The sequence below is a fragment of the Cohnella mopanensis genome (assembly GCF_022352055.1).
Taxonomy (GTDB): Bacteria; Bacillota; Bacilli; order Paenibacillales; family Paenibacillaceae; genus Cohnella; species Cohnella mopanensis.
In genome coordinates this window covers 1-113,362 of record NZ_JAKRWM010000017.1, presented here as the reverse complement: position 1 = coordinate 113,362, position 113,362 = coordinate 1, and the positions used below count along the sequence as shown (strand labels likewise).

General features: G+C 50.4%; 122 protein-coding genes and 1 riboswitch (1 of these 123 cut by a window edge). Of the genes, 93 read left to right on the top strand and 29 right to left on the bottom strand.

Annotation, left to right across the window (positions count from 1 at the left end; genetic code table 11):
* From L3D05_RS22100 to L3D05_RS22075, 6 genes are all read left to right on the top strand, one after another.
* Positions 1-336, top strand: partial view of a Gfo/Idh/MocA family protein gene (locus L3D05_RS22100; protein ID WP_239618557.1) — the 3' portion only. Its footprint begins 726 nt before the window's first position; the window shows 336 of its 1,062 coding nt (coding positions 727-1,062); its start codon lies beyond the left edge, outside the window; it ends in the stop codon at positions 334-336.
* Positions 333-1,214 (top strand): sugar phosphate isomerase/epimerase family protein, encoded by an 882-nt coding sequence (locus L3D05_RS22095; protein ID WP_239618556.1) that lies wholly within the window; start codon positions 333-335, stop codon positions 1,212-1,214. The genes L3D05_RS22100 and L3D05_RS22095 overlap by 4 nt, the downstream gene beginning before the upstream one ends.
* Positions 1,215-2,099: a sugar phosphate isomerase/epimerase family protein gene (locus tag L3D05_RS22090; RefSeq protein ID WP_239618555.1), complete on the top strand. Its 885-nt coding sequence runs from the start codon at positions 1,215-1,217 to the stop codon at positions 2,097-2,099.
* 43 nt (positions 2,100-2,142) lie between these two features.
* A complete protein-coding gene (locus tag L3D05_RS22085) occupies positions 2,143-2,370 on the top strand; it encodes a cysteine-rich CWC family protein (protein ID WP_369417999.1) in 228 nt (75 codons plus the stop codon).
* A 60-nt stretch (positions 2,371-2,430) separates the two neighbouring features.
* A complete protein-coding gene (locus tag L3D05_RS22080) occupies positions 2,431-2,715 on the top strand; it encodes a late competence development ComFB family protein (protein WP_239618553.1) in 285 nt (94 codons plus the stop codon).
* A 159-nt stretch (positions 2,716-2,874) separates the two neighbouring features.
* The gene (locus L3D05_RS22075) at positions 2,875-4,272 is read left to right on the top strand and encodes an MDR family MFS transporter (protein ID WP_239618552.1); all 1,398 of its coding nucleotides are present in this window, start codon (positions 2,875-2,877) and stop codon (positions 4,270-4,272) included.
* Between the two features lie 130 nt (positions 4,273-4,402).
* Here the strand turns inward: L3D05_RS22075 and L3D05_RS22070 are convergent, their stop codons facing one another.
* Together L3D05_RS22070 and L3D05_RS22065 are read right to left on the bottom strand one after the other, a co-directional pair.
* The gene (locus L3D05_RS22070) at positions 4,403-5,080 is read right to left on the bottom strand and encodes a hypothetical protein (protein WP_239618551.1); all 678 of its coding nucleotides are present in this window, start codon (positions 5,078-5,080) and stop codon (positions 4,403-4,405) included.
* A 146-nt stretch (positions 5,081-5,226) separates the two neighbouring features.
* Positions 5,227-5,583 carry a hypothetical protein gene (locus L3D05_RS22065; protein WP_239618550.1) on the bottom strand — a complete coding sequence of 119 codons (357 nt, stop codon included), beginning with the start codon at positions 5,581-5,583 and terminating at the stop codon, positions 5,227-5,229.
* Positions 5,584-5,920: 337 nt separating this feature from the next.
* On the opposite strand from L3D05_RS22065, the gene hprK reads away from it, so the two are divergent.
* The 3 genes from hprK (at position 5,921) to L3D05_RS22050 (ending at position 9,307) form a co-directional block, all read left to right on the top strand.
* Entirely contained in the window at positions 5,921-6,835 is a 915-nt protein-coding gene (gene hprK, locus L3D05_RS22060; RefSeq protein WP_239618549.1) for an HPr(Ser) kinase/phosphatase, read from the top strand.
* Positions 6,832-7,860: a TraB/GumN family protein gene (locus L3D05_RS22055; protein ID WP_239618548.1), complete on the top strand. Its 1,029-nt coding sequence runs from the start codon at positions 6,832-6,834 to the stop codon at positions 7,858-7,860. Before hprK ends, L3D05_RS22055 begins: the two co-directional genes overlap by 4 nt.
* A 235-nt stretch (positions 7,861-8,095) precedes the next feature.
* A complete protein-coding gene (locus L3D05_RS22050) occupies positions 8,096-9,307 on the top strand; it encodes an MFS transporter (protein WP_239618547.1) in 1,212 nt (403 codons plus the stop codon).
* A 64-nt stretch (positions 9,308-9,371) separates the two neighbouring features.
* On the opposite strand, the gene L3D05_RS22045 is transcribed toward L3D05_RS22050, so the two are convergent.
* Positions 9,372-10,448: a phosphodiester glycosidase family protein gene (locus L3D05_RS22045; RefSeq protein ID WP_239618546.1), complete on the bottom strand. Its 1,077-nt coding sequence runs from the start codon at positions 10,446-10,448 to the stop codon at positions 9,372-9,374.
* Positions 10,445-10,885 carry a hypothetical protein gene (locus tag L3D05_RS22040; RefSeq protein ID WP_239618545.1) on the bottom strand — a complete coding sequence of 147 codons (441 nt, stop codon included), beginning with the start codon at positions 10,883-10,885 and terminating at the stop codon, positions 10,445-10,447. Before L3D05_RS22040 ends, L3D05_RS22045 begins: the two co-directional genes overlap by 4 nt.
* Positions 10,886-11,278: 393 nt before the next feature.
* On the opposite strand from L3D05_RS22040, the gene L3D05_RS22035 reads away from it, so the two are divergent.
* From L3D05_RS22035 to phnE (L3D05_RS21995), 9 genes are all read left to right on the top strand, one after another.
* Complete coding sequence (locus L3D05_RS22035) at positions 11,279-11,689, top strand: YjdF family protein (RefSeq protein ID WP_239618544.1); 411 nt, start codon at positions 11,279-11,281, stop codon at positions 11,687-11,689.
* A 128-nt stretch (positions 11,690-11,817) separates the two neighbouring features.
* Positions 11,818-12,666: a DUF72 domain-containing protein gene (locus L3D05_RS22030; protein WP_239618543.1), complete on the top strand. Its 849-nt coding sequence runs from the start codon at positions 11,818-11,820 to the stop codon at positions 12,664-12,666.
* Between the two features lie 23 nt (positions 12,667-12,689).
* The gene (locus tag L3D05_RS22025; RefSeq protein WP_239618542.1) at positions 12,690-13,670 is read left to right on the top strand and encodes a Gfo/Idh/MocA family protein; all 981 of its coding nucleotides are present in this window, start codon (positions 12,690-12,692) and stop codon (positions 13,668-13,670) included.
* Positions 13,671-14,218: 548 nt separating this feature from the next.
* A complete protein-coding gene (locus tag L3D05_RS22020; protein ID WP_239618541.1) occupies positions 14,219-15,361 on the top strand; it encodes an MFS transporter in 1,143 nt (380 codons plus the stop codon).
* An 82-nt stretch (positions 15,362-15,443) separates the two neighbouring features.
* Positions 15,444-16,238, top strand: a complete 795-nt coding sequence (locus L3D05_RS22015; protein ID WP_239618540.1) for an ankyrin repeat domain-containing protein — start codon at positions 15,444-15,446, stop codon at positions 16,236-16,238.
* Between the two features lie 13 nt (positions 16,239-16,251).
* Positions 16,252-17,379 (top strand): low temperature requirement protein A, encoded by a 1,128-nt coding sequence (locus L3D05_RS22010; RefSeq protein WP_239618539.1) that lies wholly within the window; start codon positions 16,252-16,254, stop codon positions 17,377-17,379.
* Between the two features lie 385 nt (positions 17,380-17,764).
* On the top strand, positions 17,765-18,547 hold the full coding sequence (gene phnC, locus L3D05_RS22005) for a phosphonate ABC transporter ATP-binding protein (protein ID WP_239618538.1): 783 nt from the start codon (positions 17,765-17,767) through the stop codon (positions 18,545-18,547).
* A 40-nt stretch (positions 18,548-18,587) separates the two neighbouring features.
* A complete protein-coding gene (phnE, locus tag L3D05_RS22000) occupies positions 18,588-19,322 on the top strand; it encodes a phosphonate ABC transporter, permease protein PhnE (protein ID WP_239618596.1) in 735 nt (244 codons plus the stop codon).
* Positions 19,319-20,146 carry a phosphonate ABC transporter, permease protein PhnE gene (gene phnE / locus L3D05_RS21995; protein WP_439647969.1) on the top strand — a complete coding sequence of 276 codons (828 nt, stop codon included), beginning with the start codon at positions 19,319-19,321 and terminating at the stop codon, positions 20,144-20,146. Before phnE (L3D05_RS22000) ends, phnE (L3D05_RS21995) begins: the two co-directional genes overlap by 4 nt.
* A gap of 73 nt (positions 20,147-20,219) precedes the next feature.
* Here phnE (L3D05_RS21995) and L3D05_RS21990 read toward each other — a convergent pair whose 3' ends face one another.
* Complete coding sequence (locus tag L3D05_RS21990; RefSeq protein WP_239618537.1) at positions 20,220-21,218, bottom strand: phosphate/phosphite/phosphonate ABC transporter substrate-binding protein; 999 nt, start codon at positions 21,216-21,218, stop codon at positions 20,220-20,222.
* Between the two features lie 160 nt (positions 21,219-21,378).
* Between L3D05_RS21990 and L3D05_RS21985 the strand changes: the two genes are divergently transcribed.
* The 6 genes from L3D05_RS21985 (at position 21,379) to L3D05_RS21960 (ending at position 27,131) form a co-directional block, all read left to right on the top strand.
* Positions 21,379-22,977 carry a bifunctional metallophosphatase/5'-nucleotidase gene (locus tag L3D05_RS21985; protein WP_239618536.1) on the top strand — a complete coding sequence of 533 codons (1,599 nt, stop codon included), beginning with the start codon at positions 21,379-21,381 and terminating at the stop codon, positions 22,975-22,977.
* A gap of 17 nt (positions 22,978-22,994) precedes the next feature.
* A complete protein-coding gene (gene trhA / locus L3D05_RS21980) occupies positions 22,995-23,633 on the top strand; it encodes a PAQR family membrane homeostasis protein TrhA (RefSeq protein WP_239618535.1) in 639 nt (212 codons plus the stop codon).
* Positions 23,634-23,742: 109 nt separating this feature from the next.
* The gene (locus L3D05_RS21975) at positions 23,743-24,405 is read left to right on the top strand and encodes a pentapeptide repeat-containing protein (protein ID WP_239618534.1); all 663 of its coding nucleotides are present in this window, start codon (positions 23,743-23,745) and stop codon (positions 24,403-24,405) included.
* A 141-nt stretch (positions 24,406-24,546) separates the two neighbouring features.
* On the top strand, positions 24,547-25,563 hold the full coding sequence (locus L3D05_RS21970; protein WP_239618533.1) for an ABC transporter substrate-binding protein: 1,017 nt from the start codon (positions 24,547-24,549) through the stop codon (positions 25,561-25,563).
* 7 nt (positions 25,564-25,570) lie between these two features.
* Positions 25,571-26,350: an ABC transporter ATP-binding protein gene (locus L3D05_RS21965; protein ID WP_239618532.1), complete on the top strand. Its 780-nt coding sequence runs from the start codon at positions 25,571-25,573 to the stop codon at positions 26,348-26,350.
* Positions 26,331-27,131: an ABC transporter permease gene (locus L3D05_RS21960; RefSeq protein WP_239618531.1), complete on the top strand. Its 801-nt coding sequence runs from the start codon at positions 26,331-26,333 to the stop codon at positions 27,129-27,131. Before L3D05_RS21965 ends, L3D05_RS21960 begins: the two co-directional genes overlap by 20 nt.
* Here the strand turns inward: L3D05_RS21960 and brfA are convergent.
* Complete coding sequence (gene brfA / locus L3D05_RS21955; protein WP_239618530.1) at positions 27,119-27,334, bottom strand: ribosome rescue factor BrfA; 216 nt, start codon at positions 27,332-27,334, stop codon at positions 27,119-27,121. The two genes, L3D05_RS21960 and brfA, sit on opposite strands and share 13 nt — an antisense overlap.
* Before the next feature lie 156 nt (positions 27,335-27,490).
* Between brfA and L3D05_RS21950 the strand changes: the two genes are divergently transcribed.
* The 6 genes from L3D05_RS21950 to L3D05_RS21925 all read left to right on the top strand — a co-directional run bounded on the left by L3D05_RS21950 (position 27,491) and on the right by L3D05_RS21925 (position 34,922).
* Positions 27,491-28,894 carry an aldehyde dehydrogenase gene (locus tag L3D05_RS21950; RefSeq protein ID WP_239618529.1) on the top strand — a complete coding sequence of 468 codons (1,404 nt, stop codon included), beginning with the start codon at positions 27,491-27,493 and terminating at the stop codon, positions 28,892-28,894.
* 44 nt (positions 28,895-28,938) lie between these two features.
* On the top strand, positions 28,939-29,412 hold the full coding sequence (locus tag L3D05_RS21945; protein ID WP_239618528.1) for a DUF1904 family protein: 474 nt from the start codon (positions 28,939-28,941) through the stop codon (positions 29,410-29,412).
* A 19-nt stretch (positions 29,413-29,431) separates the two neighbouring features.
* Positions 29,432-30,373: a metallophosphoesterase family protein gene (locus L3D05_RS21940; protein WP_239618527.1), complete on the top strand. Its 942-nt coding sequence runs from the start codon at positions 29,432-29,434 to the stop codon at positions 30,371-30,373.
* A gap of 490 nt (positions 30,374-30,863) precedes the next feature.
* Positions 30,864-32,942, top strand: coding sequence for an Ig-like domain-containing protein (locus tag L3D05_RS21935; RefSeq protein ID WP_239618526.1), 2,079 nt, complete (start codon positions 30,864-30,866; stop codon positions 32,940-32,942).
* A gap of 165 nt (positions 32,943-33,107) precedes the next feature.
* Positions 33,108-34,610, top strand: a complete 1,503-nt coding sequence (locus L3D05_RS21930; protein WP_239618525.1) for a methyl-accepting chemotaxis protein — start codon at positions 33,108-33,110, stop codon at positions 34,608-34,610.
* Between the two features lie 51 nt (positions 34,611-34,661).
* Positions 34,662-34,922 (top strand): DUF1294 domain-containing protein, encoded by a 261-nt coding sequence (locus tag L3D05_RS21925; protein ID WP_239618524.1) that lies wholly within the window; start codon positions 34,662-34,664, stop codon positions 34,920-34,922.
* A 63-nt stretch (positions 34,923-34,985) separates the two neighbouring features.
* Here the strand turns inward: L3D05_RS21925 and L3D05_RS21920 are convergent, their stop codons facing one another.
* The 3 genes from L3D05_RS21920 to L3D05_RS21910 all read right to left on the bottom strand — a co-directional run bounded on the left by L3D05_RS21920 (position 34,986) and on the right by L3D05_RS21910 (position 37,383).
* Complete coding sequence (locus L3D05_RS21920) at positions 34,986-35,834, bottom strand: J domain-containing protein (RefSeq protein WP_239618523.1); 849 nt, start codon at positions 35,832-35,834, stop codon at positions 34,986-34,988.
* Positions 35,835-35,908: 74 nt separating this feature from the next.
* Complete coding sequence (locus tag L3D05_RS21915; RefSeq protein ID WP_239618522.1) at positions 35,909-36,367, bottom strand: bactofilin family protein; 459 nt, start codon at positions 36,365-36,367, stop codon at positions 35,909-35,911.
* Positions 36,368-36,369: 2 nt separating this feature from the next.
* On the bottom strand, positions 36,370-37,383 hold the full coding sequence (locus L3D05_RS21910; protein WP_239618521.1) for a M23 family metallopeptidase: 1,014 nt from the start codon (positions 37,381-37,383) through the stop codon (positions 36,370-36,372).
* Positions 37,384-37,561: 178 nt separating this feature from the next.
* Between L3D05_RS21910 and L3D05_RS21905 the strand changes: the two genes are divergently transcribed.
* Together L3D05_RS21905 and L3D05_RS21900 are read left to right on the top strand one after the other, a co-directional pair.
* Entirely contained in the window at positions 37,562-38,656 is a 1,095-nt protein-coding gene (locus L3D05_RS21905) for a ParM/StbA family protein (RefSeq protein WP_239618520.1), read from the top strand.
* A 124-nt stretch (positions 38,657-38,780) separates the two neighbouring features.
* Positions 38,781-39,047: a hypothetical protein gene (locus L3D05_RS21900; protein ID WP_239618519.1), complete on the top strand. Its 267-nt coding sequence runs from the start codon at positions 38,781-38,783 to the stop codon at positions 39,045-39,047.
* On the opposite strand, the gene nagA is transcribed toward L3D05_RS21900, so the two are convergent.
* Genes nagA through L3D05_RS21885 form a run of 3 tightly spaced genes read right to left on the bottom strand, consistent with a single transcriptional unit; the run spans position 39,006 to position 41,781 of the window.
* Complete coding sequence (gene nagA / locus L3D05_RS21895) at positions 39,006-40,190, bottom strand: N-acetylglucosamine-6-phosphate deacetylase (protein ID WP_239618518.1); 1,185 nt, start codon at positions 40,188-40,190, stop codon at positions 39,006-39,008. The two genes, L3D05_RS21900 and nagA, sit on opposite strands and share 42 nt — an antisense overlap.
* Positions 40,187-40,915 (bottom strand): glucosamine-6-phosphate deaminase, encoded by a 729-nt coding sequence (nagB, locus tag L3D05_RS21890; RefSeq protein ID WP_239618517.1) that lies wholly within the window; start codon positions 40,913-40,915, stop codon positions 40,187-40,189. Before nagB ends, nagA begins: the two co-directional genes overlap by 4 nt.
* Positions 40,912-41,781, bottom strand: coding sequence for a MurR/RpiR family transcriptional regulator (locus L3D05_RS21885; protein WP_239618516.1), 870 nt, complete (start codon positions 41,779-41,781; stop codon positions 40,912-40,914). The genes nagB and L3D05_RS21885 overlap by 4 nt, the downstream gene beginning before the upstream one ends.
* 141 nt (positions 41,782-41,922) lie before the next feature.
* Here L3D05_RS21885 and L3D05_RS21880 point away from each other — a divergent pair, with 141 nt between their 5' ends.
* Positions 41,923-42,141, top strand: a complete 219-nt coding sequence (locus tag L3D05_RS21880) for an XRE family transcriptional regulator (RefSeq protein WP_239618515.1) — start codon at positions 41,923-41,925, stop codon at positions 42,139-42,141.
* A gap of 32 nt (positions 42,142-42,173) precedes the next feature.
* Here L3D05_RS21880 and L3D05_RS21875 read toward each other — a convergent pair whose 3' ends face one another.
* Positions 42,174-43,244: an alpha/beta fold hydrolase gene (locus L3D05_RS21875; RefSeq protein ID WP_239618514.1), complete on the bottom strand. Its 1,071-nt coding sequence runs from the start codon at positions 43,242-43,244 to the stop codon at positions 42,174-42,176.
* Positions 43,245-43,454: 210 nt separating this feature from the next.
* Here L3D05_RS21875 and L3D05_RS21870 point away from each other — a divergent pair, with 210 nt between their 5' ends.
* The 6 genes from L3D05_RS21870 (at position 43,455) to L3D05_RS21845 (ending at position 52,430) form a co-directional block, all read left to right on the top strand.
* Positions 43,455-44,147 (top strand): ABC transporter ATP-binding protein, encoded by a 693-nt coding sequence (locus tag L3D05_RS21870; RefSeq protein WP_239618513.1) that lies wholly within the window; start codon positions 43,455-43,457, stop codon positions 44,145-44,147.
* Complete coding sequence (locus L3D05_RS21865; RefSeq protein ID WP_239618512.1) at positions 44,131-45,153, top strand: efflux RND transporter periplasmic adaptor subunit; 1,023 nt, start codon at positions 44,131-44,133, stop codon at positions 45,151-45,153. Before L3D05_RS21870 ends, L3D05_RS21865 begins: the two co-directional genes overlap by 17 nt.
* A 38-nt stretch (positions 45,154-45,191) precedes the next feature.
* Positions 45,192-48,077: an ABC transporter permease gene (locus L3D05_RS21860; RefSeq protein WP_239618511.1), complete on the top strand. Its 2,886-nt coding sequence runs from the start codon at positions 45,192-45,194 to the stop codon at positions 48,075-48,077.
* Positions 48,078-48,080: 3 nt separating this feature from the next.
* Positions 48,081-48,968 (top strand): ABC transporter ATP-binding protein, encoded by an 888-nt coding sequence (locus tag L3D05_RS21855; protein ID WP_239618510.1) that lies wholly within the window; start codon positions 48,081-48,083, stop codon positions 48,966-48,968.
* Between the two features lie 163 nt (positions 48,969-49,131).
* Positions 49,132-51,627 (top strand): ATP-dependent helicase HrpB, encoded by a 2,496-nt coding sequence (gene hrpB, locus L3D05_RS21850; RefSeq protein WP_239618509.1) that lies wholly within the window; start codon positions 49,132-49,134, stop codon positions 51,625-51,627.
* Positions 51,628-51,758: 131 nt separating this feature from the next.
* Positions 51,759-52,430, top strand: a complete 672-nt coding sequence (locus L3D05_RS21845) for a tetratricopeptide repeat protein (RefSeq protein WP_239618508.1) — start codon at positions 51,759-51,761, stop codon at positions 52,428-52,430.
* Positions 52,431-52,520: 90 nt separating this feature from the next.
* On the opposite strand, the gene L3D05_RS21840 is transcribed toward L3D05_RS21845, so the two are convergent.
* Positions 52,521-52,847: a hypothetical protein gene (locus tag L3D05_RS21840; protein WP_239618507.1), complete on the bottom strand. Its 327-nt coding sequence runs from the start codon at positions 52,845-52,847 to the stop codon at positions 52,521-52,523.
* A gap of 329 nt (positions 52,848-53,176) precedes the next feature.
* On the opposite strand from L3D05_RS21840, the gene L3D05_RS21835 reads away from it, so the two are divergent.
* Positions 53,177-54,433 (top strand): RluA family pseudouridine synthase, encoded by a 1,257-nt coding sequence (locus tag L3D05_RS21835; protein ID WP_239618506.1) that lies wholly within the window; start codon positions 53,177-53,179, stop codon positions 54,431-54,433.
* Between the two features lie 385 nt (positions 54,434-54,818).
* On the opposite strand, the gene L3D05_RS21830 is transcribed toward L3D05_RS21835, so the two are convergent.
* The 4 genes from L3D05_RS21830 to L3D05_RS21815 form a co-directional block, all read right to left on the bottom strand.
* The gene (locus L3D05_RS21830) at positions 54,819-56,057 is read right to left on the bottom strand and encodes a hypothetical protein (RefSeq protein WP_239618505.1); all 1,239 of its coding nucleotides are present in this window, start codon (positions 56,055-56,057) and stop codon (positions 54,819-54,821) included.
* A complete protein-coding gene (locus L3D05_RS21825) occupies positions 56,047-57,228 on the bottom strand; it encodes a glycosyltransferase family 4 protein (RefSeq protein ID WP_239618504.1) in 1,182 nt (393 codons plus the stop codon). Before L3D05_RS21825 ends, L3D05_RS21830 begins: the two co-directional genes overlap by 11 nt.
* Positions 57,225-58,268, bottom strand: a complete 1,044-nt coding sequence (locus L3D05_RS21820; RefSeq protein ID WP_239618503.1) for a nucleotidyltransferase family protein — start codon at positions 58,266-58,268, stop codon at positions 57,225-57,227. Before L3D05_RS21820 ends, L3D05_RS21825 begins: the two co-directional genes overlap by 4 nt.
* Positions 58,269-58,535: 267 nt before the next feature.
* Entirely contained in the window at positions 58,536-58,700 is a 165-nt protein-coding gene (locus tag L3D05_RS21815; protein ID WP_239618502.1) for a DUF1328 domain-containing protein, read from the bottom strand.
* A gap of 175 nt (positions 58,701-58,875) precedes the next feature.
* Between L3D05_RS21815 and L3D05_RS21810 the strand changes: the two genes are divergently transcribed.
* From L3D05_RS21810 to L3D05_RS21780, 7 genes are all read left to right on the top strand, one after another.
* Positions 58,876-59,349 carry a DUF948 domain-containing protein gene (locus L3D05_RS21810; protein WP_239618501.1) on the top strand — a complete coding sequence of 158 codons (474 nt, stop codon included), beginning with the start codon at positions 58,876-58,878 and terminating at the stop codon, positions 59,347-59,349.
* 1 nt (position 59,350) lies between these two features.
* On the top strand, positions 59,351-59,833 hold the full coding sequence (locus tag L3D05_RS21805; RefSeq protein ID WP_239618500.1) for a hypothetical protein: 483 nt from the start codon (positions 59,351-59,353) through the stop codon (positions 59,831-59,833).
* 79 nt (positions 59,834-59,912) lie between these two features.
* The gene (locus L3D05_RS21800) at positions 59,913-60,236 is read left to right on the top strand and encodes a YflT domain-containing protein (protein WP_239618499.1); all 324 of its coding nucleotides are present in this window, start codon (positions 59,913-59,915) and stop codon (positions 60,234-60,236) included.
* A 195-nt stretch (positions 60,237-60,431) separates the two neighbouring features.
* The gene (locus L3D05_RS21795; RefSeq protein ID WP_239618498.1) at positions 60,432-61,592 is read left to right on the top strand and encodes a SpoIIE family protein phosphatase; all 1,161 of its coding nucleotides are present in this window, start codon (positions 60,432-60,434) and stop codon (positions 61,590-61,592) included.
* A complete protein-coding gene (locus L3D05_RS21790; RefSeq protein ID WP_239618497.1) occupies positions 61,589-64,513 on the top strand; it encodes a response regulator in 2,925 nt (974 codons plus the stop codon). Before L3D05_RS21795 ends, L3D05_RS21790 begins: the two co-directional genes overlap by 4 nt.
* Before the next feature lie 14 nt (positions 64,514-64,527).
* Positions 64,528-65,349, top strand: coding sequence for a CheR family methyltransferase (locus L3D05_RS21785; protein WP_239618496.1), 822 nt, complete (start codon positions 64,528-64,530; stop codon positions 65,347-65,349).
* Positions 65,350-65,449: 100 nt separating this feature from the next.
* Positions 65,450-65,932 carry a general stress protein gene (locus L3D05_RS21780; RefSeq protein ID WP_239618495.1) on the top strand — a complete coding sequence of 161 codons (483 nt, stop codon included), beginning with the start codon at positions 65,450-65,452 and terminating at the stop codon, positions 65,930-65,932.
* 63 nt (positions 65,933-65,995) lie between these two features.
* Here L3D05_RS21780 and L3D05_RS21775 read toward each other — a convergent pair whose 3' ends face one another.
* Positions 65,996-67,222 carry an NAD(P)/FAD-dependent oxidoreductase gene (locus L3D05_RS21775; protein WP_239618494.1) on the bottom strand — a complete coding sequence of 409 codons (1,227 nt, stop codon included), beginning with the start codon at positions 67,220-67,222 and terminating at the stop codon, positions 65,996-65,998.
* A 193-nt stretch (positions 67,223-67,415) separates the two neighbouring features.
* Between L3D05_RS21775 and L3D05_RS21770 the strand changes: the two genes are divergently transcribed.
* The 4 genes from L3D05_RS21770 to L3D05_RS21755 all read left to right on the top strand — a co-directional run bounded on the left by L3D05_RS21770 (position 67,416) and on the right by L3D05_RS21755 (position 69,392).
* Positions 67,416-67,736 carry an STAS domain-containing protein gene (locus L3D05_RS21770; RefSeq protein WP_239618493.1) on the top strand — a complete coding sequence of 107 codons (321 nt, stop codon included), beginning with the start codon at positions 67,416-67,418 and terminating at the stop codon, positions 67,734-67,736.
* A gap of 30 nt (positions 67,737-67,766) precedes the next feature.
* Positions 67,767-68,207, top strand: a complete 441-nt coding sequence (gene rsbW / locus L3D05_RS21765) for an anti-sigma B factor RsbW (protein WP_239618492.1) — start codon at positions 67,767-67,769, stop codon at positions 68,205-68,207.
* Positions 68,204-68,971: a sigma-70 family RNA polymerase sigma factor gene (locus tag L3D05_RS21760; protein ID WP_239618491.1), complete on the top strand. Its 768-nt coding sequence runs from the start codon at positions 68,204-68,206 to the stop codon at positions 68,969-68,971. The genes rsbW and L3D05_RS21760 overlap by 4 nt, the downstream gene beginning before the upstream one ends.
* Before the next feature lie 85 nt (positions 68,972-69,056).
* Positions 69,057-69,392 carry a hypothetical protein gene (locus L3D05_RS21755; RefSeq protein WP_239618490.1) on the top strand — a complete coding sequence of 112 codons (336 nt, stop codon included), beginning with the start codon at positions 69,057-69,059 and terminating at the stop codon, positions 69,390-69,392.
* Between the two features lie 306 nt (positions 69,393-69,698).
* Here the strand turns inward: L3D05_RS21755 and L3D05_RS21750 are convergent, their stop codons facing one another.
* Both L3D05_RS21750 and L3D05_RS21745 read right to left on the bottom strand, forming a co-directional pair.
* A complete protein-coding gene (locus L3D05_RS21750) occupies positions 69,699-70,193 on the bottom strand; it encodes a hypothetical protein (RefSeq protein WP_239618489.1) in 495 nt (164 codons plus the stop codon).
* A 91-nt stretch (positions 70,194-70,284) separates the two neighbouring features.
* A complete protein-coding gene (locus L3D05_RS21745; protein WP_239618488.1) occupies positions 70,285-70,614 on the bottom strand; it encodes a YtxH domain-containing protein in 330 nt (109 codons plus the stop codon).
* A 147-nt stretch (positions 70,615-70,761) separates the two neighbouring features.
* On the opposite strand from L3D05_RS21745, the gene L3D05_RS21740 reads away from it, so the two are divergent.
* From L3D05_RS21740 to L3D05_RS21730, 3 genes are all read left to right on the top strand, one after another.
* Positions 70,762-72,555, top strand: a complete 1,794-nt coding sequence (locus tag L3D05_RS21740; protein ID WP_239618487.1) for a glycosyltransferase family 39 protein — start codon at positions 70,762-70,764, stop codon at positions 72,553-72,555.
* A 19-nt stretch (positions 72,556-72,574) separates the two neighbouring features.
* Positions 72,575-73,585, top strand: a complete 1,011-nt coding sequence (locus L3D05_RS21735) for a glycosyltransferase (RefSeq protein ID WP_239618486.1) — start codon at positions 72,575-72,577, stop codon at positions 73,583-73,585.
* Positions 73,586-73,777: 192 nt separating this feature from the next.
* The gene (locus L3D05_RS21730; RefSeq protein ID WP_239618485.1) at positions 73,778-74,791 is read left to right on the top strand and encodes an asparaginase; all 1,014 of its coding nucleotides are present in this window, start codon (positions 73,778-73,780) and stop codon (positions 74,789-74,791) included.
* Here the strand turns inward: L3D05_RS21730 and L3D05_RS21725 are convergent.
* On the bottom strand, positions 74,788-75,666 hold the full coding sequence (locus L3D05_RS21725; RefSeq protein ID WP_239618484.1) for an AraC family transcriptional regulator: 879 nt from the start codon (positions 75,664-75,666) through the stop codon (positions 74,788-74,790). The two genes, L3D05_RS21730 and L3D05_RS21725, sit on opposite strands and share 4 nt — an antisense overlap.
* A gap of 178 nt (positions 75,667-75,844) precedes the next feature.
* Here L3D05_RS21725 and L3D05_RS21720 point away from each other — a divergent pair, with 178 nt between their 5' ends.
* The 3 genes from L3D05_RS21720 to L3D05_RS21710 are packed head-to-tail and all read left to right on the top strand — an operon-like array spanning position 75,845 to position 79,633.
* Positions 75,845-77,026: a galactokinase gene (locus L3D05_RS21720; RefSeq protein ID WP_239618483.1), complete on the top strand. Its 1,182-nt coding sequence runs from the start codon at positions 75,845-75,847 to the stop codon at positions 77,024-77,026.
* Positions 77,027-77,029: 3 nt separating this feature from the next.
* Positions 77,030-78,016: a UDP-glucose 4-epimerase GalE gene (gene galE, locus L3D05_RS21715; protein WP_239618482.1), complete on the top strand. Its 987-nt coding sequence runs from the start codon at positions 77,030-77,032 to the stop codon at positions 78,014-78,016.
* 21 nt (positions 78,017-78,037) lie between these two features.
* Positions 78,038-79,633: a UDP-glucose--hexose-1-phosphate uridylyltransferase gene (locus L3D05_RS21710; protein WP_239618481.1), complete on the top strand. Its 1,596-nt coding sequence runs from the start codon at positions 78,038-78,040 to the stop codon at positions 79,631-79,633.
* Between the two features lie 47 nt (positions 79,634-79,680).
* Here the strand turns inward: L3D05_RS21710 and L3D05_RS21705 are convergent, their stop codons facing one another.
* From L3D05_RS21705 to L3D05_RS21695, 3 genes are all read right to left on the bottom strand, one after another.
* Positions 79,681-80,610: a LysR family transcriptional regulator gene (locus L3D05_RS21705; RefSeq protein WP_239618480.1), complete on the bottom strand. Its 930-nt coding sequence runs from the start codon at positions 80,608-80,610 to the stop codon at positions 79,681-79,683.
* A gap of 44 nt (positions 80,611-80,654) precedes the next feature.
* On the bottom strand, positions 80,655-80,816 hold the full coding sequence (locus L3D05_RS21700; RefSeq protein WP_239618479.1) for a hypothetical protein: 162 nt from the start codon (positions 80,814-80,816) through the stop codon (positions 80,655-80,657).
* Between the two features lie 184 nt (positions 80,817-81,000).
* Positions 81,001-81,222: a DUF1128 domain-containing protein gene (locus L3D05_RS21695; RefSeq protein WP_239618478.1), complete on the bottom strand. Its 222-nt coding sequence runs from the start codon at positions 81,220-81,222 to the stop codon at positions 81,001-81,003.
* 160 nt (positions 81,223-81,382) lie between these two features.
* On the opposite strand from L3D05_RS21695, the gene yyaC reads away from it, so the two are divergent.
* The 7 genes from yyaC (at position 81,383) to L3D05_RS21660 (ending at position 87,875) form a co-directional block, all read left to right on the top strand.
* Positions 81,383-81,901 (top strand): spore protease YyaC, encoded by a 519-nt coding sequence (yyaC, locus tag L3D05_RS21690; protein WP_239618477.1) that lies wholly within the window; start codon positions 81,383-81,385, stop codon positions 81,899-81,901.
* 17 nt (positions 81,902-81,918) lie between these two features.
* Complete coding sequence (locus L3D05_RS21685) at positions 81,919-82,716, top strand: alpha/beta fold hydrolase (RefSeq protein ID WP_239618476.1); 798 nt, start codon at positions 81,919-81,921, stop codon at positions 82,714-82,716.
* A gap of 2 nt (positions 82,717-82,718) precedes the next feature.
* Complete coding sequence (locus tag L3D05_RS21680; protein ID WP_239618475.1) at positions 82,719-83,378, top strand: DUF6483 family protein; 660 nt, start codon at positions 82,719-82,721, stop codon at positions 83,376-83,378.
* A complete protein-coding gene (locus L3D05_RS21675) occupies positions 83,378-84,562 on the top strand; it encodes a class I SAM-dependent methyltransferase (protein ID WP_239618474.1) in 1,185 nt (394 codons plus the stop codon). The genes L3D05_RS21680 and L3D05_RS21675 overlap by 1 nt, the downstream gene beginning before the upstream one ends.
* Before the next feature lie 157 nt (positions 84,563-84,719).
* Positions 84,720-86,375, top strand: a complete 1,656-nt coding sequence (locus L3D05_RS21670; RefSeq protein WP_239618473.1) for a histidine kinase N-terminal 7TM domain-containing diguanylate cyclase — start codon at positions 84,720-84,722, stop codon at positions 86,373-86,375.
* 81 nt (positions 86,376-86,456) lie between these two features.
* A riboswitch (cyclic di-GMP riboswitch) is annotated at positions 86,457-86,544 on the top strand.
* Positions 86,545-86,640: 96 nt separating this feature from the next.
* On the top strand, positions 86,641-87,345 hold the full coding sequence (locus tag L3D05_RS21665; RefSeq protein ID WP_239618472.1) for a PilZ domain-containing protein: 705 nt from the start codon (positions 86,641-86,643) through the stop codon (positions 87,343-87,345).
* A gap of 170 nt (positions 87,346-87,515) precedes the next feature.
* The gene (locus L3D05_RS21660) at positions 87,516-87,875 is read left to right on the top strand and encodes a hypothetical protein (RefSeq protein WP_239618471.1); all 360 of its coding nucleotides are present in this window, start codon (positions 87,516-87,518) and stop codon (positions 87,873-87,875) included.
* Between the two features lie 88 nt (positions 87,876-87,963).
* Here the strand turns inward: L3D05_RS21660 and L3D05_RS21655 are convergent, their stop codons facing one another.
* Both L3D05_RS21655 and L3D05_RS21650 read right to left on the bottom strand, forming a co-directional pair.
* On the bottom strand, positions 87,964-88,275 hold the full coding sequence (locus L3D05_RS21655) for a dehydrogenase (protein WP_239618469.1): 312 nt from the start codon (positions 88,273-88,275) through the stop codon (positions 87,964-87,966).
* A gap of 60 nt (positions 88,276-88,335) precedes the next feature.
* The gene (locus tag L3D05_RS21650; protein ID WP_239618468.1) at positions 88,336-88,788 is read right to left on the bottom strand and encodes a cupredoxin domain-containing protein; all 453 of its coding nucleotides are present in this window, start codon (positions 88,786-88,788) and stop codon (positions 88,336-88,338) included.
* Between the two features lie 171 nt (positions 88,789-88,959).
* On the opposite strand from L3D05_RS21650, the gene uptA reads away from it, so the two are divergent.
* The 20 genes from uptA (at position 88,960) to L3D05_RS21550 (ending at position 102,573) form a co-directional block, all read left to right on the top strand.
* On the top strand, positions 88,960-89,568 hold the full coding sequence (uptA, locus tag L3D05_RS21645; protein ID WP_239618594.1) for an undecaprenyl phosphate transporter UptA: 609 nt from the start codon (positions 88,960-88,962) through the stop codon (positions 89,566-89,568).
* Positions 89,569-89,606: 38 nt separating this feature from the next.
* A complete protein-coding gene (locus tag L3D05_RS21640; protein ID WP_239618466.1) occupies positions 89,607-90,173 on the top strand; it encodes a thioredoxin family protein in 567 nt (188 codons plus the stop codon).
* Between the two features lie 13 nt (positions 90,174-90,186).
* Positions 90,187-90,813: an MBL fold metallo-hydrolase gene (locus L3D05_RS21635; RefSeq protein WP_239618465.1), complete on the top strand. Its 627-nt coding sequence runs from the start codon at positions 90,187-90,189 to the stop codon at positions 90,811-90,813.
* A 174-nt stretch (positions 90,814-90,987) separates the two neighbouring features.
* Positions 90,988-91,695, top strand: coding sequence for a CpaB family protein (locus L3D05_RS21630; RefSeq protein WP_239618463.1), 708 nt, complete (start codon positions 90,988-90,990; stop codon positions 91,693-91,695).
* The gene (locus L3D05_RS21625) at positions 91,695-92,531 is read left to right on the top strand and encodes a CpaE/TadZ family protein (protein WP_239618461.1); all 837 of its coding nucleotides are present in this window, start codon (positions 91,695-91,697) and stop codon (positions 92,529-92,531) included. Before L3D05_RS21630 ends, L3D05_RS21625 begins: the two co-directional genes overlap by 1 nt.
* Positions 92,528-93,937, top strand: a complete 1,410-nt coding sequence (locus L3D05_RS21620) for an ATPase, T2SS/T4P/T4SS family (RefSeq protein ID WP_239618460.1) — start codon at positions 92,528-92,530, stop codon at positions 93,935-93,937. The genes L3D05_RS21625 and L3D05_RS21620 overlap by 4 nt, the downstream gene beginning before the upstream one ends.
* Positions 93,934-94,869, top strand: a complete 936-nt coding sequence (locus L3D05_RS21615; protein ID WP_239618458.1) for a type II secretion system F family protein — start codon at positions 93,934-93,936, stop codon at positions 94,867-94,869. The genes L3D05_RS21620 and L3D05_RS21615 overlap by 4 nt, the downstream gene beginning before the upstream one ends.
* Before the next feature lie 15 nt (positions 94,870-94,884).
* On the top strand, positions 94,885-95,778 hold the full coding sequence (locus L3D05_RS21610; RefSeq protein ID WP_239618456.1) for a hypothetical protein: 894 nt from the start codon (positions 94,885-94,887) through the stop codon (positions 95,776-95,778).
* A 15-nt stretch (positions 95,779-95,793) separates the two neighbouring features.
* The gene (locus L3D05_RS21605; protein WP_239618455.1) at positions 95,794-95,943 is read left to right on the top strand and encodes a hypothetical protein; all 150 of its coding nucleotides are present in this window, start codon (positions 95,794-95,796) and stop codon (positions 95,941-95,943) included.
* Positions 95,944-95,963: 20 nt separating this feature from the next.
* A complete protein-coding gene (locus L3D05_RS21600) occupies positions 95,964-96,110 on the top strand; it encodes a hypothetical protein (protein ID WP_239618454.1) in 147 nt (48 codons plus the stop codon).
* Positions 96,107-96,538 (top strand): hypothetical protein, encoded by a 432-nt coding sequence (locus tag L3D05_RS21595; protein ID WP_239618452.1) that lies wholly within the window; start codon positions 96,107-96,109, stop codon positions 96,536-96,538. Before L3D05_RS21600 ends, L3D05_RS21595 begins: the two co-directional genes overlap by 4 nt.
* 18 nt (positions 96,539-96,556) lie before the next feature.
* Entirely contained in the window at positions 96,557-97,039 is a 483-nt protein-coding gene (locus L3D05_RS21590) for a hypothetical protein (RefSeq protein ID WP_239618450.1), read from the top strand.
* Positions 97,040-97,752: 713 nt separating this feature from the next.
* Entirely contained in the window at positions 97,753-98,961 is a 1,209-nt protein-coding gene (locus L3D05_RS21585) for a M24 family metallopeptidase (RefSeq protein WP_239618449.1), read from the top strand.
* Positions 98,962-99,109: 148 nt separating this feature from the next.
* On the top strand, positions 99,110-99,643 hold the full coding sequence (gene sigY, locus L3D05_RS21580; protein WP_239618447.1) for an RNA polymerase sigma factor SigY: 534 nt from the start codon (positions 99,110-99,112) through the stop codon (positions 99,641-99,643).
* Entirely contained in the window at positions 99,630-99,968 is a 339-nt protein-coding gene (locus L3D05_RS21575) for a DUF5345 family protein (protein WP_239618445.1), read from the top strand. Before sigY ends, L3D05_RS21575 begins: the two co-directional genes overlap by 14 nt.
* Positions 99,961-100,191: a sigmaY antisigma factor component gene (locus L3D05_RS21570; protein ID WP_239618444.1), complete on the top strand. Its 231-nt coding sequence runs from the start codon at positions 99,961-99,963 to the stop codon at positions 100,189-100,191. Before L3D05_RS21575 ends, L3D05_RS21570 begins: the two co-directional genes overlap by 8 nt.
* 18 nt (positions 100,192-100,209) lie before the next feature.
* Positions 100,210-100,404: a PLD nuclease N-terminal domain-containing protein gene (locus L3D05_RS21565; protein ID WP_239618442.1), complete on the top strand. Its 195-nt coding sequence runs from the start codon at positions 100,210-100,212 to the stop codon at positions 100,402-100,404.
* 2 nt (positions 100,405-100,406) lie between these two features.
* Complete coding sequence (locus L3D05_RS21560) at positions 100,407-101,318, top strand: ABC transporter ATP-binding protein (RefSeq protein ID WP_239618441.1); 912 nt, start codon at positions 100,407-100,409, stop codon at positions 101,316-101,318.
* Positions 101,315-102,088: an ABC transporter permease gene (locus L3D05_RS21555; RefSeq protein ID WP_239618440.1), complete on the top strand. Its 774-nt coding sequence runs from the start codon at positions 101,315-101,317 to the stop codon at positions 102,086-102,088. Before L3D05_RS21560 ends, L3D05_RS21555 begins: the two co-directional genes overlap by 4 nt.
* A 101-nt stretch (positions 102,089-102,189) precedes the next feature.
* Positions 102,190-102,573 (top strand): ATPase, encoded by a 384-nt coding sequence (locus L3D05_RS21550; RefSeq protein WP_239618438.1) that lies wholly within the window; start codon positions 102,190-102,192, stop codon positions 102,571-102,573.
* A gap of 92 nt (positions 102,574-102,665) precedes the next feature.
* On the opposite strand, the gene L3D05_RS21545 is transcribed toward L3D05_RS21550, so the two are convergent.
* Positions 102,666-103,766, bottom strand: a complete 1,101-nt coding sequence (locus L3D05_RS21545; protein ID WP_239618437.1) for an EAL domain-containing protein — start codon at positions 103,764-103,766, stop codon at positions 102,666-102,668.
* Positions 103,767-103,891: 125 nt separating this feature from the next.
* Here L3D05_RS21545 and gatC point away from each other — a divergent pair, with 125 nt between their 5' ends.
* The 8 genes from gatC (at position 103,892) to L3D05_RS21505 (ending at position 111,632) form a co-directional block, all read left to right on the top strand.
* Complete coding sequence (gene gatC / locus L3D05_RS21540; RefSeq protein ID WP_239618435.1) at positions 103,892-104,179, top strand: Asp-tRNA(Asn)/Glu-tRNA(Gln) amidotransferase subunit GatC; 288 nt, start codon at positions 103,892-103,894, stop codon at positions 104,177-104,179.
* Between the two features lie 18 nt (positions 104,180-104,197).
* Positions 104,198-105,658 carry an Asp-tRNA(Asn)/Glu-tRNA(Gln) amidotransferase subunit GatA gene (gene gatA, locus L3D05_RS21535; protein ID WP_239618434.1) on the top strand — a complete coding sequence of 487 codons (1,461 nt, stop codon included), beginning with the start codon at positions 104,198-104,200 and terminating at the stop codon, positions 105,656-105,658.
* Positions 105,659-105,670: 12 nt separating this feature from the next.
* On the top strand, positions 105,671-107,104 hold the full coding sequence (gatB, locus tag L3D05_RS21530) for an Asp-tRNA(Asn)/Glu-tRNA(Gln) amidotransferase subunit GatB (protein ID WP_239618432.1): 1,434 nt from the start codon (positions 105,671-105,673) through the stop codon (positions 107,102-107,104).
* Between the two features lie 77 nt (positions 107,105-107,181).
* Positions 107,182-107,652 (top strand): GNAT family N-acetyltransferase, encoded by a 471-nt coding sequence (locus L3D05_RS21525; RefSeq protein WP_239618431.1) that lies wholly within the window; start codon positions 107,182-107,184, stop codon positions 107,650-107,652.
* Between the two features lie 107 nt (positions 107,653-107,759).
* Entirely contained in the window at positions 107,760-108,464 is a 705-nt protein-coding gene (locus L3D05_RS21520) for an MgtC/SapB family protein (protein ID WP_239618429.1), read from the top strand.
* A gap of 19 nt (positions 108,465-108,483) precedes the next feature.
* Complete coding sequence (locus L3D05_RS21515; protein ID WP_239618428.1) at positions 108,484-109,173, top strand: hypothetical protein; 690 nt, start codon at positions 108,484-108,486, stop codon at positions 109,171-109,173.
* A gap of 115 nt (positions 109,174-109,288) precedes the next feature.
* Positions 109,289-109,720, top strand: coding sequence for a Fur family transcriptional regulator (locus L3D05_RS21510; protein WP_239618426.1), 432 nt, complete (start codon positions 109,289-109,291; stop codon positions 109,718-109,720).
* A 163-nt stretch (positions 109,721-109,883) separates the two neighbouring features.
* Positions 109,884-111,632: a glycosyl hydrolase family 18 protein gene (locus tag L3D05_RS21505; RefSeq protein ID WP_239618424.1), complete on the top strand. Its 1,749-nt coding sequence runs from the start codon at positions 109,884-109,886 to the stop codon at positions 111,630-111,632.
* 57 nt (positions 111,633-111,689) lie between these two features.
* Here the strand turns inward: L3D05_RS21505 and L3D05_RS21500 are convergent, their stop codons facing one another.
* Positions 111,690-112,079 carry a DUF2614 family zinc ribbon-containing protein gene (locus L3D05_RS21500; RefSeq protein ID WP_239618422.1) on the bottom strand — a complete coding sequence of 130 codons (390 nt, stop codon included), beginning with the start codon at positions 112,077-112,079 and terminating at the stop codon, positions 111,690-111,692.
* A gap of 200 nt (positions 112,080-112,279) precedes the next feature.
* Between L3D05_RS21500 and L3D05_RS26815 the strand changes: the two genes are divergently transcribed.
* Positions 112,280-113,173 (top strand): nucleotidyltransferase-like protein, encoded by an 894-nt coding sequence (locus L3D05_RS26815; RefSeq protein WP_239618420.1) that lies wholly within the window; start codon positions 112,280-112,282, stop codon positions 113,171-113,173.
* Positions 113,174-113,362: the final 189 nt, after the last annotated feature.

The window sequence follows — 113,362 nt, the reverse complement described above, 5'->3', positions numbered from 1 at the left end:
GGGGCTTCCTTGATGGTAGACGTGAGCTACTCGCTGCATGCCAAACAAGATGAAGGCTATGTGAAGCTCTATGGGGACAAGGGGGGCTTCGAGATCGATCCGGCCATCGCCATCGTCACCGAGAAGCACAATACGATCCTGAATATTCAACCGCAAACGGATAGTCTGGCGGGCTTTCAATTCGAATCCGCTTTCCGGAACGAAATCAATCACTTCGTCGAATGCATCGTGAACGGCGCTACGCCGATCAGCCCCGTAGAAGACGGTGTCGAGATGATGAAGATTTTGTGCGCCGTCTATGAATCCGCGGCTAAGGGCGAGGAGATTCGGTTATGAAAATCGGAGTCAGCAGCTATTGTTTCTGGCAAGAGATGCAAGCGGGCAGGATGGACATCGTTCAGGCGATCGGCGAGATCGCGGAGATGGGCGGAGAGCATGCCGAAATCGTTCCTCTAGGCTTCGATCTGGCCCGCAATCCTGAATTAATTGAAGCCATCCGAACGAAAGCTTCCGAAGTCGGGATCGAGATTTCGAATTACGCGATCGGCGCCAACTTCGCGGGATTGGACGGGCAAGCTTACGAGCAGGAAATCGGACGCGTGAAGCGGGAGGTCGACATTGCCGCCGCTTTGGGCGTCAAGCTAATGCGTCACGACGTGGCAAGTTCGGTTGATCGATCGATTCGGCAATTCGCGAACGATCTTCCCAAGCTTGCCGAAGCTTGTCGGACAATCGCCGACTACGCGGCGCAGTACGGCATCACGACTAGCGTAGAAAATCACGGCTATTATATTCAAGCGAGCGATCGGGTGCAGGCGTTAATCAACGAAGTGGGACGCGATAACTTCCGGACAACGCTCGATATCGGTAACTTCGTATGCGTGGATGAGAATCCCGTCGTAGCCGTTCGCAATAATATTCCTTATGCCTCCATGGTGCATATCAAAGATTTCTATATTAGATCGGAATCATGCGATCCGGGAGAGGGCTGGTTCAAGTCTGCCGGCGGCTCTTACTTGAGAGGGGCGATCGTCGGGCACGGCGACCTCGATATTCGTTCGGCGCTGCGAATCGTGCGCGATTCCGGTTATGACGGTTACCTGTCCATCGAGTTTGAAGGCATGGAGCCTTGCGTGAACGCAACGAAGCTGGCGCTTAATAACGTCCGGCGGTTATGGAAACAATGCGAATCGAATGGAAGGAGCGAGGAATAGATGTCGGGTATCGTTCAGCCTTGGAAAATCGGAGTTATCGTAGACAGCTTCCGCGTAGGCGTGCGGGAAGGGCTCGTGAAAGCCAAAAACGTCGGAGCGGACGGGGTGCAAATCTATGCCGTTAAGGGGGAGATGGATCCCGCCAATCTATCGGCGACCGCGCGGAAACAATGGAGAGAGTACATCGATTCGTTAGGCTTGCAAATTTCGGCGCTTGTTGGAGATCTCGGCGGGCATGGGTTTCAAGACAAGCACGAGAACGCCGCAAAAATAGAAAAGTCGAAACGGATTTTGGATTTGGCGGTGGAATTAGGCACGAACGTCGTGACAACGCACATCGGGATCGTACCGGAAGACAGTGAGGGCGAAGTATATGAGACGATGCATCTCGCTTGCGATGAACTAAGCCGATACGCAACGAGCATGAATGCGTATTTTGCCATTGAGACGGGACCGGAAACTTCCGTTCGGCTAAGAGGTTTTCTCGACGGTCTTAGCTCCAAAGGTGTATCCGTCAATTTCGATCCGGCTAACATGGTTATGGTGACCGGCGACGATCCGGTACAAGGCGTCTATACGCTTAAAGATTATATCGTCCATACTCATGCGAAAGACGGAATTCGCCTTCGCGAGGTGGATCCTCGCCAAATCTACGGCGCGCTCGGCTTCGAACCGCTCGACCACGACAAGCTGGCCGAACAAGCCGAATCCGGCGATGCGTTCAGAGAAGTTCCGCTTGGCGAGGGCAGCGTAGATTGGGATCGTTATTTGAAGGCGCTTAGAGATATCGGATATAATGGGTACTTGACGATTGAACGGGAGGTCGGAACGAATCCCGATACGGATATCGCTACGGCCGTACGTTTCCTTAAAGGAACAATCTAGCAAGAAGCCGTTGAGAGCGCTCAGTTGCGCTCTCTTCGTTGCGATGAAGGGATGTTCGGCAATGTCGCAGTTAAGCAATCAACCAAGTCGGTGTCCTCTATGCGGAGAAGACAATCATTGCGGAAATTTAGCAGGTTTGCCGCATGGCGCATGTTGGTGCAGCCAAATCGAATTTCCCCGCGAAATTCTAAAGCGAATTCCCGACGAGCAAAGGGGCAAAGCATGCGTATGCAGAGCTTGCGTCGAGAAGTTCCTGTCCGATAATCGGTAGTCTATGTGTTATACTGTTATTCAATAGTTGATTCGCTTCTATTAATTGGAGAGTGCTGATATGATTTTTTCTCGTGACTTGTCTATTCTTAATGCTATGGAGCCTATTGTTAGCAATCTATTCGAAGATAATTACGTAAAAACGGGTGCATTAAAATGCGATTGCGAGAAATGCCAGATCGATATCATCTTGCTGACCTTGAATCATGTGGCTCCGCACTATACATCCAGCCAGACCGGAGAAGCATACATTAAGGCCCTCTACCAGGAGCCTCAGCTTCAATCCGATATCCTTAGGGAAATCACGAATGCGGTCAAGGTCATTGCAGAGCGGCCGAACCACTAGATAGCGAAACGATAGGACAACGATAGGACGAAAGTCGTTCACCCATTGCCGATGTGGTGCTTTTTGGCGTTGACAAAGAGATATCCATCCACCTATGATCGTTAGAGTAATTGAAGTTATGGAAACGTAGCGATTCATCACGAGAGAGAAGGAAATATAATGTCGCAGAAAAAGACCAACCGAGCGCTAGTGACGGTTGGACTACTGGCAGCTCTGTTTATCGGAGCGCTGGATTCTACCGTCGTAACGACGGCAACGACCAGCATCGCCAAAGATTTAAACGGATTAAGCTTGCTTAGCTGGATTTTCTCTATCTATACACTCACGACTTGCGTGTCGACTCCGATCTTCGGGAAGCTCGCGGACTTATATGGAAGAAAATCCATTTTTACGATAGGCCTCGTCTTATTCCTGGTAGGCTCCGTGCTGTGCGGAGCGGCGCAATCGATGACCGAGTTGATCTGGTATCGGGCTATTCAAGGGCTGGGAGCGGGAGCGTTAACTCCGGTTACATTTACGATTATCGGAGATATGTATACGGGTGAACAGAGAGGGAAGGTCCAGGGCGTACTTTCCTCGGTATGGTCTATCGCCGGGTTAGTCGGACCCTTCGTGGGCGGTTATTTCGTCGATACGATTTCCTGGCGCTGGATTTTCTACATGAATGTTCCGGTAAGCATCGTATCCTTCATCCTCGTATTCGGATTTTTGCATGAACGTTTCGCGAAAGTGTCGAAAAGCGTGGATTATATCGGAGCGCTTACTTTTACGATCTGCATATCCAGCTTACTGCTCGCTTTGCTGACCGGAGGAGAAACGTATGCTTGGAATTCATCGACTATTCTAGTCCTTTTCGCGGTTGCCGCTCTATTCCTTTTCGTGTTTCTATGGATCGAATCAAGGGCGAAGGAGCCAATGCTACCGTTGCAACTGTTCCGGGAAAGAAGATTGGCTATTCCTTACGTGCTCGGATTTTTCGGTTTCTGCGTCGTTGCCGGCGTAACGATCTATATTCCATTATGGATTCAGAACATTATGGGCTTTAGCGCCACGAAATCCGGATTGATGCTCATGCCGATGTCGGTTACTTGGGCGTTAGCTTCGAGCTTGTCGGGAAGATACATGTTCCGTCTCGGAGCGAAAACATTCATGCTGCTCGGAACGATCTTAGTCGCAAGCGGAGCGCTATGGCTTTACTTCATTGATATGGGCTCATCTTATGTGCAGGTGATCGGGATCGTCGGTCTGGTCGGCTTAGGAATGGGCTGCATCAGTACGCCTGCCATCGTAACGATTCAGAACTCTGCTGCGAGCACGATGCGCGGAGTAGCTACTTCAACGAACTCGCTTATGGGTGCATTAGGTCAGACAGTCGCGGTTGCCGTATTCGGGATGTTGTTCAACAGCGTGGTCACAGGTGAAGCGCCGTCGCAGATGAAGATGGCGGACGGGATGCACTTGATCTTCGTCGCTATCCTAACGGTAGCGATCATCAAATTACTCGTCATCAACTTGCTGCCCTCGGCGCGAAAGTCCCAAGAGAGACAGTCTGTCTGAGTCCGAAGAAGTGTTAAAAAAGCCTTCATCCCTTGCGTGCTTATGGGGATGAAGGCTTTTAGCTTTACTTTTGTCGGAACCTGCGATTTAAAACGGCGTAGCCGCTCTATTTCCTCCCGCAAGCCAACAATTAGTTTGCGTTGTTCTGTGAAGCGGCAGGAGCATCACCTTGTTGTTGGCGTTGTCCCCTTTGTCCGCCACCCATGCCACCGAATCCGCCGCCTTCGCTAATCGTAATCGTGACTGCGTTCTGAGTGTTGTCTTCCAGATCGACGCTAACGATATCGTCCGCTTTAAGATCTGCGGCCGTTAGCGCTGTTTCCGTCCTTTGTTGGTTCTCGAAGGTTACTTTCACGATCTTAGTGGTAGATGTGACTTGAATGTCCACTGTCTCGTCAGTGAACATGTTCTCCATGTTGGGGCGGTTTTGCTCCCCGCCTTGTGCAGGCGGATTGCCGTCGCCGCTCGGTGGTTGCTTATTATCGCCATTCTGGTCGCCTGCCGTCGGTTGGGTATCGTCTCCGGACTGTTGCTGTCCTCGGCCCTGGCCTCGGGCGCCAGGTACGAAGGAGGACTTGTACACCGTGAACGTTTCCCCGTTCACGCTTTTGATTTTTCCCATTAAATCCGCACCCATCATCGGTGAACGTCCTTGACCTTGCCCTTGTTGTTGATCTTGCGGAGTACTTCCCCCGTTGTTCTGCGGGGCGGAACCCCCATCCGCTTGATTCGTCGAATCGTTGCCGCACCCCGTCAATAAGATCATTGCAGCGATCGCGGTAACGAGCATCTTTTTCACGTTTGCCATAACTTAACTCTCTCCTCTTGAATTCATCAGGCGACAGGCCGTATGACCTAACTACGAATCCAAAGGTTCAAAAGTATCGGTAGAGGAGAGAGAATATACGTTACGGAACCGAAGGCGTTACGCTGTAAGGGCGTACCGGTTTATGGCTATATGTCACGGACAACGGGAGCGACGTACAAATAAGGAATTCGCGTGGTCGTGTACGTCCCTTCCAAAGATTTCTCGGCGAGGAGGTTCGCCTTCACGAGGGCAGAGATTTTAGCGGGATCCGCCTTGAACAACACTTTCCACAAATCGGGATCGGGAAGGGCATCGATCAACAATTGATCGTTGTAGTGCTTTCGTTCTTGGTACAGTACCTTAAGCGTGTAGTCGTCTAACCGGAATTCGGAATCCTGAGTACAATGATTCGTGATTTCCCGGCGAAGCTCCTCAAGTTCATCCTCCCATTGTTTAATTTGGGTTTTCAGTTGGCAGAAGCGGACCAGCTTGTCAGCATTCATCCGATAACCTCCCTTTCTAACGTTATGTTGATTTGTATGAAAGGGAGGTTTGTTTTATGAAGGAAGGACTGCGCTTATACGGTAAGTAGAATTGTTCCTTGGTTTTGACGCCGCTCGATTTGGCTGCTTCGGCAAGCGGATTAAACCATAGGATCAGGAGGAGAAGATTTGCTATAATAAAACAAAATCAAAAGACAATAGCCACGTTGATAGATAAGGGAGATAGATAGGGCGGATTCCGAGCGGAAAGAGCTCGTGGTCGGACAACGCCTTCAAGATTCCTTAAATACTTCTAGGCTTTCGGACGAGATATAGAACGACTATAAGGGGGAAGACAATGAAATCCATTACGGTTAAGACCCTGCAGCAAAGATTTAAGCTGGAGGTGCTGGCAGGGGAAGAGCAGATGCACCGCGAGATTACCCGACCTAGAGCGCACCGTCCGGGACTGGAGTTCGTCGGTTATTTCGACTATTTTCCAATGAATCGCGTACAAGTGCTGGGGAGAAAAGAAATTAATTACTTGCATAAACAGACCGAAGAGGAACGTAACTTGCACATCGGCAACGTCGTGAAATACCACCCTCCTTGTTTTATCGTAACGAGTAAGCAAGAGGGACTAAAATATTTGATGATCTATTGCCAGCAAGAAGGGATTCCGTTACTGCGAACGGATGAGACGACGACGGAATTTCTAGGTAAGCTGGATGCATTCCTAGTTCAAGCTTTGGCTCCTGAAATCGCGGTTCATGGCGTATGCGTGAACGTATCGGGCATCGGCATCCTGCTCAGAGGAAAATCGGGCATCGGCAAGAGCGAAACGGCGCATACGCTTATTCGGAGGGGGCATCGCCTCGTCGCCGACGATATCGTCGTACTTAAGAAGCTAAGCTCCCAGACGCTTCTGGGTACTCATAACGAAACGACAAAGGAATTTCTGGCGCTTCGCAGCATCGGCCTTATTAACGTCGTAAGATTATATGGGAGAAAAGCGTTTCAGGACGAGACGAGAATCGTACTCGATATCGAGTTAAGCCCATGGCAGGACCAGGCGCTGAACAACGATCTTGAACTGGAGCCCAAATTCACGGAATATCAAGGCGTCCGCATTCCTCATCTCGAAATTCAATTGCAGCCGGGTAGAGACGTCGCAGGGATGATAGAAGCCGCCGCCAACAGCTGGTATTTAAAACAGCAAGGCTATAGCGCGGCGGAAGAGTTCATGAAACGTATCGAAGGAGAAATGAAATGAGCAGACGTACGATCAAATTCGCGTTAACGTGGTTGCTTATGTTAGTCATGGTGCTATTGGCGGCATGCAGCAGCAACAATGCCGAAACGGCCAAGAGCGTCGAAATCCAACCAACGCCATCATCCTCCCCGTCCGTAACGGAGCAGCCAATCGCCTCCAAGGAGGCTAAGGATCAAGAGAAGGCAGGCTCCAAAGGATTTCTATGGAAAGTGACCGGCGGCCGGAATTCAGCATATTTAGCGGGTACGATTCACATCGCAAGGAAAGAGATGTATCCGCTCGACGAGGATTTGGAGCAGGCGATCGAAGAAGCGAATTATATTGCCCTGGAGCTGGATCTGACGAAGGTAGACCAGGCGAAGATGTTGGAAATGGTTAACGAAAAGGCCTTATTGACCGACGGAACATCGTTGAAGGATCATGTGGCGGAGGAAGATTACGAGAAGTTCGAGAAGATCTTGAAGAAGTCGATTCTCAGTGCGGGAGCGGCGACGTTCGATCAATATGAACCATGGTACGCAGCCATGACCTTGGAGAGCCTTCCCGCTATGAAGTACATGATGACCGACGGAATCGACGTCTATTTAGCCAAGCAAGCCCACAAAGACGGTAAACAAATTATCGAACTCGAAGATGCGGAGTCCCAGCTAGGTATTTTCGACGGCTTCTCGGAAGAGATGCAGCAGCTTTATTTTCATCAGACGGTGGAAAGCGCCGGTCAAGCTTCAATCGGGCTCAAGCAACTGCTTGATATGTGGACGATGGGCAATTTAAAGCTGCTGGAGACGATGCACGACCAGTTCGAGAAAGAAGGCAAGAAGTCGATGGGAGACCTATTCGACGAATACAACGATAGCTTCCTCGTGAAGAGAAACGCGGGGATGGCGGACAAGGTCGATCTGCTGTTGAGCAAAGGAGAAGCCGGCACTTACCTTGTCGCGGTCGGATCCCTGCACATGGTCGGCGAGGAGGGTCTCGTGTCGCTATTGCAGAAAAAGGGATATACGGTGGAATTCATTGAATAGATGCTATAGCCGAACAGGGACAGTGGATAATATCCACCGTCCCTGTTTTGATGAGACTAGCTCGAAGTTACATTTTCCAAAACCTGTAGTATTATCTATTTAATCGATTCATAGGAGGAGTTCGCATATGCAAAGAACATCGGCTGCCTTTCACGTACCTGGACAGGGGGAAATGCAACTTTAGATTTCTTGCCTGTTTGGGATTGCACGCATCCTAAGCAGGGGGTTATTCGAAATGGATTCTGGTTTATCGAAGTTTTATCGGCAGTATGACGAGGCGATTTGGATACGTGTAGTAGGTACCCTATTAACGAAGATAGCCCAGTTTATGATGTATCCTTTCCTAGTTCTCTATTTGACTGAGAAATTCGATTCATCCATTGCGCTAATAATGGCAATTATCGGATTAGAATCGGTTGCGGGCTTTATCATGAATCTCTTATTCGGAGGGTTTTCCGATCGCTTCGGTCGCAAGCCGACGATGATGTTGTCGCTTGCCATTCAGTCCATTTGTTTGGTCGCATTCACTTTCGTAGATTCTTTATGGTTCTTCGCTATTTTTCTTAGTTTGATGGGGGCAGGCAGTTATATGTTCTTCCCGGCTGCGGACGCTCAAATCGCGGATAGCGTTCCGAAGGAGAGAAGGGCTAAAGTATATGCTCTGCTAGGAACGGCGGCGTCGATAGGGGTGGCGGTGGGGCCGATGATCGGCGTGTTCGCTTTTAGGGCAAATCCGGTTTTCGTGTTTTTGTTTTTTGCCTTGGTATCGGCTCTGTACCTGTTTCTGATTTGGTGGAAGGTTCCGGAGACATTGCCTGCAACTAATCACGGCTTGAACAAGAAGCGGAATAGAAGCATCACTAGAATATCCGTGAGCGAGCACAAGACCTTATTTCTATTCACTTTATTTACGATCCCGACTTCGTTGTTCGCGGCGCAGAATTGGTCCACGTTCCCCTTGCACCTTCAAGCAGGCAACCCGGACAATTTCGAGTGGATCTATTCTTCGTTGTTAACGATCGGTTCCATAGCGTCTGCACTGTTGCAAGTATGGATCGCCTCTCTAGTGGAAAATAAAAAAGCACATCGAATCGTGCTTCTAGGCTACTTGATAGCCGTGTTATCGGCGTTAGGCTATGCCTTCTTCATTCACTATGGCGCATTGGTAGCGGCGAGTCTGTTATCCGTCATAGGAAGTATTCTGTACGGAGTCCATTTGGATAAATCCGTTTCCGTCATGGCGCCGGAAGACATGCGAGGCCGATATTTTTCGATCTTTGGACTGCATTGGCGCGTTTCGGAAGCACTGGGTCCTTTTTTAGGAGGACTGCTTCTAACAGCCTATAATGGTAGAGTCATGTTTACCGTATTCGCTGCACTCCTACTAATTGCGGGTTTGCTGCAATCCCGGTTATTATTAAACGTTAGAAGCGTCGTCAATAATTAGGGGAAGAAGAGAGAAAGACTAGAGCCTTTTTTAGGCTCTAGTCTTTCTTTCTGTTGCATAATCGTTATCGGAAAAATAAAAAGTTGGTCGGAAGCTTGCGAAGCTGCCCGTCGGATGGATTGTTAATGACGCGGCCGTTAAATACGAGCGAAGTGGAGCCGCCGCCGTCGAGGTTGTAACCGTCGAGCGCTCCGTATCGCTGCAACAAAATTTGCATCTCGGCCAAGGTTGCGCCGGAGCTGCCCTTCTCGTTATAACCGTCAACGACCAGGAAAAGAATCTGGTCGTCTTTGTAGTTCGCGATGACCGTCCGGGGCGCACGTTTCGGGCTGGACTGCCACTTGGCGGGAATCTCGGTTTTCCTTCCATTCTGAAGGAGCACGGGAACGAAGGAGGCTCCGAATTTGGGTCCAAGAGCATCGAGCTGCGACTTGCTCGAGAATTTTCCTCCGATCAGCTTGTTGTCCTCGTTCAACCCTACGAAAAACAAGTCTTTGATAGAGGCTTGGAATCCTCCGACATATTCCCCGTTGACTACCGTCGTACTCAGCGGGTAGCGTTTGCCTTGACCATCGGCGAAACCGCCGGCGTTAACGCCCACCGCGGCTTTGTACCGATTAACGGCGGCTAACGTCGTTTCCGAACCGCCATGTTCGTCATTGCCGAGGACGAGCTTCATGGCGCCTTCCTTCTTAAGCTTGACCTTAAGCGCATAGGTGCGGAAATTTTGCGTTCCTATGTAAAATAACTGGGCTTGAAGCTTGTCCGACTGGATCGTCGCGGCAGGCTTGCCTAGCTTAGTGGTTATTCGCCGATCGTAAATTTGATAAGGCCGAGCTGCTTGGGTAGAAGCCAGCGAAGCGATTTTGTTCATATCCGCGTTAGTTTGCTTATACAAAGCTAGTTGCTTCTGAATGGACTTTCCGGTCCACTGGGCGATTTCTTTCGCACCGTCCAAATCTTCCAAAACTTTGGCGGTAGCGACACTTGGATCGGAGGCAACCGTTGTATGTTTGGGATAAGAGTTCTCTGACAGCTCGATACGGATATTCGCGACGAACAGCCAGATCAGCATGCCTAGAAACGGCGTGCAAGCGAGCAACAGCGTCCGGTTGATGGATCTAACCGACTGCGTACTCATTTCAACACGTCCATGCTTTTTTTCAACTCGTTCAACTGCTTCTTCACTTCTGCCAACTGCGTATACAGCTTGTTGCTGTTGTCCGTCTTCGTATCGGCATTGTCTTTCGTGAAGGTCAGCAGTTCGTTAAGCGCTTGAATCTTGCCTTCCATCTGCGCGAGTTGTTCCTTATACCCGTCCTCGAGCTTCGTCAATCGGCTATCGTAATCTTGTTGCATCAAGGCGATTTGACTCGCCGTTTGACGTTCCAGATCAGAGGACACCTGCTGCTGGATATGATCGGAATACCATTTAGCCCCGGTAATGCCGCTTGCGATTAAGACAAGCCATAAGATGGCAAAAAAGAAAAAGGCACCCCGGCGCTTCTTCCTCGGCGGCGTCTCTCGGTAAGGTTCGGTTAGTGTGGTTTGCGTTCTCTCTGCTCCTAAATCTCTCATCTCTCTTTTTCTTACACCTCTCTTGTTGTCGTTGCTATAACGAGCTTCAGAATAAACTAGACGTACTATGAACGAAATTCGACGTCAAAAGTTGCACCTGTTATGGGATTGTAACATACTTTCAAGCTGCCGGTTCCCGAATGGCGAAATTTACCATGAGGGATTTGAGCGATTGTGATTATCTAATGATGACTGTTGGCGGAATTAGGCTGATAGAGAATGGGAAGTACAGTTACGTAAAAATGGATTTTATTGTATATTAAAAATGGAATGTAAAAACACAGTCTGGTTGGTAGTCCAGGCGCATGAAGTCTTATTCTCGGGCTTCCATGCCAGTAACCTTCCCCCCCCCTCGGGATGTCCATCATTCCAATGCAATCGGAGGGGGATTTTATGAAATTATCGGTGTATTACGAAGGCCAATTTTGGGTAGGCGTTGTTGAGGAAGAGCACGAAGGAAAATTGAAAGCAGGAAGGTATGTATTCGGCGCTGAGCCTAACGATGCGGAAATTTTGGATTTTATCGAGAAGCGGATTTTAGACCTGACAAGCGGGTTGTCCCAAGAAATCCAAACCAAACATTCCGATGAGCGGAGAGTCAACCCTAAGCGTCTTGCTAGACGAGTAGCGGCCGAAATGAAAAGCAATGGCGTTTCATCTCAAGCTCAAGAGGCGCTTAAGCTGGAATACGACAAACGGAAAAAAGAAAAGAAAACTTTATCTCGTCTGCAGAAGGAAGAGATGAAGGAACGAAAGCGAGAAATCAAAAGTCAACAAGCGAAAGACAAGCATCGCGGAAAGTAATAAGTAGAGTTACCGGTTGAGGCCGCCTTCAATAAGGCGGCTTTTCACTTGATGAATGGATGCTAAAGCTTTAGACTCGGTGTAGGGTTTAAACGAATAGGTATCGTTCAGAAGGAAGGGGGACTGCTGTGATAACCGTAGGATTGGCCGGTTGGGGAGATCATGATTCGTTGTATTTGCCGGGAACTGCCGCGAAGGACAAGCTGAAGGCTTATTCGGAGCATTTCTCCATCGTGGAGATGGACAGCTCCTTCTACGCGGTGCAACCTCCTGAACGAATGGCGCGTTATGCGCAGGATACATCCGAAGGATTCGGCTTTGTCGTGAAGGCTTATCAAGGAATGACGGGCCATCTGCGGGGCAAACCTTATTATGAAAATGACGATGAGATGTACTTAGCGTTTTGCGAAAGCCTCGAACCGGTCATGCAGGCCGGGAAGTTAACGGCGGCATTGTTTCAGTATCCACCGTGGTTCGATTGCACGAAGGATAACGTACGATTGCTCCGGGAAACGAAAAAGCGGATGGAGGGTTTTCCTTGCGCTTTGGAATTTCGCCATCAGAGCTGGTTCGAGCCGGAATTTCGGGAGCGAACGCTCGCGTTTATGAGGGATGAGGGCTGGATTCATAGCGTTTGCGATGAACCTCAGGCGGGAGCCGGCTCGATTCCGATCGTGCTGGAGGCTAGCGGTACGGAGTTTACGTTGATCCGCATGCACGGGCGGAACATAGGCGGCTGGAACCAAAGCGGGGCACCCAATTGGCGCGAGGTACGTTATCTGTATAATTACGACGAACACGAGCTGTCGGAATGGAAACAACGGGTTGATCGGTTAGCGGAGCAGTCCGATCGTATCGGGGTTATTTTCAACAATAACTCCGGGGGACACGCTGCGGGAAATGCAAAACAATTCATGCGAATGCTCGGACTGCACGTAACGGAAAATCCGCAACAATTGGATTTATTCGACCTTTAATAGGATGAGAAGGGATTGTCGATATGATTAGATTCGGAATTATCGGAACGAACTGGATTACGGAGGATTTCATTAATGCGGCTAGACGGATCGGCGATTTCGAGCTTACGGCCGTATATTCCCGAACCGAGGCAACGGGACGACAGTATGCGGACAAGCACGGTATCGCCCACGTATATACGGATTTGGAGCAGTTTGCTTCCAGCTCGGAGTTTGATGCCGTCTACATAGCTAGCCCGAATTCCCTGCATGCCGATCAAGCCGTTGCGTGCATGAACAAAGGGAAACACGTTTTGTGCGAGAAACCTCTTGCCTCTAATGCGCAAGAAGTTCGGCGGATGACAGAAGCGGCGAAGGGCAATGGCGTTCTGTTGATGGAGGCCATGAAATCGACGTTCACGCCCAATTTCCAAGCCATTCGGGATAATCTGCATAAAATCGGCACTGTGCGCCGTTATTTCGGCAGCTATTGCCAATACTCCTCGCGTTATGATCTCTACAAGCGCGGCGAGCTTCCGAACGCATTTAATCCTCAATTCTCAAACGGAGCTTTGATGGACCTCGGGGTTTATTGCATCTATCCGCTTGTCGTCTTGTTCGGCGAGCCGGAGAGCGTTCAGGCCAGCGCGTTCATGCTCGATTCCGGAGTTGACGGAGCGGGAAGTCTGTTGCTTGGTTACAAGGAAATGGATGCGGTCATTCACTATTCCAAAATCGTCGATTCGTACACCAGCGCCGAGATTCAAGGGGAGAACGGCACGATTGTGTTCGACAAAATCAGCCGACCGGACAAGGTGCAAATCCGATACCGCGACGGTTCGGTGGAGGATCTTACGAAGCCGCAGGAAGATAACGCGATTTACTACGAGGCGCTGGAATTCATCGAGCTAGTTAAGAGCGGGAGCAAGGAGTCAGTTGTGAATTCCCATGCGAATTCCATGAAAGTCATCGAAATCATGGACGAAGCCCGTAAGCAAATGGGTATTGTATATCCAGCGGACTAAGACTAACCAAGCCAACTACCCACTCATAGTCGCATAACGCGACTATGACGGGACAAACCAAACCAACTCCGCTCTCATTGTCGCAAAATGCGACTATGGCGAGACGAACCAAACCAACCATCCTCTCATAGTCGCAAAATGCGACTATGGCGAGACGAAACCAACCAACCATCCTCTCATTGTCGCATAATGCGACTATGCCGGTACGAACCAAACCAACTACGCTCTCATAGTCGCATAATGCGACTATGACGAGACAAACCAAACCAACTACGCTCTCATTGTCGCAAAATGCGACTATGTCGAGACGAACCAAACTAACTAGCCTCTCATAGTCGAATAATGCGACTATGTCGAGACGAAACAAACCAACTAGCCTCTCATAGTCGCAAAACGCGACTATGACGGTACGAACCAAACCAACCATCCTCTCATTGTCGCATAACGCGACTATGACGGTACGAACCAAACCAACTCCGCTCTCATAGTCGCAAAATGCGACTATGCAAAGTGTCTACTTTGTACTAAACATCATAAGGAGAATCGCCGTGTCAGTCGTCACTAGGTTAAAGGGCTTCAATTTTTTCTATTTTGCGATGTTCGCGCTGTTCCTCTCATTCTTGCCGATCTATAGCGCTGAAGTCGGAGTGTCAGGAACCCATATCGGATTTATTCTAGGCATGGGCAGCCTGATTAGCATTTTCGCGCAACCGTTGTGGGGGATGGTCAGCGATAAAACGCGGACGATCAAGAAGGTTCTTCTGCTTCTGCTGCTTTCCTCCATTCTCGTAGGAACGTTACTGTTCCAAGCTAACCAGATTTGGAGTTTGATCACTCTGGTGGCGTTGATGAACGTGTTCTTTTTGCCGACGGATCCGCTTGTCGAGAGCTTAAACTTTCAAACCTCGCAACGGGAAAAAGTAAACTACGGCTCCGTTCGGATGTTCGGTGCGTTAGGCTATGCTTGCGTATCTCTAACTGCCGGGTATGCCCTAAAACTATGGGGAATGGACAGTCTGTCATGGATATTCTTCGGCGCCGGATGCTTGGCTCTTTTGCTAGCATTAGGTCTCTCGGATGTACAAGCGTCTGCTTCGAGACCTTCCCTGCATCATTTGAAAGATTTTTTTCGTCAATCGCACACGTGGATATTCTTCCTTATCGTGTTGATCGTTGCTATTCCGCACAAAATGAACGATACGTTCATCGGCCTATATATGGAAGAACTGGGCGGGGACGTGCAATTGACCGGCATGTCTTGGTTCGTTATGACGATTACCGAGACGATTATGTTCGCGTTTGTCTCACGCATAATCAAGCCTGGCAAGGAAGCGGTATGGATGACGGTGGCGGCCGGATTTTATGCGCTTCGCTTTCTATTAAGCTCAATGATCGCTACTCCTTACGGACTTGTTGCTCTGCAGGTATTCCAAGCTTTAACCTTTGTGCTTTTTTATGTGGGCGCTTTGCAATATTTGTATCGGATCGTGCCGGAACAATGGAAGTCGACAGGGCAGACCGTGCTCACGGCAACCTTTTTCGGCGTTTCGGGTATTATCGGTTCGACTGTCGGAGGGTGGTTGATCGATGAATACGGCGGAGCGTTCTTGTACAGAGGAATGGGTTTGTTTGCATTGCTGGGGCTGGCGTTAGGCATTTATTTGGCAAGGAAACCCGCAGCTGGCGTGTAAGATCCCTAGACATCTAGAATTAGAGGAGAAGAAAATGAATAGGCGCAACTCGAACAGCTCGGGGTATTTAGGGTGTTTATTTTTGATAATCATTGTAGTAATTGTCGGAGTTTATCTCTTTAACGGTAATTCCAAATCGCGTTCAAACCCGAATGAAAACATAGAAGTATCCGAAAGTCTCCCTCGGGAATTTACCGCGGTTGAACGAGCAGAAGCAATGGAAGCCGTCGTTAAAGGGGATACAGTAACGCTGAAGAAGTGGTTAGATGAAGGGATGAGTCCTGATTCGTATGCTGATGTACATGACTATAAAATTCCTAGGCCATTTCTTGTTATTGCAATAAAAGAAGCAAAAATTGATATTATCCATATGTTGTTCGAGTATGGAGCTAGCGTAGATGTAGGAGTAGAAATCGACCCGGAAGACCCTAAAGATAACGGAAACTTTCCTGTATTATGGGAAACGATTTATCGAAAGAATGTCGATGTAGCAAAAATAATCTTAGATAAAGTAACTCCCGATACCCAAGCTTATACCGGAATTGATGAATCTCTAACGTGGTCCGTTGCTAAGAACGACAGCTCTGCTCTGGTTAAATTAATAATCGACAAGGGAGCGGACATAGAATATTCTTGGAATGCGAATAGACCTCTAATCCATGCGGTAATGGAAAACAACTTAGACACGGTAAAACTGCTTGTTGAAGCCGGTGCAGACGTAAATGCTCTTGCCCCTTATGGAGAATACTTTATTGGCGAAGATAAACGTTATATCCCGGAACAATTCACGGCGTTGGATTGCGCGATTATGTGGGAACATCCTGAAATTGCCGAATATTTACGTAATGTCGACGGTAAGGAAGTATATCACTTTTAGAAGGAGCTCGATAATGAATCCACACGAATCGGGATTCCAACACCATGCGGCATTTGCGGAGAAGAAAGTGACCTGGCTGGAACTATTTTACGATCTGCTATTTGTAGCAGCTGTTTCCAAAGCGAGCCATGTCTTGCTACATGTCGATCACGGCTTGATTCCAGTCGAGTACTTATCGAAATTCGTGCTCATATTCGTTCCGATCTGGTGGGCTTGGGTAGGGCAATCTCTCTTTGTAAATCGATTTGGACGAGATACCGTATCCCACCGAATATTCCTGATACTACAATTGTTTTTCGTATTAATCATGACTGCAAGCCTATCGGTTAATTTCGATCAACACTATATTCCTTTTTTTGTAGGTTATGTCGGTTTAAGAGCTATGACCGCAATTCAATATCTTTCGGTGAATAAGAAAGAAGATACGAATAGAAAGAACACTGCCCGTTATTTAGGGAGCCGGTTTTGGATTGGTTTGGCGATCTCTTCTTTATCGCTATTTTTTGACTCGTGGATTCGTTACGTCGTTTTGTATGCAGGAATTATTGTCGACATATTACTCCCGATAATCGGGCGGAAATACTTGGTGAAAAGCCCCATTAATACTCACCATTTAATAGAACGCTTCTCTCTGTTCACGCTTATTCTTCTTGGCGAGGCAGTAATTAGCATACTAACGGTATTGCAATCTACCCATTGGACGTGGCAATCTATTGCATTTGCATCGATAACGTTTTTGTTGATTATCGCGATGTGGTGGCAATATTTTGACAACATCGAGAAGAAAGTGAACAAAACGATAGAGACCGCAGGGCAAACAATCATTTATGGTCATTTATTCATTTATTTATCCATGAGCATGATCGCGGCTTCGATTCAGTTGTTATTTTTGGAACAATTAAATTATTCATTTATGCTAAGCTTTATTTTTGGATCCGTGTTGCTTTACTTTTTTTCAACCTCGCTGGTCTTTCATAAATACAGACCTATCCATCTAAGGTTGGGAAGATCTCATTTAGCGTTATTGTTAGGATTGCTTGCCGGTTTTTTCGCAGCGGATTTGTTTATCTTGATGCCAAACTACATCATTATTGGAGAAGTGATGGCGTTCTTTGTTGTATATGCTAAAGTAACGACTTGAATTGAACTAACGGGAACACAATAATTCAATAATACAGCGACAGCCTTCGGCATGATTTTCTCGTCCATGGCTGCCGCTGTTTTGATTTTCGAGGGGTAGTCAAATCTATTTTCCGAGGTGCTACTAACTACACGAATATGCGCGCAAATCCCGATTTTCTGCTCGTTTTCGTCAACTAAATGTAAGCAAAACATCAAAAATGTAAACTATTTGTTAAATTTTAAAACCCCATAGGAATGCCCCGCGAGACGCCGAACTAGTGTAAGAATCATTGAACAAACGTGTTGATTTTCGCACTACTTAAGGCGCGTTCAATCAATGCATTCGAACAATGCGTTCAACAAGTTCAACAGATTCAAACAGCATTCTCAGCGGAGGTTGACAGATGATTGAATTCAAACAGGTAAGCAAAGTGTATCCCGGCGGTACGGTGGGCTTGAACAACATTGATTTGAAAATCGAAGCGGGGGAGTTCGTCGTCATCGTTGGCTTGTCCGGGGCGGGCAAATCGACGTTGTTGCGTTCTATTAACCGATTGCACGAGATAACGTCAGGGGATATTCGAATAGACGGCAAATCGATCACATCCGCCGAAGGACGCCAGCTCAGAGTGATGCGGCGGGGCATCGGAATGATTTTCCAAAGCTTTAATCTTGTGAAACGTTCCTCGGTTGTACGCAACGTGCTGGCCGGAAGAGTCGGTTATCATTCGACGCTGCGGACGATGCTAGGCCTCTTCCCCAAGCAGGACATGGAACTCGCCTTCAGCGCGTTGCAACGCGTCAATATGCTGGAGAAAGCTTACCAACGAGCGGATCAGCTATCGGGAGGCCAGCAGCAACGGGTGTCGATAGCACGCGCGCTCGCCCAGGAAGCCAAGATCATTCTAGCTGACGAACCGGTTGCTTCGCTCGATCCATTAACGACGAGACAGGTGATGGACGACCTGAGAAGAATTAATCGCGAGATGGGCATCACGACGATCGTTAATTTGCATTTCGTCGATCTGGCGAGAGAATATGCGACAAGAATCATCGGCGTACGTGCCGGCGAAATCGTATTCGATGGCCCGGCTACCGAGGCGACGGACGAGGTGTTTTCCGCGATCTATGGCCGTCCGGTGTCCGAAGACGAGCGTTTAGGGGGTAGAAACGTTGAAGCCATCTGAGGGTTACCCCGTTAAACCGTCACCCAGCTTGAAGAAATGGATGACGCTCGCGTTGTTGCTGGCGCTTCTCTGGCTGAGCGTGAGGGAAACCGAGGCATCGTTATCGGAGTTGATCGGCGGAATACCGGAGATGGGGAAGTTTATCGCCAAAATGTTCCCTCCGGACTGGAAGTATTTGAGGGTCGTGCTCAAGCCGATGATCGAGACGATACAGATGGCGATACTCGGGACGACTTTCGGCGCGATCTTCGCCTTGCCGATCTCCTTCCTGGCAGCTAGTAACGTGACTAAAGGTTGGGCGCTTCGTACTCCGGCTAGATTTATCTTGAACTTATCTCGTACGATTCCGGATCTTTTGTTTGCTGCTCTCTTCGCCACCGTGTTCGGATACGGTCCTCTCGCGGGCATGCTTGCCCTTAGTTTCTTTTCCTTCGGTATTCTCTCCAAGTGGGCTTACGAAGCGATCGAGACGATAGACAACGGCCCTATGGAGGCGATGACCGCGGTCGGGGCGAACAAGCTGCAATGGATTTATTTCGGCGTTATCCCGCAGGTGTTGGCGCAGTTTGTCGGTTTTGTCATGTACATGTTCGAAATTAATATTAGAGCGGCGGCCATACTCGGCATCGTCGGGGCAGGCGGTATCGGAATTTACTTGAACCGGACGCTAGGGATGTTCCGCTATGATCAGACGGTCGTCATTATCCTATTCACGCTCGTTATCGTGCTCGCGATCGATGCGGTCAGCTCCAGAATCAGGGGGAAACTCATATGAACAACAAGACGATTCCGCACATGCCGAGTCCTCCTAAACCTTTCTATACCCGCATAAAAACGTGGCTGGTGCTCGCGGTAGTTATAGCGATCTATGCGTGGGCCTTCTCCGGCATTCCTTTTACGGGAATTAAGCAAACCGCTTGGCAGATCACGAAGGCGGTGTTCAACGGCTTATTCCACCCCGACTGGAATTACGTTTACTTGGCGGAAGGCGAAGATTTACTCCGGGGACTAGCCGAGACATTTGCGATAGCTTTATTCGGAACGACGATTTCCGTGTTTCTCACGATCCCGTTCGCGATATGGGCTTCGCGCAACTTAATCCGCACAAGGCTGTTTTCCGGTGCTTCAACGTTCACCCTAAGCCTTATTCGCACTTTTCCAGATATAATCATGGCAATCATTTTCATTAAAGCGGTAGGTCCGGGAGCTTTCGCGGGAGTGCTGACGATCGGTATCAACTCGATCGGGATGCTGGGCAAGCTGAACTCGGAGGCGATCGAAGATTTGGATATGGGGCCTTCCGAGGCGCTGAAGGCTTGCGGGGCGAATCGCTTGCAGACGATCTGGTATGCGATCGTGCCCCAGGCGATTCCTTCCTATCTCTCGTTTGCCTTGTTCCGGCTGGAGATTAATGTTCGATCCGCTGCCATCCTCGGCATGGTCGGGGCCGGGGGAATCGGAACGCCGCTGCTCTTCGCGTTGGAAGGCCGGACATGGAGCCGGGTCGGCGTCATCTTGCTGGGGATAATCGTGCTGGTGACCATTATCGATTGGATATCCGGAAAGCTTAGACGCAGACTAGTGCAAGGGAAAGCTTAACAAGAGAAAACCCGGACGGTCCGAAGCCGATGGAAAGGCTTCAGGTCGTCCGGGTTTATTTTCCCCATAATTACTATTGCAATGCTTTAGCGTATTCGCGAACGGAATCGAAATTGCTGTCCGTGCTCTTCGCGTAGCCTTGGTGCGAGTAGATTTCAAAAATGATTTTGCGGCTTTCTTCGTTCGTGCCCAAGCTGATGAACGCGTCTTGGATTTTCGTAATCCACTCCTTGTTCATATCCGAGCGAACGGAAATCGTATCGTTAGGAATCGGAGTCGTGAAGTGAAGCACTCTCGTTTTCTCGAACACGTCCGGTACGTCTTTCAGAACGATATTGCGAGCATCTTGGAAAATAGCCGCCGCATCCGCATCGCCGTTAAGCACGGCCAATACGCCTTTGTCGTGGCCTTTCAGCTCGATGCCGGTCACGTCCGTATTCGGATCGACGCCTGCTTTTTTCAACTCTACGGCAGGGTATACGAATCCGGCCGAAGAGGTAGCGCTCTGCCAGGCGATTTTCTTGCCTTTGAGATCCGCCAACGTCTTGATGTCGGAATCGGCTCTGACGATAATCATCGATTTGTAGCTATCCGCTAGCTCCGTCGTTGGTTGTCCGTTGTCATCGTTAACGCCGAAACGTTGCGCTTGCAGGATGACTTCAGCCGCGCCCATTTCCTTCGCTTGCACGTAAGTGTTAGGCGGCAAGAATCCAACGTCGACTTTCTTGGACTGCATTGCTTCGATAATCGTATTGTAGTCTGTCGACACGCTGACTTTTACGGGAATGCCAAGCGCATCGCTAAGCAATTTCTCAAGCGGCTTTGCTTTGGCTTCAAGCGTTTCGGCATTCTGGGAAGGAACGAACTGTACGGTTAATTCCTTAGGAATATAACCGGTTTGTTCAGGACTTGGACTAGCCTCAGGACTCGTGCTTGCGGATTCGCTTGCCGTAGACTTTGATGGTTCAGCGTTAGCCCCCGAATTGTTGTTCTTGTTGCCGCACCCGGCAATAATGAGCAGTACGATGGAGATGACGAGCATAAGACGTAATTTCGGCAAACGGTTAAGCATGGTTTCTGTTTCCTCCTCTATCTAATGGCAAGATTGGATGTTACATGCCTTAATCTACCACCGAACTATTTTGTTAAATGAAGTTAAGTATTAAATCTAGCTTTACGATTGTAAAAATTTTTTTACAAATTCATAGGATCATAGAAGGGAAGATCATAATATGGAAAAAAACGGGACTAAAAATCACCAGACGCTTCAACTTACGATTCTCGCGACTAGCGATATTCATGGCCATGTCCTGCCGATTCGTTACGTAGACAATAAGGAAACGGACAACGGGCTTCTAAGATTAGCCACGATCATCGAGCAGGAACGCAAGCAAAAGGATAACGTGCTGGTCATCGATAACGGGGATTTGCTGCAAGGAACGCCTTTTGCCTTCTATCACGCTTGTCTGGATCAATCCGCGCATCCGATCATCGGCCTCATGAATCATTTGCGGCTAGACGCTTTCATTCCGGGAAACCACGAGTTTAATTACGGGCTAAACTTCGTGAACCGGGCAAAGAGCGAATCCGAGTACCCTTGGTTGTCCGCGAACATCGTGAAGGAGGGGACGGATGAACCGTATTTCGGGTGTCCTTACCGGATCTTTCTTATGCCGGGAGGCGTTAGAGTCGGCCTGTTGGGGCTGACGACGCCGTACATTCCGAATTGGGAGCAGCCAAGCCACATTGCGGGATTGTCTTTCGAATCGGCGGTAAGCGCGGCGAAACGGTGGGTTCCCCTCATGAAGGAAAGAGAGGGAGTGGATATTCTTATCGTCTCCTACCATGGCGGATTCGAGCGAGACGTTCAATCGGGTGAAGAAACCGAGGAGCTAACGGGAGAAAACGAAGGCTGGCAGCTGTGCCAGGAAGTCGAAGGAATCGATGTCCTGATTACCGGGCATCAGCACCAGAGAATAGGCGGGGCAAGCATCGGCAACACTCTGGTCGTACAGCCTGGTTATCAAGGGAGCTGCCTTGCGCAGATTGATTTGCTTTTGCAGAAGGGGGACGATGGCGCGTGGGTAGTGAAGGATTGCGACAGCCGGTTAAGAGAAGCAAGCGAAGCGGCTGTTAATCCGGATTTGGCCGAGAGAGTTCGGTCTTGCGAGGATAATACGCAACGGTGGCTAGATCAGCCGTTATGCGAGGTTCGGGGGGAGATGCGGGTCGTGGATCCCATGGCGGCGCGCATGCAAGAGCATCCGTTAATAGAGCTCGTTAACCGGATTCAAATGGAAGCGGCGGGAGTCGATATTTCATGCACATCCTTATTCGACAACCTTGCGCCGGGATTCGGCCCGCACGTGTCGATGAGAGAGGTGACGGCGAATTACCCGTATCCGAATACGCTCAAGGTGCTGCTCCTGAGCGGAAGGGATATCGCAGAAGCGTTGGAATGGACGGCAGCTTATTTCGCCTTAGCGAACGATGGTTCCATCATTGTCGATCCCTCCTACCTCAGTCCGAAACCGCAGCATTTTAACTACGATATGTGGGCTGGAATCGAGTATGCGATCAGCGTGTCCCGTCCGGTAGGCAGTCGAATAGAAGGCTTAAAATATCAAGATAAGCCTCTCGATCCGCTAGGACAGTACGAGGTGGCGATGAACCATTACAGGGCTTCGGGCGGGGGGAATTACCGGATGTTCCGTGGCAAGCCGGTCGTTCGGGAAGTGACGGTTGACATGACGGAGATCATTGCCGAATACTTAACGAAGACGGGTATCGTCCATGCCCGGACGAATGGCAACTGGACAGTTCGCAGCTAAGGAAGGTGATTACTTCGATGGCGGATACTCACGTCTATACGAAGAAGGAAGAAATCGCGAATGCGATCACGCACGGGATCGGGACATTGCTGAGCATTGCGGGGTTGGTGCTTCTGATCGTATTCGCCAGCATAGAGGGAACGGCATGGCACGTCGTAAGCTTCACGATATTCGGCGTTACGATGCTGCTGCTCTATACGGCTTCGACGCTCGTACATTCTTTTCCGGAGGGTAAGGTTAAGGATCTGTTCGAGACGTTCGATCATTCGTGCATTTACTTGTTCATTGCGGGAACCTACACGCCGCTCTTGCTCGTCACTTTGCGAAGTCCGCTCGGGTGGACTTTATTCGGAATCGTGTGGGGGCTGGCGATCGCGGGTGTCGTATTCAAAGCGTTTTTCACGAAAAAATATTTGGTGCTGTCCACTTTATTCTACGTCTTAATGGGATGGCTCATCGTGTTCGCCTGGAAGCCGTTGCACGCGCTGTTAGTGCCGGAAGGGCTACGCCTGCTCATTATCGGCGGGATTCTCTATACGGTAGGCTCCGTTTTCTATGTTTGGCGCGGATTCCCTTACCATCACGCCGTATGGCATTTGTTCGTCGTCGCCGGTTCGGTTATGCACTTTTTCGCGATATTGCTCTACGTGCTCTAGCGTTGCCGCATTGCGGCTTCGATTATCCTCTAGTGGCGCTACCGCTTTCCATATCCGTGCGAAGTGTTCATAATAAATAGAATAAACACGGTATCGGAGGCATTATTCTATGGCTACTAAGAAGAATAAAGATATAACGGCGGAAGCGCCGAGAATTCCCGATCGGCTGGAATCGCTCACTATCGGGGATTATGAAATTCAAGACAAGCAAGCGTTCGAGAACGGCCGATTCACCCAGGAAACGATCGCGAACCAGTCAGCGGACAAAGCTATCTTCGATTGCGTCGTATTCGAAGGGATTTTGTTCGACCGAATCGACTTGGAGAGAGCCGAATTCACGGACGTCGTATTTAACCGTTGCGACCTGTCTAACGTCAATTTCCGGGATTCCATCCTGCACCGCGTGCAGTTCAACCATTGCAAAATGCTTGGATTCGATCTATCGACCTCGACGATGCGCAACGTGAAATTTCAGGAATGCAACGGTCAATATTCCGTCTTCCGGTTCGCGGATATGAAGTATGTCGGCTTCGCGGAAAGCAACTTCGACAAGGCCGATTATTATCAGGCGACGTTGTCCAACATCGAGTTCGCCAAGACGGATCTCGACCAAGCGCAATTCTCGGGAGCGAAGCTGGCGGGGATCGATCTGAGCACCTGCGAGTTTCAAAGCATCGGCGCGACGCTGGAAGGGCTGCAAGGCTGCATCGTAAGACCCGATCAAATTAGGGGCCTAGCTTATTTGTTGGGCGTCACGATCAAAGAGGATTGAGCGATCTCGCGTACGGATGAATAGGCGATGAACACGAACCCATAGCTTTGAATAGGATAATACCTATTCAAAGCTTTTTTCTTATTCCGGTTCGCTCCGAGCCGTTCATATAGACGATGTCAATCCCAGAGGGAGAGAACCATGATGAACAACTGGAGAAAAACAGTTCCGCTGCTCTTGGCTGCTTTGCTTCTCATTGTGCTTGCCGCGTGCGGGAATAAAAGCAAGGACAACGATAAATTAGTTACGGTTAAATTTTCCGAAGTTATCCGGTCGATATTCTACGCTCCGCACTATGTTGCAATGTCGAAAGGCTTCTTCAAGGAACAAGGGCTTAACGTGGATATGAATACATCGCAGGGCTCGGATAAAGGGGCGGCCGCATTGATTGCGGGTACGGCGGATATTTCCTTGGTCGGACCGGAGACGAGTATTTATATTTACAATCAAAAAGGGGATAAAACGCTTAAGGTTTTCCACCAACTTACGTCCAAAGACGGTTCCTTCCTACTGTCCCGGGAGAAAGCCGATAATTTCAAGTGGAGCGATCTGCAAGGGAAAACGGTGATCGGCTGGAGGCCGGGGAGCGCCCCGCAGATGGTGTTGAACTCCACTTTGCTGAAGGAACAAGTCAAGGATGTCAAAGTCGTTACGAACCTCGCGGCTCCGGCTATGGCCGGCGCGTTCACGAGCGGACAGGGCGATTACATCCAATTGTACGAACCGGTAGCTTCTACGCTCGTTAAGGATGGGAAAGCCTATTATGCCGCTTCTTTAGGGGAGGCATTCGGGCCGTTCCCGGAAACGTCTTACGTCGCTACCTCCGACTATATCAAGAAAAATCCGGACATCATCCAGAAGTTTTCCAATGCTGTCGCAGAGGGCGCCAAGTGGCTGAGCACCGCGTCCGATGACGAGATTACGAAGGCCTTAAAACCGTACTTCGAAGGCACGCCAGACGATCTCATCCTGAAATCGGTAGAGAGCTACAAGAAGCAGGATACATGGTCGACGAACCCGGAGCTTACCCAAGCGCAATTCGATACGCTGCAGCAAGTGCTCATCGAGAACGGGGTACTGAAGGCGGATGAGAAAGTGGCGAACATGGGAGACGTCGTGGATATGAGCTTCGTGAAAAATATCGGGAAATCGGACTGATGGCATTATGGCGCAAATCGAGCTGAAGGACGTCGGTCTGAGCTATTTTACGCTAAAGCAAGAGACCGAGGCGTTGCGCGACATCAATCTCTCCATCGGGCAAGGGGAATTCATCAGTATCGTCGGGCCGAGCGGCTGCGGCAAAAGCACGCTGCTCTCCCTGATCTCCGGTATGTTGAAACCGACGCAAGGGAAAATCTTGATCGATGGCCACGAGGTTTCGGGCGTCTCTCCGAAAGTGGGCTACATGCTGCAGCATGACCATCTGTTCGAGTGGCGGGACGTCTTAAGCAATCTGCTGGTCGGAGCGGAAATCCGCAAAATGGATCGGGGCAAGGCGAAGCGAAAGGCGATGGATCTGCTGGAAAGGTACGGTTTGGGGGATTTCGCTTACCATGGTCCTTCCCAACTGTCCGGCGGAATGCGCCAGAGGGTTGCTCTAATCCGCACGCTGGTGGCCGAGCCGGATATTTTGCTGTTGGATGAACCGTTCTCCGCCTTGGATTATCAGACCCGTCTCACGCTATCGGAAGAAGTGTTCCAAATTATGAAAGATCAAGGTAAAACCGCCGTGCTGGTCACCCATGATCTATCCGAGGCGATCAGCATGGCTGATCGGGTCATGGTCATGTCGCAGCGTCCGAGCACGATTTCTTCCGTATACGACATTCGGTTCGACGAGGGGGACGATTTGTCCCCTTGGAAGAAGCGGGAAGCCGGACGCTACAAGATTTACTTCAATGCGATCTGGAAGGAGCTGGAGGAGCATGTCGTCCCCTCTGTATGACAACTATCTAAAAGTCCAGAGGCGCAGGCTTCGCTTGATCGCATTATCCCGAATTTCCTTGTTGGTTTTATTCCTAATGCTCTGGGAGCTAGCCGCCAAATGGAAGTGGATAGACTCGATGCTGACGAGCAAACCGTCGCTGCTGTTGTCCTCTTTCCGCGAGCTGGCTTTCGAAGGGAGTTTGCTTCGGCATACTTGGATATCCGGCTTGGAGACGCTTGTAGGCATCGTCATATCGATGCTGCTGGGAACGGCAATTGCCGTCTTGTTCTGGTGGTCAACGTTCGCGTCTAACGTGCTGGAACCTTATATCGTCGTACTTAACGCGCTTCCGAAGGTCGCATTAGGGCCGATCTTCTATATCTGGTTAGGGGATCGCTATTCCATCTATGGGATGGCGGTCGCCATCTCGATTATCGTAACGATTATTATGGTGGAGAGCGGGTTCAGGGAAATTAGCCGAACGAAGCTCAAGCTCATGGAGTCTTTCGGCGCGACGAGGTTTCAGATGTTGCGAATGGTGCTTTTGCCAGCTAGCGTACCGCATTTCATAGCTACGTTGAAAGTGAATGTCGGATTAACGCTTGTAGGCGTGGTGATGGGGGAATTTCTATCCTCCAAAGCGGGACTCGGTTATTTGATCATCTACGGCGGACAGGTGTTTCAGATGAATCTCGTCATGGTCAGCATCATGATGCTGGCGCTTCTCTCCGTCATTCTGTATGGATTCGTGAATGTATTGGAGCGATTCGCCAGGAAAAAATACAATTACGAGGCGTGAGCGGGCAATATGGCATTCGACATAAAATCAGCGCCGTCGCGGCTGCCATGATGGCGGCATTGCGTTCGGCGCTGCTCTGCTTTCTTATTCCGTACGACTTGCGTTTGCGGTTTCCTCTGCCACTGGCTACGGCTGATTTCCGGGTTAAGATTGCCGGCTCTTTCTGCTTTCCTTCGTTGCTGCTTGGATTTCGATTGTCCCATTTTAACCCACACCTCCATGTTTGATTTGATCATACCTTATGTGAATCTACAACCGCAACGGGGTTATCCTACAAATCTTATTTGCAATAAGGTCTATTTGCTTGGATAATTCAATGTAGAAGCGAATGAAGCGGGATCAACGAAGGAGAATGTCCCTTGACCGATAATTCTTTACAGGCTGCAGATACCGGTTCATTAGAAACTCTGGTCAGCAAACAGCAACAATTTTTCCGGACAGGCGCGACGAGATCTGTCGCTTTCCGCAAGGAACAGCTCTTGAATCTCCGAAACGCGACTCTTCGATTGGAAGCGGATATACTGGCCGCGTTAACGCAGGATCTGAATAAGTCCGAACAAGAGGCGTATGCGACGGAAATCGGAATCGTATTGAGCGAAATTCGGTTGGCGTTGCGCAAGGTTCGGCGGTGGTCCAAGCCTATCAAAGTACGAACGCCGATAACGCACGTTGGATCGAGCAGCCGTATTTTCCCTGAGCCGCTAGGTACGACGCTGATCATGGGACCTTGGAATTATCCCGTTCAATTGTTGCTCGTACCGGTCGTAGCCGCGATTGCCGCGGGCAATACGATGGTGTTGAAGCCTTCGGAGCTGGCACCGGCAACGTCCAGCCTACTGGCGCGGCTGATCCGCGAGACGTTCCCGGAGGAATACGCGGCGGTCGTCGAAGGAGGGCTAGATACGAGCACGGAGCTGCTGAGACAGCCGTTCGACCATATTTTTTTCACGGGTAGTCCTCCGGTTGGCAAAGTCGTCATGGAGGCCGCGGCGAAGAAGCTGATTCCGGTCACGTTGGAGCTAGGCGGGAAAAGTCCGTGTATCGTGCACAAAGATGCGAATATCGAGCTTGCCGCCAGAAGAATCGTTTTCGGTAAGCTTACGAACGCGGGGCAAACGTGCGTAGCCCCGGATTATTTGCTCGTACATAGAGAAGTGAAAGCAAAGCTTCTGAACCAGATGATCAAGGTGATCGAACAATTTTACGGCAATGAGCCGATCCAAGATCCCGATTACGGTAAAATCGTCAACGAACGCCACTTCCGCAGATTGCTCGCCTATCTGGATGATGACGTTCGCATTGCGTACGGAGGACAGGTTGACGAAGCGGGGTGCAAGCTTGCTCCGACTTTGTTAGAAGGAGTTACGCTCGAATCGAAAGTGATGCAGGAGGAGATTTTCGGACCGATATTGCCCGTAATGGAGTATGATCATATAGATGAAGTTCTGGCAACGGTCCGAATTCATTCCAAACCGCTTGCGCTTTACGTATTCTCGGAGAACACCGGGTTTCAGAAGGAAATCGTCGAGAATCTTGCTTTCGGAGGCGGCTGCATTAACGATACGATCATTCATCTCGCTACACCGTATTTGCCTTTCGGCGGCGTTGGAACTAGCGGTATCGGCAGCTATCACGGAGAGTTCGGCTTTAGGGCATTTTCCCATTACAAGGGGATTCTGAAGCAGTCGAGCCGATTCGATATCCCTTTCCGTTATCCTAAGTCCAAGTGGGGATTGCGCATTATTCGCAAGATACTTCGTTAATACCGGTGATACCATCGATTGATAACCAAAGGAGTGCCAACCATATGCCTCATCTGCTTATCCGGGGAGTGACTCCCGAACAAGTGCTTAAGATCAGCCAACCTTTAGTCGCGGAACTGGCCCTATTATGCCAATGTCCTGCGGATCATATTTTGCTTGAGTGCTTGCACACGACGGCTTGTTTCGAAGGGGAGATCGTTCCTTCTTATCCTTTCGTAGAAGTGAATTGGTTCGAACGCGGACAGTCGGTCCGGGATCAAGCCGCCGCTTGCATCGACAAGCATGTTCGGTCGCTCGGCATTGCCGAGGCAGAGGTCGCCTTTAGAACCTATGATGCCGATAGCTATTACGCTAACGGAATCAAGCTTTCTTCTACCGTAACCGATGATGGAGCGTTACAAGCCCTCCAAGCGGAAAATCAACGGCTGAAGGAAGAGCTGAATAAGGCTAGGAAGGCATTGATATCGAATTCGAACTCAACGATGTCCAGCAAGCTCTATGATGCGTTAAGAGAATAGAAGACTGCGAGGTTACGCCATGGACCAGCGCCTGAGTTTTCGTCCGGACGGGACGTTCACGATCGTACAATTCACCGACCTGCATTGGAAGAACGGGGAGCCGGCAGATGTGCGCACCAAAGCTCTTATGGAACGGGTGCTTGCGGAAGAGCGACCGGATCTGATCGTCTTCACGGGAGACGTCATCGAGAGCATGCGGTGCCAAGACCCTATGCAGTCATATCGGGACGCGCTATCCGTTGCGGAGAAGAGCGGAATTCCGTGGGCGGCCGTGTTCGGCAATCACGATTGCGAGATGAACGTAACTAAGGAACAACTGTTAAGCGTTCAGTTAGAGCATTCGGGAACGATTGCCGAGAGGGGCCCCGACGACGTAGACGGAGTAGGCAACTTTGTCGTCCGGGTACTGAATTCGCAAGGCGACACGGCTGCGGCGCTTTATTTTCTCGATAGCGGCGCTTACTCGGAGCAGCCTTCCGTGCCGGGCTACGATTGGATACGGGAGTCCCAGATCGATTGGGTTCAAGCGCAAGCTCGTTCGTTAAGGGAAAACAATGCGGATACGGCGGTTCCATCTCTCATGTTCTTCCATATTCCGTTGCCGGAATATCGCGAGGTTTGGAATAATGGTGTCTGTTACGGACATCGTTACGAGAAGGTGCAATCTCCGAGGTTGAATTCGGGGCTGTTCGCTGCCTTAGTCCAATCGGGCGGCATCATGGGTACGTTCTGCGGTCATGACCATATTAATGATTACGTAGGCGAGAGGCATGGGATAAAGCTATGCTATGGCAGGGCTACAGGCTATAACACATATGGCAGAGTATTTTATCAGAGAGGAGCTCGGGTTATCCGGCTTCGGCAAGCTCGCGAAGGTTTCGAGACTTGGCTGCGCCTCGCGAACGGTAAGAAAGTCGCCCCCCAGCGCAAGCATTCTCCGAATTGGTTTTCCAGAGGATGACGAAATTTCGTTGCCCGCCGATATTCGCTTATCGCTTGGAAGAGTATCTTTAACATAGCGGCACGCCGTGCCGCTATTGGCGAACCAGACGGCAAATTTTCAGCGATAGAGGCACGCTGTGCCGTTATTCGCCTAAAGCGTGGAATAAAAGGCGGATTATCTCCGAATTAGCGGCACGCCGTGCTGCTATTGGCGAACGAAGCAGCATATTTTCAGCGATAGCGGCACACTGTGCCGTTATTCGCAAAAAGAGTGGGAATAGGTACAGCGCTGGAAAATGTATCGGTATATCTGAATTCCATACAACCGTTAGGGAACAAGAATGCTTCCCTGACGGTTTTTTTTGTGGACAAGCATGATACTAAAAGTATCTTTTTATTAAAAAATCTCTCATAATCGAAACAAATCGTATCATTAGTGCGTCAAACAGATGAAACCGCTGCAACTTGAATTAGCTGAGGCAGGGCGGAGGAAATGAGGAGGTTGCGGGATGAGGAAAACCATTGCAGGTATGCTCGTTTGGATATTGATAGTTAGCATGCCGATTACTGTATTCGGAGCATCGAACTTATCGACGGAACAGAAGTACGAAGTGCTTAAGCAGAAAAACATCTTTACCGGTTTCGCGGACGGTAGCTCTCGCTTGTACGATCCGATGTCTCGTGAACAGTTGGCAGCAGTATTGTCTCGTTTGCTCGAGTTACCTTCCCAGAGCTCGACGCCGGGTTATGACGATGTGCTAAGGACCCGCTGGTCCTATCCGGACGTCCAGAAAGTTACGCGTGCAGGCTTAATGAACGGCACGAAAAAAAGAATATTTTCCCCGGGAGATAACGTGACGGTCGAACAGCTGGCGGCGATTTTTACGAGAAGCTACGGAGGGGCGGGCGGCGGGGTGACCCCCGTGACCGGCGAAGTGTCCAAATGGGCAAGAGGGGCCGTCAGCCAAGCATTGGACCGCAAGCTCATTCCTCAACTTAGCGATTATACGGTAGACGCCACGCGAGGGTTGTTGGTCGATGCCGCTTATGCGATCTACGAAGATACGCATGTCGAGCCTCTGCGCATTCGATCCGTAGAGCAAATCTCGAACCAATCCGTCAAAGTAAATTTGCAGCAGTGGATGAATCCTTCCGAAGGCGTTGTCGATAAAAGCAGGTTTATCCTTAGCGATGCCTATGGGAACAACCGAACCGTCTATCAAGCTATTCTGAGCCAAGATGGAATGTCGATCGTATTGTGGACGGATAGGCAAACTGGCGGAACGTTCCATACGCTGTCCGTTGACGGTACCAATTGGAATTATATGTCCGCATCGGACGACACGACGAAACCCCAGGTGATCTCCCAGCCGGTTAAAGTGGCTAATCGGACTTACGAGATTACGTTCTCGGAACAGGTGGAGGCGAATTCCGCGACGAACTCCTCCAACTATCAGTTCAATAACGGTTTGAAAATGACGACCTTGCAGCTATCCTCGGACCAACGCAAAGTCACCTTCACGACGTCCGATCAATCGGACGGCAAGTCGTATCAGCTCACGATTCGTAACGTAAAAGATCTCGCAGGGAACGTAATGGATTCGCGCAACGATCTCTATATTCAAGGGAATAACGATAGTTCCAAGCCTAAGATCACGTCCGTAAACATAAATGCGAATGCTACGCTTACGGTCAAGTTCAACGAAAAGATTAAGCCGGAGTATGCGGTGTTGAATGATCGCTATAGCATCGACAAGGGAGTATACGTTATTCAGGCTTTAATAGACAACGACGGAAAAACCGTGACGTTACGTACTTCCGCTCAACTGGATGCAACGGTGTATCAATTAACGGTTGCCAATATTCCCGATCTGAACGGGAACATCATGGATACGAGCACGGGCTGGATGTTCGGGGGAATTGCCAATCCAGAGAAACCCGTCCAACTTCTGAGCCTTAGAGCCATCGATCAGAATACCGTTGAAGTTGCCTTTAACCGCTCTTTGTCTGGGAATGATCTTAAGAATATTAAGTTAACAATCGTGAAGGATAACGGAAACGACGTCTCCATGAAGGATTGGGTCGCTTTCGTGAAACCGAAATCCGGAACCGACAACACGTATGTTTTCCAATATCGAACGAAAGCTAGCAATCCGGAATTATTCCGCGCAGGTCATGTATATGCCGGTAAGGTTACGGGAGTCGCGGGATTGGTAACGGCCAATGATGCGGATAAGCTACCGTTCGCCGGTACCGACATCGGAAATCCCGTGCCGTTCGTCACTCAGGTAGCCGTGCTAGACCGTTACACGGTTAAAGTGTTATTCAGCGAGCCGGTTACTAATGTGAGTAAATCCGCTTTCTTCATCCGCGAGAAGGACGGAAACGCAATCGAAATTGGAGATGATCAGCTTCACGATACGGGCAAGGTAGTGTATGAAGTCGTGTTAAAGCTTCGCGATGAGCTTCAGGCGAACAAAAATTACGGAATGACCTTTCGGCCGGATACGATCACCGATGAAGCGAAATGGAATGGATTAAAAACGAAGGAAGATGACCAGCCTTTCGTCGTTTACTTCAACACTTAACGGTTCGATGAAGACGTTCGCGGACTATTAAAAAATGCCCTATGTTTCGCTAGTGAAACATAGGGCTAATTGCGCTATATTCAAATGGGAACAGCCATTGTACAATGAAAAGGTTAGCCGTATCGAAATGAGAATTGTCAATATAAACATTCAGGAGAGTTGCTCATGCTGTACGCGTCCAAGAACAAGCTGATGACCCAATTGGCTTTCGCTGTCGTCCTCTTATCCGTCGTAACGTTATTCGTTTATCAGAATCATCAAACCGGTCATCACGGAACCAACATGGAAGACTATCGTTGGCTCACCCGATCGTTATTCGCGGTACCCTTGATATTCATGGCGATTAGCGTGTACTTGTTCATAAGGCGCAAAGCGGAGCTGGTTCCTTTATTCAATACGATAACGTTAACTTTTGCGAGTATCTCAATTATTAGTGGCGCAGAAGGAAGGGTTGAATTTCACTTCTCGATCTTCATGGTACTCGCCATTATCGCTTATTATGAAAGTGTTTCTCTTATTCTGGTTTCGACAGGCATATTCGCCGTGCAGCATTTAGGTGCGGCCGCGTTCTTGCCGGAAGTCGTATTCGGAGATCATGAATATTCCTTCTCGATGGTGCTTGTCCATGCATTGTTTCTTGTTTTCACCTCGGCTTCCACTATCGTTCAAGTCATTTCAAAGAAACGCCATACTGCACTGCTGGAGCAGGAGAAGCAACAGAAAGAGCAAGTGATTAGCCAAACGACGGAACAAGTTCGGGATACTTCGCATCGGCTTGTACAAATCGTAGACACGCTCTCCTATAATTCGGACAAGTCTATGACATCGGTTGGCGAGGTCGCGGCGTCGATTGCGCAAGTCAGCGGCCACGCGGATAACCAGGCGATATCCTCGGTCGAAAGCGCCAGGGCTATGGAAGAAATGGCGATGGGTATTCAGAAAATTGCTGAATCCGCGACCCGAGTAGCCGATGCCTCGGTAGAGATGGTGGCAAGCTCTGACCAAGGAAACGAGTCTATACATAGCGCAATCGCGCAGTTCGACCGAATTAAGGAATCTTCCGGGGCCGCTTCCGAAGCAGCGGCAGATCTCAAAAAGCACACCGAGCAAATAAACGGGATCGTAGAAGTGATAGCCGACATCTCGAAGCAAACGAATATGCTTGCGCTGAACGCGGCGATAGAGGCTTCAAGGGCGGGAGAGTTCGGACGCGGATTCGGGGTCGTCGCGGGGGAGGTTCGCAAACTTGCCGCGCAATCCAATGATTCGGCAAGGCAAATCGCGGACCTGATCGAGCAAGTTCAAATTTCCACGGAGTTGGTTGTTAAGCTAATGTCGGAAGGCATGCAGGAGGTAGAGCGGGGAGGGAACGTCGTGCAACAAGCGGGACAATCCTTCGCGGCCATCTTGGAGCGAGCGCAAGCGATATCCGATCAGATTAGCGATATTTCGTCGGCTTCGGAGCAAATGTCTGCCGGATCGGAGCAGGTAATGGCGTCCATCGAAGAAATTTCCCGTTCGTCAGGCAATGTCGCCTCGCAGGTAAGCACCATCTCATCCTCCTCCAGAGATCAAAGCACTTCCATGGAGGAAATCTCGCAATCGATACGAAATGTAAATCAGCTTGTTCAATCGCTAGATAAGCTCGCCGGCCAGCTTTCCAAGTAGCATTGGAACGACGGCGTGGAATTGAAGCATGGAGTAATGGGGGAAATGGTAATGCTAGTTTTAATCGGTTACTACATCGCCGTGAATGTTTTTACGATGTATTTAATGGCGCATGATAAGTCTCAAGCTAGGAAACACGGACGTAGGGTGCCCGAGAGAACGTTGTTCCTCTGGGCGTTGATCGGAGGAGCCGCCGGCGGCATTGCCGCGATGAGAATTTGGCGGCACAAAACGAAGCATGCCTCATTCGTCATCGGCATGCCGGCGATCTTGATAGCCCAGGCGGTACTCGTATTCTGGTATAACGATTAACAACAAAACGGATGCGCATGGCCTTGTATGGGCCCAACGCATCCGTTTATTTTTATCGTCTGATTATAGCGTTGTCCGAATGAGCTTTTCTAAGAGCAACTTCGTATTGGCCCATTTGGTCTCTTTCGCGCGTACTGCGATGATCTGCCGTTCTCCGCTTACTTCTACGCCTTTGAAGATAGGATTACCCGTGATGTCGATTCCATAGGGCATCTCGGCAGGGTCTTCTTCGGTTTGAGCTTTCCGGATTTTCTCTTGTGGTAAATTCAAGCCCGTCTTCTCAGCGAATTCATCGAGATTGACGAACGCGCCTTGAGCGGCGAGGCTCTTGAAATTTTTCTCATCAAGAATATAGAGCTCGTTGATCTCGGTCGCCAGCAGGAGAACGCTCTTCTGCTGCATCGCCATATCTTGCGGGCTTTTCAGCTCGGGCGGTACGAAAACGACCGTGGTCGCAATCCGCTTCCATTCGGGAATAAGCTTGAGCATGTTCTGCTGCAGCAAGTCCCCGTTAGCGAAGTAGAAGTTACCGAAGACGCTGACGGTTAGGTTGGCCGGAGGCGTGTTGGCTGCTTCTCTTCTTCTATCGATACCGTCTTTAATCATATATCCCGCGACAAGGACGATAATAAGTCCAATAATGACATGGAATTTATAATAGTAAAAGAAATGGGCGGTTTTCGATTGCTTCTCCATCGTGCCGATTTTCTCGGTTTCGATCCCTAGAACGAGATTGTAAGCGCGATTGATTTCAGTCAGGTCCAAAGCTTGGTGATTCTCGTCATCCGTTTCGTTACGCGACTTCTCGGTACGTGCTCTCTTCATCAATATAAAATAGCGGTTTTCCACTTGTTCCCGGGTCGCGTCTTCAGGCAATCCGAGTATTTCGTATGCTTTTTTCAACTCTTCCATGTCGCTCACTCCAGTCAGCCTTCCGTTCTCTCTGTCTTCTTAAGAATACACGATGAACGGAAGGACAAGCAAACTTACCAGGTTTTGAATACGGACGCCGCGTCGCCTTCAGGAGCGGAGGCAGGAATGCTGTTTTCCGGTTCCCGCGCAACGATTTTTTCTTCAGGGATGACGGGAGCATCCTTTGCGTCCATTCTGCTCGTACCTTGGAAAATACCGCCCGACTCGATAGAGAGCTCGAGAGCCGATAAGTTGCCGTGGAGCTGGCCGCTCGCTTTAATCGTTAATTTGCCGGAAGCCGCTACATTCCCGATAACTTGTCCGGCCACGATAACGTTGCGGGCTTTGATGTCCGAGCGGGCAATCCCGTTCTCGCCGATCGTAATGTCGCCTGCGCAATCAATGTCTCCGGTCATGTGCCCTTCCACGCGGATGCCGGCTTCCGATTTGATCTTGCCTTCGAAAGAAGTTCCTTCTCCAATTAACGTGTCTGTCATGTTTGGATCGATTTTACTTTTCTTATTCTTAAACATGGTTATTTGCTCCTTCTTGTTGCTTTGAGATAAGGTTGCGGATCTACATGCTCGCCGTTAATGATAACTTCGTAGTGAAGATGGGGACCTGTGCTGCGTCCCGTCGAGCCGATCTCGCCGATAATATCTCCCTTGCTTACTTTGGTTCCGACAGTCGTCGAAATTTTGCTCATATGGGAATAGTGCGTTTTCAGTCCGTTGCCGTGAGAGATTAGCACATTGTTGCCGTGGGAGGTGCTTCGTCCTGCTTCTATAACGGTACCATCGGCAGCCGCAAAGATCGGATCTCCGGTATCGCCGCCTATATCTAAACCGGCATGATAGGTTGCCCGGCGAGTAAAAGGATCTTTACGCACGCCGAAGGTCGAGGTAACTCTGCGTGAATCCGTAGGCCATATCGTCGGAGTGACAGCAAGAACTTTCTGCTGCTTGGCGACAGCTTCCTTAGTAAGCTCCAGCTCGGGTTTCATTTGTTCAATCAGATCGTCGAGATCAAGGAATTCTTCTCTTGTCTGATTCACGAGAATAGACATTTCCTTGTCCGTGACCGGGATCTCTTCGCCACCCGTTCCACCGTCCATCGCGAATTGCTCGCTATCGTCTGTGTCCCCGGATGTATTATTGCTTGTTTTGTTTTTCGCGGAATCGATCGATTCCAAGCCGACCATCTCTTTTAATTCAGACTCGAGATGTTTAATGTCGTTCATCCTCACGTTGATTTTCTCCGCTTGCTCGGATAGATCCGCAAGATTGGTCTGAAGCTCGTCGATGTGATTGTTCTTGCTTTGGATGATGTCCTCGTAATCCCCGGTTGATTGAGACAATTGCTGCTTGAGCTGAGCGATCTGGCTTGTGTTTCCGCTATACAACAGGATTGACGTAATGCTACATGCTAGTAGCGCAAGCACAATAATCGCGCTGATTACGAGAATGACCGCTGATAGTTGGAAACGCCTTACCGTGCTGTTCGCATCCGGGATCACCATGAAGGTGAACTTCTTATGTCGCCATTTCATGACTTTCCTCCTGCTTTTTCTACATCGTCATCCCAAGTTACTTCGACTTATTCGTCATATAATCCTTTTTTACGGAAAAAAATGAGAAGAATCAATAGTGGAAAAGGAGGAATTTGTCGCTATAAGGCGAATCCAATATAAAAAGAATCGGTTAAGGTTGGAGCCCAGGAGGTTCATGATGATTAAACTTGCAGGAATTGATATTGGTAACGATAGTGTAAAATTGGTCGTAAGCGGTTCGAACGAGCCGGTTATTGTCCCTAATATCGTATCGCTAGGGTATGAGAGACATATCCTTCAAGAAGAAGATTCTCCGTTGAAGGCGCTTGATGTTATGGTTTACAGCCCGAAGCTGAAGAAGAAGAGCCAACGTTATTTCGTTGGACTGCTTGCTTCCGAGGATCAAGATAACGCTGAGCTGGAAGAAACGGATAACAAAGCGACGAGCGATCAATCTTTGATCGTCGCTTTGACGGCGCTTGCTTATGCTAGCATTACGAGCGTGGTCCATTCGCTTCAACCCGGGCAATCGATTGATCAGGTGGAATATGTGATCGGTACAGGTTTGCCGGTACGGACATATGCCCGTTTCCACCAGTCGTTCGAAGAACGGCTTATCGGTGAGCACGAAGTTACTTTCTTATCTACGCCGAAGTTGCGCGGCCGCACGGTTCGCGTCAACATCCGTAGAGCGATCGTGTCGATCGAGGGTGCAGCCGCATTGTTCCACATGGCTACGCACGAGAACTTGCAAGTGAGGGACGAGGAGCTTTATTACGGCTGTATCGGTATTTGCGAGATGGGGGCGCTTACGACGGACTTCCCTGTCGTTAAGCGGATGGCTATCGATAATCAATTCAGCACGGGCGAGCAGCTTGGCTTGGCTTCTTATCTGGACTCGATTATTCGCGAAGTCGAAGATCAGTTCGGTTATCGCTTCCCGAGCCGGACAAAGCTCATCCAGCGCATTCGCAGACATGAATTCATCATTCAGCGAGTGGGTGAAGGCCAGGCGGACATCCGTCCGATCGTAGACAACTATTTCAGCCGCGCCGCGCAGAAGATCGTTGATCTGATCCGCAAGCGTTGGAAGAAATACCCGGACATCCAATGCTTCTATGTGTTAGGGGGCGGGGCAGCCGCTCTTAAGCCGTATATTTTGGATGCTGCAGAGAACATGCGCCTTCGTTTCGTCGAAGATAGCGAGTTGCAGAATGTATACGGTTATCTCAAGCTAGCGAAGAACAAAACTTCCCAATCCGAAGTAGGTTAAACGGGAATAAATAGGTTTGGCCAAGTGGTGAGCAGAAGCGATTAATCTGCTCACCACTTTTTTTTGGTTGCTGATGGGGGAAGGGGAGTGAGGAGTGAGGGAGTGGGAGAGTGGGAGGAATTTAGTGCCGCGAGGCGGCACTAAATCGTCAAGAGAGGCGGATACGAGCTCATTAGTGCCGCGAGACGGCACTAAATCGGCAAGAGAGCCGTATCCGGGCTCATTAGTGCCGCGAGACGGCACTAAATCGGCAAGAGAGCCCGACCCGAGCTCGTCAGCGCCGCGCCTGTTCAAGGAAAATGAGAAGAAGGCTTCCCCATCGTCGGAAAGCCTTCTTCTCGTTTCCTTATTAGTTGTCGAATTTCGTTCCTTTGATCCAAACGGCTTCTAGCTCCAAGGAGTCGCTTAGTTGCAAGAAGTCCGCTGCTTTACCGACTTCGAGCGAACCGGTCGTGGCTTCGATTCCGAGTTGGCGAGCCGGATTGGCGCTAGCCATCCGACTGGCTTCTTCCAGGGTGACTCCAACCTCGCGGACCAAATATTGGACGGCGCTAATCATCGTCAGCGTACTGCCCGCTAAACTATTGGTTTCCTTAAGCCGAGCGACACCGCAGCTCATATGGACGGGCAGCCCTCCAAGCTCGTAATCCCCGTCTGGCATTCCCGCGGCAGCCATCGCGTCGGTGACGAGAATGACGTTGTGGGTGCCTTTGGCGCGAGTAATCAGTTTAATGCCTGCCGGATGCACGTGATGCCCGTCCGCGATGACCTCCGCAGTGATGCGATCATCGGTGAGTACCGCGCCAACCGTTCCCGGTTGACGGTGGTGAAGCGGCGACATTGCGTTGAAGGTATGAACCGCATGCCGCAATCCGTGATCGGCGGCTTCGATAATTTGTTCGTAAGTCGCATCGGTATGGCCGCAGCTGGGCACGATACCGTTATTCGCCAGTTTCTCGATATACGCAAGCGAGCCCTCGGATTCCGGCGCAAGCGTCTGTATCTTAATAACGCCCGGAAAACGGCGAACCCATTCATCCAACCATTCCGGTTGCGGCGGAAGAATATAGGCCGGATTTTGCGCGCCCTTCCATTTGACGTTAACGAAGGGGCCTTCGAGATGAACGCCGATGATTTGCGTGTAGGGCATCGTTGCGGACATGAAACGGCTAACGCGATCGAGAACGGCAGTCAGATCTTCGCGGGATGCGGTTAATGTAGTGGCTAGCAAGCTAGTCGTTCCGTTAGCGGCATGGAACTTCGTAATCGCTCTTATGCCTTCTTCATTCGCATCCATAAAATCGTGACCGGCTCCCCCATGTACGTGCACATCGATAAAGCCGGGAATAATCCAGTTGCCCTTCGCATCGATCACGGGCAATTTCGAGGCCGAAGCGTCTTGTTCCTCGCCGCTTAAGCGTATATCGGCAATGATTCCATCGATCACGGTTAAAGCTCCGTTCTCGATCACGCCCGATGGAGTCACGATTCGCGCATTCACGACTTGAAAAACACGGTTTGCGTTATTGCTCATGCCAATTTACCTGCAGCCGCGGAATCCAGCAATACGATAAGATTCGGGTGCGTTTGAAGGAGCGAGGCGGGAACATCGGTCGTGATAGGCCCTTGAAGCGAGCGTTGGACGATATCCGCTTTGTCCGCTCCCTTGACGACTAGCAAGATCTTCTTCGCTTTTAAGATGGTCCCTACGCCCATCGTTAGGGCTTGCTTAGGCACGTCATCGATCGAATCGAAGAATCGTGCGTTCGCTTCCAACGTCTCCGCCGCCAAATCGACGACATGTGTGCTTTTGATTAACGCATGAGCCGGTTCGTTAAAGCCGATATGACCATTGTGACCGAGTCCCAGCAATTGCAGGTCGATCTGTCCGGCGAGCTCGATCGATTCGTCGTACCTGCGGCACTCTTCCGCGGTGTCGACTGCGTTACCGTCGGGAATGTGGCATTGCGACGCCGGCAAGTCGATATGATCGAAGAGGTGGTTGTTCATGTAAGTATGGTAACTTTCCGGATGGTCGATCGCCAGGTTGACGTATTCATCCAGATTAAAGGTCGTTACATTGCGGAAGCTGAACATGCCCCTCTGGAAATCGCGTACGATTTGTTTATAGATGCCAACGGGCGTTCCGCCGGTTGCCAAGCCGAGTACTGCGCGAGGCGTCGTTTGGATTTGGCCGACGATAATGTTGGCGGCGGCTTCGTTAAGCTTGTCGTCGCTGTCATAAGTTAGAATATTCATTTAGATTTTCTCTCCTCTTTTTCCATCGTATAGAGTTGGACCAATTCGTAAGATCGTTTCAGTCGAGGGACGTAAAATTCGAAATGCTCGCTGACGAGTCCGGTGAACAGAATGTCCACGACATGAAGTTGCGCCATCCGTGAGGCCATGTCCCCGCGGCGCATGCCGACTTCCGCTGAAGAAGTGAACAGACGAATGTTCGCGTGATCCGCGAGCTTGTTCGCTCCGAACCGGGTGATAGACAATGTTGTGGCACCTTGCTCAGCCGCGCTGCGGAGGGCGTGTATCGTTTCCGGCGTTTCTCCCGAGTAGGAAATTCCGACGGCTACGTCCTTCGGAGAGAGCGATGCGGCGGAAGTCAACTGAAGATGGGGATCAGAGAACGTCGCGGCTACTTTCCCGATTTGGATGAGCTTATGAAAGAAATCTTGAGCTACGATACCGGAAGTCGCCGAACCGTACAGATCGATGCGAGTTGCGTTATGCAAGGCGTCGATCGCTAAGCGTAGCTGGTTAAAGTCAAGCACTTGCGTCGTATCGGTAATGGATCTCAAATGGTTAGTCGTAATCGCAGTAACGATGTCTTGCAAGGGATTGCCTGCGACTATGTCCTGATACTGATTAGAAGTGGACGTTTGTTGGACCAGCTCCGTTGCCAACTTTTGCTTAAAGTCGGGAAAACTGTGCGAGTGGAACGTTTTGCAGAAGCGGGAAATTGTCGCCGCGCTGCTGCCCGATTGTGCGGCAAGCTCGGTTATCGTCATGTGAACGGCTTGCTGCGGATGCTTAAGCAAATACTCGGCCAGCGTGCGTTCCTTGAGATGGAGACCGTCCATCTTTTCCTGGATTGCATTCAGAATGCTCATGTCTGCCATCCCTCTTTAGAAAATTAATTTCTTGAAAATTAAACTTTGTAAGAAAACTATTTTCATGAGATGACCTCATTGTACTGCATGAACTTCCAACTTGCAATGAGATTTATAAGCTAAGGAAGGAGAAATGACGGAATGAAGATCATGCTTGGACGATGCCTGCTTCAAGATCGATTGCTCGAATCGCCGATGACCGTGGAATTGCTTGCGAAGGCATTGCAATATAAGCCGGAACGCATTTCCGACTTTATCGCTAACAAAAGAGTGATGCCGTTACAGGTTGCGATTTCCATCGCGAATACCGTCGGCTGTGAAGTGACGGAGCTTTACGAATTATTGGAGGAGAAAAAATGAAACGGTGAGGCAAGATCGGTTAGCGGAATGAATCATAAGTTTTCTTCTTTGATCTTAACCATCCACTCGGAGAATAGATCGGCTTCTTCAAAATGAGGGAAATGCGCGGAGTGTTCGAACCATATGAAGCGTTTGGATGGTGCTTTGAGCTGTTCGTAATAGTCGAAAGCCACTTCCGAAGGGGTCATATAATCATATTTTCCCATGAAGAAATAAACGGGAACCTTCCATTCGGGAGCGGACTCGAATAGATTCGTGTTTTCCGTTTGCGGCATAATCGCGTTAGCGGAGAAGGAATTCCCTACAGCCATTTTGACCCCGTCATACCAAGAGTATTCCGGAGCTAAGAGGACACCCCTGATTAAATCCTTGTACGTATTAATGCTTCTCTCCGAACCGCCGAAGGCGGATACCCATTTTCTCTCTATAGTCGTATCCTTGCGAGGGTTGCGATACGGAGGCGTACCGATGGCCTCGAGCTCCTTGATCGCTTTGGCGTTATTTAATCTTCTGGCTTCCCGAAGAACGAACTCATAAGAACGCAGTTCCCCGAGCGGAGAGCTCGCGACCTGACCGATGCCGATATAAGCGTAATAGCTTTCGGGGTAGCGTTGAACCGTTAACGAACCAAGCGTGCTGCCCCATGAATGCCCGACTATGAAAATTTTCGATTGATGGAATCGTTCGGTTAAATAAACCGTCAGCTCATGCGTATCTTGAACGAGTTTGTCCACCTGCAGATCATCGTCCGTCAGATTCCAATGGTAGGATTTGCCGGAACCTCGTTGGTCCCAATTCACGACGATAAAATCTTTTTCCAACTGCTGCTGATACTTGCGGGCATACGCGATTTGCGGATACCCCGGACCGCCGTGCAGAAAGAGGAGAATCGGATTGTTCCGATCGTTGCCCCGAATCAATAGAGATTGTTGCACGCCCCCGAGCGAGATTTCCTCAAGAGTCGCAATGCTATTGGGGAGCTTATTTCCTTGCGCATCTTTGATCGCTGGGGTCCACGTAGGAAAGAACAGAAAGACGATTAGAAGAAGCAGTAGGAGTAGTGAAATCACATACCGCTTGCGCTTATATATTGGTTTTTTCATCATCATCAACTTCCCCTATTATTGTAAAAACAATTATATCTGATTATTAAAAATAGGCGTATTTTTATTTATTCTATGGCGTATACAATCGACTTAATGTGATGGAATTGACAGCATTTTACTTGGGAGTTTATAGTAAAAAAATAATCATCAAGTAAGCGTTTTCTATACTTGGAAAAGGGTTCGAGTAGAGGGGAGATAGACGGCAGGATGACGGTTGCGACGAAAGAAATTATCCGGGTGGACGGAGTCAAACGCGTGTTCGGAAAAGGCAGCGGAGCCGTGACCGTGCTTAAAGGGGTGGACATTCGTCTTCCTTCGGGTAAATTGGTCGCGTTCAAGGGAAGGTCGGGCTCGGGTAAAACGACGCTTATCAATTTGTTAAGCGCTTTGGATAGCCCGACTGAGGGGACTATTCTATTCGACGGTCGTGATCTTACCTCCATGACCAATAAACAGAGAGATGCGGTTCGGAAAACGGAGATGGGGCTAATCTTTCAATCTTTCGCGCTCATTCCATTGATGTCCGCCTATGAGAACGTTGAATTCGTCCTAAGAATTGCCGGTGTTCCGGCCCATGAACGGAAATCGGCTGCCATACAAGCTTTAGACCATGTCGGGCTGAAGCCCCGCATGCATCATAGACCTTTCGAGATGTCGGGAGGAGAGCAGCAGAGAACGGCCATCGCGCGGGCAATCGCCCACAAACCGAAGCTCATTCTAGCAGACGAACCGACAGCTGAATTGGACAGTCGCACGGGGCTGCATATTATTAAAGTTTTCCGGGATCTAGTAGAGCAGAGCGGAATTACGATCGCTCTTACTACGCATGATCCGGCCATCATGGAAATCGTTGACCACGTTTACGAACTGGAGGATGGGCAAATTGTCTCGCACAATTAAACAAGCTATAGTTCTCGGATTGACTATTGTAATAGGAGTTTCACTGGCGGGTTGCTCGCTGATGCCTAAGGAAGAAGAAGCCTTGAAGCCGCCGCTAGTCAAACCCCCGCAGGAAAACTATTCGACGGTTAACGTGGAAAAAGGGACGATCATGAAAACGATCTCGGGTAGCGGCACCTTCGAATCCGTCTCAACGGATATTTCCCAGTTTACGGGAAAGGGAGGGAGAATCGACAAGATTCTTGTCAGAGCGGGAGACGAAGTCAAGAAGGGCGATGTACTTGTTCAATTGATCCTGGATGGTCTGGACATCGAATTGAAAGAACAACAGCTAGCCTTGGAGAAAGCGAAGTTTGCCTTCAGGCAAGCCATTAACGGCGATGAACAAGTTCTCTCGATCGCTAAGCTCCAGTATGAAGTCGAGCAGCTGAAATACGATCGTTTGTCCAAGCAGTTTAAGAGTAAGCAGCTTGTGGCGGGGATAGACGGTGAAGTGGTATTCACGGAGGCGCTAGATGAAGGAGATATTGTTGAGGCGTATCAGACCTTGGTTGTCGTAGCCGATCCGACTAAGCTTCGGGTGACTCTCCGAGTGGACACTGCAACCGATCTTGGGGAAGTTGAGGTAGGCATGCAAGCTAGTGTTAGATTAAACGGCGAAGAGATGATGGGCAAAGTCGTGCAGACGCCGTCTTCCTCCCCTGAGACATTAAACCAACAATTGGCGGAGAAATATGCGAAGACGCTGTACATCGAGTTGCCCACGTTGCCTAAAGACGCAAAAATCGGCTCCATGCCGAGCGTGAAGATCATTACGCGGCAACGCGACAACGTACTCATCATTCCGCGCAACGGGCTGCGTACCTATTTTGGAAGAAACTTCGTAAGGGTGCTGGATGACGACAAGCGGTTACGTGAGATCGACGTTGAACCGGGACTTACCGGATCAACCGAGGTCGAGATCGTCAAAGGGTTGACGGAAGGCCAATTGGTCGTTCTGCAGTAATCAAAATTCCGCATTCTTTGAGTCAGGGAGGCTTTGTCGTGGCCTTATTCGTCATGATTATCCGTAAAATGGTTCAAAATAAATGGCTCGTCTCCAGCATGTTTTTCGGCATATTGATGACCGTAGCGCTCGTCGGAACGATGCCGATATACTCCGAAGCGATATTGACCCGTATGTTGGTCAAGGATTTGGAGGCGTTTCAGAACGAGAAAGGAGTATATCCGGGATCGTATTGGTCGATGATGGCGTTCTACAAAGAATCCAGCGATAAGCGCGCCAACATCATTGCCGATATGGACCAATTTATGGCCAAAGAAGCCGGGCCGAATTTCGGCATTCCGGTGAAAGAGCTCGTTCATGAGCGCCGGACCCAATCCGTCACGCTTGTTCCTGATGGACAGAAGGTCGATCCTTCGAAGAAGGTTAGCACGACGCTCAGGTCTTATAGCGATCTGGAACAGCATATTAAGCTGGAGGACGGAAGAATGCCGTCTAAGCAGCCAGTCGGCGGTATTTACGAGGTGCTTGTTACGGAGCAAGCACTTAATAAATTCAAAACCGTTCTGGATAATGTGTTTGAATTACAAGACGATAAGATTATGGGTAAGGTCAAAATCAAGCCGGTCGGAATTTTTACCAAGAAGCAGTATGATGACCCATATTTTCGCAGCGCGAGTCTAGCCGATCTAAACTCGGTATTCGTCATCGATGATGATTTGTTTACCCAGGAATTCATTAAAGGAAACAAAGTTCCGGTCGCGGCCAGCGGTTGGTTTTTCATACTGGATTATTCCAAGCTGGAGCCTAGCGGCATTAATGATTTTCTAAGTACGGACAAACAAATCAAAAATAAAGTAAAAAGCAAAATCGTCGCTTTCCAAGCGGAATTTTCGGTGCCCGCGATGGACACGATCAAGGGATATTTCGAACGTTCGAAGCAATTAAGCAAGCTGATGTGGTCCTTAAATGTACCCGTATTGATCATGCTGGGTTTCTATATGTTTATGGTTTCCAATCTGATCATAGACAGGCAGAAGAACGAGATTGCCATCCTTCGGAGCAGAGGAGCCGCGAGGTGGCAGATCGTTTCGTCCTTCGCGGTAGAAGGATTGCTGTTATGCGGCGTGGCCTTCTTAGCAGGTCCTTTTATCGGAATGGGATTAACGAAAATGTTAGGTGCATCTAACGGATTTCTGGAATTCGTTCAGCGCTCCCGCATGACGGTTCATCTTAACGAGCAAGCATTCCTCTACGGAGGAGTCGCCGTGGCGGTCTCCTTCCTCATGATGCTTATTCCGGTCGTGATGGCAACCCGGGTATCTATTGTCGGGCATAAGCAGCAGTTGGCTCGCATGCAGCGGATGCCATTTTGGCATAAAGCTTTCTTGGACGTATTGGCATTGGCGGTATCCATTTACGGCTTGTATACGTTCCGTAACCGGCTGAAGGATATGCAAAAACTAGGTTTGAAAACGGATGATCTAAACCTGGATCCTCTGCAGTTCGTTATGCCGGCATTATTCGTAATCGGAGCGGGATTGCTGCTGTTAAGGTTATATCCTTACGTATTGAAGCTCGTATATTGGATTGGACGTAAATGGTGGCCGCCATCCCTATATGCCACATTAATACAAGTCGGCCGTTCAAACAGCCAATATCAATTTCTCATGGTGTTCCTGATCATGACCATTGCGATCGGGGTGTTCAGCGCAGGCGCTGCCAGAACCCTCAACACGAATACGGCGGACCGTATTCGTTACGGCAACGGCGCGGACTTCATCCTGCAGTCGCAATGGCCGAACGACGCGCCTCCCAAATCGCCTTCCGGAGGTCCGCCGGGTGCAAATTCTGGATCAACGTCGCCAACTCCGAAGCTCATTCAATATTTGGAGCCTTCATTTGAGCCCTATTCGAAGTTATCAGGGGTAGAGCAAGCGACTAAAGTGTTCGTGAAGGACAAAGCGTCCTTCTCGATGGGGGATACGCAAGGCACGGCTACGCTTATAGGAATAGATAGCGATGATTTCGGCAGAGCATCCTGGTTTCCCGATCGGTTGCTGGATTATCCCTTTTACGATTACTTGAATTTAATCGCCGCGGATTCGCGAGCGGTGCTTATCTCCCGAACGTTAGCGGCACAACGCGGGGTCAAAACGGGCGATACGATTAATGTCGGTTGGGAGAACGTGGCGCCGCAGCCTTTTGTCGTATACGGAATTATCGATTATTTTCCGACCTTCAATCCGAATCCGCCAATCGGCTCCGTCGACGTATCGGGTGTCGATACCGCGAATAACGCGCCGATGCTGATCGTCGGGAATTTGAGCCGAATTCAATTTCAGCTGGCCCTCGAGCCTTATCAAGTGTGGTTAAAGATGAAGCCTGGCTACTCGACTAGCGAATTTTACGAGAGCATAGAGCAACTGAAAATATCGCTTATCTATATGAAGAATACGAGGGAGGATCTGACTAAGGCGAAGAACGATCCGTTCCTGTTGGCGCTTAACGGAGTTTTGACGTTGGGTTTCATCATTTCGATTGTGATCAGCTTCGTCGGTTTCTTGCTGTACTGGATACTGTCCCTGAAGGGACGAACGTTGCAGAACGGAATTATGCGGGCTATTGGACTGTCGCTTCGCCAATTGATCGGAATGCTCGCGTTAGAGCAACTGTTAACTTCGGGTGTCGCGATTCTGATCGGCGTTATCGTCGGGAATGTGGCAAGCATGTTGTTCGTTCCGAATTTTCAGATCGCCTTTAATCCGAGCAGCCTCGTGCCTCCGTTTAAGGTCATGTTCGAAGCGATCGATTATATCCGCCTTTATTCGATCGTGTGCGTCATGTTGATTGTCGGGCTTGGCATCCTGTCCTACATGCTCTCCCGTATTCGTGTCCATCAAGCGCTCAAGCTGGGGGAGGATTAATCGATGATCCATTGCGAAGGTTTGGTCAAAATATACAAGGCGGCCGATCTCGAAGTGTTCGCCTTGCAAGGTTTGGATTTGCGAATCGAAGCCGGAGAACTGATGGCGATCATCGGGAACAGCGGAAGCGGCAAGTCCACGTTATTGAATATGTTGGGCGGACTTGATCGTCCATCCGCGGGGGCGCTTGAGATCGACGGCAAGAACATGCTCAAGATGACCGAGCGCGATCTTGTACGGTACAAGAGGGAAAGCGTCGGCTTCGTCTGGCAGAACAACGCGCGGAACTTGATTCCTTATCTGACGGCTCTCGAGAACGTTGAGCTTCCCATCCTGCTCAAGGGCAAGCGCAAACGGCTCCGGGCGTTGGAATTGCTGGAAGCGGTCGGTCTCACGCATCGCAAGAATAATAAGCTGCACCAGCTATCCGGAGGGGAGCAACAGCGCGTTGCGATCGCCATCGCGTTGGCGAATCACCCGAAACTGCTGCTGGCGGATGAGCCTACGGGTTCGGTCGATTCTCGGATGGCGGATCAGATACTGGATTTATTCCGCGAATTAAACCGAACGATCGGGATAACGATCGTTATCGTTACCCATGACCCTCTGCTCGCGAAGAAAGTAGATCGCGTCGTCTCGATCCGCGACGGGAAAATCTCTTCGGAGATGCTGCGACGAAAGTCATATGCCGAGGAGCTTGCGGAGCTGGAGAGGGGCATAGCCCAATCCGAAGAGGACTCCCACGTCGAGTACGCGATTCTCGATAAAGCCGGGCGGCTTCAAGTTCCCGCCGCGTATCTGGAGTCGATAGGCGTGAAGGATACGAATAAGGTGAAGCTTGAGCTGGTAGAAGGCAAGATTATGCTGACTTCTCCGGATGAAGCTTCGTAACGAAGCGATTAGTCGACAAGGAAATTGGCGAAATGAGCGTATAGAATATGGATGGCGGAGCGAGATAACCAAGAGTTTCATAGCGTCATGGAAAATGGTAAGCTTGCAACAAGACGACGATTAAGATTGTCGGTTGTTGGAGCGGAAGGAGTTCCTTGATGATATGGTGGCTTATTTACCTATAGATTCGGCGTTGCCGGAGTTAAAGCTGGCGCTGTCTGCACACCGTAACGCGGTGTTAATCGCGGCACCCGGAGCGGGGAAGACGACTCGCGTGCCGCTTGCTTTGCTGGACGAGGCATGGCTTGCCGGACAAAAAATCATTATGCTGGAGCCGAGAAGGCTTGCCGCGCGGAATTCCGCCAAGCGCATGGCGAATACGCTTGGTGAACAGGTTGGGGAGACAGTCGGCTACCGCGTGAAGATGGATACGAGAATAGGCCCCCGTACCCGGATCGAAGTCGTAACGGAAGGCGTGCTCACCAGAATGTTACAAGCCGATCCTGCGCTAGAGGGGGTCGGCCTTGTTATCTTCGACGAGTATCACGAAAGAAGCTTGCAAGCGGATTTGGGACTCGCGCTCTGCCTTCAGTCGCAAGCGCTGCTGCGCGAGGAACTAAAACTCTTGGTTATGAGCGCTACGCTGGATGCGGAACCGGTAGCGGATTTGCTTAAGGGAGCGCCTATCGTAAGCAGCGAAGGACGAAGTTTCCCTGTGGATACCGTCTATCGTCCGAAGCTTCGCGGCATTCCGCTCGAAGACGCGGTTGCGCAAACCGTATCGGATGCAGTTCGAGCCCACGAAGGAGATGTTCTTGTCTTTCTTCCGGGTGTCGGGGAAATTCGTGCGGTACAATCCAAGCTTAGGACGATGTTGGCTCACGTCGGTAATGGCTGGCGGATTTGTCCCTTGCACGGAAGCTTAAGCGCGGAAGCCCAAGATGAAGCGTTGTCCCCCGCACCGGAGGGACAACGAAAGATCGTGCTGGCAACGTCCGTTGCGGAAACGAGCTTAACGGTGGAAGGAGTCACCGTCGTCATCGATAGCGGATTGATGCGGGTGTCCCGATTCTCGCCGCGAACGGGCATGTCTAGGCTGGATACCGTCCCTGTTTCCATAGCTTCCGCGGATCAACGCCGCGGACGGGCGGGAAGGCTCATGCCCGGAACCTGTTACCGGCTATGGAGCATCGAAGATCAGATGAGCTTATCTCCTCGAAGCATCCCGGAAATTATGGAAGCAGACTTGGCTCCCTTGTTGCTGGAGCTTGCGGTATGGGGCGTGCAGGACGCGGCTGAACTGGACTGGCTTGATGCTCCGCCGGCACCGGCCTTGCAGCAAGCCCGCGAATTGCTAATGCAGCTTGGCGCATTGGAGAAAAACGGAGGTTTCGTAACCGACCACGGGAAGCGGATGGCGGAAGTCGGGAAACATCCCCGATTGGCTCATATGCTGTTGCGTGCCTTGCCGATCGGGCTTGGCGGGTTGGGCTGCGAGCTCGCTGTCGTATTGGGCGAAAGAGACTTCATCCGCTACGATGGGCAAGCTCCGAGCGCGGACATCCGTGCCAGGATCGAGGCGCTTCGTGGAAAAGGCTCGTATTTGGCCGATGAAACGACGCTTAGAAGATTGGGAGAAGAAGTTAAGCGACTGCACAGAGAGCTCGGCCTTCGAACGGATAAGGAAGCGGGCTCCATCGATGCTTGCGGGCCGTTGCTTGCGTTCGCTTATCCGGATCGGATCGGCCGTCAGCGGGACAATGGCAAGTACTTGCTTAGCGGCGGAAGAGGCGCCGAGTTCGCGAGAGGGCAGGCGCTTGCCCATGAGGCGTGGATCGTTGTGGCGGAAGTTGACGATGCGGGTACGGATAGTCGAATCCGCTTGGCCGCTCCGGTGGCTTTCGAGTGGATTCAATCCCACCTGGCAGAAGAGATCAACGAAGAGACGAACATCTATTGGGATTCCGAGTCGAAGTCGGTACGAAGCCGCGTCCGCAAGAAGCTGGGCGCATTGTTATTGGAAGAAACGCCAATGGGACGCCCGCCCGAAGATCGCGTGCTGCAAGCGCTGCTTGAAGGAATTCGAACGGAAGGGCTGCAACTGTTGCCTTGGACGAAAGCGGCTCGCCAATTACAAGAAAGAACGGTATTCGTTCGCCGCCATGATGCTTCATGGCCTGATTTGTCGGACGAGGCGCTTGTCGAATCGCTCGAACAATGGTTGACAGCATATATAGAAGGAATAAGAGGGAAAACCGAACTACAGAGGCTCAATCTCAAAGAAATATTGGAGTCGATCCTCACTTGGGAGCAACGGCGCGAGCTAGACCATGTTGCCCCTACCCATTGGATTGTACCGAGCGGCTCAAGAGTTCCTATCGATTATAGCGATTTAGATGCGCCCTTCGTTGCTGTACGGCTTCAGGAGTTGTTCGGTTTGCCGGAAACTCCGCGAATCGCGGGCGGACGAGTACCGCTTACGTTGCATCTATTATCGCCGGCGCAACGACCGGTACAGGTGACGAAGGATTTGGCCAGCTTCTGGAACAATGCGTATTTCGAGGTGCGTAAAGACTTGAAGGGCCGTTATCCGAAGCATTATTGGCCTGACAATCCTCTCGAAGCGGAGGCGACTAGGAGGGTTAAACCGGTAAAGTAGCAGGCTCATGTCCACTTCCTTTATTTTTCAGCAGTTAATTGCTAATTATGTCATATACAGTCTCATGCAGGAAAATAACGACATTTGGCGAAAAGGAAAAATGAGGATATTGAGGAGAGTAGGGAATTGTCATGAGTAAGATTTTACTATTCGTCGGTTTAACGTGGCTTTTTGGAAATCCGTTCATCGCAATCCTTGTATTGCTTGTTATTTTCTATGTGTTGGAACGGAGATTTATCGGCTTGTCTCCGAGCCTTATCCGCCCGTTCCGAAGAAACAACTCGATCTCCAAATGGAAAAGGCAATTGCAACTAAGCCCCCATGACGTCTCGGCTAAATCCGAGCTCGCGCGATTGCTCATCGAAGGCAAGAGGTATACTCAGGCGCGAGAAATTCTGCTGGGCATCGAGAATCAGATGGAACATTCGGCGGAGTACTGGAGCGATAGGGGAACTTGCAATTTGGCGCTCGGACAGTTGGAAGACGGAGAGCGGGAAATGATTCGGGCATTGTCGATCAGCCGGAAGGTGAAGTACGGGCAACCGTATTTGCGCCTCGCGGAATCGTTCTCGAAATCGGACCCGACTAAAGCGATCGCTTATTTAAGCCAGTTCAAGGAAGTGAATTCTTCTTCTTGCGAGGCTTTCTATCGATTAGGTAACGTGTATGAGAGTTTAGGCAATTCAGAGGAAGCGCGCGCAGCATTCGGTGAAGGCCGGCAATTGTATCGGACATTACCGAAGTATATGAGACGACACGAGCGTAAATGGGCCATTCGTTGCCTCTTAAAAGGTCGATCCTAATCGAATCGTTGGAATACACGCAAGGGGCTCGCCTGCAAGGTCGGGTAAGACCCAACAGGAAAGCCCCTTACATCGTACGAATAAGTTTAATTAGTCAACGACCGACTCCGACTCGTCGTCGGAAGATTCGGATTCATGCGCGGCAACTTCCGCTTCCGCAGGCTCGAACGCTTCGGCTTCAGCCGAAACTTCCGCAACTTCTGCATCGGCAGCTTCTTCCTCAGCTTCAGCGGAAATCTCTTCGGCAGCTTCTTCAGCGGATTCTTCTTCATCCGCGATAGCTTCTACGATTTCAGCTTCCTCTGCGGCTACTTCGACATCATCGGCCGCCGCTTCTACTTCTTCTGCTACGGCTTCAACTTCAACTTCTGCATCCGCTTCCAATCCTTCAATTGCTACTACTTCTTCTGCATCCATCGATAATACCTCCCGGGGTCCATGTTAGGGGGGACAATCCCCTAATATCAACGTTATATCGAAAGTAAAAAAGTGGCAACGGTGTTATTTTGTTGTAAAATGACTGGTTTAATCGAAAGCGGGAGCAGTCGAGTTTATCCGTCTTATAACGTCAGATGTTCTTATAGGATGACATTGCTACAGCAAAACAATAGAAATGACACGGATAGGTTGACTTTGCGCGGGCGTTCCCGTATATTGGTCGGCAAAGCCCTGCATGTTCCTCCTATGTATAACTATCTAGGGAAACAGAGTAGCGGGTTGGGAATGGAATCGGAGGAATTAAGATCATGAGTGGAGCAGGACGGAATCGGCAGCGCGGAGGTCAGAAGCCGACTGGAGGTCAACAGGGTAACGGACGCAGAGAACGTGGGGGCACCGGGTACGAATCCAGATCGGGATCAAGCTCCGGCGATCGATCGCCTAAAAGATATGGGGAGCGTAGCGGGCAAGGCGGGCGGAACGAGCGCACCTCTAGAACGGATATGCCTAATCGAGTCGGATCGCAAGGGGATAGGAAACCGAGCAGGGACCGTGGAGACTCCTTGCGGGTATCGAATGAGCGTAGCTCCGGGCCTAAGAGGAACGGAAGCAACGGTTCGGCCTCATCGGGAAGAGGAGGCGGACGCGGCAGAGAAAGCGGCGGCGGAAGCGGAGGAAACCAATCCGTACTCGGTATGGGCAGGATTAAAGGGGAGTGGATGGATATTCGGCTCCCGGACAATCTTGTCGGCGCGCCGATGTCCATCATTAGCAAGGTTTTACCGTTGCCACCTAAGCTGGTCTCCAAACTACTGCAAACTCGCGGCTGCATTTTGCAAGGACCGAATCTTAGACTGCATTTGTTTCCACGGGAAACTCGGGATTTTCCGTCGGATTGGATGGAACTGAATATCCTATATGAAGACGAGTTTACGCTTATCGTGAACAAGCCGGCCGGGATCGAAGTCCACCCGAGCGAGAAGGGTCAGCGTAAGACTCTAGCGCATGCGGTAGCCGCTTATTATGAGATGTCCGGCCAAGACGTGCGCATCCGTCATGTTCATCGCATTGACAAGGATACGACGGGGCCTGTTTTATATGCGAAGAACGAATTCGCTCATTATCAATACGATAAAGCTATGCGGGAAAAATCGATCGAACGGATTTACCTTGCGCTGGCGGAAGGTTACGTTGAAGGCAATAAGGGCAAGATCGATAAGCCGATCGGCCAGGATCGCCATCATTCAACGCGCCGCCGGGTTAGCGACACGGGAGATCCAGCGGTAACCCATTTCGAAGTGTTGGAACGGTTAGAGGAGCATACTCTTGTTAGGCTACGATTAGAGACGGGACGCACGCATCAAATCCGGGTGCATCTCTCTTCCATTCATCACCCGTTAGCCGGAGACGGGATGTACGGCGGTTCTCGCGGCGTCATGTCTCGCCAAGCCTTGCATGGAGAGCGCTTGATCTGGCATCATCCTTGGACGGGCGAGAAGCAGCAAGTAACCGCTCCGCTGCCGGATGATTTTAACCAGGCGTTGCGCAAGCTGCGGCGGGAGTAGTGAAATCTTCGGCGAATAAGCGCCGGAGCAGGAAATAAGCCTGCCGAGCAGGCTAAAATGCCGGGAGTAAGCGCAGGAGCAGGAAATAAGCTTGCCCAGCAGGCTTAAATGCTGGAGAAAGGCTCCGGATCGGGAAATAAGCCTGCCTAGCAGGCTTAATCGCCGGAAAAAGGCAGTGGAGCAGGAAATAAGCCTGCCTAGCAGGCTTAAATGCTAGTGAAAGGCTCCGGAGCGGGAAATAAGCCTGCCTAGCAGGCTTAAATGCCGGGAGTAAGCGCAGGAGCAGGAAATTAGCCTGCCTAGCAGGCTTAATCGCCGGAGCGGAAAATAAAAACCTTTCATTACATCGCGCAAACAGCGCCATATAATGAAAGGTTTTTTGCGTTTATTTTCTGCGGCACAGTGCTTCCGTCATCAAGTAGGAGATCGTGGCCTCCGCCCCGCAGTTAAGATTGGCGCCATACGGAGTTAACCCGTCGCAGCAACTGCCGTCCGTCGGATCGGCGACCGGCACTCGCAAGTCGTTGTCGCCGTAATACCAATCCCTGCATAGGTCGCGGATGTCACGGTAATGCGTCCGATAATCGGTTTCCATCCCGGCGCGCGGGTTTAAGCCGGGTTGGTCTAGCGCTCCATACGAATGAAGGCGAATTCCCCCTGCGCGGAAGTCTAGCGTAGTCCCATGGCCGAGCGCGCTACCGACTAGGCGTTGGCTCTGTTCCGCAGCCAATGCGGCCTCTTCGAGAGCAAGCGCCAGCTTGAACAGCTCCAACGGCTGCTGATCCCAGCGGCTAACGGTGTCCGATTCGGAGGAGCACCAGTCTTCGTTGCCGATCGGCCTGAGCCAGCCTTCGTCGGTCGTCATAACTTGAAGCAGGAAGGAAAGGCTTTCCATGCCGTTCGTAAACGTTTCTTGCCGCTGCGTATACCGGAACGTTCTCAGCATGGCCCACGGAAGCACTCCGTTGCTGTAAGTCATTGCCGGCTCGAACCATCGCCATTTGTTTTCCGAGAAATCTCGGTAAGCGCGGTTAAGCAGCAGTTCCAACCGTATCATGTGATGCTGCAGATCGCCTTTTATATCCTGCGGGAGCTCGATCATCCCATCGCGCGCGGCCTCTAGCAAGTGGGCGCACGCAGCCATCGCGAAAGCTTGACCCCGAAGCGAATCGATTCTTCCGAGGGTAGGCACCGCTCGTTCGACGATGATTCTCGCGGTTTCCCGGATCGGGTCGCCGAGCCGAATCCACGCGTCCGCGCATGCCCAGATCGAGCGCCCTTGGCAATCATGGGATATGTCCTCCGGTTCTAGCGTTCGATCATAGGCGAAATTGTTGAGCCACCACCCATCATCGTTCTGGGCCCAAAGCAAGAACGCCAAATAGATATCGGCCAATCGTCTAATCTCGGTTCGATCCTCGTTCCTTAGCTCCTTCTCTTCCAAGGAAAGCCACTCCGTAACCGTCCAAAGCGCCCGCGCGTTATCATCGGTCGTATAGCCTTCCCGTCGGCGCGGGATGCGCCCAAGCGCATGCTCCAGCAATCCCGTATCGTCCGTCAAACGGCGCAAATGGGCGAAAGAAGGTTGCGCCGCCCAACGGCTAATCTTGCCATTAGCCGACATCGGCAATTTTGTCTCCCTGCTCGGAACAAACTTTCTGGAATAGCCGCAGATGCTGCGCCCCTACGTGCGGCCAATGCATGTTTCGCCCGATTTCGGAAATGACGCGTTCCCAGTCCGCCAACATACCGGGATAAGTAAACACTTCAATCAGCTTTGAGCTCCATGCCTCTACGTCGCCGAACGGAAGAAGCATTTCTTCGTAACCCTGCATTAAATCTTTGGCGTATACGTATGGAGTGGATAGGATAGGCCGGCCCAAACCGGCGGCATAGGCCAACGTACCGCTCGTAATCTGTGCCATACCCGGGTAAGGGGTTAAATATAAATCGCATGCGGTGATGAGCGATACGAGTTGATCCTCCGGGATATAACGGTTAATCCACTGGACATGATGCTCCAGCCCCAGTTCCTTGATCAACATCGTTATTTCTTCGCGGTAAGCTTCGCCTTCATGCTTCAGCACTTCGGGATGAGTCTGTCCGGCGATCACGTAAAGCAAATCCGGAACGGCCTGAACGGCGGATGCCATCGCACGAAGAATAAGCTCGATGCCTTTGCTTCGTCCGAGTAGGCCGAAGGTGAACAGGACTTTGCGATGCTCCCATCCCGCCTCCCGACGGACATTCGCACGGTCGGAACGGTTCGGTACGGGAGTGCCGTGCGGGACGAACGTGATTTTCTCCAGCGGAATGCCGAAGTTGTCGTGCAAATAATCGATTCCTTTGCGGTTCATGACGAGAATGTGGTCGCTCCAACGCGCGATCTCTTTCTGCACGTCTGAATAAGGCGCAACGGGGTGTTCGAATACCGTATGAAAGGTCGTCACGACCGGTTTTTTCAAGCGTCGCATAAAATCGAGAACGTAAGAGCCGGCTTCGCCACCGAAAATTCCGAATTCATGCTGGAGAGATACGACATCGACCGAACTTTGATTAATCACGTCAGCTGCTTTTCTGTATTCGTCTTGATCTTGCTTGACGAGAGGTAACATCCAAGGCTCTTGATAGTCCGCCCTTTCTTCGGGATTGCATAAAGTAACGACGGGATCGGGTATCCGATTTCCTTTGGCATGAGCGATTGCCTCGCGCAAATGATGCGTGTAGGTGGCAAGTCCGCATTTTTTAGGAACATAAGTACTGGCAAAAGCGATTTGAGGGAGACGGTTGTTCATCGGCGATGCACCTCCAAAATACGATTACATACGGCTTCGTGCAAAATATGAGGACCTACTTGCATGCCGCTTCCGAAAATACATTCGTTAAGCTGGGCTCCGGCACGGACTTTGCAACGATCCCACAGGATAGAGTTGGATAGGCGCACTTGGCTGCCGATTCGGCTGCTTTTTCCAACGACGGCGTATGGACCGATAATCGCCCGATCTCCGATCGTGACATCGTCGCCGATCATGACCGGGGGCACGAACAACACCCCTTGGCCGACCCGGACGTTATCGCCAAGCCAAATGCTTTTGTCTTCCATTACCTTGCCGTCGATACGGACCGGAAAACGCCGGTCGAGCAGGTCCCAATGGAGCTGGCGATAACGCTCCTTAGTGCCCATATCCATCCAATATCCGCCAATGGGATGGCCGTAAATTCCGCTGCCGTTCTCGATCAAGAGCGGGAACGTTTCCTTCTCGATGGACACGGGCCGGCCGGTCGGCACGAAGTCTAGCGCTCTCCGCTCCATAATGTATATGCCGGCGTTGATCCGATTTGACGGTGCATCTTCTTTTTTCGGTTTTTCGATGAATCGATCGATTCGTCCGTTGACGGATTGCTCGACGACGCCGTAGTGGGAAGGGTCATCGACTTCCGTCAGGCAGATCGTAGCGGCACCGCCATGATTTTCGTGAAATCGCAAAGCGGAAGTCAGGTCGACTTGATGGATAATATCGGCGTTAACGACGATGAACCGATCGCTGAGCAGATGCTCGGCATTCTTGATCGCCCCTGCCGTTCCCAGCAGCTCTTTTTCCACCGAATAATCGATTCGGACGCCGTAAGCGGAACCGTCGCCGAGATGGCTCTCTATCAGCTCTCGATAATGGTTCACCGCGATGACGAAATCGTGTATCCCTTGTTCTTTGTAATGCATAAGCAAATGCTCCAGCCATGGGCGATTGCCCACCAGGGCCATCGGTTTCGGAAGATGTTCCGTCAAGGGGCGCAACCTAGTTCCCAGACCGCCGGCGAGAAATAATGCTTTCATGAAAGAACCAACCTCCGTTTAATTGATGTATTCCCCGCAGGGTCAATTGACTATCATTAAACGCAATCATCCTAGCTTCAATCACCACCCCGTAGAAAAAAACGACGCTTCCCAAATCGCAAGAGCGTAGGGAAGCGTCTGTATCGGTTAAAGGTGAGAGGAAGAGGTGACGGAAGGTTACGATATAGCCTACTTTACCTGAAAAAGGAATTATAAGCAACCATTATCCAGTCAGCTTGTCCGCTTGAAACGCTTGCGGCAGTAAGGCTAGACCCGATTTCGCCTTCCCGTGATCAAGGAAACGATAAACAAAATCAAGAAAACGAAAAATAAGATTTTTGCGATGCCAGCAGCCGCGCTGACCAAACCTCCGAATCCGAAGATCGCGGCGACGATCGCCACAACTAGAAAGACAAACGTCCAATATAACATGTGAATTCCCCCTTTTTGATCTGGATCGGCTAGCCACTTACGGCGGCCGAGTCCGGAGATAGTGTTTGGTTACCCTTTATTTTTATAGGTGAATCTTGTCGCCGGAAATGTTTCGAGATCCTATGCGCAGGGGTAACGAAAGGTAGGACGGCATGCAAGAAGTGGAGGGATGTCCATGGAAAATAATGAAATTATAGCTTGGAGCGTTGCATTGGCAGCGATCGCTTTCGTCATCTTGTGCGGTTTTATAATATCTCTACTAAAGACTGCGCAACGGTCTCTCGTAACCGCGCAATCCGCGATGCAGGAAGTGAAGGAAACCGTCGAAGGGCTGCAGGGAGAAGTAAAGAAACTAGCGGAAAGCGTCAACGACACGGCCGAGAACATTAAGAGCAAGCTCCAATCTACCGACCCTTTGTTTCATGCGGTGCAAGACGTAGGTGTGCTGATTAGCGAGGTGACGGGCACGGCCCGCAGAGCAACCGAGAACCTGGCAAATACGCTGCGCGAGCAGACAGCTTCGAAGGATGGCAACAACCCTTCTCCGTCTTGGCTGCAATGGGCGGCCTTAGCTTCGAGATTGATCATGAGCGCACAGAAAGGCTGGAAGCAACAGAAAGATCGATCCTATGCAAAGGAGGAAATCTGAAATGTTGATTTCGTGGCTGATTTTGTTTTCTTCGATCGTGAATGGCGGGGCGGCTCCGGCCGCGGCAGTTCCGGCAACTGCCGTCTATCCGGATCCCGTTCCGAAGCAATGGCAAATCGACGGGATAGAGTTGGGAGACCCGTCAAGCGAAGTTAGAGGAGCGTGGGGGAACCCCGGTAAGATCGAATCCGACGAGTGGCAAAGCGGGTGCGAAGTTTGGAGTTATACCGGCGGGAAAAACGTCGGGATGTGCGAAGGGGAAGTTTCCTTCATTCAAGTAACGGCAAACGCGAAATCCGCCAACCTAAACGGACGAATGGTTAAGATAGCCGACAAAGATCTCCGGCAAGCGCTCGGCAAGCCTGAATTTCAAGCAGATGACGGATGGGGAGTCGTTAACGGTTCGGATTCGCTTAAAGTATTCGTGGATGATAGAGGCAATCCCGTCTCGCTAGATCTATTCGACGGGACTTGCAGCGTCTGAGAGAATTACGAAAGAATTGTTTCAATGAATAATGGATCGTTAAATAGGAAGCATCAAAGATTATAGGAGGAGATTAACCATGAAAGCCTATGCTAAACTAGTAAATAACGGATTGGAAGCCTTCGATGTCGTGAACGATTTGCACCGTCAAGGATATACGGAGAAAGAAATCTATGTGCTCGCTCACGAAAGCGACCGTACGGCCAGGTTAGCCGATGCGGCGGATACGAATAAAGTTGGATTGTCGGAAGAAGGAATGTTCGAAACGATCGCCAATTTATTCCGAACCCGCGGTGACGAACTTCGCAACAAAATCGAATCGATGGGCTTCGATCCCTACGAAGCGAGTATGTACGAGATGGAACTGGACCATGGCAAAGTTCTTGTCATGGCTCGACATTAACGGAGTAAGCCATTTGTTTATAATAAATTAATAATATCCCTGTTTCAAAAGGCGTAAGGAAGGGTTAAAACAAAATAAGAGCTGTTTTTAATAGAGATAGAGGAATGAGGGCGGAACGATCCGCCACTCATTCCTTATTCGCGTTTATTGCTCTGGGCTGTTGTTACGAGAGATAACGAGGAGACAAAGATAAATATGGCCGTATTGATCGTAGATGACAACGCAATGAACGTGATGGTCATTCAGGAAATGCTTAAGCGCGCGGGATACGACGATTTTCTCGTCGCTTACTCGGCGAAGGAAATGTTCGGAACGCTACGGGAGAAGAGCGAAGGACAGCCGATCGGGGCTTCGCGGATCGATTTGATTTTATTGGATCTGATGATGCCCGAAATGGACGGAATCGAGGCTTGCCGAATACTGCAAACGAACGATTGCTACAAAGATATTCCCGTCATTATGGTCACCGCGATCGGCGACTCCAGGAAACTGGCCGAAGCGCTCGATGCGGGAGCGATAGATTTCGTTACGAAGCCGATCAACAAAACGGAGCTGCTGGCGAGAATGCGTTCCGCCCTCAAGTTGAAGGGAGAGCTGGATTGGCATAAGGAAAGGGATTCCCGCATCCGGCAGGAGCTATTGTTGGCGCGCCAAGTACAGGAATCGGTGCTTCCTGATCCGGTAGATGCGGCCGACGTTCGGATTCAAGCGTATTTCCAAGCATCCGAGGCGCTCGCGGGCGATCTATATGCATGGCATAAAATCGATGACAAGCACTGGGCAATAGCGGTCATTGACGCGATGGGCCACGGGATATCCTCTTCGCTCGTCAGTATGTTTATCGCCTCTATTCTGAAGGAGTCCATGAGGACGCTATGGTCGCCCGAGCGCGTATTCAAGGAGCTGAACCGCCGTTTAATGGGGCTCCAATGGGAGAACGAACTCATTCATTATTATTGCACGGGCATATACGTTACGCTCGACTTGGATTGCGGCAAGTTGGAGTATGCGAATGCCGGGCATCCTCCCGGTTACGTATTTCGCGCGGATAACTCCGAACCTGAGATGTTATGTGTCAGTTCGGCCCCGCTCGGCATGTTCGACAAGTTGAACATCGTAACCCACAGCTTAACGCTTAGCGCCGGGGATCGGCTGTATTTGTTCACGGACGGAATTCTGAGTTCGTTCCAAGGAGAGGAAGAAGCGCAGCTTAGTCAATTGGCGTCTTTGCTTCATCAAGCCGGGAAGGATACCGACAGCTTGGAACAACTGTTTGCCTGCAAGCCGCTGGACGGTCGCTCGGATGACCGATGCCTCGTCACGATAGAAGTGTTGAAGGGAGGAGCGGATACATGAAAATCAAAACGAAATTAGCCGTCGGGTTTACGTTGCTGCTGCTCCTTCTGGTCGGCATCACGTCATTCGGATATATACGCTTAAGCCAGATGAACCATTCTTTGAATCAATTTTACGATAACCGTTTCGAGAAAGTCAGATTAGCGCTCGCGGTAAGGGGAGAGATTAATTCTTCCGGACGTGTCATGAACGATATTATGATCGGAGATCAGGATCCCTCGGAAGGCGTCGACGAGGTCACGAATCGACTGACGGGCGCAAGCAAGCAATTCAACACGTTAAGCAGCATGGAGCTTACCGGCGCGGAGCAAGATGTGATGGATGGAATCATGAAAGTGACCGAAGGTTACGTTACTTCATTAGAAACGTTCATTGAGCTGGTCAAATCGGGAGATGTGGAGAAGGCGAAGAAGCTATATGCCGACAAGCTTCGCGGAGAGCAAAGACAGTTGATCGACTCGATGGATGAACTCGTGAAAACGCAAGAAAACGCGATGAAAACGGAAATGGCGGATTCCAGAACGCTATACGACAAGTCGGTGCAGACGGTTGCCTTGTTCACCATCATCGGCCTGATCCTTGGTGTGGCAATCGTCATGTGGGTGTTCCCGAGCATTACGCAAGGCTTGAATTTACTCGAACGGATGGCACAGCGGTTCGGTAGAGGGCGTCTTCGCAGCTTTGTCCGGTTCGATATTAAATCGAAGGACGAGTTGGGCGAATTGGCGCAACTGTTCAAACGGATCGCGCTTGACTTGCAAGTGAAGAACGAGCGGGAGGCGTTGCTTGCTTCGATCCAGCAACGTCAAGGGAGAGTGAACGCCCAAATCGCGCGGGTAACGGAACTGCTGCAGGAGGGGCATGACGTCAAGCTCGTGGCGCAATCCTTTATTTCCGAATTCGCGCCTGTGCTTGGCGTTTCTTATGGGCTCGTTTATTTATCCGACCCGGCAGCGGGAGAAGGAAATCTGGAGTTGTCCGGTTCTTACGCGGTATTAAGCGAAAACGGGGAAGGGGAGCCATCGGTTCCTTCCTTCGTTCGGCCGGGAGAAGGCTTGACCGGCCAATGTTATCAAGATGCCAAGCCCATCGTCATGGAGAATCTACCGGAAGGCTACGTCAAGGTGAGCTCGGGTCTCGGCATGACCGAGCCAAGTACGCTTATCATTCAGCCGATCCTTTACGAGAATGCCGTCATAGGAGTCATCGAGCTGGCTTCCGTCGACGGATTCGATTCCGAACGCAAGGAGTTGCTTCTCGCGCTATGCGACAAATTCGGAACGATTCTGAACAATATTTTTTCCCGCCTGCGGGTGGAGGAACTGTTGCGGGAGTCTCAAGCGATGACGGAGGAACTTCAGGTCCAATCCGAAGAGCTCGTCTGCCAGCAGGAAGAACTCCGGGAGACGAACGACAAGCTGGAAAGCCAGCAGGACGATCTGAAAAAATCGGAACAACGGCTGCAGCAACAGCAGGAAGAATTGGAGCATACCAATCAGGAACTAACGGTTAAGACGATCGCCTTGGAACAGCACATCGAGCGCGTCGAAATCCAAAATCGGCAAATTGCCCTAGCCAATTCCGAGCTCGAACGCCAAGCGCTCCAACTGGCTCTGACGAGCAAATACAAATCGGAATTTCTGGCGAACATGTCCCACGAGCTAAGAACGCCTCTAAACAGTTTATTGATCTTATCGGAGTTTCTCGCGGAGAACGAAGAAGGCAACTTAACCGATAAGCAGCGGGAATATATGCAGACGATTCACGTATCCGGTCACGACCTGCTCAAGATGATCGATGAGATTCTGGATCTGTCCAAGATCGATGCGGGTAAAATGGATATTCATCCGGAATGGATGGTACTGGGCGATCTCTCGGCATTCCTGGACAATATGTTCGCGCCGATGGCTGCTGCCAAACGTCTGTCGCTGATTGTAGACAACTCGAACGATATTCCAGGCGCGATCTGGACCGATGGACATCGACTGAAACAAATTATGAGAAATTTGTTCTCGAATGCGATTAAATTTACCGATAACGGAGCTGTCTCGTTTGCGGTGCGCAGGCCGAGTGAACAGGAATTGAACTCGGGCGGCAGGGAAGAAGGAACGAGATACATCGCCTTGTCCGTAACCGATACGGGTATAGGCATTCATCCGGACAAACGCGATCTCATCTTCGAAGCCTTCCGCCAAGCCGACGGCACGACGAGCCGGAAATATGGAGGAACAGGACTAGGCTTGACGATCAGCAGGGAGTTAGCCCAACTGCTCGGAGGGTGGATTCATTTGGATACCGAGCCGGACAAAGGCAGTACCTTTACCCTTGTGTTACCCGAACGTCAACCCGATCAGCAGTCTCTAGAGGAGGAGTTTCAGGCTTATTCTTCCGAGTGGACTGCCGCATCCGCGGAAACCATGGAAGCGGAAAGTTTCGATGAGATTAACGTTAACCCTTCCGATACAATACCGAGCACGTCCGTTCTCGAAGTCGATTCAGCTCAAGAAGGGGAGGATATGCCGAAGCCGCCCGAGAAGGAAGAGGTGTTCGACAACAAGAAAATTTTGTTGGTGGATGACGACACCCGTAATATGTTCGCCCTGTCCAGCGTATTGGAGCATCACAATATGCGCGTCGTATATGCCGAGAACGGCATTGAAGCGTTGAATAGGCTCGACGAAGAGTCGGATATCGATCTCGTGCTCATGGATATCATGATGCCCGTAATGGATGGATACGAGGCGATGAAACGAATTCGGGATAACGAGGCGTGGAATAAAGTTCCGATTATCGCGTTAACAGCTAAAGCGATGATGGACGATCGCAACAAGTGTATCGAAGCCGGCGCTTCCGACTATATTACGAAACCGGTCAATAAAGATCAGCTCTTATCTCTGATAAGAGTGTGGCTGCACCGATGAGCGGAAGGAATGCCATGGACGACGATTTGGAGAAAATCGAGACGACGTTGTTGCTCGAGGGTATTTTCCGTAGATACGGTTATGATTTTAGAAAATATTCTTATGCTTCCATACGCCGTCGGATATGGCATCGCATACATCTGGAGGGCTTGCCTAACGTCTCTTGCCTGCAAGAGAAAGTGCTGCATGACCCCGAGGTTTTCAAGAGATTGCTGGGTGATCTCGTTATCCCGGTAACGGAAATGTACCGCGATCCGGAGATGTTCCTTTCCTTCCGAAGGGATATCGTACCTCATCTACGCAAGCTGCCTTTTGTACGGATTTGGCACGCCGGTTGCTCCACGGGCGAGGAGGTTCATTCTTTAGCCATTTTGCTGGAGGAAGAAGGGTTGCTGGACCAATCTCGAATTTATGCGACCGACATTAACGAGAATGCGCTCGAGATCGCCAAAGACGGCATAATCCCGATCGACAGGATGAAACAATATACGAAAAACTATCAAGCCGCGGGTGGCGGACGCTCTTTCTCGGATTACTACGACTCCGATAACGGGGGCGTTAGGATCAAACCGCATCTACGACGGAACATCGTGTTCGCCCGTCATAATTTGGTGACGGACAGCTCCTTTAACGAATTCCATGTGATCTTGTGCCGCAACGTGATGATTTATTTCAACAACCAGTTAAGGGATCAGGTTCACAGGCTATTTTACGAGAGCTTGGCGCACGAAGGTATTCTGATCGTCGGGGCCAAAGAATCTATCAGCTTTACCCCCATGTCGGATAGATACGAGACGTTCAACGACCGCAATCGGATCTTTCGTAAAATGAGATAACCGCAGAGCGGAGGATAAGTCCTTCCCGGTTCAAAGAGCCATGATCAGGGTATAGCTATTACATGGGCCTATAAGGCTATTCGTGATAGGAGGTATTCTCATGTCGATGGTAATCGGACTATTCGAGCAGGAAACGAAGGTATTGAAAGCGATCCGGCAGTTGCGCGAAGCCGGTGCGGATAATGACGGGATTCGGGTAGCCGTGAAAAACAGGGAAAGCGCTCCGCTGCTAGCCGATGACGGCAATGTTCGGCTCGAAGCGCTGGATGAGCTTCGGGAAGTACGCGGGAACGACAGAGTCGAGGATGACGATGCATGGGTTCTGGCATCTGCCCCGCTCGGCTTCCCCGTTGGTAATATGACGGCGTCCGGACCGACCGGCGTCGTATTGGTTGCCGGATACGGTTCCGAGGATGAGTTTGGCAGCGAAGAAGCGCTGTATAACATCGGAGTGCCGGACGAAGCCGCGAAACGCTGCGCGCAAGCGATCAATTTAGGACATTACGTGCTGCTTGCCGAGACGGACATAGAAGGAAACGTCGCTTCCTTGCTTAACGAAGCGGGAGCTAACGTGATCCATTAATTAGCTAATCAAGGGGCTGTCCATTAAGGTCTTACAAGGCCTAGGGGACAGCCCTTGATTTGTTTATTGATGCGGCGTCGGTTTGGCCGAACGATCGGGACGTACAATAGAAGCAATCGGATTATCGAAGCCAAGCAGCCGATCCCGGATGATTTCCGCGCCGAGCAGGCTATAGATGGTGCCGTTGCCCCCGTAACCCAAGCAATAATATTGCCCTGGCCGATCGGGGTCTTCGCCTAGCCAAGGAAGACCGTCCGCGGACTCGCCGAATGAGGCGCACCATTCATAACGGATGTGTGCGTTTAATTCCGGGAACAGCTTATGAAGTTCGGAGAGCAGTCTCATCGAATGGTTCCTTAACTCCCGTTCGGACAATACCGGCTGGCGGACGTTCTCATCCAACCCTCCGACAACGATTCGATCGTCGGTCGTCGTTCTCATATACAAGTACGGCCGCGCGGTTTCCCACAATAAGAAGCGTTCGTGCCAGGCGGACAACGATTGTACAGGATCGGTAACGATCGCGTAAGAACGATTGATCGTCGCCTGAACCCATCGCCCTCCAGCAAGCTCGGGCGTATAACCTACCGCGTATACGATATGTTCCGCATCGATCACTCCGTCGCCCGTCATGACCCGGTAACCTCCGGAGCGGGATTCTACGGATAACAGGGCCGTATTCTCGTATATTCTCAACCCATTCCGAACGGCCTCATCGGCTAAAGCATGAACGAACAAATAAGGATTGACTTCTCCGTCTCCGTGAGTGACGATGGCCGCTGCCCGGCGAAAGGGAAAATGCTCGGCAATGCGCGTTTCATCCCACCATTCCGCATCGAATCCGTTTCGGTGGAGCATATCGTATTCCTTCATTAACACTGAAACGTCTTCAGGCTTAGAAGCGTAATAGAGGCTGCTGCGTCGCTTAAAGTCCGTTTCGCTCCGCAAGCCGTCCGCGATATCGCATAATTTCTCGGCAGAGTGTTTGCATGCGCGGTAGAATCGAACTGCGGTTTGTTCCCCGATCTGTTCGGCGAACTCGCTCAGCATCGTATCGTTACTGAATTGAAGGAGTCCCGTATTCGCGGAAGTGCTTCCGGAAGCAATCAATCGTTGTTCGATCAATATGGCGTCGATGCCGCTTTTGGCCAAAGTATATCCGCACGTAACTCCGGACATGCCTCCTCCAATAATGACGGCGCGAGTTTTGGTGGGACCTTTCAGTGAAGGGTGGCGGTTAGACTTTGCTAAGGTTCCCGGCCAGAATAACGTTCCGAAGTGTAGACCCATATAAGTCGCCTCCAATGTTCCAGCCTAACAACAAAGCTGACGGTTGAAACTTAGCATACCGAATAAATGACCGGGTATGCGGGGGCCATTTATTTTCATGTTTCAATAGGTTAGCAATCGGGTTATAACATCATTAGAGCAATAATTAATGAATGCAATAGGCTTCATGTCGGGAAGAAGAGGGGAGATCGTTATGTTGACGGATAAATTTACGCTTCGTACGGAAAGCAAGGAAGGTCAGATGATCGTATTCGTGGGAGGAGAGTTCGATCTGGAGGTTGCCACGCAGATGCGGTCGGCAATGGAGCCGTTGATCGAATTAGCGGACCAGAGGCTAACGTTAAATCTTCAAGATTTGAAATACATCGATAGCACGGGGATCGGAATCCTCATCTCTATCGTGAAGGCGCGACACGCTCGCAACGCTTCTTTTGATGTCGAGCATATTCCAACCCATATACGCAAACTATTCGACATGACCGGGATTACCCCTTATTTGGCGAAAGCGGAATAATAATCGAGAGAGGAATGAGGAGAGAATCCCATGGCTAAAGAAAGTATCGTAACATTAACCGTTCCCGCCTTGCCGGAATACGTCGATTTGGTTCGGCTAACTTTATACGGTATCGCGAGCAAAATGAAATTCACATTCGAAGATATCGAAGATATGAAGGTGGCCGTATCCGAGGCCTGCAACAATGCGGTTCTTCATGCTTACGGAGGAGCCGAAGGCAAGATTGAGATACAGTTCGCGAGCTACGACGAAGAGCTTGCGATTACGGTGCGGGATTACGGCAGAAGCTTCACGGCTTCTGAAAACAAGGAGACGCCTTCCTTGCACGGCAAATCCATTAACGAAATCCAGTCGGGCGGATTGGGTCTTTACTTGATGCAAGCGCTAATGGACCGGGTAGACGTGCAGAATGACGGCGGTACGGCGGTCACGCTTACGAAGAAACGGATGAAATCCGAAGAGACCGCATGAATTCCCATTCCGCGCGTTTGCCCGACGACGCAATCACGATACTTATCGAGTATCAGAGAACGTTATGCAGTGACCTTGCCGACCAATTGATTCGTAACTATGAGCCAATGGTTAGGATGGCCGCCAATAAAATGTCGCGCAACCGACCGGATCTATTCGACGATCTGTTCCAGGTCGGCCAGATGTCCCTTTTCAGGCTGCTTAAGCAGTTTGATCCCGAATTGGGCATTCCATTCGAGCCCTACGCCATGAAGAGCATGATCGGCCATATGAAAAATTACTTAAGAGACAAGTCGTGGTATATACAAGTGCCCCGTAGGATTAAGGAAAAGGGGCTTGTCGTTCAACACGCGATCGACGAGCTGATGAGTAAGCTGGAGCGTTCTCCTAACGTCGACGAAATTGCCGGCCATCTTGGACTGGATACGGAAGAAACGCTCGAAATTTTAGCGGGTAGAGATTTATATCAGTACGTATCTTTGGATACGCCGATATCGGATGAGGAAAACACGTCCGTGCTAGGAGAATTGATCGGTTCGCCGACGGACGATTACGCGGCACTCGAGAGGAAACTCGATTTGAACGATGCCATGGAGCGGTTAAAGCCGGAGGAGCGGCAAGTGCTGCGGTTAGTTTTCGAGAGCGGGCTATCGCAACGCTCGATCGCGGACGAACTCGGCGTATCGCAGATGAGCATCTCCCGGATTCAGAAGCGGGCGATCGATAAGCTTAAGGGAATGATTCGAGAAACGGAAGAACTTTGAATTTCGTTCCGATATCCGTTTCAATCTTGCCGGGATGGTGTAATAAACCTTACGGAAGTATTCATCCGCAAAGGAGATGGAGAAGATGACGATCAAATATCGGATCCCATGCTCGGAAAGCGACATTTTCGTATTGGAAAAAGAGGACGAGTTTCATGTTACGATCGGGTCCCGCGTGAACCCGCTTAGCTTCGGGAACAAGCTTGCCGATTATGTTTCGCTAGGACGGGCGATCGACGCGGCGGATAAGTTTTGCAGCATGTATACGCTCATCAAGCAATACGGCTATCATCTCGAAGGCTCCACTTTTCTCAAGGAAGGGATGCCATCGATCCCCGTTCCGGAACTGTTGGACAAGATGGTTACTCTTGAAGCGATGAAAGAGATGCTCGATCAGAACGCTCTAATCCTTAAAACTTAGAAGATCAGCTTACCTATGCCGATGTCCTCTTAGAGGGCATCGGCTTTTTGATTTTTGCGCGATGATTCCAAAGCCCTACCCATGCTCCGTTGCATGAGCTGCTTGGATGGTCCGCTTCGTTCCAATGCGTGAGGGGGAGACTGAGCATCTGGTTGGTTACTTTGGAGCGCTGTAGTTAGGATTTACCGGACTGCACAGGTATTTGAGTTACTTTGGAGCGTCGCAGTTATATCGGCTCTGTCACCAAAAAACCCATTCCTATCGATCAGGAATGGGAAGGGTACCAAATGAGTGAATATAGATGGCTCAGTATTGAATGGGATCGTTAACGAGCCCGTCTTCGTTAAGCTGTTGCTCGGTTTTCATTCTCTCCATATCTTTGCCCAGCCGCTTCATATCGGACAGATCCTGTACCATAGAGCCGTTGAGGGCGGATTGTATCGATCTTGAACGGATTGGCGCGGAAGGCTGACGATCTCCCCTATCCGGTGAGTACACCTGGGAGTGGGCGATGCCGATCCGGGCGCGGAGCGCCTGCCACCTGTCCAATGCGGCGATTTGAATATCTTCCGGCACATCGCTGTCGGAGATCCCGTCAAAGAAGGCCGTCTCGCCGTATAGCGCCAGTGCCCCGTCGGTTTCTTCGAACGGAACTTGAAACACCAATACGCCCGTCGCCGATCTTAGCTCCAAGCGGTATGTCGATCGATGTATGAAATCGCGGACGAATCCCGCCTGCGACAAATACTCCTTTAGCCTCGATGCTGGTCCGGATATGACCATCTTTTCTTTGGATTTCATGTGAGCATTCTCCCTTCACGATCAACCTAAGCCGATCGCCGTCGATCATTGTTCGGCGATCGGCTCGTTGCGTATTACGATTAGAAGAACGCTAGTTCATCTGCGGACTTTGCTTCTTGTCGTCTTTGCTTTCGGACTGTTCTTCTTTCCAGTTTTGGACTTCCTCCTTGGCTGCGGATAAGGCGGAGCGCGTCTTATCCACGATGCCGGAGGCGGTTTGTCCGACTTGCGCGGCGATTTCCTGCGTTTTGTGTCCGGCGTCTGTCAACATTCGCTGGGTGCGATCTTGAACGGAAGCATACTTGTCTCGAATATCGCTTCGCAATTCGCGACCCGATTTGGGTGCGAGTAGAAGTGCCGCCGTTGCTCCGATAACCCCGCCTATTAATGCGCCTTTTATAGTTCCGCGTGTGTCTGCCATTGATAATTCCTCCTCATCGTTTAATACGTCCATGTTCTGAATTACCCGTATCCGGCAAAATGAAACGCACTCTTTCCATAGGGTTATGCTTTCGACTACAATAGGGACAGGCAAACATGTGGATAACAGGTGAAAGTGAGGACGGACATGGATTACAAAGAGACAAGCAGATCCGGTCCGGTGCAATGGGGAACTCATTCCGTTCGTAACCGGGAAGATCGGCGCTGGATGCCGCTTGATATTGTATTGGTACTTTTATTGACGATCATATCCGCCATCATGACCTTTACGGATCTTGGCAACCGTACGGCTCCGCAAACGTTCTGGAAGCCGGACAGGGTAGGAGACAACTTTACTGTCGATTTCGGAGAGCTGCGGACGGTCGACCGGATTAACCTTTACGAAGGTCCGGGAGCGAAGGGCGAAACGAAGATCGAATCCTCGATAGATGGTGACATTTGGGAAGACTACTTAGAAGTCGAGCACAAAACAAACCGGGTATTTACCTGGAAGCTTGATGAAAAGTCGGTTAAAGCGCGGTATATGCGGTTTACGACGGAGAAGACGGGATATCGGCTTTACGAAGCGGGATTTTTCACGAATGGGATTTCTGCTCCGATCACCGTCATGAACGTTCAGTCCGCCAGCGACAACTCGTTAACTTCGGAAGGCAGCGGCACTGAAGTGTTCGACGAGCAGCAGTACGCGCCATACCGTCCGGATTACCGGAACGGAATGTACTTCGACGAGATTTATCACGGGCGCACCGCTTACGAATTCATTGAATTGATGGAGCCTTACGAGAACACGCATCCACCGCTAGGCAAAGTGATTCTCGCCATCGGCATAAAGATGTTCGACATGACTCCTTATGGGTGGAGATTTATGGCCGGCGTATTCGGGACGCTTATGGTTCCCGTGTTCTACGCCGTTGCCAAGGGAATGTTCCAACGCACTAGATATGCGTTCCTTGCAGCTTTGCTTCTTGTGCTCGAGGGCTTTCATCTCGTTCATTCGCGTTCCTCGAACGTGGACATTATCGGGGTTACGTTTACGATAATCATGTTCTACGCGATGTACCGATACGGCGAGACCGCATGGCGTAACGGAGGCTTCAGGCGAAGCTTAGGTTATCTTGCGCTCAGCGGGTTTTTCTTCGGAGCGGCAGCTGCCGTTAAGTGGAACTATATGTACGGAGGGGCGGGTCTAGCGATTTTACTCGTCTTCGCGCTTGTCCGCCGCTGGCGGGAAGCGAAAATGGCTTTAGATTTCGAGTACGCCAAGAGGCTGATCTTGACTCTTATGGCGTGCGTGATTTTCTTCGTCGCTGTGCCCGTTGGCGTGTATACGGCTTCATACAAACCGTATATTCAAGCGACCAAAGCGGATGATAGCTATAAGGATTTGTGGCAATACCAGAAAAACATGTACGATTATCACAAAGGCGTTAAAGAACCTCATCCTTATGCTTCCAAATGGTATACTTGGCCATTGATGCTTAGACCGGTATGGTACTACGGAGGCAAGGATCTGGAGAAGGGCGAGGCGCAAAGTATCGCGGCAATCGGAAATCCCCTAATCTGGTGGGGCGGATTGCTGGCGTTGCTTGCTTCCTGGTGGCTCGGTTTCCGAAGAAGGGACAGAATCGTGCTTACGCTGGCTGTCGCCTATTTATCGTTCTATGTTCCATGGATGGTAGCGCCGAGAAGCATTACGTTCCTTTATCACTATTTTCCGATGGTGCCGCTACTGATCTTATCTATTGTGTGGATGCTCCGCTGGTTCGAAGAACGCAGCTACAAGGGACGGCGGGTAACGTTGGCTTTCGTGGGCGTATCGGCGGCATTGCTCATTTGGTTCTATCCGATCTATACAGGCATGACCATAAGTCGCGAATGGATGAACATCGCGATCAGATGGCTGCCTAGCTGGGGTTTCTAGAAGGGGAGGCTGTAAGCTCGTGCAGAAGGCATGTTTTCTTTCCGTTGTCGTTCCCATGTACAACGAGGAAGAGGTTATCGAAGTGACTTACCGCCGGTTAAAGACGGTTCTGGATAAGCTTGGCGAAACCTACGAGATCGTATTCGTTAACGATGGAAGCCGAGATAGAACAGCGGATATCGTCAGAGGGTTTTGTTCAGCAGACCACACCGTAAAACTAATTGATTTCTCGCGAAATTTCGGACATCAGATCGCGGTCACGGCCGGAATGGATCACTCGAGAGGAAGAACGGTCGTCTTGATCGACGCGGATTTGCAGGATCCTCCGGAGCTCATCGCGGATATGGTTGCCAAATGGCGCGAAGGCTACGATGTCGTGTACGGCAAACGAATTGAGCGTAAAGGCGAATCCTGGTTCAAGAAAATGACCGCGGCGATGTTCTACCGGCTGCTGCGTTCGATGACATCGGTCAATATTCCCGTGGATACGGGGGATTTCCGGCTCATGGATCGCAAGGTATGCGACGCGCTAACTTCCATGAGAGAGCGCAGCCGCTTCATTCGGGGGATGGTCAGTTGGGCAGGTTTTAAGCAGACTTCCGTTGATTACGTGCGAGATGAGCGGTTCGCGGGGGAGACGAAGTATCCGCTCCGCAAAATGATCCGGCTGTCGCTTGACGCAATGACTTCCTTCTCCACCAAACCGCTCAAAATTGCAAGCGTGCTAGGCTTCTTTTTGTCGGCGGTCGGCTTCATTTACTTATTTTTCGTGCTGTATCAGCGACTGTTCACGGACACGACTACCCAGGGCTGGACATCGATGATCGCGATCAGCCTGTTGTTCCATGGCATTACGCTATTGTTGTTGGGCGTGCTCGGGGAATATATCGGACGGACGTACGAAGAAGCGAAGGGACGCCCGCTCTATCTAGTTGCGGACGCGATCAACTTCTCGGAGGAAACGGACAACACTCGCGAGAGGAACGCCGCGGAGCATAAAATCGGAGTTGGCTCCGGTTCCGGGAATTAGCAGAATACATGCACACTTTGGTTAAGGCATGACACTGGGGTATACTAATCGTATTGTTCGGCAACTAACGAAATCCAGACGGCGACGTCTGGATTTTTGCGGCGAAATGGAGTATGCGGTCGTATAAGCCGCTACAGCAGTTGCTAACGTCATCATGAGCAAATTCAAACCTAAAGGGGAGTACAGAATTATATGGAAACGATAACGATGCCGGTAGATGTTCCTTTGGTCGTAATGAATAGGGGAGCACAGACGGAAAACGTACATAGAGGACGGATAAGCGTGGTTTCGGCCGCGGATGGGGAGCTGGTCCATACGTGGGGTGACGTTCACTCCCCTACTTATGTTCGTTCAACGGCTAAGCCTATTCAAGCAATTGCATCATTGCTTGACGGTACGGCAGAGACCTATGGCTTCGAGGAGCGTCACTTGGCGATATTGGCAGCTTCCCATAGGGGGAGCAAGGAACAAATTGCCGTTCTAGAAGAGATTCTGGCGCTAACGGGACTTGAGGAAGATCTGCTCGCCATCCATCCGGGATTGCCTATCGGACGTAAAGACCGTGACGAATGGATGGCTACGGGAGGTACTCCCCGCAAGCTGTTTCATACTTGCGCAGGTAAACATCTTGGGGTGCTGGCTTGGTGTAAGCTCAAGGGTTGGCCGCTTACGGGCTACATTCATCCGGATCATCCCGCCCAGAAAGAAATCATTCGCCGTTTGAAATTGTGGGTTGAAGCTGAGGCGGATGAAGTGACAGTCGGGAAGGATGGATGCGGATTTCCCGTTGCGTCGATCCCGCTGTGGCAGCTTGGATTCGCATACGGAAGGCTAGCGAGTCCGGATTTCGCCGGGGATCAGTCGGCAGCCGGGATCGCTCGGCGGATTACGGGCGCGATGAATAAGTATCCTCACTTGGTAGAAGGGCGTAATCGGTTAGCGAGCATTTTATTGGCCGATCCCAATGTCGTCGCTAAAAGCGGGGCGCACGGGGTGTTCGCGTTCGGTTTGCGGCAAGAGCAGCTTGGAGTGTCCATCGCGATAACGGACGGTACGGAAATCGCTTGGCCGCACGTTGTCAAAGCAGTATTGGAACGAATCGGCGGAATATCGGAAGAGACGAAAAACAAGTTGGAGCAAATCTTTCCAACGGAATTTCTGAACGACGCCAATGAGATCGCGGGGAATTGGAAGCCCGTGTTTTAGGATTTGGGAGTCGATTTCAAAGATTCGCCTACGGAAACACGATAATCGGTCGGCGTTTGGCCGTGCAAGCGGCGGAATTGCTTGGAGAAGTAAAGCGCATCCTGGAATCCGACCGACGAGGCGATCTGCTCGACGGTCAATTCCGGACGCTCTCGCAGCAAACGTCTGCCGTGATCGACTCGCAGCTTCGTTAAGAAAGTAACTGGCGCTATACCCGTATGCTGTTTGAACAGACGGGATAGATAAGCGCGGTTATAGCCTAACGTCTCGGCCATCCCTTCAATCGTCACGGGCTCGGCATATTGGGTAGACAAGTAACCGACAATCTGTCCGACTAAGTCTTCGCTATGCGAATCCGGACGCAAGGGGGATGCCATTTCCTGAGCCGAAGCCTCGTGGAGGCTGGCGAACAGCAAATGCAGATACCCCGAAGCAAGCAACGAAGATGAGCTGCCGCGTTCGCGGAAGGCCTCGAAGATAGAGCGGCAACGTTCTCCCGGAATTTTACTCCCGCCGGAATGGACAATCGGATGCTCTAGCCCGAGACCTGCTTCCGAGATCAGGGATTCGGACTGCGGCCCGGCAAAAGCGACCCATCGATAACGCCAAGGATCCTCCTCGTCAGACACATAATGAAAGAGCTGGCCGGGATGAATGAGAAAGCTGTCACCCGCTGCAAGCTCCGCTTTGAACTCTCCCGTACGGAATGTCCCTCTCCCGGATATCACATGATGCAAGAGATAATAATCGACGACTTTAGGCCCGATTCGATGAAGAGGCTCGGTCTGGCTTTCCCCCGCGAACAGGACCGTTAGCTCGCTAGCGGTATAGCTAACGGGATTGGATACGACGCGATAGGTTGTTTTTTTGCTCATGGCTAGCCCGCCTCCATAGGAATCCGATTACGGTAATCATAACATGAAATCGTTCAACATAATTACCCAGAAGTCACATTTCTCCATATAGAAAGCATATCACGCCATTACGTGGACTCTATAAGTTTCGTTATAATAAGACCAAACAACGAATTCCCAAGGAGAGTTGATATTCCAGATGGCACAGCTAACAGAATTGAAACAGAAATTCGTACAGCATTTCGGCGGCAACGAGGCCGACATATCGGTATTTCAGGCACCCGGTCGAGTCAATCTGATTGGCGAGCATACGGATTATAACGGCGGTTCGGTATTTCCTGCGGCATTAACGTTCGGGACGACTTTGCTTGTTGCTCCTAGGGAAGATCGTAAGCTCGGATTTGCTTCGACGAATTTTCCTCTGGTTACAGAAATTCCGCTGGATAATCTTGCATTCTCCGAAGAGGATGACTGGGCGAATTATCCGAAAGGGATCGTCTGGGAGTTGAAACAAAGAGGCATTGATCTGAGTCGGGGGTACAACTTCCTGTTCCATGGCGAAATCCCGAACGGAGCGGGCTTATCCTCATCCGCTTCTATTGAAGTCGTAACGGCGTACGCCTTGCTTACTTTAGAGAAGCAGCCTACGGACACGGTACAGATCTCGTTATGGTCCCAGCATGCGGAAAATGAATTCATCGGGGTCAAATGCGGAATCATGGATCAGTTCGCGGTGGCGAACGGGCGTAAGGATCATGCGATCTTATTAGATTGCGATACATTGAAATATGAACTCGTGCCTTTCCGTTCCGGAGATTACAAGCTTGTTATCGGTAATACGAATAAGCGCCGCGGATTGGTAGATTCCAAATACAACGAGAGACGTGCCCAATGCGAGCAAGCGGTTCAAGATTTAAGACAAGCTTTCCCTGAACTTACGTTGCTGGGCCAGTTGACGCTCGAACAATATCAGGCGAATGAACATCTGATCAGCGACGAAATCGTTCGTCGCCGCGCGCGCCATGTTGTCGAGGAAATCGACCGCGTCGCACGTTCGATGGAAGTGTTGAAGAAGGATGATCTGGTCGCGTTCGGCCAGCTAATGAACGGTTCCCACGATTCGTTGCGCGATCTGTACGAAGTGACGGGGATAGAGTTGGATACGATGGTCGCCGCGGCTCGCTCAATACCGGGAGTGCTAGGCTCGCGGATGACGGGTGCTGGATTCGGCGGCTGCACGGTGTCTCTCGTACACCAAGATTCCGTGGAACGCTTCATTACTGAGGTAGGTAGCCAATACGAAACCGCGATAGGGCTGCAGCCAGCATTCTACGTATGCGATATTGGCGACGGCGTTCGCGAAATCAAAGGGGAGGCGTAAATCATGGCGGTTCTCGTAACTGGCGGCGCTGGATATATCGGATCACATGCGGTTGCAGCTTTATTGGAAAAAGGCGAACAGGTCGTTGTCGTCGATAATTTGTACCAAGGCCATAAGAATGCAGTGCTCGGGGGGAAGTTGTACGAAGGGGATCTTCGCGACGCGGATTTTCTAGCCCGGGTATTCCAAGAGAACGACATTGACGGCGTTATTCATTTCGCGGCGAATTCCCTCGTGGGCGAAAGCATGAAGGATCCGGGCAAATATTATCATAATAACGTTTATGGCACGCTGTGCCTGCTGGAGCAAATGCAGAAGGCCGGCGTATCCCGAATCATATTCTCCTCGACTGCGGCAACTTATGGAGAACCGGAAAAAGTGCCGATCGACGAGTACGACCGCACCGTTCCGACGAATGCATACGGTGAAACGAAGCTGGCCATGGAGAAAATGATCCGTTGGTTCGATATCGCACACGGAATCAAATTCGTGTCTTTGAGGTATTTCAACGCTGCGGGTGCGCACGCGTCCGGCCAAATCGGAGAAGACCATAGTCCGGAAACCCATCTTGTTCCGCTTGTTCTCCAAGTCGCGCTCGGACAACGCGAGCATATTTCCGTATTCGGGGATGATTATCCGACGGAAGACGGCACGTGCATTCGCGACTACGTCCACGTTAGCGATCTGGCCGATGCCCATATTCTTGCCTTGGATCGGCTTCGCGAAGGCGGGGAGAGCGCTATCTACAATCTAGGCAGCGGCGCGGGTTACTCTGTTAAACAAGTCATTGACGTGTCCAGGCAAGTAACGGGACATCCTATTCCGGCCAAGTTCGAGCCGCGCCGCTCGGGAGATCCCGCTGTGCTTATCGCTTCCTCGGAACGTGCTCGCAAGGAGCTTGGATGGACGCCTCGCCGCGACAAACTGGAGGATATCGTCTCTAGTTCGTGGGAATGGCATCGCGCGCATCCTAACGGTTACGAGAAATAGAAGCAAGGGGAGGTAAAGGCATTGAAGGAACTTACATCAACCCCGTTCGAAACGGAACAACCCTTTGAGCTAGCTATTGCGATTGAGAAACTTCTCGCATTCTCGCTGCAAACTGGACTTATAGAGCTCCCGGATCTTGAAGGGGCACGCAATGCGTTGTTGGACTTATTCACTCTGAAAGAGCCGGCGGAAGATTGCGCCATCGATCCGAATTCTCTTCCGGATAGTCCGGTTCCGCTATTGGAACCTTTGTTGGATGCAGCTGTCGCTAGAGGGCTGCTGCCGGACGATACGCTAACCTATCGCGATTTGTTCGACGCCAGAATCATGGGCTTGCTCATGCCTAGGCCCTCGGAGACGAATCGGCAATTCGCAAGTCTAACGGGGCAACGCGGCATTACCGGAGCTACGGACTGGTTCTATCAATTGAACATCAATTCCAATTATATTCGGATGGACCGCATTAAGAAGAACGGCTATTGGAAGCATCGTACGCCGGACGGAGAGCTGGAGATTACGGTTAATCTATCCAAGCCGGAGAAGGACCCCAAGGAAATCGCACTGCTTAAATCCTTGCCGCAGTCAAATTATCCGAAGTGCTTGCTGTGCAAGGAAAATGTCGGTTATGCCGGACGTCCGGACCATCCCGCTCGCCAGAATTTGCGGGTGTTGCCGCTGACGTTGCAGAATGAATCGTGGTTTTTCCAATATTCGCCTTATGTGTACTATAACGAGCATAGCATCGTGTTCTGCGGCGAACATATCCCGATGAAGATTTCGCCGGTTACGTTTAGTCGGCTATTGGATTTCGTCGAGCAGATGCCGCACTATTTTATCGGTTCGAATGCAGACTTGCCAATCGTGGGAGGATCGATCCTCAATCATGACCATTTCCAGGCGGGGCGGCACGTGTTCCCGATGGAGACGGCGCCTGTGCTGGAATGGTTAAGCAGTTCTCGGGACGCTGAAGTGAAACTCGGGATCGTCCAATGGCCGATGTCCGTCGTTCGCTTGCGTTCGAACAATCGTCAGGCATTGCTCGGCGTTGCCTCCGATGTGCTGGCACAATGGCGGGGATATAGCGATCCGGATGCAGAAGTTATCGCGTTCAGCGAGAAGGAAACCGGACGGGTCGAGCATAACACGATTACGCCGATTGCCAGATTCAAAGATAACGGGGAATACGAGTTGGATCTGGTGTTGCGAAATAATCGTACGAGCGAAGAGCATCCGGGAGGCATTTTCCACCCGCATCAACAACTTCACCACATTAAGAAAGAAAATATCGGACTAATTGAAGTAATGGGATTAGCGGTCTTGCCGGGCAGGCTTGAAGTCGAGCTAGCTCAGATTGCGGATATTCTCACCGGACGGACATCTTACGATGAAGCAGCGATTGCCGCGCCAGAACATCCGTTGAACAAGCACGCGGATTGGATTTGGACGCTCGTTGACTTGTACGGTACGGATGGCTCGGATGCAGCCGTTCAACTGCTGTTGCAAGCCGATGTCGGAGATAAGTTCTACGCCGTATTGCAGGATGCAGGGGTTTATAAGGGGACAGAGAGCGGACGCGCGGCGTTCCGGCTATTCCTTGAAGCATCCGGCCTCGTCTAATTCGGTACTGACAAACAATAACCCGCCCGCGGTCGCCGCGTGGCGGGTTATTGTCCGTATCTGGCCGTTTGCAGCGCAACAGAACCTGGCGCGACGGCTACGTCATCCGTTTCCGTAAGCAGCTCGATTAAATGCCGAATAGCGGGATTTAGCCATTTCTTCTTGTGATGCACGATTTGCGTGTAGAAAGTAATGTCCGGGTGCACGAAAGGCAAAGTGACGAGACGCTGTTCGGCCAGTTCGCGGATGACGGCAATGTGGGGGACAAGCGCGATTCCTAAGCCGTAGCTCACGCATTGTTTAATGGCTTCCAGGCTTCCGAACTCATGATGAATATGATAAGTAACCCCATGCTGCCCTAATAGCCTCTCGAAAGCGGCACGATAAGTACAACCTTGTTCCGTCGTAATGAGGAACTGCCCTTCCAGTTCCGCAATGTCTATGCGATCTGTCGAGCCGAGCGGATGTTCCGGCTTGGCGACCAGCACTAACGGCTCTTGGCGGATAATGATCGATTCTAAGTCATTGTCTGTGATAGGCAAGTCGATCACGATTCCGAGATCCAAGTGGCCGTTTCTGACGGACTGAAGAATCGCGGCTTCGACAAGGGGATTAACTTGCAGATTAATGTCAGGGAAGCTTTGCAGAAAGCGGTGAAATAAAGGAGGTAAATAAAAGGCCATCAACGATTCGATCGTTCCGATTTCCAAATTGCCCTTCGCTTGCCGGGCAATGAGCCTCTTGGAGTCATCGTAGATTTGCAAAATGCGTTCGAAGGTATCATGCAGCTGCTCGCCCGCCGAAGTTAGCCTAATCGACCTTCCGTATCGCTCGAATAAGACGACTCCGTATTCATTTTCGAGCTTTTGAATTTGCGCGGTGACGCTTGACTGTACATACCCTAGATTTTCCGCTGCTTTCGTGAAGCTTTGACAACGGGCGACTTCTAAGAACGATCTCATGTAAATTAAATCCACGCCGTATCACCGCTCCTTAGACGAACCGAGATCCCGAGTATAGGTTAGGGTAATCTTGTTAGCAGTAGGAGAGTGATTCTCCACAAGCCGCTATTTGCCGTAACAGTATCCGTTTTTAAGCCGTCCGCTCGCGAAGGATATTGCAACTCGCGTAATTGTTGCGCGCTTTCCCATATTTTAAGGGCAGCATACTCTTGAATCAACATCTTTTTCGCCTCCCGCGTTTGATTTGATTAACATCATATCAGCGCGGTAAGAGAACGAGTTAGCTAGCCTTTTTCATGGCAATCATCATTTTTTTCGATGGAAACGCAATCAATTCGCTAGGAACAGCAATTCACAAAAAAACACAAGCTGCAGGTGCAGCTCGTGTTCGTGCAAGGTGATCGTTTATGCCCGCAATTTACCGAGCTCGGACACTAATGCTTCAACTTCGCTTATGCTGAATCTGTCTTTGGAATTGACCATATCGTAGATGTCTTTAAGATCCTCATACTTCTCTGCAGTGAAGCTCGAGGCTTGCATAGCTGCTCCTGTCGCCATACGTAGCTTCGTCTTGATCGCCTCGATCATATATTCAACGTTTTGTTGTGATGGTTGGTTTAAGTCCATGGATAACTTCCTCTCTTACGGGAATAGGGATGGTGTTATTGTAACACAGTAGAGCGGCTAGCCGCCAAAAAACAATCAACGACCGGAAAGTGGAATTCCTCGGGGCGGAATGGTAACCTGAAGATATTAAGCCGTATGATGGTCGACAGGGGATATTCGAATGATAGATATTCATAATCAGGCCGCGGAGCGCGTGGATGCCGCAGGCCTGGAAACCTTCTTGAGCCGGATAGCCGCTTCACACTCCAAGGAAGAGCTAACCTTCCTATGCATCGGAACGGATTGCTCCACTGGAGATAGCTTAGGGCCTTGGGTTGGCACGTTATTGGAGGAGCGAGGCTTCACCGGAGTCATTGGCACGCTTAAAGATCCATGCGATGCGAATAAGCTGCCGCGTATCCAACCTGCTTTGGAGGCAAAGGGGACGATTGTCGCCATAGACGCGTGCCTGGGAAAACCCGATAACGTAGGAGCTTACCTGGTGAGACAGGGGCCCTTAATCCCGGCTCAATCGGTAAACAAAGGTTTCGAGGCAGTCGGAACATACAGCATAGCGGCGGTTGTGAATGCAATCAGCTTAAAGCCTTATTGGACTCTTCAATCTACTTCGTTATATCGAGTTATGACGATGGCTCATGACATTGCGAACGCGATCAGCCAGCAGTGGCAACATAAATGATAGAAGGGGTGTATGACATGAATAAGATGACGCTTGCATCCGGAACATCAATCGCATACGTAGAAGCAGGGAAGGGCGAGCCTATCGTCGTCCTGCATGGATTTTGCGGAAGTCACCGTTACTGGGATGAAGTTATTCCTTTATTAGCCGAACATAGCCGGGTAATTGCTCCTGATCTGCGCGGGCATGGAGAGTCGTCGGCCGGTGAAGGTACGTATTCGATGGAACGCTTATCGGAAGATTTAGCCGGCTTGCTCGATGAGCTCAATCTGCCGCAAATCCATCTCATCGGTCATTCGTTGGGCGGTTATGTGGCGTTGGCGTTCGCGGAGAAGCACCCGGAACGGGTATTAACGCTGAGCTTAGCGCATTCGACGACTTTCCCGGACAGCGAGCAGGCGAAAGAGAATCGGCTCAAAGCGGCGGAGACGATCGCCAAGGAAGGCATTCAGTCGTTCGTCGATGGACTTGTTCCGAAGCTATTTACGGCCGAACACCGGACTGCTCTTTCCGAGCAACTCACCAAAGCACTCCGTATCGGATACGGGACGTCGGCGGAAGGCGCAATAGGCTGCGCGCTCGGCATGAGAGAAAGACCGGATAGAGCCGCCGTGTTGGAACGGCTGGCAGCTCCGATCCTGCTGCTGGCGGGGGAACTCGACGAAATCATTCCTTCGGACAAAAGGTTTCCGGTGACGAGAGATAACGTTAGTGCTCATACCCTTAAGGGCGTTGCCCACATGGGAATGATGGAACAACCGCAGGCTTTCGCGGAAGTTATCAAAGCCTTTCTAGAACGGAATCGGGAGGGATAAGCGTGTTTGAACGGGATTACTTAATCAGGCTGCTTACCCAAGCGGGTCAAGTGATAGGCAAGGCGATGGGGCTGAGAGAGCATAAGAAACAAAAAGAAGCGCTCGATCTTATAGATGAGTTTCTGGGCAGAGAGCTTCGGCTGCGTTCCCGTCTCGCTATGGGCTTAACGGACGAGGACCTGCTATCTATGTTGTCCGTCACAGGAAGTCCGAATGCGGAGTCGGTAGCGGTCGTATCGGCATTGCTGCAGCAAGAAGCGGATTTGTTGTCCGATCTGGGACAAACGGACGAAAGCGTGCCGAGATATGCGAAAGCATTCCGGTTAAATGTATATCTCGTCAGAAATGATATGGAAGTCGAGGATTGGGAAGTTCGAGGGCGCATTACGGAATTAATGGATGTTTTAGCTCCTTACGAGATGGATTCGAAGACGAAGTCGGCATTGTGGCAATGGCACGAATTCAACGGAGAGTTCGCCGCCGCGGAGGATGTGCTATACGAGCTGCAAGAAGAAGATGCGATTTCCGCGGAAGACGGAGACGCTTTTTATGCCAGGATGTCAACCTGCGACGATGCTGCGCTGGAGACAGGCGGACTGTCTAGAAGTGAAATGGAAGAAGGGCGCAGGCAATGGGGCGCTTTAATGAAGGAGAATGTGTAATGAAAGAGAAAACGAATAAGGCGGAATGGCTTGCATTCCTGGACGAGATCGTCACGGAAGGCAAGCTCGTTCAGGCTTCCTTTAGCTCACCGCGACGCAAAGACGATGAAACTTCGCGAAAGCTGACTGTCCGTCCGGTCAAACTGAAGACGGGAGTGCAGTATCAATTCGAACGCCAAATCGACAATAAGGTGTTTCATGAGAATGTTGCCGTCGAGCAATTAAAGGATCACCTTCAGTCGACAATGGAACGATATAAGCAAGCGTTATTCAAAACCCAAGATGCGGACGTACAAATTCTGGCGAACAAAAAAGGGGAGCTAGCCCTCATTAGGCAAGGAAAGTCCGTCAAGAGAGCAGTCGTTCCGCAGGAGCACAATCGCAGCAAAGCTTACGTGCTGCCGGAGGGGGAGCCTGTTCCATTCTTGATCTCTTTAGGAGTCATGACGCCGGAAGGCAGAGTCGTTAAGGCTAAATACGATAAGTTTAGGCAAATAAACCGATTCCTTGAGATGGTGTCCGACGTCATTTCCGATTTGCCTCGCGGCAAGCCGTTAACGATCGTGGATTTCGGATGCGGCAAATCGTATTTGACCTTCGCGCTCTATCATCTGCTCGCGATTAAAGAGAAGCTGGACGTTCACATCATTGGTTTAGATCTTAAGCAGGATGTCATTGAGACCTGTTCCAAGCTCGCTAAGGAGCTAAATTGGGAACGTTTGACTTTCAGAGTCGGCGACATATCCGACTATGAAGACCACTCCGCTGTAGATATGGTTGTCACGCTGCACGCTTGCGATACCGCAACGGATGCCGCATTGCTCAAAGCGATCGGTTGGGGAGCCAGCGTCATTCTGTCCGTACCCTGCTGCCAGCATGAGCTCTTCCGCCAAATCTCCCAGCCGATGCTGAAGCCGCTGCTGAAACACGGTATTCTCAAAGAGCGATTCTCCGCTTTGGTGACGGATGCGATTCGAGCTAATCTGCTTGAAATGGCAGGATACCGAACGCAATTGCTAGAGTTCATTGACTTGGAGCATACGCCCAAAAACATATTGATTCGAGCCGTGAAGTCCGGTAAAACGGATGTCGTAGAATTGGAACGGGAATATAAGCAGTTTAGGGATTTTATGGCAGTCACCCCATTTATGGAAAAGGGAATGGATTTAATAAGTCAAAAGTAACAAAAAACAAGTAATAAAGTCTCTTAAATTTTCTAAAAACTGAATAAAGAAATGGATTTTATAGGGATTGTTGTTGTCGAAAAAATCAGCAATATGGTAAAATCAAACATGAGCAGCCTATTTTAAAATAAAGTCCTTTTGTGAAAAGGTGAATGTGTTGGGTTTCCAGTGGACTGATTTTACGTTATTCGTCATGCTCTTTATTTTGTTCGTAGGCGTAATTGCATTTAATAGAATTACGCAGACCCACAAAGTTTATTTGGCCTTTCATTTTGTTATGATGCTGTGGCCGCTCGGGCAATTCGCCGTCAAATTAACCGATTATTTCGGAGTCCAATTGTTTTTTATCAATATGTCATTCGTTGCCATGGGAATGCTCGGCCCCGGCTGGCTCCTCTTCGTATTTTTCTTAACGGGAAGGGCAGCACAGCTTAAGATCAGCAGAACCGTGCTGTATATTCTGCCGGCTGGGCTTTGCGTGGCCGGCGCTCTTTGGAATCCTGAACACTTGTTTATGTCCCCGGTAGGTGGCAATTATTTGGACCGTGTGTACGGTCCGTTGTTCTGGATGCTCGTGCTCATTCAGTTCGCTTATTTCTTCACTGCATTAATGAACATGTTCCATGCCCTGAAAACGGTTAATTCCATCAATCAGAGCAAACAACTTGCAACCGCTTTAATTGGAATGTTCGTCTTGACCGGATTTGGTCTTCTGGACGTGCTCGTTAACGTATTGCTGGCACAATGGTTACCTGTCGTTCCAGGTTTGTTGGCGCTAGGTATTTTAATGTCGGATTTGTGTTTTGTTATCGCGATTTATCGTTTCGGAATGTTCGATATTTTAAGCATGGCCCAACGGGACATATTCGAGCACATGACAACCGGCATTATCGTCGTGGATGAGAACGGCAAAGTGCTTGAAGTGAATAAAGGGGTGTCGCCTTTTGTTCAGCTGTCTAAGGGCGAATCGTTCGAAATGGAGAAGTTTCTAGCTCCCTTGCAGACTCAGGGTGAAGTTTACGAGTTTTTGTATCGTTACCTGCATCATCCTTACGAGAAGATGCAAATGGAATTTTCGCTCCAAGAAAACGCTGGCCGACACGTGTCCATTCAGATTTCTCCCGTGTTAGACGATCGGAAGACGCTGCTGGGCCGGATTATTACGTTCCACGACGTCACGGAGCTGCGTAAGCTTGTTGTCGAGATGAACCGCAAGAACGAAGCTTTGCATGAACGGAACTTGGAACTGATCGCGATCCAAGAAGAGTTATTCCGGGTTAATCAGAAATTGGAGCAGATGGCGGTGACGGACGGCTTGACCGGCTGCTTTAACCGTAGATATTTGATGCAACAGCTTGAGCATGAAGTACTGCTTAATATGAGATATCAAATTCCTTTTGCGATCTTCCTTTTCGATATTGATCACTTCAAGCAAATTAACGATACATACGGTCATCTTGTAGGAGATGAAGTCATTCGCAGCACTGCGGACATCGTCCGAAGCAAGCTGAGAAGAACGGATATTCTGGCCAGGTACGGCGGGGAAGAGTTCACGGTTTATTTGCCCCACACGAATCGTGAGCAAGCAGAGCTGTTGGCGGAGAAAATAATGTTAGCCGTTAGCGACAATTGGGTGGACACCGGTTCGGAGAAAGTCCATGTTACGATAAGCATGGGAGTACTATCTGAATCAAGCGAAGCCCTCGGTTTCGACGATCCGAAAGTATATTTGCGAGAGGTATTCTCCAGTGCGGACTCCGCTCTCTATCGGGCTAAGAACGATGGACGCAACCGTGTCGTAATGGCACGATAATACAGGAATAAATACATAGGATCACTGAGAAATAGATGTTACGATTGTTCGAATTATGGTACAATCTTCCTAGGTTGAATGTGTACGAATGGGCAAACTTGCTGAAAAGCAAGGACGCAAAGCCATAGGGTCTAATGTTCTTGCGAACGATGACAGCCTGGCTGCCGAAGGTCCCCCTAGGACATTTAAGGCGAACAGGCTGCTTCCTATGGAGGCAGTCTGTTTCTATCCATAAATAGGATGATAGAAGGGTGGTTTGGCGAGAATGACCCAAAACGGGGACAACAAGGTCGTGCTGTCCGAGTTGGAGAAGGAATTGCTTCCGTTGAACGTGCTGCTTCATTGCCGAACCGTCGTGGAAGGCAAAAATTTTGTTACGACTGGCGTAATGACATACGTGGAAGGGGAGTTGTTCGAAGTCGAGCTTCACGAGTACGAACAATTCGAACTAGGTGAAACGGTGAAGCTGACGGTCTACTCGCCAGCCGGTATCCAATCTTTACCCTCGATCGTTTTCGCTAAATATGAAGGCGCCATTGCTTTGCTTCAACCCCCGGAAGTGCTGAAACGTTTCAAAGAGAGACGCGAGCATCCACGTGTAGAGATCAACGGAAATGCCCAGATTGTTCAAGTTTTAAGCGGATCAGGAGAAGAGCTAGCGGTGGAATCGAGTGCCCTTACGGTGCATGATATTAGCATCTCCGGCATCAGCTTCTCCGGCGTGGATGCTCCTCACATGGCTACCAAGTCCCGTCTGAAAGCCAGAGTGGATATCGGATTCGGTTTTAATTGCGAGCTCGAAATCGTTCGGCGCGAGCGTCTGGAAGATTCAACGCTGTGCGGGGCCAAGATGCATGTGCTGGAGCCGGAAATGCTAAGACCGCTCAGAGCGTTAATATTGCGCCAGCAGGTAGAGAAGAATGCCCAGTCCCGCCGAGATCTAGGCAAGAAGCGTACCTTTAACGGTTAATAACGAATCGTTTGTTCAACAGGCCTCTAATCGGCCTGTTTTTTTGTATTTCGTTCAGGAAAACGAAAGCGCGGATTGGGAGGAAATTTGGACGAGTTGATAGGAGGTTGTCCGTGAAGCCGTGCTCGCTAGCTACATACAATGATGAAAAGTAGCAAAGGAGTGATTTCATGGCTGTTCATCGCCCAAATCCGCTGCAAGGGGATTCTTCTAGGTCTCGTATTCTCAAACGCGCGAAAGTGAATTCTCATACCCCGGGTACCCACGGTAAGACTTTTGACCGACTAACTGTCGTTTGGGTACAAAATAACGGAGTTCCATTTGATACGACTGGCTTCTTCGCCCGTCTCTCCCGCGGGAATGTTCTAGTGTCTTCGGCGAACTTCGACCGTTTCGGCGTCGTACGTTTCGGCAACATCAGAACGTTGACTAACGTATCGTATACGCTCAGAGTATTTTCCCGCAACGGAACGTTATTCCGTACCCGTAGAATACCTGCCGGAGTACAAACCTTCGCGGTCATTGGCTAATGGGACAAGCGGACAGTAAGCCGGATGGCTTGTATAACGGAAAAAAGGTTTGGGCAGCGTTTTGCCAAACCTTTTTTTTATCCGCGTATTAACCGCCGAAGGCACTCCGGAACGCATGCATAAGCCTCGCTTGATCCACCTGCCATAACTCGGCGATTTCCCCGCTTATTTCCTCGTCCCACCAGTCGGCTAACGCTTTGCGGTTGCTTCGGTTTTCCGCGATCCACATTAAGTTTCCGATCACGCGTTTCACGTACAGATCTTCGGCTTGTTTAACTAAATTAGCCGGAATGTGCTGCTTTAATCTTTTCACCGTGCGATAAAGTTCGTTCCCGCAAGCCCTACGAATGCTTCGCGGAGTCGGAAGCGGGGAGGAATGCTTTTCTTGGAACATCTTCATCAGGCTTCACCAAACCTCTCTTCCCATACCGTATGCATAGGAGAAAGGGGTGGTCACTCGTTACTGAACGACGAGATACCCGACCATCGGTCCGCCGGTTGTCGGATCTGCGTGGGTTTGGCACAGGATCGTGTAAGTACCGGCATCTTTAGGAGTAAATCGAACGACCGTCGTTTTGCCTTTGTGGATTTCCCCGGAAATATTCAATCCCTCAATGACGAACGGATGGGATTGGCCGTTAATTCCGGAAATGCGCAGCTCGACGGGAGTGCCTTTCTTGACGAATACGGTACCGGGATAGAAGAGATAGGTTTCCAACTTCTTGCCGCTGTCCGAAGTCGCCGTGAATTCTCCCGTCGTTAGATGAAAGACTTGTACGTTATCGCTTGCCGCGGGAGCTAAAGCAGGTTTGGATTGCTGCCAACCGATATAGGCGCCGGCTACGATGACAACAGCTGCGATGACCGCGTACATCTGAATCTTTTTTTTGTTAAGAACAACGATTTTACTCATTCCGCTCTCTCCTCTTCAACTTTGTCCACCTATCGCAGTGTATGCGTGGGCCCGTCCTCTCATGACAAGCCTGCAACGATTTAATAAGAGCTTCGTATTACTGGTACGAGGCCGCAGCGGTATGCTAGAATAGAGACGGTTATTAAGGAGAGAAAGCAGGTAAAGTTAATGATGGATACTTTGCACGAATGGTTGGCTCAAATTCTAGTTTGGATCGAGAGCTTAGGCTATTGGGGCATTATAATCGGACTTGCGATTGAAGTGATTCCAAGCGAAATCGTGTTAGGCTATGCGGGTTATCTTGTATTCCAAGACATCATCTCCTTTCCGGTCGCCGTCATTTGCGGAGTGATTGGGGCCATATTGCAGCAGTGGCTGCTGTACGCAATCGGTCGGTATGGAGGCAGGCCTTTCCTGGATAAGTTCGGGAAATACTTGCACTTGAAGTCAAAGCACATCGATACCGCCGAAAGATGGTTCGACAAATACGGCCCAATGATCGTTTTCACGGGAAGGTTCGTACCCGTTATGCGTCAGGTGGTTTCCATTCCGGCAGGGATGGCGCGGATGAGTTTGTGGCAGTTTACTTGGCTTACAGTGCTCGCTTCCGTACCGTGGTCCATCTTGTTCGTATGGGTAGGTTACACTCTTGGCGATAAGTGGGAAACGATCGACAAAGAGGCTTCCAAGTATGTCCAGCCAGCTATTCTGATCGCGCTCGCATTATTAGTCGGTTATTTCGTATATCAATATTTGCGTAAAAGAGGTAAAACAATCTAAAATAGATAACAGATCCGCATAAGAGAGGGGAAATAAGCATGAGCCAATTAATCGCCAGCAAATTACATAAAGGCCTTACGCCTCGTCAGTTCGTGGACGGCATGGCCAAAAACCAAGATACGTTCAAATCCTGGTATGATCAATTTCAATGGAATGATGCCGAACTAGAGGAATTCTACGATTCTTTGAACAATCGCGACGATCTACGTTGCTTGATTATCGCAGCCGAATGGTGCGGTGACGTCGTTCGCAACGTACCTGTCGTGTTCCAAGCGATGGAGAAAGCAGGAATTCCTACGGAAGTATTGATCATGGAAGAGCATTTGGATCTGATGGACCAGCATCTCACGATGGGGGGCCGCGCTATCCCTGTTGTGTTGTTCACGGACACTGGCGGACATCTGTTAGGAAAATGGGGCGCGCGTCCAAAGCATGTTCAGGAAGTCATGAATGCTTTCAAAGCGGCTAATCCTGATCGTGAAGCTTCGGACTATCAGGAGAAAATCGCGGTCGCAAGACAAGAGATGGGACAGCGCTATGGAGAGGGTACCGGCTATCAGACCGTTATTTTGCAGGAAATCCGCGAAATACTGTCTGGGGTTTGAGGTCGATTAAAGGATGCTAACCTTTCAACGATATTCACTGGGAGCTCTGCAGACAAATGCATACGTTGTCGTGAACTCGGAGCGCACGCATGCCGTAGTCATCGATCCAGGCACGCCGGACGGAGCCTTATTGCGCAAGCTTGACGGACTAAAGGTGGAAGCGGTACTGCTCACGCATGCCCATTTTGACCATATCGGCGGAGTGGATGCCGTTCGTAAGCGGTATAACTGTCCGGTCTATCTTCATTCTGCAGAGAAGGAATGGTTGACCGATGCGGGGAAAAACGGTTCCAGCCGGTGGGCTGACGTGACTCCGCCGATTACGACGGACTTGCCGGACCATCTTTTAGCGGATGGCCAGGTTCTCGAACTGATCGGGGAAAGCTTCCTAGTGAAACATACGCCGGGTCACTCTCCAGGCAGCGTTAGCTTCTTGGTAGGCGATCTGTTATTTGCGGGAGACGCCCTGTTTCATAGGTCGATCGGACGCACGGATCTGCCAGGCGGCAATCAAGACCAGCTTTACCGATCTATTCGGGAGAAGCTTTACGTATTGCCGGAAGACGTTCTGGTGCTGCCCGGACATGGTCAAGAAACGACAATCGGGGAAGAACGGCGCGAGAATCCATTCGTCAGATAATACGGAAGCTTTGTCATGAAATGTCAAAAAAGGCTTTACACAAGTGTAAGCATTTGATATAGTGAGCCTTGTCAAGCCCATATAGGCTATTGTTCGCTGCGAAGAACGCAGGCGATGGAGGAATCATCCTCTTCGCTTGCGTTTTTTTTATTTTCCGGAAAAGAGGGTGAGAAGATGAACAGACGAAGAAGCGCGGCAATCAGCTTGTCGGCTGCGGTCCTATCGGGAATGCTCGTGTATGGCGTGTACTTGCTGCAATTAAAACATATCCAATTGGAAGAGACGACGACGGTTGTCGCTCCCAGACAATTCATCGCGACTGGCACGAAGCTGGAAGCTTCGCATTTAACTTATTTATCTTTGCCAAGGTCGGCCGTGTCGAAGGAGATGATGACCGACATGTCGGAGGCGGTCGGAATGGAAACCTCCATGCCGCTAGGCGGGAACGAGCCGGTGCTGCGTTGGAAGGTGGACAAATATCGATTATTGCCGAGCTCAGGCCAGTCGACCTTTCAAATTCCAAGGGAATACGTCAAATCGGTTTCCAACGGAATTCGTGCGGGAGACGAGGTTGTCGTGTACTTGTCGGATGAGGCAACGGTTTCTCGTAAACTTTATCCCGATGCGATTAGAGTGGCGGGGGTGAAGACCGCGGCTAATTTGGAAATCGATAACCCCAAAAATCCGAATTTGATCTCCATGGCCAATGATGACAAAGAAGGAATGTACACGTCTAGGCGGGATGCTAACGGGACGATCGATGCGATTAATTTGAACTTGACGGAAGACCAATGGCTCGCGATGGATACCGCTTGTAAAGGGGGAACCGCAAAGCTGATTATTGCTTTCCAGGCTTCGTCTATTAAGGAGGATGAACAATAATGTCGGGAAGATTGGCAGCTTTTGCTGGCTCGACGCCTAATATCGGCACATCGCTAACAGCGTTCGGCACGGCTTATCGCATTGCGGCATTGACGGGACGCAAGGTCGGATATTTATGTCTGAATTTGAAAAGCGCCAAAACCCACTTGTATTTGGGAGTAGACAAGCCGGACGTCACGTTGGATGGGGTACGGCCGGAGCTCCGGGCAGGTACTTTAACCGGCGACAAGCTTCAACAGTATGCCTTTCGTTCGCCCAGGCTGGGCGGACTGCACGTTATGTTCGGTAATATGGCAAGGGAACAAGCCGAGTATTACGAGCCGGAGGACATGCAGAGGCTGCTTGCCGCTTCCAGGGAAGCTTTCGATTTGACCATTGCAGACGTGAGCGCGTATTGGGATAACGCAGCTACCGTGTGCGCGATGAGGGAAGCGGATGAGCGTTTCTTAGTTACGACAGACAGCTTAAGCCATTTTCAGGAAGATATTCATCGATGGACCGGCCAAGTCGGTTCGCAATTCGGTATGTTGCCGGAGCAGTTTCAATTGGTGTTGCTGCATAGTAACCATCGAACGACGGGAGGATTTCGAATGAAGGAAATTCGCAAGGAAACCGGATGTACCGAGTTTACGGAATTGCGGCTGTTGGAGAGCGTACATCTTCAACTGGATAGCGGCAGGTTGGATGAGTGGCTGGCAGCGGAAGAGAGGAATGCCGCTGCTTTCGATGCGGTTGCTAACCCATTACTCAATCGGTTGAACTGGGTGCAAAGGCTGCAAAAGTCCGACCGTCCGTGGCTAAGAAGGCTGATGGTGCATAGAAGGAGGAACCGGTGAGTGCCAATGGTGCCGCTAAGCGGTTTTCTTCGACCGAATATGCGGCTAATTTGCAAACTTCGATTAGCAAGACGGCCATGCCTGCGGAGGAGAAATCGGATAGTTTAGCGAGCTTGAGGTCGTATACGGAAGAAATCCGCCATATGCTGGCAACTCCTAGAGGCTGGAGCGAAGAGGAGCGTCGGAAATATGCCGAGAAGCTTAACCGTGCAGTGATCGGCTTTCCGCAGGAGCGAGCCGAGATGCTTGCGATTATATCGGACTGGATTATTCGCAAGCGCCTGCAGCATGTTTCCTTCGGCAGCTTGCCGTACGCAACTTTAGCGGAAGCCCTGTTCGCGGAGGTAATCGGGATGAACGTGCTTGAGCTAGTGCTCCGCAATCGGGAAGGTTTGGAGGAAGTTCAAGTCGTCGGCACGAGAATCTTCGAAGTGAGGGACGGCAAAGCAACGGCTTCTCCGTATCGGTTTCAAGAGCTGGCCCATGTCGAGAGGATTCAACAGAACCTTGTGCTGTTCAATAACGATCGGATCAATCCTCGGAAAAGGTGGGCGGAAGTGCTGCTATTGGATGGTTCGCGGGTCACTTTAACTGGTTTTGGATTTACCGCGCAGCCAACGCTTACCATCCGACTATACACGGTCAAACGGTTCAGCCTAGAGACGTTATGCAGCCCCGAGTATCGGACGATGGATGATCGCGTTCGCGAGCTACTGCTGCTAATCGTGCGTAGCCGTTTGAATATGGTCGTCATCGGTGCAACGAATACCGGTAAGACTCATCTGATTAAGGCGCTCATCTCCGCTATGCCCGACGAAGAAAGAATCGTAACGATCGAGAGCCGGTACGAGCTGATGCTGGCGAGGGATTTTCCGGATAAGAATGTCGTGGAGTACGAATCCGATGAGGATGATCCGCTGCATGGACCGCGCCAAGCATTCAAGTTGGCGTTGCGACAATCCCCCCAGCGCATCTGTCATGCGGAGATTAGGGATGAAGATGCCAATATATACGTGAGGGCTTGCACTCGCGGTCATGAAGGAAGTATTACATCGGTGCACGCTAACGGTCTGGAGGATGTTCCGGACACGATTACGGATATGTGCATGCTTGATGGCAGGGGAATGAATCCGATTTCCATGATCCGGCGCATTACGGAGCATGTTACGCATATCGGGTTCGAGATGCGGATGGTTGACGGCGTCAGGAAACTTGTCCGCGTAGGAGAATTCGAGTGGTGCAACGGGGCGGTCAGGGTGAGGGAGTTGGTCCGGTTCGAGGAGACATCCGGACATTGGGTTTTTCCGGAGCCGTTCTCGGACAAAGCGTTACAGAAGATTTCCAGATTGGACCCCGAAAGCTATAGAACGATTGGGAAATTCTCCTTCGGAGGGTCTATCCCATGATGAAGCTTGCTATCGCGTCGGTAATCGGATTGCTGTTTTTATTGTTATTTTTGAGTTTCCGATTCGGATTATTGGTTTGGTGGGATAACCAATCGCGCAAACGAAGGCTCAAGTCGAGTCAAACAGGCCGTTGGCATTTTGATCCCGTGCAGCATTGGACGCGGTTAAGCAAACCCCATCAGCATGTATCCGATCTACTCGTAGCTCTAGGATGGCGGTTAAAGCCGCAAGGGTTTGTTATTTGTTCATTGGTCATGGGGCTGCTAGGCGTTGCTGGCGGAGTACTTGTGTTTCAATCTTTTCGTTCCGTCCTTCTTTTGTTCGGAGTATTAGGCTGCCTGCCCTATTTAATTGTTCGTATGTCTTTAATCAATAGGCAGATGGCGACAAGATTGGAGTTCCTGCCCGCAGTGGAGCTATTCTACCAAAGTTATTTAATAACCGGATGTCGCCACATTCGGGTCGCCCTACAAAAAACAGTAGATGAGCGCCGCCTGCCAGGGGAAGTACAAGCGGTATTCGAGCAGCTCTATCGAAATTTATCGGTAAAGGGAGATGACGAAGGAAGCTTACGCCGCTTTTCATTATCATTCGGCAATATGTGGGCTGACTATTTCGGGAGCATTCTCAAAGTGGCGATAGAGGAGGGGAATAACGTATCGGATAACCTGAAGGAGCTGATAACGGATATGCGCAAAGCCCAATTGGCCAATCAAGTGGAGCGCCATCGGTTGCTTGAAGTGCGAATGGCTAACTTCACGCCGGTATTATTCCTGGTGTTGTTTATGGGCGTGAACTTCCGATTGAACCCGGAGGGTAGCTATCGATATTACATTTTGGATTCCGGAGGCAGAGGCATGCTTCTGAACGCAATCGTGCTCCTATTCGGATCGCTTATGATGGGCCTTTATTTATCCCGGAGAAAAATGTAGATGAGGTGACCGATTGTGAAAGATTACATGCATGCTCTCACTGTCGGGATTGGCGGCCTGATCCAGTTTGCGCTCGTCTTTGCCAGTATATCCATTCTCTTGAGGCTTTCTTTCGCGCCGCGCAACCGCTGGCGAATTCATCTGAAGGGTTGGCGCGAGCGGAGGACGCCCATCTGGTGGCTTCGGCTGTGGAGGACGGACCGGGAAAGCGTTAGTCTGCAAGAGAGACGAATGCTGCTCGTCGGCTGCGGAATTCGTTATCCGCCTGAAGTGTATTTAGCCTATCGTCGCTGTTTGTTATTCGTGTTACCCACTATTGGCGGAATTATGTACGTCCTGCAAGATAAGAAACAAATATCCGCGGTTGTCAGCTGGAATATATTAATTGCGCTCTTAATCGTAACCGGATTGGTAGCGATCGATCGCACGTGGCTCCAATCGATTCGACGTTACCGGACCGACCGAATCAGGCGAGAGATCGTGGCCGTTAGTAGCCAACTGCTCTACTATACCGGCTCAAGGCAGCATCTTCACGGCAAACTGATGAAATGTCTTCTTCTGACCCGGTACATTAGAAGTGAAATGGGGCTGCTGCTGAACGAATGGTACCATGACGCCGATGCGGCCTTAAAGCGGTTTAAGGAACGGTTAGGAACCGATGAAGCCTATGGATTCGCCGAGAGTTTGCGTTCCCTGCGCTTGAGCGAGAGCGATGAAATCTACGACATGCTGCGAGAAGTGGTGCGGGACTATAAAGCGCAAATCGAACTTGCCAAGGATAGCCGCAAAGAAACGACTTCCTATCTTTTGTTCGTGTTGGCGGGGATTCCGATCTTGTATACGTTTCAAATCTTCTTGTATCCATGGGTTCAAGAAGCGGCTAAGCTCTTTGATGCTCTCAATCCTTAGGAAGGAGGTGTTTGGATGAGGAACATTCTGATTACGGTTATGATGCTTATCGTAGTGGCTTTATTGTTTAACACAATCATCGCTCAAGATAATACGGGTACGAAAGCACGGATTGAAACACACGGCAACTCGGCGAACACAACGCTCGGAAACTTGGCGCCTTAAGAGGAAAGGAGGAATGGCCCATGCGTCAGTTGTTAATGACCATGCTGCTGATCGTCACGGTAGTATTGCTGTACACTTCGATTACACAGGGCGATGAAGGCACGAATCAACGAATTGAATCGTCCGGCGGGCGAATGGCGGACCAAATTTCCCGGATCAGCCCGTGAAACAGTTGCTTGTGTTTTTACTGTTCGCCGCTTTATTTTGTTGGCTCATGTTTTCTCCTATCTACAAGCATGTGCTGGTGATTCGGCAGGCGCTGCTTCAACAAGAAGCTGATTATTTGCTAGAAGTCGGTGCAAGCGGAAGGTACGGATATATTGACGGCGGAATGGTAGCGGAGTCGAGGAAACGGCTGGAAGGGTACGGATTTCAGGCCTCATCGCTTCTGTATGAAGTGGCATCCACATCGGGAGTGGAGGCAGATAATGCGGCTTCTCCTTTGCCGAGAGGGATCGGGATTCGACTTCGGATTACTTATCCTTATGAAAACCTACTCAATATCGATCGCTTGATCGGCGTTGAACCTCCTTCCGATGACGCTAGAATTGCAGGTGGAGGAATGAAGATGAGCGAATATGTCCCCAGCCGATAACAAGGAGTAGACCGCATTATGGCTAAACTTGTATTTAGCGTGCTTATGATCGTCATCTGGTGGATGCTCCATGCGTTGCAAGTCGACGAAGAGATCGCGATGGGGACGGTGCACGATGCCAAGCGAGCCGTAGACCGTGCCGCACATGCCGCAGCTCAGCAGTTAGACCGAAGTAAACTGGAAATGGGAGTTGTTTCTATCCAGTCCGATCTTGCGGAGGGAGCGATATTAGCTTATTTGCAGCAAAATCTATCCTTGGATACCGAACTCCACCCGCTGCCAGGCAGTTTTCTTCGGGAAGCTGTCGAAGTGAAGGCCTTCGAAATCATTAACGAAGAAGAAGTATTTCCGTTCACTTACCGCAACCCTCTCTATAGCTATGAAGTTACGCTAGACCGCCCAGGGGTGGTACTAATCGTCCACGTTAAATATCCGCGTTTATTCGGCGTACTCGATCCGGTGGAGTGGGATTTGAAGGGATCGGCAGAACTGGTGTTTTGAAGAGAGAGAAAAACAATAAGAGCTGTTCCTGCCGATCCGAACGGATTCGAGCTGGGATAGCTCTTTGGAAATTTCTTGCCCAGTGCCCTCAACGCAGGCAAACCAATGCAAACCGTCAGGAAAAGCCCCCTCTCAATGACAACCCCGCCTCGATAGTTACTGCTATTAACCCCGTTGCAGGCAATAACGGCATGCGAAACCGCTAATTCTCTCTAAACTCTTTGTTATAGAGTGCATTACGGCAGCGAATGCCACTATAATCCATGAAATGGCTGGATTTGGTCAAAATCCAAAGATATAACGGCCCTTAGATCTGTTACTATCCTTCAACCCCCTATTTTTCAACAAATAACGGCAAGAAATGCCGCTAACGAGTGCGCGTATACCAACATCACTATCAAACCATCACTATCAAAATGTCGCTATCAAAACATCGTGAGCCCCTCTCAACGACAGCCCCGCCCGATAGTGACTACTATTAGCCCCGTTGCAGGCAATAATGGCATGCAAAACCGCTAATCCGAAACCGCTAGTAATTCTCCCTAATCCCCATGTTATCGACCACATTGCGGCATTGTCGACCTCTATCGGTTCGCTATGGGTTCACGTTTGGAAGCTGTTTATGCCGAGAGGTTTCTTTCACTCGGTTGACGACATGCTTCTTCTTTGTTGTAATAATGACGAGTGCAAGGACAATAAAGGGGCGCTAAGACATGCATGCTTTTCCAGCTCAAGACGAGTGGTCAAACCGCAAAATCAGGATGCAGCGTAAACTAGCAGAGAATGGATGGACGGGCTGTTTGGTTTCGCAGAACGTCGGCATTTACTATTTCACCGGTTCCATGCAAACCGGTTATGTGTTTATTCCCGTTGAAGGTGAACCTACCTTTTATGTTAGAAGAAGCGTTGCCCGGGCGCTTGCGGAATCGCGAGTGCCAACAAAGGAGTTAGCCTCATTCCGTGCTTTCGGCAATCAACTGTCGTCAGATTACCCGGATCTATTTTCACTGTCCGATCCTTTGCCTTCCATCGGTGCCGATCTTGACGTGATGCCTGCTCAACTGTATTTGCGGTTCGCGGAAGCGATTCCTCAAGCCAAGTTGACGGATGCATCGGCGTTGCTAAGGAATGTTCGCAGCGTGAAATCTCCTTATGAAATCGAGCGCATCGCTAAAGCGGCGGAAGTCGTTGCGGTTGCTCTTGAGACGGGCTTGGCTAGCTTGCGAGAAGGTATGACGGAGCTGGAATTGATGGCCGAGATCGAATACTCGATTCGTAGAAACGAGCATATTGGATTAATGAGGATGCGCAATTACAACCAAGAGATTATGACCGGTATCGTTGCGGCGGGAGAAGCGGCAGCGGAGCCTTCGTATTTCGATGGTCCCGCGGGGGGGAGGGGATTGTCTCCGGCCGCTCCGAAGAGCGTTAGCCTTCGCCCGATCGGCCGAAATGAACCGATTCTGATCGATATTGGCTGCTGCATCGACGGATACGTGATCGACCAGACGCGTACGGCCGTGATAGGCGAGCTTGATTCCGATCTTCGTGCCGCTTACGATACCGCCGCGGAGATCATGAGGATGAGCGAGCAGTCGCTTTGTCCGGGCGTTATCCCCGAGGAGATTTATTTCCAAGCCGTAGAGATGGCTAAGGCTGCAGGATTGTCGGAGCATTTCATGGGGTTTGGCCGTGACCAAGTAAAATTTCTGGGGCATGGGATCGGACTCGAGATTGACGAGTGGCCTGTGCTTGCCAAAGGTTTTCGAGCCCCGTTGGAACCCGGAATGACGATCGCCGTCGAACCCAAATTCACGTTTCCGGGACGAGGCGTCGTCGGCGTAGAGAACACGTATCTGATTACGGAAACCGGCTGCAAGGCATTAACGGTGTCTCCGGAGAAGATTTTTGTATTGCCTTGAGAATATCCTGTATTTTCTCAACAACGGTACCCAGAAAATGGCTATCGTTGTTTTTTTATTTTGGCTTGAACGATTTGCGATCGGGAAACGTATTAATTGAACCCATCGCGAACAACGCGAATCTCAGAAGGAGGCGGGAGTCAAACCTATGCCGAAATCCACTCCAAACAACTCCCGCATCGGACGAATCCCGCCTGCCGAGTTGGCTTCGTTACTCCGAGAGCATTACGGAATCGTGTTTCACTATTTACTCAAAGCAACGATGAATCGAACTCTCGCGGAGGATATTACCCAGGAGACGATGATTCGGGCGATCGAGAAAATCGATAGATACGACGGCAGCTCTAAGTTCTCGTCATGGCTCATTACGATCGGTACGAGATTGTATCTCGATTTTCTTCGTAAACGCAAACGGGAACACGAAAGCTTGAAACAACAATCAAAGATATCCGCTTTGCAATGGGAAACGGAATCTCGAGGGGCGGAATGGACCGAGCTACTGTCAAGCCTGGAGAAGCTCGCGAATGAAGATCGGGTTCCTCTTGTGCTCAAGCATTATTACGGATACACCTACGAGGAAATCGGACAGATGATGTCCCTACCGCCAGGCACGGTCAAATCGAGAGTTCATTACGTTATTCGAAAAATCCGAGAGGAGCGAGTCAAGGATGAAGCCTACTGATCAAGATCAGGACAATAAACTCATTACGGATTTGCGCCAAGATTGGGAAGTGCTAGAGAAAACCTATTCCGTCACTCCCGCACCGCTAGACGTATGGGAATCTCTAGTCCATAGACAACGCCAAGTTACGAGACGTCGCTTATGGCGAGATTTACTCCTCTTCTGGTCGGTCGCGGTGCCGCTTGTTTCGGGCGTTCTTTTCCTCGGCTCGGGAATATCGGCTTGGTTTTGGCTGCTGCAAGGAATATCCGTCATCGTCGGTATTCCCCTGGCGATTAACGAATTTAAAGCTTCTTGGCGCAAAGGGGCGTCGACCTATGACTGAAGCATCCATGCAGGGGAACTGGTGGTTGTGGACCTTCATCGGACTTCTGTTGCTGGCGCAGAGCACGGTACTGTTCATACATGCCCGAAACCGGGGAGGAAGAGCATGGTTCTGGGGACTATGGGGATTGACGCAATTTCCGAGTCCAACGCTCGTATACTTGCTGTTGCAGTGGCGGAGAAAACGCAAACGCAAGCTTGAAGCAGAAGGAGAAACAGACTAAAGGATGGAGGGAATAACGATGGATAAATCAGATCTTCTAATGATATTGCTTCCGGTGGTCCTCATCCAGCTTATTTTGATGGTGACGGCATTAACGTTTTTATTCCGGATGGATTCCGTTCGGGGGAAGAAGTGGGTATGGGTTCCGGTGATCGTTCTCGTTAATATCGTTGGACCGATCTTGTTTTTCGCGTTCGGAAGGAAGGAGAGCTGACTATGAACCTACTAAAGGCAGAAGGGTTATCTCGCAAATACGGAAAAACAGATGCGCTCAGCCAAGCCAGCTTCGTCATCGGCGAGAATCGTTGCATCGCCTTGCTGGGGCCTAACGGAGCGGGTAAAACGACGACGTTATCCCTATTAGCGGGTTTGTTGGATCCGACGTCCGGCACGCTCGTCATGAATAGCGATCTAAGCTCCGACAGGCGACGTTGGATGGGGTTCCTCCCGCAGCATCCCGCGTTTTTCGGTTGGATGACCGGATTCGAAACGATGGTTACCGCCGGCAGGTTATGCGGCTTGTCCTCCAAGGAAGCGGCGGAGCGCGGTAAAGAATTGCTGGAAGCGGCAGGGTTGAAAGAAGCAGCGAATCGTCGCGTTTCCGGTTATTCCGGAGGTATGAAGCAGCGTCTGGGACTGGCTCAGGCCGTCGTTCATCGTCCGCGCTTGCTTCTGTTGGACGAGCCCGTTTCCGCTTTGGATCCGATAGGAAGACGTGACGTACTCACGATGCTGGACAATTGGAAGCGGGAGATGACGATCGTACTCTCCACCCATGTTCTTCACGACGCGGAGCAAGTTTGCGATGAGCTGATCTTAATGAATCGCGGTCGAGTCATGATGCAGGGGGAGATCGAACAACTGCGCCAAGCCGCGGGCGCCCCCTACTTGAATATCGTCGTAGAAGAAGGAGAAAAAGCGAATAATTGGCTCGGAAGAATTGAGCGGATTCAGGGCGTGACGAAGGTGGACGGCGGGAAGAGCCAATGTCGCGTTCACACGGACGAAATGGATTCCGTAAGGGATAAGGTGCTGCGGAGCGCCTTGGATGAAGGAGTAAAGCTGCTGACCTTCGAGGTTAGCCGTAAATCGCTCGAACAATGGTTCGTTGAGGCGGTGCAGGCATGAGCGGCTTCGGAATATTGCTTCACAAAGAATGGCGCGAAGCCCTCCGCACGGCTAAGTTGATTTGGTTGCCGGCGGTATTCCTCTTGCTAGGATTCCTTCAACCGCTTACGGCGAAGTTCATGCCGGACATCCTTGCCTCCGCCGGCAATCTGCCTGAAGGCACGCTTATCCAAATCCCGGTTCCAACTCCCGGGGAGGTATTGGGGCAAACGATCAGCCAGTTCGGAACGGTGGGACTGCTAGCCGTATGTCTGGCGTTCATGGGAACGATTGCCGGAGAGAAGCGGAACGGCACTGCGGATTGGATTCTCGTCAAACCCGTCTCTCCGTTAGCTTACGTGGCGTCCAAATGGGTCATGCTTTGCCTGATCGTCTCGATTGCGTTCGGTTTAGGGTTTGGCGGATCGTGGTACTACACGAATCTATTAATCGGCGTTCCGAATTCGGGAGACGTCCTTATCTCTGCGCTTCTGTATTATATCTGGCTCGTGTTCATCGGTACGGTTACGATTATGACCAGCGCTTTGCTCCGTTCTCCCGCGGCTGCCGCTTTTATCACCTTTGGCGGCGCGATCGTTCTGCAGTTGGTTCATGGCTTATTCGATAACAAGCTTTCATGGCTGCCATCCGGACTCGACGCCGCGGCGATCTCCAAGCTGACTACGGGAAGTTCGCCGAGCTGGGCAGGCTCCGCTATCGTTACGGTGATCAGCATCGCGACGCTGTTAACGGTTGCGGCAAAAGGAGCGGTCTTAAGGAAAAAGGGATAGATTACTCTCGTAGACAGCATAAATACGACTCCATTTGCATAAGGTAATGCTTTTTTAGTAGGATAGTAGTATTACCGGAAACATGGAAGGGGAGAATCGGTATGCTGAAGCTGGGAGAGAAAATTATCATCGTGGATGACCGGTTTGAGCAAAATTTGCCCTTGGGCGAATATGGGTATGTTATCGCTTATGACCGCAATAACGATAGCGCTTTTGATTATATTATTCGTGTACCGAAAGCCAATAGACAGTTTTACGTGCCAGGCGAAGATATTGAATTAGAAGAAACCTTGATGGAGCTTGAAGTAGAGCGGATCGAGAGAGAAGCCTTGATCGACTTCGCTTTGGTTACCCGAAACGAAGAACTTTTCAAGCGTATCATGAACGGTGGCAAGGAAGAGGAAGAGATTGTCGAAGAGTCCAGCAAGGAAGTGCTGAGTCGCGAGGAATTTATTCGGCAAGTCAACTTAAAAGCATGGATCTAACCTAAGACGATGCCGAAAGCGTAACGTAACGGTATTCGCACTCCAAAAAGCACCGGAAATCTCTTGCTTACAAGAGGCTTCCGGTGCTTTTTCTACCTTGCTTCGACAGGGATTTCCGTTGGTATCGGAGTTGCGCGGCCGAACAGATAACCTTGAAACAAAGGTACTCCCGCGTTTTTTAAGTAGTCCCACTCTTCCTGACGCTCTACGCCTTCCGCCAGCACAACACCGTGAAACCGGGATACTCGTTCAAGCAGCCGATCGATATATCGCTGTTTTTGCGGATCGCCCTCGCAGCTACTGACCCATCTTCGATCCATTTTCACGTAATCGGGCCGTAATTCGTCTACAATATCTAATGTCGCGAATCCCGAGCCCACATCGTCGAGGGCAAGATGAACTCCTTCTTGGCGGTAGACTTCGAACACGTTCTGAAGCCGAGGATCATCGAGAGGCTCGGTTTCCATCACTTCGAATACGTAATCGCGCGGGTCGGTTCCGGATTGCCGGATAGTCTCGAAAGTGCTTTTAAGGCAAGTTTTCGGTTGATGCAAGGAGGAAGGAAGAAAGTTGACGAATCGCTTCATGCCGGATGGGAGGTGAGAAGCTCCCATTTGAATCGCGGAATGTCTGGCCGCCCTATCCAGATAAGAATGCTGCCCGATCCTTCGGGCTTCCTCGAACAGCTCCGCCGGACGAAATGGAGATTGCTCCGGCAACGGGCGCAACAGAAACTCATATCCGACAGCCTTGCCGCTGGGCAGAACGATAGGCTGCAAATAAGTCGTGAACAAGCGATACAAGATATAATCGGACACGCTTCTGCCACCAACTTCGCCGAACAGCTCGGAAAGCGAGATCCAGCCGTCGTTATGGCTTTCGATGCTCGCGTCCTCATTTTCCAATTGATCGGTATCGTATGAAATTCGGCATTGCACGTTGTGGGCATTTCGCTTCTCTATTGTTCTCTGCAGCTTGCTCATCAGTTTGAGCAGCATCTGTTGATTGTCATAACGTAAAGCAAGAGCGTTATCCTCATTGGGAGAGGTGGCACACTCGATAATGGCTTCATTTAACGTCTTAAGAGTTACCGGATCGTCCGAGGCGAATTCTACGAGTCCGTAATCCCTTAATGGAGCTGAGCCCACTGCGCTATGGTAACGGGGTATGTTAATCCCTCCTAACGTCGGCATTCATCGTCTTATTTTAACCGTTTTCCGATACCTTAAAGCATTTACCTGTCATTGAGTTCCCTTAGTTTGTCCGATATAATGAAAAGAATGAGCGGATATGCGGAAATAAGGAGGGTTATACAAGCATGAGTATCACGATTAAAGAAGTCGAGCATGTTGCCAATCTGGCGCGTTTAGAGCTGTCCGATGCGGAGAAAGAACAATTCGCGGGACAATTAAACGCTATTCTGAAATATGCCGAGAAATTAAACCAGCTGGACACGGAGGGCATCGAACCGACCAGCCACGTACTGCCTCTCGCCAACGTGATGAGGGAAGATGTCGTTAAGCCTTCTTGGCCGATTGAGAAAGTACTTCTCAATGCACCGGAAGAAGAGGACGGGCAATTTAAAGTGCCGGCGGTTCTGGAATAAAGATTAGGAGGAGCTAGCATGTCGGTTTTTGATTTGAGATTGGCCGAACTACATAATCGTCTTCAAAATAAACAATTATCCGTTGCCGAACTGGTGGAGCATTCCATTAAACGGATTTCCGATACGGACGACAAGATTGGCGCTTTCCTTGCTTTAAATGAAGAGGGAGCGCGTAAAGAAGCTCAGGCGCTCGATGCTCAGCTTGCAGCGGGCGGAGAACGGGGCTTGTTATTCGGCGTGCCCGCAGGCATCAAGGATAACATCGTCACAGAAGGCTTGCGGACGACTTGCGGAAGCAAGTTTCTTGAGAACCACGATCCGATCTACGATGCGGCGGTCGTTACGAAATTACGTGCCGCGCAGTCCGTCACGATCGGTAAGTTGAACATGGACGAGTTCGCTATGGGCGGATCGAATGAGAATTCCGCATACGGTCTCGTTCGCAATCCTTGGGATTTAGAGCGCGTACCCGGCGGCTCCAGCGGTGGATCGGCAGCTGCGGTCGCTGCAGGGCAAGTCTACTTTACGTTAGGTTCCGATACGGGCGGATCCATCCGCCAGCCCGCGGCTTACTGCGGGGTTGTCGGACTTAAACCAACCTATGGCCTCGTTTCCCGATTCGGGTTGGTCGCTTTTGCATCGTCTCTCGACCAGATCGGCCCAATCACGAAAAACGTTGAAGATTCCGCTTATGTCCTGCAAGCCATCGCAGGTCACGACGAAAGGGATACCACATCAGCTAAAGTGGATATTCCGGATTATTTGTCCGCGTTGACGGGTGATGTCAAAGGTTTGCGCATCGGCGTTCCTAAGGAATATTTAGGGCAAGGCATCGATCCTCAAGTGAAGGAACGCGTGCTGGAAGCGTTAAAAGTGTTCGAATCGATGGGCGCCGTGTGGGAGGAAGTATCCCTTCCGCATACGGAATACGCCATCGCGACTTATTATTTGTTGGCTTCTTCCGAAGCTTCCTCCAATCTAGCTCGATTCGACGGGGTTCGTTACGGCGTTCGGGCGGACAATCCGGCTAATTTGATCGATCTGTACCGTCGTTCTCGCAGCGAAGGTTTCGGGCCGGAAGTAAAGCGCCGGATCATGTTAGGTACTTATGCGCTTAGCTCGGGTTATTATGACGCTTATTATAAGAAAGCTCAGCAAGTTCGTACTTTGATCAAGCAAGATTTCGATCAAGCGTTCGAAAAATACGACTTAATTATCGGACCGACGGCGCCAACTCCCGCGTTCAAATTGGGTGAGCAAGTCGGCGATCCGCTTACGATGTATTTGAATGATATTTGTACGATTCCCGTCAGCTTGGCGGGAGTGCCTGCGATCAGCATTCCATGCGGAACGGCGGACGGCTTGCCAGTCGGATTGCAAATTATCGGCAAACCGTTCGACGAGCGGACGGTACTGAGAGCGGCGCACGCATTCGAAAGCCAAACCGGGTTTCATGACCTGCGTCCGGCACTGTCTTAGGAGGAGCACAACATGTCCAAATATGAAACGGTCGTCGGCCTTGAGGTTCACGTCGAGCTGCACACGAAAACGAAAATTTTCTGCGGGTGCTCGACTTCTTTCGGCGCGCCGCCTAACACGCACACTTGTCCGGTATGCTTAGGGCATCCCGGAGTATTGCCAGTCCTTAACCGCCAGGCGGTAGAATACGCGATGAAAGCCGCCATGGCGATTAACTGCGAAATTGCGGAATGGTGCAAGTTCGACCGCAAAAACTATTTTTATCCCGATTCGCCTAAAGCTTATCAAATCTCGCAATTCGACCAACCGATCGGCCAGAACGGCTGGATCGACATCGAAGTGAACGGTGCAACGAAACGAATCGGAATTACCCGTCTTCACTTGGAGGAGGACGCCGGTAAACTGACGCATATGGACGGAGGCTTCGGCTCCTTAGTCGACTTAAACCGCGTCGGAACTCCGCTTGTTGAAATCGTGTCCGAGCCCGATATCCGTTCCCCGGAAGAAGCGAAAGCTTATTTGGAGAAACTAAGAGCGATCATGCAATACTGTGACGTCTCCGACGTGAAGATGGAAGAAGGCAGCCTCCGTTGCGACGCTAACATTAGTATTCGTCCTTATGGACAAGAGAAGTTCGGAACCCGCGCGGAGTTAAAAAACATGAATTCCTTCCGCGGAGTACAGCGCGGACTCGAGTACGAGGAGCTTCGTCAGGCCGACGTGCTCGATAGCGGGGGCACGGTCGTACAAGAAACGCGCCGCTGGGACGAAGGGCAAGGGAAGACGATCAGCATGCGCGGCAAAGAAGAAGCGCACGACTACCGTTATTTCCCTGACCCGGATCTTGTTCGCCTGCATATCGATGCGGAATGGAAAACCCGCGTTCAAGCTTCGATTCCCGAGTTGCCGGACGCAAGGCAAGCGCGATATATGCAACAGTATGGCCTATCCTCGTATGATGCGGGTGTTCTAACCGCGTCGATGAAGCTTTCGGATTTCTTCGAGATGAGCCTCAAGCATACGAGCGATGCGAAAGCATCCGCCAACTGGATTATGGGAGATTTACTCGGTTATTTGAACGCCAATAACTTGGAGCTCAGCGACGTTAAGATCACTGGACAAGGCTTAGGCGAGATGATTCAATTAATCGAGAAAGGCACGATTAGCACGAAAATCGCGAAAACCGTGTTCAAGGGCTTGATTGAAACGGGTAAATCGCCGCAACAGATCGTCGAGGAGCAAGGTTTGGTGCAAATTAGCGACGAGGGTGCGATCCTGTCGATCGTAGACGCCATTATTGCCGCCAATCCGCAATCCGTAGAAGATTTCCGTAACGGCAAAGAAAAGGCGATCGGTTTCCTTGTCGGCCAGATCATGAAAGAAACAAAAGGCAAAGCTAACCCTGGGCTTGTGAACAAGCTGTTAGTGGAGCGACTGAACGCATAAAGCATCGGGGAAACGGCAAATTCGCTATATGGCGGGTTTGTCGTTTTGTTCCTTCTATCGGAAAGTGAGGGTTAGTTATGGGTATTGCGGTAATAGAGATCAAGCGTCGGGAAGTAGCGGAGGAAGTGTGGGCGTTGCAGCACCCGGCTTATCGGATCGAGGCTGCCTTGATCGGGGTTCCCGACTTGCCTCCATTGCAAGATACTATTCAATCGCTGCAAGCTTGCGGAGAAATTTTTATCGGATTTCGGAATGAGGAAGGGGAATTGCTTGGCGCTGTTTCGTATGAACGCGAACGATTGGGTGATCTTACGATTTGCAGGCTGATGGTTCATCCTGATTACTTGCGCCAAGGGATAGCCACCCGCATGTTGGAATATCTATTTTCTGATCAGCGCAATCTCTGCATGTGGTCCGTTATGGCTGAGATTCGCAACCTGCCAGCCATTGCTTTGTATGAACGATTAGGCTTTGTTCGTCATGAGACTTTCAAGCCGATAGCGGGGATTGAGATGGTTAAGCTTATTCGTTTGCCTTCACGCCTCTAGTCTTTCAACTCCGACTTCAGCCTAGGTTCGTCCCCGTCCAAAAACCATTGTATGGTCAATTTCTAGCGTGTTACAATGATGAAAATGAACTGATGAAAGGGATGCGCATGCATAATCCATGGGTAATTGACAACGTGCATCTTGTTATCCGCCTGTTCTTATCCGTCTTACTCGGAGGACTGGTCGGATTCGAACGAGAACGAAAAAACCATGCGGCGGGTTTACGGACCCATACTTTGGTATGTTTGGGCTCTTGTTTGCTTATGATTCTCTCGATGTATGGTTTTGCCGACTTCGTTGGCGAACCGAATGTGAGATTAGATCCGGCGCGTCTTGCCGCGCAAGTTATCACCGGAGTAGGGTTTCTGGGAGCGGGAACCATCCTGTTCACCGGCAAATCGATTACCGGCTTAACGACGGCCGCTTCGGTCTGGGTTGTAATGGCCGTAGGCTTAACGGTCGGAGCGGGATTTTATCTGCCAGCTGTTTTATCCGCGGTAATGGTACTGCTTATTTTGTGGGGATTAAATATCGTGGAGAAGCGGTATGTGAACAACCGGAGGGAATGTACATTTACTCTCATGCTTGATGGTGAGAAGCCCCGAATGGAGCATGTACAGGAGCTTCTGACGCATCGTGGCGTGAAATTGGTTAAAGTCCGATTCATAGGCACGGACGACAGCGATCTCGGCCTCGAGCATAAGCATCAGAGTATGATCATCACCGTCATTCTTCCGCACAGGGAGCAATTGATGGGTTTAGCGGATGACCTCAATCGCATGGCCGGAGTGAGGTCCGTTGCAGCGGAATAATGGAGTTGGAGGTATGGGGATGAACGAGTCGGGAGAATGGGGCAACAACGAATATCCGTTGCCGCCGAGCCCGGATGAGGGCGAAAGAGCGCAACAGCAGCAACATCAACAGCCGTGGTCTGGGTATGCCATTCCAAATGGGTATCCGCAAGGGCACAAGCGAATAGCTAGAAAAAGGAAATGGATCTCCGGTATTTTGGCATTTCTAGTTCCGGGAATCGGGCATATGTATTTAGGGTTAATGATTAAAGCAATCGCTATCATGCTACTCGTAGCCTTCGATATTACGGCTATCGTATATGCGGCTGATGAAGGCGATAATGTACTGTTCATCGTTCTGCTGAGCTTTGTCCTTCTCATCATCTATTTCTATAGCCTATTCGACGCAATTCAAAGCACGGATATCGTGAATGAACGCAAGGCCATGGCGACGGGGCAGTTGGTCGGATCCCCTACCGCGATGCAGAACGGATGGAGTGAGAATGCAGTCAAGCCTGCAATGGAGCAAAGCCACGGACGAAGCGTTCCGCCTGTCGGAATTTTACTGCTGGCGGGATCAGGCGTCGTTATTCTGATCTTGTCGGGTACGAATTGGACGCATTGGCTTTTTAATTCCTTCGGCTCTATGTTCGGTGCAATTGTACTGATCGGAGCTGGCGTTGGACTTTGGTTATGGGAAGGTCGGTCCCAACATCGCAAAGGGAACTAGAACATATCGGTTCTATCGGGGTTGATCTTCCATTGACAATGTTCAATTGTGAAACGTAGAATATAGGTAATCTATATCATCTACTTGCAGATGTGATACGAAAGGCTGTGAGAGCATGGAATCCAAGGTCGAGCATGCCGTGGACCAGCTCAAATCCGGTGGAGTCCGGATGACTCCGCAACGGTACGCAATATTACAATATCTTATGGAATCGTTCTCGCATCCTACTGCAGACGATATTTTTCGCGCACTTTCTCCGCAGTATCCGAGTTTAAGCGTGGCGACGGTCTACAACAACCTGAAGGTTTTTGTAGATGCCGGTCTTGTTCGCGAGCTAACTTACGGAGACGATTCTAGCCGCTTTGATGCCGATATGTCGGATCATTATCACGTAACTTGCACGAATTGCGGTACGATTGTCGATTTCGACCATCCCCCGGTCAAGGAAGTGGAGAGAGCGGCAGCAGCTTCTACCGGCTTTAGCGTCTTCGGTCACCGTCTGGAGATCTACGGGCTTTGTCCGACTTGCAAAGGCATGCATTCTTAATTTTAACGATTACGCTATTAAAGCACGCGGGGATTACGCCTTGGCGTGTTTTTTTAGTTCGCAGGCAGTCCGCATCAAGCGAAACTAGCAACCTTTCGTTCCGTAGCATCGTACATCTTAAGAGGACAAGCGTTGCATCCAGATATGCAGAAACGGAGAGTGAATGGAATTGAATTCCGAATTGATGGCCGGACCGCGCCGTTCGCGCAAAAGATCCGGTAAATGGATACTGCTCTTGCTCATTTTCGTCATAGCGGCGATTGCGGTAATTTGGTGGAGGGCATCCCATTCGGCCAATACATCGTACATCCAGCCTAAATATATTTCGAACCCTTCTCCGATTATGTTTAAAGGGGAATGGACGGACGTTAATGCTATAGGTACCGAAGAGGGATTATTGATTCCCTTGGACATCGCCGAGCGATTATTGGGTGACGGGGTTCATTATGAAGAGAAATCGGAGACCGTCGTTCTAACGACAGATACGAAGGTACTGCACTTTAAGACCGGTGAATTAGATGCCACGCTGAACCGGAAACCTTTCTCTCTTCGGTTCGCGGCCAAGAAAGTAGATGATACGCTCTATTTGCCCGTAGCTCCACTTACGGAATTGTTCGGCGTGAAGGCGGAGATCGGCAAGCCTTCTGGCATCGTCTCGCTTTTCATGCCTGGAGAGGCCATTCAACATGCGGCTGTTCCGGAGAAAACGAGCAAAGGGATCAAGCTAAGAGAAGGGCCGGGTAAATCATTTCCGATCATTGAGGATTTGCCTGCAGGTTCGGACTTGCGGTTATGGGGCGAAGAGGACAGCTGGTATAAGGCCCAGTCCAAAGCCGGGAATATCGGATACGTGTCCAAGGGTGCTGTTTCCCTGCTGGCTATTGAGACGATTACTTCGGATTCCGCAACCGAGGAACCCTTCGTCGCATGGAAGAGCAGCGGCAATAAAATCAATCTGACATGGGAAGCCGTTTACTCAGCCAATCCGGATACCAAGAAAATAGGAGAGCTTAGCGGCGTTAATGTCGTTAGTCCGACATGGTTCGAGTTGGTAGACGGCAAAGGGAATATTCGCAGTAAAGCGGATGCACAGTATTCGGCATGGGCGCGTGCTAAAGGCATTCAAGTGTGGGGGCTGTTCAGCAATGGATTCGAACCGGATAGGACGCATACCGCGCTTGCGACATATGAGACTCGTTTTGCGATGATCCAGCAACTGCTTGCCTATGCGAAGACGTTCAAGCTGCAGGGAGTCAACATCGATTTCGAAAACGTCTATACGAAAGACAAAGATAACCTAGTGCAGTTTGTTAGAGAACTTACGCCGCTCCTGCATGAGTACGACCTTGTCGTATCCATTGACGTGACTCCTAAATCCAACAGCGAGATGTGGTCCGTTTTTCTGGATAGGGAAAGGCTAGGAGCGAGTGTGGATTTTATGATGGTAATGGCCTATGACGAGCATTGGGCATCGAGCCCCGTAGCCGGATCCGTCTCTTCCCTTCCATGGGTGGAAAACTCGATTAAACGCATTGTGGAAGAGGATCGGGTTCCGTCTGATAAGTTGATATTGGGTGTTCCCCTCTATACAAGGATATGGACGGAAGAACCGAACGGGAAAGGCGGAGTTAATGTCTCGTCCAAAACGATGAACATGGAAGCCGTCGCGAAATTGATAACGGACAAAAAGTTGAAGCCGTCATACTCTGAAGAGACTGGCCAGAACTATATCGAATTCAAAGAAGGTAAGTTGGTCAAGAAGATATGGATCGAGGATGCTTCTTCAATTAAAGCTCGTGCGGAGCTGGCGCGAAAATATAATTTGGCCGGGGTGGCTTCATGGCGTCGCGGATTCGAAACGAATGACATTTGGGGAACGCTGGATAAGACGCTTCAGAACAGATCTAAGTAATCGCTCTAAACCGAAAACCTCCGATGCGTCTGCATCGGAGGTTTTGTTATACGGATATTAAGATTGAGTCGGCAACGGGGTGTCGCTAGCATTGTCGGAATGGGCTTTGCTAATAGCGTCTTCGGTCGCTTTGGCTGGGTCAAGCGTAAGAATCGTGTGGCAATACATGCAGCGATCCGTCGTTCCGAGCATTTTCGTTCTTTTCGAGCATTCGGGACAGTCGATGACCGGGGCGCTAGTGGATAACATGCCGACCCAGAAATAGATTCCCATGCTGATGAAGCAACTGATTATCCCGAACACCATGAAGATTGCTGCGATGATTTTGCCGACTTCACCGAACAGCAGGATTCCGCTTGTTCCAAAAACCATGACCCCCATGCCGGCTAGCACGAGCAGGAGTCCCCAAGTTCGCATCGTTGATATTTTGCTGGCTTTCCATTTCATGTTGTAGTCTCCCATCTTAAAAGAACACATGGCGAAGTTCTATTTTATACCATCAACTCTACTCCCGCAGGAAGCAGGAAACAGGGCATTGGTTGTAGAACTAGACCATACTCGTAATTTAATTATAGCTCACATTTTGTGGACAGACCACCTCGCATCGAACGTGCGAGATCTGGAACTTTAATAAGGATGTGAATGATGTGGAGTCGTTAGTCAAAAATTCGTTCTATTTAGAGCAGCTAGGTCAAGAGGAGGGGATTGTTAGCCTTCTTCTTGTTGCGAATCCGTTCTCCTATCAACCTCTGATCGACGGGATGGATCGATTGGCTCTTATTATTACGAACGCTTCAACCTATAAAGATTCCGAGCACTTGATCTGGAACGATGCGCGCATTCTGGTGCGAAGAGTAACTCGCGAGAAGTTGGAAAGCTGGATTGTCAGCAGCCCGAACCGCAATGTCATCTATTGGTTAGTGCAAGGGGAAGTTCTGATCGATAAGGACCATTACTTAACGAGCCTTCGCGATCGATTAATGGAATGGTCGCCGCATATTCGCGAGCAGAAACTTCTTAGCGAGTTTTCGCAATTCGTTCGTTCTTATTTACAGGCCAAACAAGACCTTAGGGATGGACAGGTGTTGGATGCCTATTCCAATGTATTGGCTTCCCTTCATTATTGGGCGCATATTGCCCTCGTTGAAGAAGGCATGCACCCTGAGTTAACCGTATGGGAACAAATGCGAAGAGTGAACCCGGGGATCTATAAGTTGTTCGAGGAATTAACGACAAGCGGCGAGACGCTGGAGCAAAGGGTGCAGTTGGTGTTGCTTGCTTGCGAGTTCACCATTCTGAATAAGATGGAATCCTCATGCTCGCTTCTGATACGACTAATCGGAAGCCGCGACGAGTCGTGGTCTATTTCAGAATTAATGAAGCATCCGGATTTGGTCGGTCTGTCTTTGGAGATATCGGTGCTTCTCCAGAAGCTAGTGCACCGCGGCAGTATACTCGAAATCGCGAAACCGTCGCATCATTTCTATAATGGAATATTGGAGCTTAGATATGCCTCCGCGAGTGGTAAAACAAACAATTAAAAAAATGTCGAAAAAACCGTTGACTAGGCATATCATTCTGTGATAAATTATATCTCGCCGCTGAAAAAGCTACTGAATGCGGACACGGTGAAATCAAGCGATGCAAAAAGAAATTAAAAAAAGTACTTGCATTACTGATACGAACTGTGGTATATTATAAAAGTCGCCGTTAGCGCGGACGACAACGAA

Coding starts and splice junctions, on each gene's coding strand:
- L3D05_RS22095 (WP_239618556.1), top strand. CDS start 333: ATGAAAATCGGAGTCAGCAGCTATTGTTTCTGGCAAGAGATGCAAGCG.
- L3D05_RS22090 (WP_239618555.1), top strand. CDS start 1,215: ATGTCGGGTATCGTTCAGCCTTGGAAAATCGGAGTTATCGTAGACAGC.
- L3D05_RS22085 (WP_369417999.1), top strand. CDS start 2,143: ATGAAGGGATGTTCGGCAATGTCGCAGTTAAGCAATCAACCAAGTCGG.
- L3D05_RS22080 (WP_239618553.1), top strand. CDS start 2,431: ATGATTTTTTCTCGTGACTTGTCTATTCTTAATGCTATGGAGCCTATT.
- L3D05_RS22075 (WP_239618552.1), top strand. CDS start 2,875: ATGTCGCAGAAAAAGACCAACCGAGCGCTAGTGACGGTTGGACTACTG.
- L3D05_RS22070 (WP_239618551.1), bottom strand. CDS start 5,080: ATGGCAAACGTGAAAAAGATGCTCGTTACCGCGATCGCTGCAATGATC.
- L3D05_RS22065 (WP_239618550.1), bottom strand. CDS start 5,583: ATGAATGCTGACAAGCTGGTCCGCTTCTGCCAACTGAAAACCCAAATT.
- hprK (WP_239618549.1), top strand. CDS start 5,921: ATGAAATCCATTACGGTTAAGACCCTGCAGCAAAGATTTAAGCTGGAG.
- L3D05_RS22055 (WP_239618548.1), top strand. CDS start 6,832: ATGAGCAGACGTACGATCAAATTCGCGTTAACGTGGTTGCTTATGTTA.
- L3D05_RS22050 (WP_239618547.1), top strand. CDS start 8,096: ATGGATTCTGGTTTATCGAAGTTTTATCGGCAGTATGACGAGGCGATT.
- L3D05_RS22045 (WP_239618546.1), bottom strand. CDS start 10,448: ATGAGTACGCAGTCGGTTAGATCCATCAACCGGACGCTGTTGCTCGCT.
- L3D05_RS22040 (WP_239618545.1), bottom strand. CDS start 10,885: ATGAGAGATTTAGGAGCAGAGAGAACGCAAACCACACTAACCGAACCT.
- L3D05_RS22035 (WP_239618544.1), top strand. CDS start 11,279: ATGAAATTATCGGTGTATTACGAAGGCCAATTTTGGGTAGGCGTTGTT.
- L3D05_RS22025 (WP_239618542.1), top strand. CDS start 12,690: ATGATTAGATTCGGAATTATCGGAACGAACTGGATTACGGAGGATTTC.
- L3D05_RS22010 (WP_239618539.1), top strand. CDS start 16,252: ATGAATCCACACGAATCGGGATTCCAACACCATGCGGCATTTGCGGAG.
- phnC (WP_239618538.1), top strand. CDS start 17,765: ATGATTGAATTCAAACAGGTAAGCAAAGTGTATCCCGGCGGTACGGTG.
- phnE (WP_239618596.1), top strand. CDS start 18,588: ATGACGCTCGCGTTGTTGCTGGCGCTTCTCTGGCTGAGCGTGAGGGAA.
- phnE (WP_439647969.1), top strand. CDS start 19,319: ATGAACAACAAGACGATTCCGCACATGCCGAGTCCTCCTAAACCTTTC.
- L3D05_RS21990 (WP_239618537.1), bottom strand. CDS start 21,218: ATGCTTAACCGTTTGCCGAAATTACGTCTTATGCTCGTCATCTCCATC.
- L3D05_RS21985 (WP_239618536.1), top strand. CDS start 21,379: ATGGAAAAAAACGGGACTAAAAATCACCAGACGCTTCAACTTACGATT.
- trhA (WP_239618535.1), top strand. CDS start 22,995: ATGGCGGATACTCACGTCTATACGAAGAAGGAAGAAATCGCGAATGCG.
- L3D05_RS21975 (WP_239618534.1), top strand. CDS start 23,743: ATGGCTACTAAGAAGAATAAAGATATAACGGCGGAAGCGCCGAGAATT.
- L3D05_RS21970 (WP_239618533.1), top strand. CDS start 24,547: ATGATGAACAACTGGAGAAAAACAGTTCCGCTGCTCTTGGCTGCTTTG.
- L3D05_RS21965 (WP_239618532.1), top strand. CDS start 25,571: ATGGCGCAAATCGAGCTGAAGGACGTCGGTCTGAGCTATTTTACGCTA.
- L3D05_RS21960 (WP_239618531.1), top strand. CDS start 26,331: ATGTCGTCCCCTCTGTATGACAACTATCTAAAAGTCCAGAGGCGCAGG.
- brfA (WP_239618530.1), bottom strand. CDS start 27,334: ATGGGACAATCGAAATCCAAGCAGCAACGAAGGAAAGCAGAAAGAGCC.
- L3D05_RS21945 (WP_239618528.1), top strand. CDS start 28,939: ATGCCTCATCTGCTTATCCGGGGAGTGACTCCCGAACAAGTGCTTAAG.
- L3D05_RS21940 (WP_239618527.1), top strand. CDS start 29,432: ATGGACCAGCGCCTGAGTTTTCGTCCGGACGGGACGTTCACGATCGTA.
- L3D05_RS21935 (WP_239618526.1), top strand. CDS start 30,864: ATGAGGAAAACCATTGCAGGTATGCTCGTTTGGATATTGATAGTTAGC.
- L3D05_RS21930 (WP_239618525.1), top strand. CDS start 33,108: ATGCTGTACGCGTCCAAGAACAAGCTGATGACCCAATTGGCTTTCGCT.
- L3D05_RS21925 (WP_239618524.1), top strand. CDS start 34,662: ATGCTAGTTTTAATCGGTTACTACATCGCCGTGAATGTTTTTACGATG.
- L3D05_RS21920 (WP_239618523.1), bottom strand. CDS start 35,834: ATGGAAGAGTTGAAAAAAGCATACGAAATACTCGGATTGCCTGAAGAC.
- L3D05_RS21915 (WP_239618522.1), bottom strand. CDS start 36,367: ATGTTTAAGAATAAGAAAAGTAAAATCGATCCAAACATGACAGACACG.
- L3D05_RS21910 (WP_239618521.1), bottom strand. CDS start 37,383: ATGAAATGGCGACATAAGAAGTTCACCTTCATGGTGATCCCGGATGCG.
- L3D05_RS21905 (WP_239618520.1), top strand. CDS start 37,562: ATGATTAAACTTGCAGGAATTGATATTGGTAACGATAGTGTAAAATTG.
- nagA (WP_239618518.1), bottom strand. CDS start 40,190: ATGAGCAATAACGCAAACCGTGTTTTTCAAGTCGTGAATGCGCGAATC.
- nagB (WP_239618517.1), bottom strand. CDS start 40,915: ATGAATATTCTAACTTATGACAGCGACGACAAGCTTAACGAAGCCGCC.
- L3D05_RS21885 (WP_239618516.1), bottom strand. CDS start 41,781: ATGAGCATTCTGAATGCAATCCAGGAAAAGATGGACGGTCTCCATCTC.
- L3D05_RS21880 (WP_239618515.1), top strand. CDS start 41,923: ATGAAGATCATGCTTGGACGATGCCTGCTTCAAGATCGATTGCTCGAA.
- L3D05_RS21875 (WP_239618514.1), bottom strand. CDS start 43,244: ATGAAAAAACCAATATATAAGCGCAAGCGGTATGTGATTTCACTACTC.
- L3D05_RS21870 (WP_239618513.1), top strand. CDS start 43,455: ATGACGGTTGCGACGAAAGAAATTATCCGGGTGGACGGAGTCAAACGC.
- L3D05_RS21855 (WP_239618510.1), top strand. CDS start 48,081: ATGATCCATTGCGAAGGTTTGGTCAAAATATACAAGGCGGCCGATCTC.
- hrpB (WP_239618509.1), top strand. CDS start 49,132: ATGGTGGCTTATTTACCTATAGATTCGGCGTTGCCGGAGTTAAAGCTG.
- L3D05_RS21845 (WP_239618508.1), top strand. CDS start 51,759: ATGAGTAAGATTTTACTATTCGTCGGTTTAACGTGGCTTTTTGGAAAT.
- L3D05_RS21840 (WP_239618507.1), bottom strand. CDS start 52,847: ATGGATGCAGAAGAAGTAGTAGCAATTGAAGGATTGGAAGCGGATGCA.
- L3D05_RS21835 (WP_239618506.1), top strand. CDS start 53,177: ATGAGTGGAGCAGGACGGAATCGGCAGCGCGGAGGTCAGAAGCCGACT.
- L3D05_RS21830 (WP_239618505.1), bottom strand. CDS start 56,057: ATGTCGGCTAATGGCAAGATTAGCCGTTGGGCGGCGCAACCTTCTTTC.
- L3D05_RS21825 (WP_239618504.1), bottom strand. CDS start 57,228: ATGAACAACCGTCTCCCTCAAATCGCTTTTGCCAGTACTTATGTTCCT.
- L3D05_RS21820 (WP_239618503.1), bottom strand. CDS start 58,268: ATGAAAGCATTATTTCTCGCCGGCGGTCTGGGAACTAGGTTGCGCCCC.
- L3D05_RS21815 (WP_239618502.1), bottom strand. CDS start 58,700: ATGTTATATTGGACGTTTGTCTTTCTAGTTGTGGCGATCGTCGCCGCG.
- L3D05_RS21810 (WP_239618501.1), top strand. CDS start 58,876: ATGGAAAATAATGAAATTATAGCTTGGAGCGTTGCATTGGCAGCGATC.
- L3D05_RS21805 (WP_239618500.1), top strand. CDS start 59,351: ATGTTGATTTCGTGGCTGATTTTGTTTTCTTCGATCGTGAATGGCGGG.
- L3D05_RS21800 (WP_239618499.1), top strand. CDS start 59,913: ATGAAAGCCTATGCTAAACTAGTAAATAACGGATTGGAAGCCTTCGAT.
- L3D05_RS21795 (WP_239618498.1), top strand. CDS start 60,432: ATGGCCGTATTGATCGTAGATGACAACGCAATGAACGTGATGGTCATT.
- L3D05_RS21790 (WP_239618497.1), top strand. CDS start 61,589: ATGAAAATCAAAACGAAATTAGCCGTCGGGTTTACGTTGCTGCTGCTC.
- L3D05_RS21785 (WP_239618496.1), top strand. CDS start 64,528: ATGGACGACGATTTGGAGAAAATCGAGACGACGTTGTTGCTCGAGGGT.
- L3D05_RS21780 (WP_239618495.1), top strand. CDS start 65,450: ATGTCGATGGTAATCGGACTATTCGAGCAGGAAACGAAGGTATTGAAA.
- L3D05_RS21775 (WP_239618494.1), bottom strand. CDS start 67,222: ATGGGTCTACACTTCGGAACGTTATTCTGGCCGGGAACCTTAGCAAAG.
- L3D05_RS21770 (WP_239618493.1), top strand. CDS start 67,416: ATGTTGACGGATAAATTTACGCTTCGTACGGAAAGCAAGGAAGGTCAG.
- rsbW (WP_239618492.1), top strand. CDS start 67,767: ATGGCTAAAGAAAGTATCGTAACATTAACCGTTCCCGCCTTGCCGGAA.
- L3D05_RS21760 (WP_239618491.1), top strand. CDS start 68,204: ATGAATTCCCATTCCGCGCGTTTGCCCGACGACGCAATCACGATACTT.
- L3D05_RS21755 (WP_239618490.1), top strand. CDS start 69,057: ATGACGATCAAATATCGGATCCCATGCTCGGAAAGCGACATTTTCGTA.
- L3D05_RS21750 (WP_239618489.1), bottom strand. CDS start 70,193: ATGAAATCCAAAGAAAAGATGGTCATATCCGGACCAGCATCGAGGCTA.
- L3D05_RS21745 (WP_239618488.1), bottom strand. CDS start 70,614: ATGGCAGACACACGCGGAACTATAAAAGGCGCATTAATAGGCGGGGTT.
- L3D05_RS21740 (WP_239618487.1), top strand. CDS start 70,762: ATGGATTACAAAGAGACAAGCAGATCCGGTCCGGTGCAATGGGGAACT.
- L3D05_RS21730 (WP_239618485.1), top strand. CDS start 73,778: ATGGAAACGATAACGATGCCGGTAGATGTTCCTTTGGTCGTAATGAAT.
- L3D05_RS21725 (WP_239618484.1), bottom strand. CDS start 75,666: ATGAGCAAAAAAACAACCTATCGCGTCGTATCCAATCCCGTTAGCTAT.
- L3D05_RS21720 (WP_239618483.1), top strand. CDS start 75,845: ATGGCACAGCTAACAGAATTGAAACAGAAATTCGTACAGCATTTCGGC.
- galE (WP_239618482.1), top strand. CDS start 77,030: ATGGCGGTTCTCGTAACTGGCGGCGCTGGATATATCGGATCACATGCG.
- L3D05_RS21700 (WP_239618479.1), bottom strand. CDS start 80,816: ATGTTGATTCAAGAGTATGCTGCCCTTAAAATATGGGAAAGCGCGCAA.
- L3D05_RS21695 (WP_239618478.1), bottom strand. CDS start 81,222: ATGGACTTAAACCAACCATCACAACAAAACGTTGAATATATGATCGAG.
- yyaC (WP_239618477.1), top strand. CDS start 81,383: ATGATAGATATTCATAATCAGGCCGCGGAGCGCGTGGATGCCGCAGGC.
- L3D05_RS21685 (WP_239618476.1), top strand. CDS start 81,919: ATGAATAAGATGACGCTTGCATCCGGAACATCAATCGCATACGTAGAA.
- L3D05_RS21675 (WP_239618474.1), top strand. CDS start 83,378: ATGAAAGAGAAAACGAATAAGGCGGAATGGCTTGCATTCCTGGACGAG.
- L3D05_RS21665 (WP_239618472.1), top strand. CDS start 86,641: ATGACCCAAAACGGGGACAACAAGGTCGTGCTGTCCGAGTTGGAGAAG.
- L3D05_RS21660 (WP_239618471.1), top strand. CDS start 87,516: ATGGCTGTTCATCGCCCAAATCCGCTGCAAGGGGATTCTTCTAGGTCT.
- L3D05_RS21655 (WP_239618469.1), bottom strand. CDS start 88,275: ATGAAGATGTTCCAAGAAAAGCATTCCTCCCCGCTTCCGACTCCGCGA.
- L3D05_RS21650 (WP_239618468.1), bottom strand. CDS start 88,788: ATGAGTAAAATCGTTGTTCTTAACAAAAAAAAGATTCAGATGTACGCG.
- uptA (WP_239618594.1), top strand. CDS start 88,960: ATGGATACTTTGCACGAATGGTTGGCTCAAATTCTAGTTTGGATCGAG.
- L3D05_RS21640 (WP_239618466.1), top strand. CDS start 89,607: ATGAGCCAATTAATCGCCAGCAAATTACATAAAGGCCTTACGCCTCGT.
- L3D05_RS21635 (WP_239618465.1), top strand. CDS start 90,187: ATGCTAACCTTTCAACGATATTCACTGGGAGCTCTGCAGACAAATGCA.
- L3D05_RS21630 (WP_239618463.1), top strand. CDS start 90,988: ATGAACAGACGAAGAAGCGCGGCAATCAGCTTGTCGGCTGCGGTCCTA.
- L3D05_RS21625 (WP_239618461.1), top strand. CDS start 91,695: ATGTCGGGAAGATTGGCAGCTTTTGCTGGCTCGACGCCTAATATCGGC.
- L3D05_RS21615 (WP_239618458.1), top strand. CDS start 93,934: ATGATGAAGCTTGCTATCGCGTCGGTAATCGGATTGCTGTTTTTATTG.
- L3D05_RS21605 (WP_239618455.1), top strand. CDS start 95,794: ATGAGGAACATTCTGATTACGGTTATGATGCTTATCGTAGTGGCTTTA.
- L3D05_RS21600 (WP_239618454.1), top strand. CDS start 95,964: ATGCGTCAGTTGTTAATGACCATGCTGCTGATCGTCACGGTAGTATTG.
- L3D05_RS21590 (WP_239618450.1), top strand. CDS start 96,557: ATGGCTAAACTTGTATTTAGCGTGCTTATGATCGTCATCTGGTGGATG.
- L3D05_RS21585 (WP_239618449.1), top strand. CDS start 97,753: ATGCATGCTTTTCCAGCTCAAGACGAGTGGTCAAACCGCAAAATCAGG.
- sigY (WP_239618447.1), top strand. CDS start 99,110: ATGCCGAAATCCACTCCAAACAACTCCCGCATCGGACGAATCCCGCCT.
- L3D05_RS21575 (WP_239618445.1), top strand. CDS start 99,630: ATGAAGCCTACTGATCAAGATCAGGACAATAAACTCATTACGGATTTG.
- L3D05_RS21570 (WP_239618444.1), top strand. CDS start 99,961: ATGACTGAAGCATCCATGCAGGGGAACTGGTGGTTGTGGACCTTCATC.
- L3D05_RS21565 (WP_239618442.1), top strand. CDS start 100,210: ATGGATAAATCAGATCTTCTAATGATATTGCTTCCGGTGGTCCTCATC.
- L3D05_RS21560 (WP_239618441.1), top strand. CDS start 100,407: ATGAACCTACTAAAGGCAGAAGGGTTATCTCGCAAATACGGAAAAACA.
- L3D05_RS21555 (WP_239618440.1), top strand. CDS start 101,315: ATGAGCGGCTTCGGAATATTGCTTCACAAAGAATGGCGCGAAGCCCTC.
- L3D05_RS21550 (WP_239618438.1), top strand. CDS start 102,190: ATGCTGAAGCTGGGAGAGAAAATTATCATCGTGGATGACCGGTTTGAG.
- L3D05_RS21545 (WP_239618437.1), bottom strand. CDS start 103,766: ATGCCGACGTTAGGAGGGATTAACATACCCCGTTACCATAGCGCAGTG.
- gatC (WP_239618435.1), top strand. CDS start 103,892: ATGAGTATCACGATTAAAGAAGTCGAGCATGTTGCCAATCTGGCGCGT.
- gatA (WP_239618434.1), top strand. CDS start 104,198: ATGTCGGTTTTTGATTTGAGATTGGCCGAACTACATAATCGTCTTCAA.
- gatB (WP_239618432.1), top strand. CDS start 105,671: ATGTCCAAATATGAAACGGTCGTCGGCCTTGAGGTTCACGTCGAGCTG.
- L3D05_RS21525 (WP_239618431.1), top strand. CDS start 107,182: ATGGGTATTGCGGTAATAGAGATCAAGCGTCGGGAAGTAGCGGAGGAA.
- L3D05_RS21520 (WP_239618429.1), top strand. CDS start 107,760: ATGCATAATCCATGGGTAATTGACAACGTGCATCTTGTTATCCGCCTG.
- L3D05_RS21515 (WP_239618428.1), top strand. CDS start 108,484: ATGAACGAGTCGGGAGAATGGGGCAACAACGAATATCCGTTGCCGCCG.
- L3D05_RS21510 (WP_239618426.1), top strand. CDS start 109,289: ATGGAATCCAAGGTCGAGCATGCCGTGGACCAGCTCAAATCCGGTGGA.
- L3D05_RS21505 (WP_239618424.1), top strand. CDS start 109,884: ATGGAATTGAATTCCGAATTGATGGCCGGACCGCGCCGTTCGCGCAAA.
- L3D05_RS21500 (WP_239618422.1), bottom strand. CDS start 112,079: ATGAAATGGAAAGCCAGCAAAATATCAACGATGCGAACTTGGGGACTC.